This window comes from Dyadobacter sp. CY323, assembly GCF_021390245.1.
In the GTDB taxonomy this organism is placed as follows: Bacteria; Bacteroidota; Bacteroidia; order Cytophagales; family Spirosomataceae; genus Dyadobacter.
In genome coordinates this window covers 1-115,343 of the sequence record NZ_JAJUXH010000017.1, presented here as the reverse complement: position 1 = coordinate 115,343, position 115,343 = coordinate 1, and the positions used below count along the sequence as shown (strand labels likewise).

The following is a 115,343-nucleotide window of genomic DNA, read 5'->3' as shown; positions in this document are numbered from 1 at the left end:
TCGCGATTATCCCGCCATTGACCCTCCGGTCGTAAACGTCCGGACGAGTTACACCGGGGCTAATGCGGATATCGTAGAAAGCCAGATCACCGAGCCGCTTGAAAAAAGTATAAATGGTATCCCGGGGATCAAAAGTATCAGCTCATCGAGCCAGATCGGGTCCAGTAACATCACCGTTGAATTTAACCTGGAAGCCGACCTGGAAGGTGCAGCGAACGACGTACGCGACAAGGTAAGCCAGGCACAACGCAATCTTCCTCAGGATGTTGACGCGCCGCCAGTTGTTAGTAAAGCGGACGCGAACAGCGACTTTATTCTGCTTTTAGCAGTTCAAAGCCCGTCAAAAGGTTTGCTCGAATTGAGTGAATATGCAGAAAATGTGTTGCAGCAAAGTCTTCAGACCATTGACGGCGTCAGTGCCATTAATATATTCGGGCAAAAACGTTACGCAATGCGCATTTGGCTTGATCCCGACAAGATGAGCGCATACGGAATTTCCTTCAATGACATTTCAACCACTTTAAGTTCTGAAAACGTTGAAATGCCTGCCGGGAAAATATATGGCGATAATACCGAGCTTACCATCAGAACAATGGGCAGGCTCACCACCGAAAAAGAATTTAGCGACCTGGTGATCCGAAACGATAGTTCCGGGATTGTACGCCTGGCGAACGTCGCAAAAGTAGAACTAGGCCCTGAGAACGAGGAACAAAGCTGGAAGTATAACGGAATGTATGCAGTGGGGCTGGCCGTGATCCCGCAACCGGGTGCGAACTATGTCGAAATTTCTGACGAATTCAACAAACGCCTCGCTGAAATTCAAAAATCAAATAAATCAGACATTACATTTAATGTGCTGCTGGATAACACGCGGCTTGTCCGCCAGTCCATTCTCGAAGTGGAAGAAACGCTGCTGATCGCGTTTTCCCTGGTTGTTATCGTAATTCTTTTCTTTTTCCGAAGTTTTGTCGTTGCCATCCGACCGCTCATCGATATTCCGATCTCGCTGGTCGCGACATTTTTTGTCATGTACCTGTTTGGGTTTTCAATCAATATATTAACCCTGCTTGGAATCGTACTGGCAACCGGACTTGTGGTGGATGATGGTATTGTTGTCACGGAAAACATTTTTCGAAAGCTAGAAAGTGGCCTTCCGATCCGTCAGGCTGCATTGGAAGGAAGCCGGGAAATTTTCTTTGCAGTAATATCTACTTCTCTTACGCTTGCGGTGGTGTTCCTTCCCGTGATCTTCCTGGAAGGTTTCGTGGGTAGTTTGTTCCGGGAATTTGGTATCGTAGTTGCCTCTGCCGTTTTAATCTCCGCATTTGTTTCATTGACGATCACACCGGTACTTAATGTATTTCTTAATCGCAAAAACGCAGGCCACGGCTGGTTTTACAACAAAACCGAACCGTTTTTCACAGGTATGGAAAATGGGTACAACAGGGGACTTCGCGGGTTTATGAAGGCGCGCTGGATCGCCTGGGTACTGGTGGCTGTTTGCGGGGTCATTATTTGGTTTACCTATACAAATCTGCAAAGTGAGCTGGCGCCAATGGAGGATAGGAATAGTATCCGTTTCAATTTGTCGGCACCGGAAGGTACCAGTTTCAACCAGATGCAGCAGGTATCTGATCAGCTTTCCAACTTCCTGAACGATTCCATTCCGGAACGGGCATTCACCTTTACGGCCACGCCGGGATTTGGAGGGGGAGGTATGAACAGTGGTACCGCGCGTATCGGACTGGTCCCTGCCAACGAGAGGAAGAAAAGTCAGAACGATCTGGCTCAGGAGATTAACAAAAAGCTTTCACGATTTAATGACGCACGGATCTTTGCGACGCAGGAACAAACGATTTCCGTAGGTCAGGGTTCCCGGGGTGGGTTACCTGTTCAGTTTGTTCTGCAAAACCTGGATTTTGATAAAATATTTGATGTTTTACCAAAATTCCTTGAAGAAGCACGCCAGGATCCCACATTCCAGAATGTGGATGTAAACCTGAAATTTAATAAACCGGAGATCCGGTTGACGATCGATCGGCTAAAAGCGAGAGATCTCGGATTGTCAACAACCGATGTTGCAGCAGCGATCCAGTCTGCATTCAGCGGGAGAAGGCTGGCGTACTTCATCATGAACGGCCAGCAATATCAGGTAATCGGACAGGTGGAACGCACTGAGCGTAACAAGCCGGCGGACATTTCAAAACTGTATGTACGCAACAGTCGCGGCGAAAACATTCCGTTGACAGCCGTTGTACAAATGAGAGAAGAAAGCGGGCCGCCTACCATTTACCACTACAACCGCTACAAAAGCGCAACTGTTTCCGCATCATTGGTGGAAGGAAAAACGATCGGTGACGGCGTCGCTGCCATGCGCAGGATCGCGGCCAAGCTGCTCGACGAATCATTCCAAACTTCACTGGTCGGCTCATCCCGCGATTTTGAAGAAAGCTCATCAAACACCAGCTTCGCATTTGGCCTCGCTTTATTACTTGTATATCTGGTGCTAGCCGGACAGTTTGAAAGCTTTACCGATCCATTTATTATCATGATTACCGTGCCGCTTGCATTAGCTGGCGCGTTGCTCAGCCTTTATCTTTTTGGATTAACGATCAACATATTCTCTCAGATCGGGATGATTATGCTGATTGGTCTGGTAACCAAAAACGGGATTCTTATCGTAGAATTCGCGAATCAGAAAAGAGAACAGGGAATGAGCCGGATGGCGGCGGCTGTGGAATCGGCAACGCAGCGTTTGAGACCGATCCTGATGACCAGTCTTGCCACCGCATTCGGTGCATTACCGATTGCGATGAGCCTCGGAGCAGCTGCAACCAGCCGCGTTCCACTGGGTGTGGTGATCGTGGGTGGGTTGATGTTTTCGCTGATACTTACCTTGTTTGTAATCCCGGCTGTTTACACATTTATTTCACCCAAAAAACATAAGAAAACAGAGGAACAGAAAATGGCAGAAGAACTCGCCGTTTAGATAAAAAACTGTCTTTGAAATCTTTATATAAATCCATATTGTTTTTGCATGAACCCGCTCGCGCTTATTAAGAACAAAAAGTTAGTGTTGTTTATTTTGCTTTATGGAAGCAAGGCATTCAGCTTCCAGGCACCCGACACGTTGAATTTAACCTTAGACGAAGCGATTGCCACCGCATTGAAAAACAATTATGAAATTGAGATTGCGAAAAACAACGTTGAAATCAACACCGTTCTTAACAATTACGGCGTAGCGGGCGGACTTCCCGTGGTAGCTGCAAATGCGGCAAATACCGAGCAGATTACGCAGGTAACGCAGAAGTTGAATGACGGTACAAATATCAACCGTAATGCAGCTGCCGGAAATAATACACAGCTTAGTCTGTCGGTCGGGTTGTTGCTTTATAATGGAAAACGGGTTGTCTCAACAAAAAAACGACTTGCCGAACTGCAATACCAAAGTCAGGAATTACTTAACTCCCAGATTCAGAATACCATTGCATTAGTAATGACGAGCTATTACGATGTGGTCCGTCAGTTGAGCTACCTCAATACAGTCCGTACCTCTATTTCTGCATCCGAAAAGCGTTTGGAAATATTAAAGGTGAGGAAAGAGGCTGGAATGGCAAATAATGCGGATCTTTTTCAGGCTCAGATCGATTTAAATACACTTAATCAAACTTTCCAGGACCAGTTAATGGTCGCGCAGGTGGCGAAAACGGAGCTTTTAAGAATTCTTACACTGGATCCGAAATCCGCAGTAACCATAAAAGATACCATTACCGTCGAGAATAACCTGAACCTGAATACGATCATGGATCGTCTTGCACAGAATGCCGACGTAAAAGCGGCGGATCATCAAATTCGCATTAATGAGCTTATTGTGAGGGAAACGGCTGCACTTCGCTATCCTACTGTGCGGTTCAATACAGCTTACAATTATTCACGAAACCAGACGGCTGCGGGTTTTACGTTGCTCAACAGAACGGTTGGGCCGAATGCAGGTCTGACCCTTTCCATACCGATTTATAATGGATCGGCATTTAAAAGACAACAGCAAGCCGCTGAAATCAACGTATCCAGCGCAGAATTGCAAAGAAGTTCTATACTCAGAGATTACAATGCGGGCGTAGTTAAAATGTATCAAACCTACCTCAGCTCATTGGAACAGCTGGAAACTCAAAAGCAAAATTACAGCCTCAGCAGGCAGCTCCTCGACCTGACATTACAACGTTTCGAACTGATTCAGGCCACCATTATTGATGTTCGCGAAGCGCAGAGAAGTTTTGAAGATGCGGGTTACCGGATGATCAACCTCAATTATGCGGCAAAAGCGGCAGAAATTGAATTGAAAAGACTTAGCAATTTACTGCAGTAAAGTGATCTGCTCATAGGGGAAGCCGCTCGCATCAGAGCGGCTTTTCTCGTTATCAGGGGTATATCAAAAAACCAACAATGCATTGTGGCACAAGTTTTTAACCCTTTATTTGGCTTACCATTAAAAAGCCATTAAACCTCCACTGCATTTACTGATCCAATAGATTACCTGCTTCAACCGGAGCGCGTCATCCTTTTTCTGCTACGTCAAAATATTTTTATGAAGAACCTGCTTCCGTTTTTTCTTTTGTTCACTCTGATCCATACTTCCGCCGCCGCCCAGGATGAAGCAGCCTCCTACGCGATTAAAGGTCGATTGCAGGATGCAGACAAAAAGCCGGTTCCATTCGCAAACATTGCATTATACTCTTTTAACGACTCTACCCTGATCGGCGGCTCTACGTCGGACGAGAATGGCGCATTCACAGTCCCGGCAGAGTCGGGCAAATATTTTCTCAAAATCACTTTCCTATCCCTCAATGAGGTGATTGTCCCGAACGTAAATGTCATTAATCAGGATACAAATATTGGGGTTGTCGCCATGACATCGAGTGCTCAGACGCTGCAAGAACTGGTAGTCCGCGGTGAAAAGAGCCAGATGGATTTACAACTGGACAAACGGGTGTTTAATGTGGGTAAAGACCTGAGTAACATCGGCAGTAATGCATCCGATATTCTTAATAATATGCCTTCGGTAACTGTGGATGTGGAAGGGAATGTGGCATTGCGGGGAAGTGGGAATGTGCGGATACTGATCGATGGCAAACAATCCGGAATGGTAGGTCTCAATCCGGCGGAAGCGCTGCGGCAGATTCCAGGCGACCTCATTGAAAGTATCGAGATCATTACGAATCCTTCGTCACGTTACGATGCAGAAGGTGAAGTAGGAATTCTGAACATTGTAATGAAGAAAAATATCCGTTACGGCCTGAACGGTTCATTCACCGGAACTGCGGGTTATCCATCCAACTTCGGAGGTTCTTTTAATGTCAATTACAGAGCAAAAAAGGTAAATCTCATTGCAAATTACGGCCTGATGTATCGCGAAGGTCCCGGCCGAGGAAGTTCGCGCCAGGAATACAATGGGGCAGATACCAGTTTTGTGTATGAACAAAATACGACCCGGAATCGCTCGGGATATTCGAACAACGTGATGGTGGGTGCGGATTACTTTTTAAACAATTTCAACACATTTACTGGAACTTTATCCTTCCGGAAATCACAAAACGACAACCAGTCCCAACTCACATATAGGGACTATGATTTCAACAACGCATTGACACAAACCGTCATTCGGACCGAAAATGAAACGGAGCCGAGAACGAATATCGAAGCCGCATTTAACTACAAAAAGACTTTTGAAAAGAAAGGTCAGAGCCTCACAGTCGACGCCAAGTACATTTTGAGTGATGAAACGGAGGCCGCGAAATACAATCAAACCGGGGATATCAATGAAACCAGCATCGCCCAGCGGTCCTATAATACCGAAGACGAGCGCAACTTCTTAGCACAGCTGGATTACATTCAGCCATTTGGGAAAGACGGCAAAATCGAAACCGGCCTGAAAACCTCAATCCGGCGTCTGGACAACGATTTCTCCGTGCATCAAAGAGACGACGAAATGCGCTGGATTATACTTCCGGCCTACGATAATATGTTCACCTATGATGAAAAAATTCACGCTGCCTACCTGATGGCAAGTAATCAGTTCGGCAAATTATTTATCCAGGCGGGCCTTCGCGGCGAGTACAGCGACATTCTTACAGAGTTAAAGAAAACCTCGCAAACCAATCATCGTCAGTACTTTAATGTGTTTCCAAGCATTCACCTTTCATACAAAATGCAGGAAACGCAAACTTTGCAGCTGAGTTATAGTTACCGGTTGAGCCGTCCCAATTTTCGTGATTTGCTACCTTTTTCCAATTTCAGCGATTCCCGCGTTTTCAGAGCTGGAAACCCGCTTCTTAATCCGGAATTCACACATTCATTCGAGGCGGGACATTTGATAAATATGGAAAAAGGAACGCTGCTTTCCAGTATTTACTACCGCCACCGGCTCGGCGTTGTGGAAAACATTACATCTGTTGATTCAACCGGATTTACCACCGTCACACCGGTCAATCTGTCAACCGGCGATGCATATGGTTTTGAATTTAACCTGACCTACGATCCCGCACCCTGGTGGAAACTAACCGCAAATGCCAATATTTTCCGCGCAGTAAACCAGGGAGTTTACAATGATAAAATTTTGAAAAGCGACACATATACCTGGACAAGCCGGTTTTCATCCCGGATCACCTTGTTCAAAGCCGTTGACTTTCAATCCTCACTCAACTACCGCGCGCCAAGACGTACCACGCAGGGCCGTGACCTTTCGGTGTATTTTATAGATTTAGGTCTATCCAAAGATGTTTTAAAAGGGCGTGGTACAATTACGGCTAGTGTTCGTGATCTTCTCAATTCGAATAAAAGGCGAAGCATTGTCGAAAATGCCGGCTATTATTCCCGCTCGGAATTTCAATTCAGGCAGCGTCAGTTTCTGGTTACACTCTCCTACCGTTTAAACCGGTCAAAAGAAAGGCAAAATATGGATAGTAAGGGTGATAATGGCGATGAAGACTGAATGTCGGGCTGAAAATACTACCTTTGCAGGCAACCGTTTGACTTTTCAAAATGCTTTTTATAGGAAAATATAATCACCTGACCATCGAGCGGGTAACAAGTGTAGGAATGTTTTTAAGTGATGTGGAAGGTGAAGAAGTGCTCCTTCCCAACCAATATCTTACCGACGACATGCAGGTTGGCGACAACATCAAAGTGTTCGTTTACCTCGATTCTGAAGACCGTCCGGTTGCCACAACCCAAACTCCAAAAATCATCCGGAATGAATTCGCCTTTTTAGAGGTAAAGGATGTTTCTGAACATGGCGCTTTTCTGGATTGGGGTTTAATTAAAGACCTTTTTGTTCCTTTCCGCGAGCAAAGTTACCCCATGGAAATCGGCGAATGGTACGTGGTTTTTCTTTATATGGACCAAAAATCATCGCGGTTGATGGCTTCGTCCCGCATTGATAAGTTCCTCGAGAACGAACGTTTGACAGTTAAAGAAGGAGACGAGGTGGATTTGCTGATCTGGCAAAAAACCGACCTTGGATACAATGCGGTCGTTAATCAATATCACAAAGGCCTTATTTACGGCAATGAGGTTTTTCGGGAATTAAAAGTAGGTGACTCACTAAAAGGTTACGTCAAGAAAATCCGTGACGAGAACAAACTTGATTTAAGCCTGCAAAAACCTGGTTACGAACCTGTTGAACCCGCAGCAAAAACTATTTTGGAAGAAATAAAAAAAGGAAAAGGCTTCCTCAATTTATCCGACAACAGCTCCCCGGAAGACATTTACAAACGATTACAAATCAGCAAAAAAGTATTCAAAAAATCCATCGGCGCTCTGTATAAGCAAGGCCTGATCAAAATCGCTGACGATGGGGTCTATTTGGTTGGGGAGGATTGAGGCGTTACTGACCTTTTTGCTGGCTCTTATCGCCGGTAGAAAATTCAAATAGCTACTTTGATTTTGGTTTCCTATTTTAAGTGAAATTTCCGGCAAATTCCAATTCGTACACCACCAGACTATTTAGTTGATGAATGACAAAAAGGTTTTCTACAATCTTCAGATTTGTCGCGGGCTCGCCGCACTGATCGTTGTTCTTGCCCACACCAACCTGATTGACAAAAATTTGTTTTCAGGTTTCCTGATCATCGGATGGAATGGAGTGGACTTCTTTTTTGTACTGAGCGGGTTTATTATCTATTATGTCAATTACAGCTATCTTGGACGGCCAGCATCCTATACTACCTATTTATCCAAGCGGCTTATACGAATTTTCCCTATTTACTGGCTTTATACCTTTCTTGTTATCCTGGTACACCTGGTAAAAACCAAGATAACCGGAAATCCGCTCGTCAGTTGGATTGATCTTGATGCGGCCGGAATCATCAAATCATTTACGCTCTACCCCACCCGTGTTGCAGACAATGAGATGCCCATTATTCCTGTGGCCTGGACACTGACTTTTGAATTACTTTTTTATCTACTTTTTGGTTTTGCCATTTTAACCAGAAAGAAAGTGCTGCTTTTTATCGGGGCACTCTGGCTAATCGGGATCGCTATCGTAAGCTTTTCGGTCGTTGAAGTTGCCGACAACACGCTGCTTGTCACGATTTTCAATCCTAAAAACCTTGAATTTATGTATGGGTGCCTTATTGCTGAGCTGGCGTTAAAGCGAAGAACAATTGGGAATCGCCTACTATCACAAGCTGTGCTTATTGCCGGCATTATACTGTTGATGATATCGTGGACGAATGAAGCTTTGGAACTCCGACTGTTGCCTAAAATGGATAGTCTCACCTTTGGTGTGCCTTATGCTCTCATTATTTATGCATTGGTTTCCATGGAGATATCTAAAATAGGCGGGCCCTTTAAGAAAGCGCTGGTATACCTGGGAGATGCATCGTACTCCGTATACTTAACCCACTATATCGGCATTACATTACTTAGAAACCCTCTTCATAAGGTGTTCAACAACGGCTATATTGAGTTTTTCATACTCGTCACATCCCTGACAATTTTCGGATGCCTTTGCTACAAATTCGTTGAGAAGCCCCTTTTAGATTTTATAAATAGCAAGAATAAAAAATCCCTGCTTACAACTGAACGAGTGCGATAAACTGGAATAATATGAAAAAATTCATCTTTATTGGATCTCTGGCACTGAATTTCATCGCGCTTTGCGTCGTCCTCTTATACCTCTATCGGAAACGGGAGCCATTAATAGAAAAAATAGTCGACCGGAAAGGCAGTGCTCATATTGTAATGCTGGGAGATTCCCATATTCAGAACGGAAAATGGAATATGTTACTTGGAAGAACCGATGTAAAGACAATCGGCTGGGGTGGATTTACTTCCGAGCAGGTTGCTTTATTACTCCCGTTGGTACTCTCCAATAAACCGAAATACTGCTTCGTTTTGTGTGGGTTTAACGATATCGGGAAACGTTGTTATCAGGCAAGCAATGTAGTTGAAAACCTGAATTTGCTTGCTGACTCGCTTCAGAAACATAACATCATTCCCGTTTTTCAGGAACCCTTTTATCAATATGATAACCCGAAAGTGAATGCCAGTATAGACTCTATCAGGCTGGGGATAAAGCAGTTGTGCAAAATAAGAAACATCAAGCACATCGATTTAAATCCTTTTCTATCTGACAAAAAGCAGCTTAGGCAAGACTTACAAAAGGACAGAATTCATTTGAATGATAAGGGATATGAGATCTGGGCTGCGCAACTGAAGTCGTTCATCAAGACAAATAATATTTAGTCGGGCAAACCTTTTCTACTTCCCATATTTCCCCTTATACTTTTCATAAAGTCGCTTTTGCTTATCGTCCAGATTCACTTTTGCACCTTTAATGAAAACCATTTGAACTACATTGCCCCGCATATCGAGCATATCACCGCCGGACACCACTAGTGAGGCATGTTTTCCTTTTTCCAGAGTTCCAACCAAATTTTCAGCACCTATAATCTCAGCTGCATTCCTGGTAATAAATTGCAATGCCTCTTCAGAAGTTACATTGCCAAAGCCCGATGAAGTACCTGCCAGAAACGCAAGATTCCGCGTTCTCCACCATTCGTCTGCATAGGTAACCGCCACTTTTACACCGGCTTTGTGAAGCAAACCTGGCAATTCATAAGGTAGGTACACATTTTCGTCAACACGATCCGGAAGCCTGTGCGTGGGGTTCAGGATAACAGGTACGCTATTTTCTTTGAGGAAGGCAGCAACTTTATAAGACTCGTTTCCACCCACAATTACAACTTTCTTCACCCCGGCTTCTCTGGCAAACTTGACGATCTCTACAATGTCTTTGGCGTAATCAGCACGGACGTAGAGATTAGCCGAGCCGTTAAAAAGCGGCTTCATTGCGGCTAAACGCAAGTTAACCGGACTTGGCTCTGGTATTTCGGCATATCCCTTTGCTTCCGAAAACGTTTTCCTGATCAGGTCGATTGATTCCTGACGTTTCTCATTTCTTTTGACCGAAACCGTGAAATCTTCATTATTAAAGCTGCTGGCCAGGAAAGACGGCCAAGACAACCATACGCCATCATCTTTTTTCAAAACAGCATCTTCCCAATTCCATCCGTCGCTATAAAAAATCGACGAAGATCCGGAAATGACTCCGCCCTGCGGAACCGACTGAGACACAAGAATACCGTTACCTCTCAATGTCGGGATTACCTCTGAATCCGTATTATAAGCAACCAAAGCCCGTACGTGTGGGTTTATTTCACCGACTTCGGCAAAATCAAGTGTAGCGCGGACGGAAGCAACTTCCTGCAAACCGACCGTGGTATTGAGAGAGATGATGCCCGGATAAATATGCTTTTCTTTCACGTCGATCACCTCGGTGCCAGCCGGGATTTGCATAGATCCCGCCGGCCCGATTTGCGTGATAATACCTTTGTCAAAAGCGATCACCCCATTCTGGATCACTTGCCCATTGCCAACATGAATGGTAGCACCAGTGAGAATGATCGGTTTCGTTTGAGGTGCTGCTGGCGCCGGATTCTGAGCGTTTGCATTGCGAAAAAATCCAGTCAGCAGAATGAAACTGCCTAAAACTTTAAAAAGTATATTTTTCATTGTGGTCGGAATTAAAGTCTGAGTTTGTGTTATTTCGATCCCTCGTGCTCGGTATATACACCCACGATGTCTTCGCAATGCCACATTTTAGGCTGCGTCGCCTGAGGTTTTTGAGTAGGCTTTCCTTCTGCTTTATCCCCCAACATTTTCTGGATCAGCCTCTCACGCTCAGAAGCCAGTAACTTTTGCTTTTCTTCATCCTTTTTTCGGTCAAAATAAACAGTACCCTCGATCATGGTAAACTCGGGCCGGGCGTAAATGGATAACGGGTGTGCATTCCAGAGAACCAGATCGGCATCTTTACCAGCTTTCACACTACCCATTCGATCGTCGACGTGGAGTAATTTTGCAGGATTAAGCGTAACCATTTTCCAGGCTTCTTCTTCCGGCACTCCGCCATATTCGACTGTTTTCGCCGCTTCCTGGTTCAGGCGTCTCGCCATTTCGGCATCATCCGAGTTGATCGCAACCGTTACTCCTTCGTGGTACATCAATGCCGCATTGTATGGAATTGCCTCTTTTACTTCCATTTTATAAGCCCACCAGTCCGCGAAAGTCGATCCGCCTATTCCGCGTTTCGCCATACCGTCTGCCAGTTTGTAGCCTTCCAGAATGTGGGTAAATGTATTGATCTTAAAGTTCAGAGAATCCGCTACATGCATGAGCATATTGATCTCCGACTGCACATAGGAGTGACATGTAATAAACCGTTCATTTGCCAGTATTTCAGCCAGGGCATCCAGTTCTATATCTCTCCTGGGCATATTTCCAGCCTGCTTTTTGGAATTAGCATTGTATATTTTCCAACTCTTTGCATATTCCTTCGCACGGAGAAAATGGTCGAAATATACTTGCTCGACACCCATTCTGGTTTGAGGAAAACGAACGCGCGCCACATCGCCCCAGTTGGACTGTTTCACATTTTCCCCCAATGCAAACTTGATTGTTCTGACATCAGGTAACAGCATTTCTGACTGGCTGGCGCCCCATTTTAACTTGATCATCGCACTCTGGCCTCCAATAGAGTTGGCCGAACCGTGCAGTAAATGAGAAGCCGTGACGCCCCCCGCGAGCTGGCGATAGATATTAATGTCATCCGGATTAATCACATCGCTCATCCGAACTTCCGCCGAACTCGTTTGCCCACCTTCATTAATGGTGAAAAGCGCAATATGCGAGTGCTCATCGATGATACCGCTGGTCAGGTGTTTACCTGTTCCGTCAATCGTTTTCGCTCCCGAAGGCGCCGACAGTGATTTTCCTATTTTTGATATCTTCCCATTCTGAACAATTACGTCAGCATTTTGAAGGACCCCTTCCTTTTCATTTGTCCAAATGGTCGCATTCTTAATTAAAACTGTTTCCTGTTTTGGCAACTCTTCATTACCGAAACCAACAAATGGATAGACTACCGGACCGGTTTCCTTTGGTTTTGCAACCGTGGAATCCTTTACGGCAGCTTGCTGATATTTTTGAGACAAAGTCGCCGACCATGGAATCACTGTCCCATCGGGCAACACACCTTCGCCGGAAAGTCCGGTTCCAGTCATCCAGCCAGTGAGGCGAATCGAGCCCGCCACTTTCTTATCAGGCTGATAGGTAAGGGTCAGCAATTCATTGGACAAAATCCCTTTGGGCGTAATCTTAATGGAATCCTGGATCACAACTTTGTAATCGGGTTTTTCGGAAGAACCCGTGATTTGCAGTTGGCCGCCGGGCTGATTGTTCAGTGAAAGCGAATAAGTACCCCGAACATCCGGTGCATTGAGCGGAGACAAAATGAATTTTTTGCCCTGGATCCAGTTCTCATAAATCACATTATCCTTGCCAAACAAATCACCGGACGTGATGATAAAATTGGCTAGCAATCCTGCTTTAAGGCTTCCAACCTGGTTTTCTGCTTTGATCAGGCTAGCAGGTAAGGTGGTCAGGGCTTCGAGTGCTTTTTCTTTTGGCAGACCATATTCAATGGCTGTTTTTAAGTTTTTCCAAAAATCCGCCTTATTCTTTAACCCCGATGTAGTTAATGCGAATGGAATCTCTGCTTTCGCAACTTCAGAAGTGTTTTTCGGGGCAAGTTCCCAGTGTTTTAATTGCGCCATACTCACCACGTCTGCATCCCACGGATCTGTTACGTCATAAGCATCCGGAAACTGCAGCGGCAAAATGAGGGTTGCCTTGGTTGCTTTCACTTCTTTAATCCGTTGATATTCATCACCTCCACCTTTGATAATATACTGAATACCAAACTCATCGCCTACTTTATCTGCACGAAGAATGCTGTATTTATCACCGGTTTCAAAAAACGACGGTAATGTTTTGATCTGGTTAAACGCATCGAGTGACAAGTTTGCTTCCTTGCCTTTGCCAGCTTTCGAGTACCAGTCGGCATCATAATAATTTTGCCTTAAAAGCGCCACTACTCCCATCGTTGACGAAGGATACGTCTGAGTGGAAGTTCCCTTACTAAATGAAAAATGCGCCGATGCCTTCCGGTTCAATAAAGCCTTATTTGCCGGCTCGTCTGTCAATGTAACCAATGCTCCATTCCCTCTCACGATCCCGTCGTGTGCATGAACCAGAACAGTCCCGAAACCGATTTTGCGAAGATCTCCCGCCTTTTTCGCATCAGGTGTAAACAACAAACTGGCATCATTTTCGGGCTGAATGGCCTGGTTCCAGCCATATGCTCCCTTTTTATTTGATTCGAGCTGAGGAGTTTGTCTGCCTCCCGCAGGCCTGTCGCGCCTTACTTCCGGCATTCCGTAATCCGAATCCAGGTCGATCAATGAGGGATATATAAATTTACCCTTTAAGTCCACGACTACGGTTCCCGCCGGCACCTTGACTTGCTTACCGACTTCCCGGATAATTCCATTTTCGATCAGCATGGAACCGCTTGGTATAGACGTTTTTGAATCGACAACAATGGTGGCGTTGATAAATGCGTATCGTCCCGGGCGCTCGTCATAAGCACCGTTTTTCGGGAACGTTTCCTGCCCGTAGCAGCATATACCAACTGTCAGCCCTGCCAGTAAGGTTGATAATTGTTTGAACATATTTGTTGTTTTATTTACAGTTCACTCTTACAATATACAATGAAAATCAGGAAGTAGGCGTGAGCTCAAAAGAATCGTCAGAAGTTACAATTACCCCGCTGAATTTTTATGTTCGATTGATTTTTTTGCATCTTGTGACCTCATTTTAATGTATCTTAATTCAACCATTAGCCGATATGACATTCGAAGAATTTACAGAATCACTCACATTATCTGCACCACCTAATGGCCTTCCCGAGCTTCTAGAGGCACTTTGGTATGATGCAAAAGGAAATTGGGAAGCCGCACATCATATTGCCCAAAGCAGGGAAGGCACCCCGTCTTATGACCGTCTTCATGCATACCTGCATCGGGTAGAAGGGGATGACTGGAACGCCGGGTACTGGTATAAACGATCTGGTTCACAAGTATTTAAAGGATCACTAAAAGAAGAATGGAAGACATTAGTCCAGTCAGATCTTTAATAGTACATAAGGTTTTTACCTTATATTCGACCGATATAAGCTAAAAACCTTATATTTGGTGTTTATAAGGTAAAAAGCTTATGAAAGCAATTAAAAAGAACCATGCAGTTATTACCGCTGACATGGTAAACTCAACACGATTTTCAAGAGAAGAAACGGCAGCCTGGCTGGAAGAACTCATCGCCTTGCTTCGCGAACACAAATCCTTTAATTGGGCTTTAAAACCTGAAATCTATCGCGGAGACAGCTTTCAGGGAGTTTTGAAAAATCCAGCTGAGGTAATGCGCGTGGCCGTCCTGGCAAGAGCCGTTATGCGGACTCATGATATCAATACTGATCTTCGGGTTGCGATTGGCATTGGTAAAATAGACCCATTAACCGACCGTCCGGGTACTTCCGATGGAGAAGCATTCCGGTTATCAGGGCATCTGGCGGACAATATCCGTAAACAAAAAGCCAGAATTGGCATCGCATTGCCAATACCTACCGAGCCATTAAATGCCTCTCTTGACTTACTGGAAACATTGATTGAAAACTGGACAACTGCACAAAGTGAGGTAATTGCCGCATTGCTGAACCATAACAATATCACCCAAATCGCGGAGCGCCTTTCGATAAGCCAGTCGGCGGTGAGTCAGCGAATTGCGGCCTCCAAATGGTGGGCGGTTGAAAATTTTCTCACTACCTTTCCCAAGCATTTAGCACTGTACACAAAACGCTGATTAAGATGACCGAATTTTTATTACTGCTGCTCGCCCATGTCCTGGCAGACTTCTACTGGCAACCTACCACCTGGGTAACCGACAAAAAGGAAAAGTCATTCCGATCAAAATACCTCTATTTTCACGTATTACTGGTCATTGTTCTCTCCTACATCCTGCTTGGGCACTGGAACAATCCCCTACCCGCACTGGCAATCGGCGTAGCACACGGGATCATCGATATTCTTAAAATCAGCTTCGACAAACAAGGTAAACTAACCTGGTTTATTGCCGATCAGGTGGCCCATTTGATCACCATTATTGTCGCTGCATTGATCCTGACCGACCATGTACCCATCGGATTGGAAACCTTTAAAACGTGGCTATACACCACCAAAACATTGGCGATTCTGTCGGGTGCTTTGCTTTCACTTTCACCTGTTTCATTTTTCGTAGGAATATTAACAAAGCCCTGGCGGGAAGAACTGGTCCGACTGGCGCCTGATGCGAATGATAACCTGGCCAATGCGGGAAGATGGATCGGGATGTCGGAAAGGTTACTGATTTTTGTTTTTGTGCTCGTGAGCCAGTTTTCAGCGATTGGTTTTCTCATTGCCGCCAAATCACTTTTACGATATAATGACAAGTTGCCGGCAGGTGAAATTTCACCTTCATATATCAGTAAAAAATCCGAGTATGTACTGGTGGGAACATTAATGAGCTACACCTGCGCAATCGCCGTGGCGCTGGCCGTAAAAATGTTCTATTAAAATCATCACACGCATTAAACCCGGAAGGCTTTTCTCACTCTAACCCTGGTATCCAAACTTTTTAACCATGAAGAAAACATTTTTTGCCTTGATCCTGGCTTTTGTGAGCATTACTGCATTTGCTCAGCGTCAGGATGCGAATACGACTCCGGAACAACGTGCGGAAGCCCAAACTAAAACATTGAAAGAAAATCTGAACCTTTCAGACGATCAGCAAAAGCAGGTTTACACACTCAGCCTGGCCCGCGCTCAGAAAATGAAGGAAATGCGCGATGCACAAAATATGGACCGCGCTCAAATGAGGGCTTCAATGGAAACGTTCAATACTGAACTTACCAAGATCCTCACTGTAGAACAGCAGGAAAAATATAAAACCATGCTGGAAGATCGTCGCAACAATCGCGGAGAAAGAGGCTCGGGAAACTAAATGTAAAATCCCAAACCTATCAACAAAAAGGGCCGGCATTTTTCAGTGCCGGCCCTTTTTGTTGATATCCGAATTTCTTAAATCGCCATTTCCGTTTTAAATTCAGATGTGAAATGAAAATGAATCGCCGGATTATTTTCCCGGTTCATCCGGATCATCCACTCTGACTCGGCTAAGAAAACCGGGTTACGGTCTTTATCATAAGCAATCTGGTTACCTTTCAAGCGGACAAACTGGTCCATTGCCGGTTTCTCATCCGCAGTGAGCCAGCAAGCACGCGAAACGCTCATAGGTACCCACCGGCATTTCGCTCCATATTCGTGTTCCAGACGGTATTGAATTACATCAAATTGAAGTTCTCCAACCGTACCGACAATCTTTCTGTTACCTAAATCCAACGTAAATAGCTGTGCAACTCCCTCATCTGTAAGTTGTTGAATCCCTTTCTCCAATTGCTTGGATTTCATCGGGTCCATATTGATCAGTTCCTTAAAGATCTCCGGAGAAAAGCTTGGAATTCCGGAGAATTGCAGGTTCTCACCCTCTGTCAACGTATCACCTATCTTGAAACTTCCTGTGTCATAAAGACCAACCACGTCCCCGGGGAAACCTTCGTCCATCACACTTTTATCCGAGGCCATGAATGTAAACGGACTCGAAAAACGGACTTCCTTACCCAATCTGACGTGTTTATAAAATTTTCCACGTTCAAATTTACCCGAGCAAATCCTTAAAAATGCAATCCGGTCGCGGTGACGTGGGTCCAGGTTCGCATGGATCTTGAATACGAATCCGGTAAATTTTGGCTCGGTCGGCTCAACTTCTCTCACATCGGTCGGCCTTGGCTGAGGAATGGGAGAAATTTCACAAAATGTATCCAAAAGCTCTTTAATACCAAAATTGTTGATCGCACTTCCGAAAAACACAGGCGCTAATTGTCCTTTTTGATAAGCTTCATTTGAAAATGCGTCGTAAACACCTTCAACGAGTTCCACATCTTCCGTCAATTGATCAGCGTCTCTATTACCAAGCAATTCCGTCAGTTTTTCATCTTCCAGGTTCACTTTGGCAACGTCATTTTCAATTTTGGTTTTGTTGATTTTAAAGAAATACAGCATTTGTTCGTACAAACTGTATACACCTTTAAAATTAGCTCCCATATTGATCGGCCACGTGAGCGGGCGAACGCGGATATTCAATTTACTTTCCAGCTCATCCAGCAATTCAAATGGATTTTGCCCCTCCCTATCCAGCTTATTGATAAAAATAATCACGGGCGTATTCCGCATCCGGCACACTTCCATGAGCCTTTCCGTCTGTTCCTCGACACCTTTTACGCAATCTACGACCAGTATGACACTATCCACTGCCGTTAAAGTTCTGTACGTATCTTCCGCGAAATCCTTGTGACCGGGTGTATCTAGAATGTTGATCAGCAGATCACGGTATTCGAAAGTCATTACCGAAGTAGCCACCGAAATACCTCTCTGCTTCTCGATTTCCATGAAATCGGAAGTCGCTGTTTTCTTGATTTTATTCGATTTTACCGCTCCGGCAGTCTGGATTGCTCCTCCAAAAAGCAGCAATTTTTCAGTCAGCGTCGTTTTCCCTGCATCCGGGTGGCTGATGATCGCAAACGTGCGGCGCTTTTTTATTTCTTGTAAATTACTCATCCTGGATTTTATAACACCAGTTGCCCGGCGAATTCAAAAATTTGCACAAAGATAAGAATAAAGAAAAGCCGCTACTACCCGTAACGGCTCTAAATTGATTTAAGATCAGCGATTAAATTCCCGAAATCAAACTCTCAGTAAAATGAATGTTTGTAATCTTCCACAGAAGTCATAATCACCTCGTGCGCCTCTTCACGGCCATATACATTGGTAATTTCAATGTGAGCCTTCTCTCCCGGCAAATTTTTATACGTTAGGAAATAGTGTTTCAAACGCTCTACGATGCCTTCCGGAAGCTCGCTCAGATCTGAAAAGCCACCATATACTTCATCGCCTTTTAAAACCGCGATGATCTTATCATCCGCCTCTCCCCCGTCGATCAGACGAATGCCGCCGATTGGACGGGCCGTGCAAAGAATATCTCCGTGAGAAATGATTTTCTCGCAAAGTACCAGAATATCCAGCGGGTCACCATCGCCTTCCGTTACATCCCTGCCAGAACGCTCGCGCGCCAGTAATGCAATTTTTTCCGCGCAGTAAGTCTTTGGAATGAAGCCGTAAAGTGCGGGAACAATGTTGGAATATTTTTGGGGCCGGTCGATCATCAGATAACCGGTGGTTTTATCAATTTCGTATTTAACTGTATCAGTAGGAACAATTTCGATAAATGCATTTACTAATTCAGGCGCGTTTTCGCCCATTGGAATTCCATGCCAGGGATGTGCTTTGTGTACGTTAGCGATCATTATGTAGTAATAGTAATAACTTAAATTAAAATATCGTCAATTATAGAGCAGGTACTGTTTACATGCCGACACGGTCTGAAATGGTATAATCCCCGGATTTCGAAACCGATTGTTTGACAAACAATTCACCTAAAAAACCAGCTAGAAAAAGCTGCGAACCGACCATTATCGCGACTAATGCTAAAAAGAATAATGGGTTCTCGGTAACGTTCCGGTAGGGCTGCAAATGATAAATATTATAGATCTTTTTACCCAGCAACCAAAAAGCTATAACGCTTCCCAGAAAAAACATAAGCGTTCCCAGACTGCCGAATAAATGCATTGGCCGACGCCCAAACTTATTCACAAAGGCAATCGAAAGCAAATCCAAAAAGCCAAAAATGAAGCGTTCAAGGCCGAACTTGGTGTGACCGTACTTTCTTGCCCTGTGCTGGACTACCTTCTCACCAATGCGCAAAAAGCCGTTCCATTTCGCAATAACCGGGATATACCGGTGCATTTCTCCGTAAATCGTGATGTTTTTGACGACGTCTTTCCGGTACGCTTTCAACCCGCAGTTGAAGTCATGCAAAACCACGCCCGAGATCCCGCGGGTGGCCGCATTGTATATTTTGGTCGGGATTGTTTTGGTGATCGGATCGTACCGCTTTTTTTTCCAACCTGAAACCAGATCGTATTTTTCTGCGGTGATCATCTGATAAAGCTCAGGTATTTCGTCCGGACTATCCTGCAGATCGGCGTCCATTGTAATAATCACATCACCCCGGGCCGCCTGAAAGCCTGTTTGCAACGCAGCCGTTTTTCCATAGTTCCTGACGAAACGAAATCCCCGGATGTGTGGGTTTGTCAATGAAAGCGTCTCGATCACCTGCCACGAATTGTCCCGGCTTCCGTCATCGATAAAAAGGATTTCGTAGGTAAAATTGTTGTCCCGCATCACTTGTGCTATCCACTCACTGAGTTCCGGCAATGACTCATCTTCATTATAAAGTGGAACAACAACTGAGATTTGAACGGCTGACTGGGTCATAAAGAATGCTTAGCAATGCGAATACAGTAAAGTTCGCGTTTTTCCCGGTTAAAACTTTAAATAAAAATCCCTCAGTAGCTCCCTGAATGCAGGATTGTACTCGGTTTCTCCATTGTGATAAATGTGAAGGACTTTACCAACTTCCTCATGGTGAGCAGCTTCCGGACGGCAGAATGTCATTAACTCCCTGAAAGGTCTCTTGCCGTCGTGATGGTACAACGTCAATTTTTGAGATACTACCCAACCTGCTTTTTCGGCTTTCTGGCGAAATCGTTTTCCTTCATCTACCGGAAATAACACATTAAACCTGCCATCCGGCTTTAATAACCGGTCAATCGAGTGTATTAATTCATCAAAATCCAGGGATTTTGCGTGATGGGCAATGTTCTTTTTGTTGATAGGCGAAAGAAGATCGGATTGAAAAAAAGGTGGATTTGTAATGATCACATCATACTGATATGTTGATTCAAACTCCTGGATCGCCGAATGATAAAGTACGATCCGGTCATGAAACGGGCTTTTTTCCACATTCTCGCCAGCCTGATAAAATGCCTCCGCATCGATCTCCACTGCGTCGATCCGGGCGTATGTATTTCTTTGCGCCACCATTAACGCCAGCAATCCGGTACCTGTCCCAATGTCCAAAATGCGGTCCGCATCTTTTACATCCGCCCAGGCACCCAGCACACAGGCGTCGGTGCACACTTTCATCGCACACTGATCCTGCTGAATCGTGAATTGTTTGAATTTAAATGATGAGTTTCTGGCCATAGGGTTTACTTTCTTCCAAAGTCGGCGGGATTTTCACCCCAGTACTCGGTCTCCCATTTCAGGATCTGATTAGGAAATTTATTAGCCGCCAGCCACCGTTCGGCACGCTGCAGCATTTCAAAAACAGGCTTATTTCTGGGTGTAAGTGCCAGTTTCGTATTTGCGTGTTTCTTCTTGATCCAACTGATCGCCGTGCGCGAATCGCTGTAAATCGGCAGATCGCTTTCCTTTTTTTGAAGATAGGCCAATGCGTGCACAATCGCCAGAAACTCACCGATATTATTAGTCGCGTCTTTAAATGGGCCTTGCAGAAAAATCCGCTCGCCGGTTGCATAATACACGCCTTGATATTCCATGTCCCCGGAAGCCGTGTTCCAGGCTGCATCGACGGCAATGCTGCTTTTTATTGGCTTGCCGATGTTAGCCGGTATCTCTTTCAGAATCGCCGGTTTGTTCTCCTTTTTTGAAACAAATTCCCAATAATCCCTTTGAATCGCTTTTTCTGCCTCTTCAATGGATTCAAATGACTTGTAGCGTGCATCTTCAAAGCCTTTAATCTGCGCCTCACATTCTTTCCAGTCTGTAAAAATGCCCGTTTTCCTGCCTTGCCACACGACGTAGTATTTTGTCTTTTTGGCCAATTTATATTAATTGAATGACCGGGTCGCCGGTGCGATGAATAAATGATGAATGAATGCTCGTAACTAGGCTTTCTCTTCCCAAACCTGGCACAGACTTACGATTACTTCGACCGCCTTTTCCATATCCTGGACAGAGACCCATTCCAGTTTTGAATGAAATGCATGTTCGCCGGCGAAAATGTTCGGGCAGGGTAAACCCATAAATGATAGTCGCGATCCATCGGTACCACCCCGGATACTTCTTTGTATCGGCTTCAATCCCACGCGTTCCATGGCGGTAAGTGCATTTTCGATCACTTGCGGATGTTGGTCCAGAACCTCCTTCATGTTGCGGTATTGCTCCTGAATCACAAATTCAGCCGTAGACTGCGGATATCCGGACAAGACCTCATCGGTAATTCTTTTCAGGAAAGTTTCTTTTTCAAGCAATCCCGCGGTCGTAAAATCCCGGATAATGAAGCTTAAAACCACTTTTTCCTGAATTCCTTCCATCTGAACAGGATGAATGAAGCCTTCCTTGCCTTCGGTTGTTTCCGGAGAAAGTGTTTCTTTGGGCAGACATGCCAGAATATCCGCGCCTATTTTTAAAGCGTTCTCCAATTTTCCCAATCCATAACCCGGATGGGTACTGACCCCGTAAATCGTGATTTTAACGCCATCTGCTGAAAATGTTTCATCTTCCAATGTCCCGATCGCCTCACCGTCAACGGTATAGCCAAAATCAGCTCCCAATTTTACCAGATCAACCTGCTCCGTTCCGCGGCCTACTTCTTCATCGGGTGTAAAGAGTATTTTAATGTCTCCGTGTTTGATATCCGGATTTTGCATTAAATATTCCGCCGTAGCCATGATTTCCGCAACGCCAGCTTTATTATCGGCACCTAATAAGGTCGTTCCGCTCGCGGTAACGATATCATTTCCAATCTGTTGATCGAGATCGTGCAGCTCTCCGATCCGCAAAACCTGCGTAGGATCATCCGGCAAAACAATGTCGGAACCGTCCCAGTTGCGGTGTACAATTGGAACCACATTTGCGCCCGTTACATCCGGAGAAGTATCTACATGTGAGCAGAAACAGATCACCGGCACATTCGATTTTGTCGAATTGGAAGGAATCGTCGCATACACGTATCCATGCTCATCCACATGTGCGTCGGATATGCCCAGTTCCTGCAATTCAACAGCCAGCTGATTACTGAGAATCCGCTGTTTGGAAGTACTCGGGAAACTGGTCGAGTTCGGGTCCGATTGCGTGTCTATCCGGACGTAGCTGATAAAACGATCTAAAACAGAAGTCATGGTTTTCTAGCTGATAATGGATGCAAGATCGGCAGGAGAATAATTGATATTTTTCAATGTTTTATCATCTGCTGTCCGGTACACCAGATACTTACCATTGTCTTCTTTGAAATAACAATCCGTACCTTTTGCCTGATAATGCGCTACCGTTGCCTCGGCTTCCTCCACGTTAAGGCAGGCTTTTGACATATTGGACCGCTGGACTTCATCAAACAATTCTCTGAATTTATCACCCAGACCAAATTCTAGAACTGCGCCTGACAATACATATTGCAGGTCGCAAAGTGCGTCAGCAACCTCTACAATGTCTTTTTCGAGAATGGCCACTTCCAGTTCTTTCAGTTCTTCCGCCAACAATGCGACACGAAGCCGGCTTCTTTCCTCGGATGGAATGGTGGGTTTATCAAGAATAGGGTGCTTGAATGTCTTGTGAAACTCTGCTACCTGATTGAGGCTGTCCAGTTGCTGCATTTTAGTTGGTTAATTGTGAGATGTGAGATGTAAGAAGTGAAATGTACTGTTAATGATCCTTCAATAGTTACATGGAAAGGTTAGTTTTGAATAGTTTAATGGCGATGGCTAGCAGGATGATGCCAAATATCTTTCTTAATATATCAGTTCCACCTTGTCCGAGCTTTTTTTCGATCCAGGTTGATGATTTCAAAACCAGGTAGACAAAGAACAGATTGAGTACTATGCCAACCAGGATATTCGGGATTTGATATGCCGAGCGTAAGGAAAGTAAAGTGGTCATAGTGGCGGCACCGGCGATGATCGGAAAGGCGATCGGAACAATGGAAGCTACGCCGACATCCAGGTTGTCATGCTTGAAAATGTTTCGTCCCAGTATCATTTCTAGGCCTAACAAAAAAAGGATAATGGCACCTGCAATGGCGAACGACGCCACATCCACCCCGAAAAGACTCAACAATCGTTCCCCCAAAAAAAGGAACAGTACCATGATAAATCCAGCCACCAGCGTCGCCTTCTCGGATTCAATTTTGCCAAGCTTCTTTCTGAAATCGACAATCACCGGCAAAGAACCGAGTACGTCGATCACGGAGAAAAGAATGAGCGTAACGGAAACGATTTCCTTGAAATTAAACATGGGCTGGGCGTTGCGTGAACTGGTCCCGCAAAGTTGCTTAAAACCGCGTGTTTACACAACCTTTAAAGATTACTCAGCGGAAATTAGATTATTAAGGAGTACTTCCGGGCAAGAAATTGAGGAAGTTATTGAAATGTTTTTTGTATTTCACTTCGTCGATTTTGTAGAAAAAAGCTCCTTTTTTTGAATAACCCTTCTGTTTTTCATCCAGCTTGATCAGCAGATTGGTTGACAGAAGTTTGCGGCTGAAATTACGTTTGTCGAGCTCGGTACCAAAGATGGCCTCATATAATTTTTGCAGCTGCGGGATCGTGAATTTTTCCGGAAGTAATTCAAAACCAATGGGATGCTGCGAAGCTTTGTACCGGAGGTTCTCGATCGCCATATCGACCATGGAACCATGGTCAAACAATAACTTCGGGAGTTCCTGCATGGAAAACCATTGTGCTTCGTAATTCCTGGAAAGCTTATTTTCATAATCTTCCACATTGATCAGCGCAAAATAAGCCACCGAAAAAGTCCGCTCCACCGGGTCGCGCTGCGGATTGCCAAATGTATGAAGCTGTTCGAGGTAGATATCTGTCAGATTGGTTAACTCGAAGAGAATGCGGGAAGATGCCGTTTCCAGACTTTCATCCGGCTGCACCCAGCCTCCCATGAGCGACCACGTGTGAAATTCTTCTTCAATACCTCTTTTTACAAGCAGTAATTTCAGCTCTTCGCCGTCGAACCCAAAAATAATGGAGTCGATGGCAACTAAAAATTTGGTTTGAGACTGGTATTGCTGTAAAATATCTAAACGCACAAGAAAGGAATTGCAGGGGTGACAGATTTATTTTTTAGTTAATAAATACAAACCAGTCGTTTTACTACTCATTTGTCATCTGGAAGACATCTTTGCAAGAAAATTCTGCAAAATTTCGATCTCATCCTGACTTATTGCGGGAAAATTGGCAATGCGGAAGCTGACCTCTTTTTCCTTTCCGTAGCCGTTTCCAAGCGTAATTCCTTCTGCTTTCGCGAAGTGTTTCAATTCGGCTATCCTTTCCTTCGTATCCCGTACTGCGATAACGGTATCGGAACGAACAGGGTCATTTTTGACAAGAAGTTCATAGTGATGCTCAGCCAGAAAGGCGTACCATCCTGCAGCCCGCTGACGCGTCAGCGAATCCACCTCCGCAATGGGCGGAACCTGCTGCATTACTTTTCCTAACAAGTAGATTCCTAGTGTGTTAGGTGTATATGGAGTTTGAAATTTTAAGAAGTTTTCACGCATAAAAAGCAGGCTGTTATAATGCTTGTGCTCACCTACTTGCAATGCGCGTTCCACTGCATTTGGCGAAATGATCATCACCCCCATTCCTGCCGGCAGCCCGAAACATTTTTGAACAGACGCATACCAAAGGTCGGCAGCTTCCCATGGTAACACCACACCCGCCATCGACGACGTAGCGTCTACCGCTATGAGATTCTCAAACTTTTGGCGCAACTCCGGGAGAAATGCGTCCGGGACTTTAGTACCATTGGAAGTTTCATTGTGAGTGACACAAATGATCTCATTTTTGGAGAAAATGGCCGATTTGTCCAGGATCAAATCGGCATTATAATCAAAAGATGCCTCGCTCGTACGATGCGAAATGCGATGGGTATATTCCATCCACTTTTCACCGAATGCCCCGGTAAAAACGTGCAGACTGGAATCTATCATGAGGGATTGCGCGATGATTTCCCAGCATTCGGTCGCGGAAGAAACGAAATAGACCTCATAATCCGCCGGTACGTTCAGCTTGAATTTCAAATCGCTGATCGTATTTTCCAGCATTTGCATAAACTCGCCGCTGCGGTGATTGGCACTGATCAAACCGCTTTCGAACGCTTCCTGCAAATACTGCCCAACCTGTGGATAAACCTTCGACGGACCCGGATAAAACGTGATCATTTCACAGAAACCCTTCTCGGATCATTGCTTTTTCGAGCTTTTCGCCCAACTCATTTGAAGCTTTTAAAAGGGGCAATCTTACATTGGAACTGCAGATACCTTTGATTTCCAGGCATTTTTTAATTCCAACCGGGTTTGATTCCACATATAACAACGTATCAAATTCCAGGAATGCGAGTTGCAGTTTTGCCGCTTCTTTAAATCTTCCTTCCAATGCGTGCCAGGTAAGCTCGCCGAATTCTTTCGGGAATGCATTGGCAATCACGGATATAACGCCATGCCAGCCAACACTCACCATCGTAGTAACGAGGTTATCGTCGCCCGAAAGCAGCAGAAAATCATCCGGTACGCGGGATGCCAGCTCCATGCTTTGTTCCAAACTACCACCCGCATCTTTAACGCCGATAATATTTGAATGCGCCGACAGTTTCACAATGGTATCCGGCTTCATATTGATCACCGTCCGGCCAGGTACATTATATAATAAAACCGGAACCGGAGAAGCGTCGGCAATCGCTGTAAAATGCGCGATAATGCCTTCCTGAGTAGGTTTATTATAGTATGGACAAACAGATAGTATCGCGTCGACACCGGTCAGGTCTGTGTTATTAATGCAATCCACAACCGACCTGGTATCATTCCCTCCAATCCCAAACACGATCGGGAGAGATTTATAATTATTCTTAATGGTAAATGCCAGGATATCACGCTTTTCGCGGGAAGATACGGTTGGAGATTCGCCGGTAGTTCCTTGTACCACAAGAAAGTCGCTTCCACCTTCCGATACCAGGTCGATGAGCCTTTTCAGACCCGGATAATCAATTTCATTTTGCTCATCAAAAGGTGTAATCAGCGCGGCCCCTACTCCTTTGAAACGTTGGTCCAATGGCATTATTTACTTATATAATTGTGGAAATGTAAAACGCAAAGTTAGCTTTCTGAGCCGTTTTTATGTACTAATTCGCCAGCATTGCTAAAAATTCTTCTTCCGACAGAATCGTTACACCCAGCTTTCTTGCCTTTTCAAGTTTTGACGGGCCCATATTTGCCCCGGCAAGCAGGTAATTCAGTTTTCCGGAAACACCGCTCAATATCCTACCTCCATTTGCTTCGATTTTGTCTTTTAAATCATCTCGCTCGAAACTCTCAAAAACACCTGAAATCACAAATGTCTTTCCTTCCAACACATTACTTTCTATCTCCACCGGCTTTTCGTCACCTTCCATTTGCAATCCTGCTTGAATTAACCTCTCCACAAGCTGCTGATTTTCAGGGATACTGAAATACGACTCAATGCTCAATGCAATCCTTCCCCCGATTTCAGGAACGGCGATAAGCTGCTCGTAACTTGCAGCCCGGAGATTTGCCATAGATTTAAAATAAGTCGCTAGCTTTTCTGCAACAGTAGCGCCAACAAACCGTATCCCTAATGCAAAAAGCACGTTTCTGAACGGCACCGTTTTCGACAAATCAATTCCTTTCAAAATGTTTTCAACCGTTTTCTCCCGGAAACTGATTTTTTTAATGGCACCGGTTTCTTCATTCACAATGCTTTTCTCAATTCCCAGAAGCTTTTCAAATGTCAGGTCGTAAAGATCAGCGGGGGTAGTTACAAGGTTCAGGTCAAATAATGTCTCAATTTTACCTTCGCCCAGACTTTCGATATTCATCGCTTTCCGATGGATAAAATGCTCGATCCTACCCTTTAGCTGCGGCGGGCAGTGACTGTCATTGGGGCAGAAAAACGCTACTTCTCCTTCATTACGCTGCAATGCAGAACCGCATTCGGGGCATTCGGTGGGGAATGCAATTGGCTGGGTGGGGAACAGTTCGCGCTGGGTAATGTCAACGCCTGTGATTTTTGGGATAATTTCCCCGCTTTTTTCAACAAAAACAGTATCACCAAGCTGTAAACCAAGCCTTAGCAGTTCGTTGGCATTATGCAGAGTCGCTCGTTTGACACGTGAGCCGGAAAGATGCACGCCTTTAACTTTATTATATGGCAATGCACGTTCCGTGAGATCGCACAGGTTTGCAACCGGAGTAATGGTGCCCGTACGTCCGACCTGATAGGTTACCATGCGCAAAACGGCTGGCTTGTTTTCCGCTTTATATTTAAATGAAATGGCCCAGCGCGGGCTTTTCGCTGTAAAACCTAGTTCACGTTGCTGCTCAAATGAATTGACTTTTACCACAATACCATCGGTCGCCAGCGGTAACGTCATTCTTTTTTCTTCCCACTCATGAATGTAAGCGATCACCTCGTCGATATTGGCAACTTTTTTCCAGCCGGGCGAGACATTAAATCCCCAGGATTTTAAGCCCAAAAGACTTTCTCCATGACTTTTGAAAAAATCCTGATCGGATAAAAAGGAATAAATGTAGCAATCCAGCGCACGTCGGGCAGTTTCCGCAGAATCCTGTAATTTAAATGATCCGGAAGCCGCATTCCGGGGATTCGCATATTGATTTTCGCCCAGCGTTTCCATTTCCTCATTCAGTTTCTGAAATGAAGTGAGTGGCATAAAACCTTCTCCGCGAATCTCAAAAAGTGGCGGCAGCTTGTCTGATTTTACCCTTAATGGCAGGGTACGGATGGTTTTGACATTATTCGTGATTTCGTCTCCCCGGGTTCCATCGCCCCGGGTCACACCGCGCACCAAAACACCGTTTTCATAGGTAAAACTGAGCGAGATCCCATCGAATTTCAGCTCACAAATGTATTCGTAAGCTTCTCCATCTAGACCTTTCCGGACACGCTCATCGAAATTCCGAAGTTCCTGCTCATTATAGGTGTTATCGAGCGACAACATCGGATAACGGTGATAAACTGCATTAAACGATTTTGTAATCGTTCCGCCAACCCGCTGCGTGGGCGAATCAGCCTGCCTGAATTCCGGATTCTCGTCTTCCAATCCTTTCAATTCCTTCAAAAGCTGATCGAATTCAAAGTCCGATATTTCGGAAACGCTATCCTGATAGTAGCGCTGATTGTAGTAATGCAGTTTGTCGGTTAAGTCCTGGATTCGCTTTTCGGGATTCATGGGTTCAGCTTTGCTTGAAATGATTCGGCCCAAATTTATGTATTTTCGTAAAAAACCCACACGAACATAAAAACGATGGAGGCAGGCATATTCTACAATCCAGATTTAACACAAATTATAAATGGAAGGGAAATTTTGTCTCCCGGTCCGAAAGTTTCACATCAAAGAATTCTAGTTAAAGTTCTAAGAATTCTTGATGACTTTGTGCAAGCGAAGGAATTGGGAGAAATTTTCAGGGTACCCCTAGATGTTATTTTTGAAGAAAATTTCAACATCCTGCAACCCGATCTCATGTTTATCAGCAAAGCCAGAGAGAATATCATACAAGACTGGATTCGTGGCGTCCCAGATCTTGTAATCGAAATTGTTTCACCTGAGTCAAATGAAATGGACACCGTCGTGAAAAAGGAAATCTACCAGCGATATGGCGTGAGCGAATTCTGGCTTATTTTTCCGGAAAAAGCATTGCTGGAAGTGTACGAACTGCGGGAAAACAAGTTTCATCTTTGCGGCGTGTATCATGCGGAAGATCAGGTAAAATCTCCCGTACTGCCCGGGCTCACATTTACGCTTGGTTCCATTTTGCCTGCCCAGTAAAGTAAAATCACTAATTTCGCCTGACGTACTCACCATTATCCGAGATTTTCATGGCTGAAATTGCCCCTTCCATACTTGCTGCTGACTTTGCAAACTTGCAGCGGGATATTGAAATGATTAACTCCAGTTCTGCCGACTACATCCATGTCGATATCATGGATGGCATGTTTGTACCGAATATTTCTTTTGGCATTCCGGTATGCCAGGCGATCAGTAAGCATGCCCGGAAACCGCTCGATGTGCATTTAATGATCGAACAGCCTGACCGTTATCTATTGGATTTCAAAAAAGCGGGCGCATCGGGACTTACCGTGCATTACGAAGCTTGTCCGCATTTGCACCGTACCATTCAGCATATCAAAGAAGTGGGCGCGACTGCGGGAGTAGCGCTCAATCCGCATACCCCGGTCGAAGTCCTGAGTGAAGTTCTGGGAGATCTTGATCTCGTGTTGATTATGTCGGTGAATCCTGGATTCGGCGGACAAAAATTCATCGAAAACACATATAAAAAGATAGCGCAGCTCAGCAGTCTGAGAGAAAAATCTGGCTACACATTCAAGATCGAGGTAGATGGGGGCGTTAATCTGGACAATGCGCCATTGCTGGTGCGTGAAGGAGTTGATATTCTTGTAGCAGGCAGCTTTGTTTTCAGTTCAACAGAACCATTGGAGACGATCAGTCTGCTTAAAAACACCTGATTAACTGACATCAATGCGATTTAAAATTTCTTTATCGAGGCAATGAGACGGTTCATATGCTTTATTTTCTGCTGTCTGGTCGTTTCAGCATCTGTTCATGCAAAACCTGCATTTGATAAAAGCCATCATGCGGTTGCCAAATTCCCTTTAAAGATCAGCCCGAACGGCAGGCACATTACGGATAATAATGGCGTACCTTTTCTAATGGTCGCTGACGTTGCGTGGCAACTACTTAGGAGGCTGAGCTACAATGAAGCGATCCAATACATGGACATCCGCAAGTCGCAGTCTTTCAATACAGTTCTCGTACAATTGCTTCCAAACTTACCCAGTCAGAAAAACTTCGCGAAGATTTCACCATTTCAGGGTAATAATGACATTACAAAACCCAACGCAGCTTATTTCGACTTTTTTGAAAAAACAATCATCGCTGCCCGGGAGCGGGAAATGGTGATCGGGATTGTAATCTCGCGGAAAAGCTGGAATGCGGTATTTGATGCTCATAATGAAGCTGCCTGGAAAGATTACGGGGCATATGTATCGAAACGCTTTGCCAAATTTTCAAATGTGATCTGGATCGTCAGCGAAGAAGAATACCAGAGTGCATCGCAGTTCAAATCCATTGCAGAAGGAATCAGAATGCATTCCGACGGCCAGATCCTCGCATCCTTAAATACCTGCTCACCCACCAACCTGAACGACAGTTCTCCCAACAGGTCCGATCTGAAATTCATTATTCCGGATTCTACAGTAACTCCGTCCGAATATGCCGCATTAGCGAATTGGCAGAAAAACTCCGCAGAAGCTGCATTGCGGCCGTTCCTGATTGCTAATTCAGAATTCCCAAAGGAAATCACAGACCAGTCAGTTTTGATCCGCAATCAGGCATATCAATCTATTTTGAGCTCTGCGGCAGGATTTTGCCACATGAGTACGATCAAAAATTTCAACCCAACCTGGAAAATCAACATCGGAAAAGACGGCGCCGAATACATTCACGAGCTGGTCAAAATCCTGAAAGGCATTCCGTGGGAATACATGCAGCCCGACGGCCCGGAACTACTCCCGGACTCCACCGACCGGGCCGACATTGGCGTGGTTTCTTTGTCGAACAAACGCATGGCCATGCTCTATATGCCTGATTCCAGACCCATCAAATTGAATTTAAGTCTCATGAACGGATCCGTTTTCGGGGCCGTTTGGTATAGCCCCCGGACTGGGAGGCGGTGGGACGGCGGGCAATTTAAAGGCGCGGAAGAAACCGTGGTCCAGCCGCCCGATTCCCAACCCGGCTGGGACTGGATCCTCCTGATCGGCACCAAACAGTAGGTTTGGCATTCAGCCGTATTCTTAATAATATTACTATGTATTGTTTGCCGCAAAAATGCCGGCGAGGATTGGAGCCCCGATGAACCTTTTGAAGATAAGTATTACGTTTTGCCTGTTTTCTGCATGGATGTGCAGTAATGCCTACTGCCAGGAAGTTTTATGGGCAAGCAAAATACTCGGATACTCTTCCGAATATCGTCCGGGGCAGTTTGGTCACGCTAATCGCGCCAAACAGATCCTGGGGGAACCGAGCAAGCTCCCCGATTTCGGGAACAGCCCATGTGCCTGGTCCCCTGCGGAAGCCGACGGTAGAAATGAAGAATGGATCAAAGTCGGTTTTGAAAAAAGCATTCCATTAAAACAAATCGCAATAGCCGAGAACTTCAATCCGGGGTCGATTTCACGTGTGTATGCCTACGATGAATCGGGCAAAGAATACCTGGTTTCCGAAACGCCCGCAACACAATTAGCAATGAAAGGGAGAATGTTGCGCGTCTTTCCAAGCCAGCAAAATCTGATTTCCAATGCAGTGAAAATCGTTTTGCAGCCTGGAAAAGTGTCTGGTTTCAACCAGGTTGACGCAATCGCCATTTCCTCGGCAACCAGTCCCATTGAGGCGAAAATCAACTTCGCTCCGGATATGCAGCTCAAAAGCCAGAAGGAAAACATGGGCAAGGCCATTAATACCAAAGGCCAGGAAGTAGCACCGATCATTTCTCCCGACGGGAAAACGCTTTATTTCACCAGAAGCAACTTTGAAGGAAATATTGGTTTTGCAGCCAAACAGGATGTCTGGTACTCGACATTAACAGAGAAAGGTCTTTGGACGGATGCCGTAAACATGGGTTCGCCGATCAACAATGCGGGCGATAATGCAATTACCAGCATTTCAGCAGATGGAAAGACGATTTACCTCATCAATGTGTACCGTCCGGATGGCAGTATGTATTTTGGTTTTTCAAGATCATTTAAAACAAAAACCGGCTGGGGATTTCCAAAAGAATCCAAAATCGTGAACTTGCTGGGCAATGCAAATACCATCGAAATTACGGTTTCACCTTTTGAGAATGTGCTCATTATGTCGGTTCAAAGAAGTGATACCGAGGGTGGAAAGGATCTTTATATTTCCTTTTTGCAAAAAGACAACAGCTGGTCGGAGCCGCGCAATCTGGGAAGTGTGATCAATACCGCCGATTATGAAGGCACGCCATTTCTGGCACTCGATAACAAAACGTTATATTTTTCATCCCAGGGTCACAGTGGTTATGGAGAAGGTGATCTTTTTCTGACACGGCGGCTGGATGATACCTGGCTCAACTGGTCAAAACCGGAAAACCTGGGACCCGCGATCAATTCACCTTTGTGGGATGCATTCATTAACATTCCTGCGACGGGAGATTACGCCTATTTCAGTGCGAGTGAAAAAACGCTTGGACAGGAGGATATTTTCAGGATTAAAATGTCGCCAGAAATCAAACCTGATCCGGTTGCCATTATTACGGGATCTGTATATGAGGCCGAAACGACGAAACCGGTAAAATCAGAGATCGCGGCAGAGATCAAGAAAAACAGTCAAACCTTTGCGAATGCCACTTTCGATCCGGAAACGGGTGAATACCGGCTCATTCTTCCACTCAAAGAACTTTACCGCGTTTCCGCGACGGGAGAAGGGTATTTTCCGGTGTCGGAGGACATTGATCTTTCAGCTGAAACAGGTTTCCGTACGATCCGAAAAAATCTTTACTTACTCCCGATCAAAGCGGGCCAGCAGATCCGGCTGAACAATACGATGTTTTCGCAAAGCAGCGCGGAAGTAATCCCATCTTCTTACGCTGAGCTTGATCGCATTGCCGCGACGATGTCAACGTATCCGACCATGGAAATACTTTTGGAAGGTCACACGGATAATCAGGGAGAAGTCCAGAAGAATGTAAAGCTTTCGGCGGACCGGGTGGAGCAGGTTAAGAAATACCTTTTATCCAAAGGGATTGAATCAAAACGCATTCAGACAAAAGCCTGGGGGCCTGCAAAACCGATCGCAAGTAACCTCACCGAACAGACACGGCAACGCAACCGGCGTGTGGAGTTTACCATTCTTAAAATCTAAAAAATACCTATCAAAGGAAAGTTTGCTTAATTTCGCGACGATCGGATCCGTTAATCCAGCCGCATTATTCTGGCTTGAACAACGGGCTTCATTAGCGAACAGATATCCATAATGTCCTCAAACAACTCCAAAGAAAAGCTGCGTTCTTCGCTTATTCTGCTGTTTATTATTCTTGTAGGCATTGCATTAAGACTTTACCACCTCGACAAGTTCAGTATTTTCTACGATGAAAAAAGCACATTACTTGTTAGTCAGGGGATTGTTCTGGAAGGCGCAAACCAAAAAAAGGCTTTTTCAAATCTGAAACTGGTTGACAGTGAGTTTTGGAAAACACCAGCTCCCGGAACTAACCCGGACCAGGTACTCCGTTCTTTTACATATACAGAAATTTACTCCCCCCGCCCATTCACTCCGGCAGAATTCTGGGAACCTAAAAGCCTCGCCGATTACTATGAGGCGATGACCCGCAGCGACATCGGAAACAGTTCTTTTTACTACTTGATTTTGCATGGCTGGATTGAAGCATTCGGCCTTTCCGATTATTCCATACGCCTTTTCTCTGTTATTTTCAGTGTTCTCACCATCCTTGTAACCTATCTTTTCGGTCGGCGCTTTTTCAATGAGAATACGGGGTTGATCGCAGCCGGAATCACTGCTTTCGAGCCTTTTTGCGTTGCATACAGTCACCAGGCCCGTAATTATACGCTTACATTCTTCCTGACACTTCTGGCCACCTACTATTTTTTGCAACTCATTGAAAATAAGGCAAAAGGAAGAAAATTACTCTGGTTGTATTTAGGTTATAGCCTCACAGCCGGACTTGGACTTCTGTCTCATTTTTTGACAATATCTGTATTAATCGGTCACGCGCTTTATGCGTTGCTTTTTCTGAGAAGCTGGAAAGGATGGGTTAGAATGGCGGCGGCGGCGGCTCTGGCGCTGTCCGGGACTGCCTGGTGGTTGATTTACGGAGGCGGGCAGTATACTTTATCCTCGCTCGCGCACCAGGCCGCGCTTTACAAGCGCACCGCCGAAGAAAGTCCGTTGCATAATCCTTTCGGGATTGTGTTGCCGGCAACAGTGGAGAATGTATTTCAACGCGGCCTGCCACTTTTCGGCGATCTCATCCTTTTCACCAATGGACTTACTGACGCACTTGCGGGACGGAAAAATATAGCGGTAGCGATTCTGGTTGGCATTTTGCTTATTGTCTGGTACCATTTTAAAGACAAGATCAACACACCTGGCTGGCTCACGCATCGGTTACCTTATCTGCTCATTTTGGTGAGTGGTTTCTTTTATACCAATCACAAAGTTCAGTTCGCCATTTTTTCAGTCAGCATTTTCGCGCTTTCCTTCATTCCGGACGTGCACCGGCAAGCCAGCCCTGAACAAAGGAAACGATTGTGGATGATCTACATCATGGGCTTTTTCCCAACTTGTTTTTTAGTGATGATGGCGTTTCGCAGCGGACATACGTTTGGGCTTCAGCAACGGTATTCAGGATTTTCGTTTCCTTACATCATCATTTTGATCAGCCTTTTGCTTCAATATTATGCAACCCTGAAAACGGAGTTTAAGCTGCTCATTTTTGTGTTTATGGGTGCTCAAATGTATTTCGTTGGGATGCGCCTGCAAGAATTTTATGAAGACAGATCAACTAAATACGGTTATTTCGCCAATCCCCGCGAACCTAATCCCTATCACGCGGCTGCAAAGAAAATAGAAGCGATGTACCAGGAAGGCGATACGGTTTTCTATCCGGCGCCGCGGTATGAGATCACGTCCGAAATGGACCGGACGTATCTGCCCTACTCCATTCACGACGCGCAATTGACCAATTTATATTTTCCTAAAAATGCCCGGTACGTGCAGGCAATGGACACAACGCAGACCGAACGGATCTGGCTCAAAAAAAGAGATTCCGCGGAGCCGGTAGAGATCATGAAACTCAAAGGATTGCGTTACGGATTTGAATAAGCAGCTACCGTTTTTCAGAGGCCGTCAAATAAGATTTAGTATATTGCGCATTCAAAAACGGACTTTTGACCGTTATTTTGTGAGTAATTTCTTACACCGACATACACATCAGGCATGACCGCAGAAGAGATATTAAATGATCCGAGGCAGATAAGCGGAGAGCTTCGTCTTAAAATCCTCGGTCTGTACCACAAAGCAAATGCGGGACACATCGGATGCTCATTGAGCTGCATTGACCTGATGATCGCCGTGTTGTTTTTGAACAAATCCGAAGCGGATACATTCATACTTTCAAAAGGACACGCTGCTGCGGCACTTTACGCCTGCCTGAATACGCTGGGCGAAATCACCGACGCGGAACTGGACACATTTTACCTCGACGGCACTACACTCCCGGCACATCCCGCCCCAAGACAATACAAGGGAATTCCATTTGCAACTGGTTCATTAGGTCACGGATTACCGATAGCGACGGGTATCGCGCATTCAGCAAAAATCAGCGGGGAAGAAAGCTATTCGTTTGCATTGCTTTCAGATGGAGAAACAAATGAAGGTACTACCTGGGAAGCGGCACATTATGCCATTCAAAATCAGCTTGATAACCTTTTTATGATTATTGATAAAAATGGTTTGCAGGGTTTTGGATTTACGGATAAAGTATTGGGAGAAACGGCATCGGTGGAAAAGTGGAATGCTATCGGCTTTGAAACCGTGGAGCTCGACGGACATGATATTTTTTCTATTAATGAGGCAGTTAACAAATTAAAATCACACAAAAACGGCTTACCAAAAGCGATCATCGCAAATACCGTAAAAGGCAAGGGTGTTTCGTACATGGAAAACAAGCTGGAATGGCATTATCTGCCTATGAGCAAAGATCAGTATGAGCAAGCGACGCAGGAAGTAAAAGAACGTTATCTTAATGTATTGACGAATGCTTGATCATTTACCGGTTTACCGCGATAAAATAGAGAAGTTAAATGGACCTATTTTCGTTTTTGGCGCCAGCGGCTTTATTGGGGCCAATCTTTTCAATGATATTTTCAAAATAAGAAAGGATTGTTACGCATTGACGCACGATGCGACCAAAGCATGGCGGCTGAAATTGCTGAATGTACCTTTCGAAAACATTGTCCACTGCGACATTCTTTCCAATAACTCGGTTCAGGAGGTTTTCGAAAAATATAAGCCCCAAACCATATTCAATCTGGCGGCTTATGGAGCTTATAGCAAGCAGAATAATGTAAACCTGACGTACGAAACCAATGTAATCGGGACAGTAAATATTTTGCAGAATTGCACGCGTGAGATGGTTTACATTCATGCCGGAAGCAGTTCCGAATATGGTTTCAACTGTACTACCCCAAAAGAAACCGATCGCGTAGAGCCGAATAGTCATTATGCGGTATCTAAGGTTTCAGCAGCTTATCTGCTCGAATATTACGCCAAGGTTTTCAATCTTAAAACGCTCAATCTCAGGCTATATTCCATTTACGGATATTGGGAAGAACCGGATAGGCTCATCCCGAAACTCATTGAAAACGCCCGGAAAAAGCAACTTCCGTCCCTGGTTTCCCCGGATATCAGCCGTGATTTTGTTTTTATAGAAGATTGTGTGGAAGCATTTCTGGACGCTGCACTTCATGTCAACGAAAAAACGTCCGGTAATTCCTATAACATCGCCACCGGACGGAAAACGACAATGGGAAACCTGGTCGATACCTCGCGCAAGGCATTTGACATTCTCCAGGAGCCGCAGTGGGGAAGCATGTCGAACCGCAAATGGGACCTGGCCGAATGGTATGGAGATCCTACCGCTTTTGAAACGGATTTTGGCTGGAAGGCGCGCACGCCTCTGGAAACGGGTTTGCTGAAATACAGTCAGTGGCAGGAAGACATACGTTATGAAAACCGTGTAATCCCCGCATTCGAAAATCCGAAACTCAACCCGATCATTACGGCGATCATTGCCTGTTATAAAGATGCGCAGGCGATTCCATTCATGTACGAAAGACTTGTAAAGACTTTCAATGAACTGAAAGTACGGTATGAGATCATTTTTGTAAATGATAGTTCACCGGATAATCAGGAAGAAGTGATCAATGCAATTTGTGATAAAGATCCGAATGTGGTGGGAATCAGCCACTCCCGGAATTTTGGTTCACAATCTGCTTTCCTCAGCGGAATGGAAATTTCGACGGGCGACTGCGTTGTTTTAATGGACGGAGATTTACAGGACCCGCCGGAAATTATTCCTGCATTCTACGAAAAATGGATGGAGGGCTACGACGTTGTGTACGGTGTGCGTGTGCAGCGCGAGATGAAGCCGCATATTCACTTTTTCTACAAATCTTTTTATAAGGTTTTCCAGGGGCTAAGCTACATCCCGATTCCCCGCGACGCGGGCGATTTTTCCATGATCGACCGCAAAGTGGTAAAGGAATTGGTAGATCTCCCAGAAACGGAGCAATTTCTACGCGGACTTCGTGCCTGGGTAGGATTTAAGCAAACCGGCGTTCCATATGTCAGGCCGGAACGCATGTTTGGGGTTTCGACTAATAACTGGACGAAGAATATCTGGTGGGCGAAAAAGGCGATCTTCTCATTCAGTTTTGCGCCGCTTGAACTAATGAGTTACGCCGGTTTTGCATTAACGGGTTTATCGATTTTGGGGATAATCTGGCAAATTCTGGCGAAATTGTTCTTTTTCCCGGAAACACCGCAAGGCATTAGTACGGTAATTGTATTAATCACATTCTTCGGAGGATTAACCATTCTCGGTATCTCATTTTTAGGAGAGTACATTACCAAGATTTTTGAAGAAACTAAAAAACGTCCGAAATACATCCGTACCCGAATCCGCCGCGGCGCCAAGTCTTACAAAACTGCGGACGAGATCAGGACGTTGGTGAAGCAATTGAGGAAATAACTTTAAATTAGCAGAAGCTCAGCACGTTCCATCATCTGAAAATGTTTCAAGAATTTAGAGAGGAACGCTATGAGAGTTTCAACGGAAATAGAAAGAGTTTCTGGAAGTGGCAAGAGCAATTCAGAGATCCAGGTTTTTTACTTCGAAATGTCTAATAATGTTTTGATAGGCAGCACAATACTACACGAATGAGAAAAGAATTTTCAAACGCGATGGAAAAGTTGGCAGTGGAAGATGATTCCATTGTTTTCATAACCGGCGATTTAGGATATAATGCACTTGAAAATCTTCAGGCGAAGCTTGGTAAACGGTTTATCAATGCAGGTGTTGCAGAACAAAACATGGTTGGCGTGGCGGCTGGTTTTGCACATAAAGGATATAAAGTATTTTGTTACAGCATTGCGCCATTTATCGTTTACCGTTGTCTGGAACAGTTTCGTAACGATGTGTGTTTCAACAACTTGCCGGTTTTTTTGGTAGGAAACGGCGGTGGCTATGGCTACGGCATCATGGGTAGCAGCCACCATACCATTGAAGATCTGGCTTGCCTGAGCGGCCAGCAGAATGCCCAGATTTGGGTACCCGCGTTTGCTGACGAAGTGGAGCCTGTCATTCAACAAATCGTGAAAGATGCGCGCCCAGCTTATTTGCGGCTGGGGGCTGGGAAAACAACACCGGATAACAGTTTTTCAGCAGGTTCTTTCAAGGTAATAAACCATTCCGAGACGGCTGAAATCACTGTTTTTGTACTTGGCCCGGTTGCTAACAATGTCATGTCTGCGCTGAGTCTGGCGCCTGAACTGGCATCTAAAGTAAATGTGATCACGGCATTGCATTTCCCATTGCAGCTGAATGACGATTTGGTAGCAATGATCAAAAAGACACCGGCGATCCTCGTTGCAGAAGAACACATCAGCATTGGCGGTCTGGCCCAGCAACTTTCGGTTCAATTGCTGGAAAAAGGGATTTTTCCGCAGAGTTTTAAAAGCCTCAGAGCAGAAGGTTATCCGAATGGCCGCTATGGAAGTCAGGGCTACCATCAGAAATTATCGGGCCTCGATCCGGACTCCATTTTATCGCACATCAGCCAACTAATGATTCCGGCATGACTAAAAAGGCTTTAACCATCATTCTGAGCCTGATCCTTTTGCTACCAATCCTGATTTACTATACAGTCTGGAATTATTATGCTATCAATATCCCGAAATGGGATGACCACGCTTTCAAGGAATTTATTGAAACCTACGCAAAGGCGGCCAATTGGCAGGATAAACTAAAAGCGCTTTTTTCACAACACAATGAACATCGCATTGCCACTACCCGCCTGATCGCCTGGCTGGACTATTCTCTGTTTGGGCACCTCAATTACCGGCATTTGATGATGGCGGGAAATATTTTGCTACTGGGGGTAATTCCACTTTGTTACGATATTCTTAAAAAGAATAAAAAACCGCTTTTCGCGCTCGTACCCATACCTTTTATCTGGTTTACACTCGCATTTTGGGAAAACATGTATTGGGGAATGGCCGCCGTCCAGAACTTCGGTGTGGTTACCCTCGCGTTATGGACACTTTATCTCTGCATTAAACCTCAAAACGCCCCATTTGCGGTCTCACTCGTTTTGTCACTCGTCACCATCCTGACTAGTGGAAATGGGTTGCTGGTACTTCCAATCGGTGCTGTTTTATTGTTTTTAACAAAAAACCGAAAACGATTTGCGCTCTGGCTCGTCGCCAGCGTAGCCGAAATTTTTATTTACTTCTACTGGTATATAAAACCGGAGTCAAATCCAGCTTCAAAAGCTTCCTTTTTTCAATTGGTAAAAGGATATATGGCTTTTCTGGGTTCGTTTGCTGAATCAATTCCGGTAATGGACCATTTCCAGGCTTGTTTCTTTCTTGGCATTGTCCTTTTTCTGGTTGCATTGTCCATCATGTCCGCGACATTGTTCAGGATCGCCCGGAATAAATACGGCAACAAATTCGAACGCATTACCGATCTGTTCTGCCTCGGCACTGTTATGTTTATTCTCGGCACTGCCCTGATCGTCGTTTACAGTCGGGCCGGATTTGGGTTGGACACGTTGATAACCAGCAGATATAAAATCTATTCAGTTCTGTTGCTGATCGTCGCCTACCTCTACATTGTAATCCCGATCAGGGGAAGTTTCCTTTCACCTTATATTACCGCCATCGTCTTTCTGGCTATCACATTCAACGTGTTCAGCTACCATTATCATTTGGTTGATGCTTATAATTTGCGGAAGGAACTGACTTCCTACCAGTTTAACTGGACATTTACAGACAAGTCACTGAAACAACCTGCCGACACGTCATTTGCCGCCAGTATCATTGAAAAGACCCCTGTTTTTTACGACAAATTGCTACCTCTTATTTCCATTGCGGATCGGCAATCGTACTCGGGCAGCTCGCGCGGAATGGTCGAATTGTTTGATAGAACCGCATTTAAAGCGGACACGGGATCTTTTAACGTCATGAATACCGCATTTACAAGCCAGCGGTTACAGGATAGCGGCGTGTATATTTTGTTGAGCTCAAAAAACAGATTTTACCTTTTCCCGGCGCTTCGCACGAGAAACAAAAGCAGAAAGGAGCTTTTCTTAAAACAATATTACTTTGAATCCGGGTTTCATTCAAAAATACCTTATTCCGATCCGCTTGAAAAAGGTACTTATAACGTCGCATTGATCCGATTACAAGGCGATGACGCTGGTATTCTTTTCAAAAACCAAAAGATTACGATCCGTCAGATCAAGAACAATACTGTGAGAGTTAACTGGTAAATATGCGTACTACCGCTGAGGGACATATTATACAACTGGACGGGGTCCGTTTCATTGCCGTCGCTTTGGTGTTGATCGACCATTTGTTTGTGGCAATAAACATCATTCCATTTGGAGCACTGGGTGTCACGATTTTTTTCGTTTTGAGTGGTTTCCTCATTTCGAGGATTTTGTTGAAAAGCAAGGAAAAGACGCGAGGAACTCCGGGCGGATTTAAAAAATACCTTCGTAAGTTCCTGATAAGGAGGACTATCCGTATTTTCCCGGTTTATTATCTCATCATAGCTCTGCTGTTTATCTTCAATGTTCCGCCGGTCCGCGATAAACTCCCCTGGCTGGCATTGTATGGTACTAACATTTATATGGTCATTCACAAATCGTGGCTGGGTTCCGTGGACCACCTCTGGTCGCTGGCTGTCGAAGAACAGGTCTATCTGTTTTTTCCATTCCTGATCTTTTTTGTACCCAAAAACAAACTGATCCCCGTTTTGGGCGTCATGGGATTGCTGAGTATTGCGCTACGATTCTTTATTTACTATTCTCAAAAAGACTTTAATGCCGCCGACTGGATCGTGACGTATGTCAGTACCCCTACCTGTCTGGATTCGTTTGCACTCGGCGGTTTAATGGCCTGGCTGCAATTATACAAGAGTGATGTTTTTATCAAACTTTTTAACAAATCATGGCCGGTGGTCATTGCATTAGTGCTCTGGATCCTGGTTCAGTTCTGGGCTAAATCTTTTGAAAACAAGTACAATGTTGCATTCGTCGTTTTCGACCGGCTCATTTCCTCTGTTTTTGGATTTTTCCTGATTGGCCGCGCAGTAATGGGTTATGGCGGGATCATGGCCGCTTTTCTTGAAAACCCGGTGAGCATCTACCTGGGTAAGATCAGCTATGGTCTGTATCTCTATCACAATTTCGTTTACAACCATTTCCACAGTGGCCCGATGCATCCTACGGTTCGTTTATTGCGTAAAATATACCAGTATGTGCCTGATTTACAAGGATCTGTGGCATTTGAAGCACTGGTGGTGGTCGCTCTCACAGTGATGGTCGCCTCGGTTTCGTGGCACTTTTTCGAGAAGCCTATTAACTCGCTGAAAGACAGGTACGCTTACTAAATAATCATTTTACATAGCCCGGTTACAGGCTTTATTTATTAATTTCGCTCAGACATACCAAATAAGATTTTGCATGTACCTTCTTAGTATAGTAATGCCTGCATACAATGAACAGGATTGTATCGAAAAAGTAGTATATAACTGGACTGGCTTTCTTAAAAATAAATTCCCCAACGACAACACCACACTCATTGTAATCAATGACGGATCGAAGGACAATACCAAGGTCCTTTTAGATAAATTACAGCAGGAGGTTCCCAATCTTACGGTCATTAATCAAAAAAACGGCGGTCACGGTAATGCGGTTGTAAACGGTTATCGCAAAGCTTTGGAACTGAACTCCCAATACGTATTTCAAACGGATAGTGACGATCAGTTTGTTTCAGACGATTTTGACAAACTCTGGAGCAAGAGAGATCAATCTCAATTTATCCTCGGCTATCGCGAAGTGAGACATGACGCGGGCGTTCGGCTTTTCATTACCAAATTCCTTCGCAGTACCATTTCGCTGATTTACGGAACCTACATCATGGACAGCAATATTCCTTTTCGGTTGATAAAAGGAACATTTCTGCAAAAATTGATGGACCAGCTTCCTGATCCGGAGCCTTTTGCGCCGAACATTTTCCTTTCGGTAATGGCGAAAAAATCAGGACAAACGCTATTTGACATTCCCATTACCCACAAAGACCGCGAAACCGGCGAGGTTTCCATCGTCAAATGGAATTTGTGGAAAGTCTGCATCAGAAGCTTCAAAGAACTATTGCGTTTCCGCCTTGAACTCAACAAACACGTAAAGGCGATACGTGCTTAAATACCAGGCCTGTGTCTAAAAAGAACGTTATCATTATCCTGCTGATCGTAGTCATCGCGTCGGCAGGATATTTCCTGTTTAGGTGGTCACGTGGCTCTACTGCTGCGTGGAAGTTCATTCCTTCCAATGCGATTGTCGTTATTACCAGTGAGCATTTGCAAGATTCTCTTTATGTGGCGACGGAGGCAGATCTGGACATTAAACGTCTTCCATTATTGGACGTCGCCAGTGACAATCTTTCATTACTGAATCTTCTAACCACCGACAAAGTCAGGTTATACAAGTTCTTAAAAGGCAAATCACTCTCGTATTCATATCACCCGAGGACCAGCACAGAATGGGGGGTTGTGATGTATATTCCTGTAACTGAGGAAGAAAAGAAATGGCTGGACAGTCCGCAAAATGCCAAAATCCGCGCGCTGCACCATAACTTTCAGAATACCCGGATCACCGATATGATCGACGCCAATTCCCGGCCGCTGTTTTCTTATTTGGTTCAAGACAATCTGCTCATTGTCAGTTATTATGGAGATCTGGTCGAAGATGCAGTTCGCGCGTCGACTTTAAATATTGAATCCTTCCGGTTGAGATCACACTTTGCAAGCATCGACGATTCAGAATACGGAACGAGCATTTATCTACGGGCGGATGCCTGGAAATCAGTCATATCTACTGAAAATGCAACCGGAGTTTTTGCCGAATTTGCCCGGAATTTTCCGACCTACCAGGATTTCCATTTAGAGGAAATCAAAAAAAAGGGAGCGCTCTCATTGAAATCATCGGGTACAGACGCACCTGATAGCTATCTGACAAACATCGTAAAAGATAATCCCGGCGCACCTTTCGCCGGCCACAAACACATTTCGCAGCAAACTTCCTTTTTGTACAGATCGGCAGTAGTGGATAAAGCAAAATTCAAAAAGGCTTTTTTAAACTGGCATAAAAAATACAAATCCGCTTCCTGGGATAAGCTTAAATATTACATTTCCGGAGAAAGCAATTTACTCATTGATAACCTGGGAGCAGAACTGATTTTATGTCAGCTGGAAGAAAACAACAGCATTAGCGACGGAAAGATTTTACTTGCTGAATTTTCCAATTACGATAAGTTAAGGCCGGTTTTACAAAGACTGGCACGCCTATCGAACCAGGAAACAAATACTTCTGTCGATCAGTATCAGGGATATGACATTTATTCGGTACCCATTCCCGAGCTTCCCTCAGGACTTTATGGGCCGGTGTTTTCAGGTTTTCCACGAAGTTATCTTACCTACGTGGCGCCGTACCTGGTGATCAGTAACAATCCGCAGGTTTTGCAGAACTACATTGTGGATTACGAAAATCAGATTACCTGGAAACAGTCTCCCGAATACGATAGTGTTCTGACCAATGTGAATGCGGAAGCGCAGCTTTCCATGATTGTCAATTTACGAAAAGCGCAGTCACGTGGCGGAAACGATGGAATTACCAAGTACACCGACCTGGTTTCGAAAATGGAGTCCATTACATTTCAATGCAAATTTGATGGTAATAACGCCTTTCCGGAAATCACGCTTACTCCCAAAAAACGACAAACTGCAAGTAAAGTTCTGAACCGGACTTTCCTGAACATCGACATCGAATGGCCGGACATATACGATTCCGAACTGGCCGCATTACAAAATCCGATCGATGGCAGTTCTGAGATTTTGCTTACAGATAAAGAAAGTAACTTGCTCAGGACCAATAATCTGCGAGAAGGAAAAACAGAAGTCATTGCCAAGCTCGACGGTCCGATCAGCACCTCGGCATATAAAGTTGACTTCCTGAATATCGGTAGGCAACAACGCATTTTTGCTACAAAAAATACGGTGTATGCATTGGATGAAGACGATTCGAGCAATGTGACGACGTTCACCGGCACATTACCTTCTGCCGACGAGATCGCGGCACTTTACTCGATTGATGGAGGCGACGATGGTAGTAACCGGTTTATTATCAAGAGCAAAAACGAAGGATTGTATTTATGGGAAAGTGTGATGAAACCGATCAAAAGGTTGAACAATTCCGTTAGTTTTGAAAGCATTCAAAGCCCGATCGTTGCATTGAACCAGATTGGTAACCGCGGATTTATTGTCACTGAGAAAAGCGGAAAGATTTACCTCCTCAAAGAAAACGGAACAGTTCGTCCGGGTTTCCCGGTAGACATTCTTACCCGCGCGGAAAGTCCGTTTACATGGACACAAAACCCTCAGACGGGCCAGCCTGAGCTGGTAGGTGTTACCGTTTCCGGAGAATTGATCCGGATTACACTCGATGGAAAAGTCGCTTCCCGCCGGCAACTTTTAAGGCCGGAACCGGGCTCGCGTTTTAAAGTTCTTTTCGACCGCAATTCACTCGACTGGATTTTAATCCGGTCCGTTAATTCCAAAACGGCCATTATCACCAAAGACGGTCGCGATTTGTTTGAGATTAAGGATATTCTGCCGAATTCAACGATCCAGTACCATTTCTTTGGAGTAGACAACCGGTTTATCAGCATTAAGTCAGGAAATTATACGACCGTTTTTGACATGACCGGCAAAAGGCTTGGAGATAAAGCCATACCTTCCGAAATGCCGGTGCAACTGACTTATCAGCCGGGATATTATAAATTGTTGATATTCAGCCGGTCAGAAAAGAAAATACAGGTTTGGTCCATTAAGCTGCGATAGATCCGATGAAATTTTTGAGGTATCTGGTTCTGATTACTTTTTGTATCATTTGGGCAATAGGTCTCAGTCCCTTCTTGGTCAACAAGCTGATGCATGATGGAGTGATTGAGGATGGTTATCATTATGGCGATCTTTACCGGCTTTCTAATCTTTCTCAATTTCAAGATCCCCGGAAAGCTTGTATTGGCTACACGCCGCCGCCAAAGCCTCAAACCAGCAAAAAATCCCATTTATATGTAATCGGTGATAGTTTCACCGAGGATCGTGTTGGAAAGCAGGATTTCTCGGTCGACGAATACACCTTTGTTCATTGGCGTGAACTTCTTCATATTAAGTTAGATACGACCGAAACGAATATCATGCTGATGGAATCGGTCGAGCGGCATTTCAGACAGAAAAGTGAATCGCGTCTCAATATTCTCATTCCCGATACGGCCACTTTCGTTACCAAAGTTCCGGCCCCAAAATTTGCGCACAGACTAGATAACGCTTTCGCTGCCAATTTCACCCAGGATCGTCTGGACGCATTACTGTTTCAAAATGACCTTTTTCTTACGATAAAAGAATGGAAAGCGGATTTTAACCGGTATGTTTTTGGCCGGGTAAATTCAGGGGTTACGCTCGTGAATAATGGTCAGGATGTGGTTTATTACATGGATACGGACACTACAATCACCTCTTCTTTCAACGAACTTGACAAGTATGAGCTCGACAGCATCGTCATGAATGTCAACGAAACCAGGGATTACCTCGATTCTCTGGGTTTCCAGCACGTTATTTTATCCATTATCCCAAATAAAGTTTCGGTGATCAATCCGGAATATGGAGAATATAACCGCCTTATCGAGAGAGTTTATAGCCATCCAAAACTTGGCGTTCCGTATATCGACGTTCTGCCAGAGTTTCGTAAAATGGGCAACAAAGCATACCAAAACGGAGACTCTCACTGGACTTGCGAGGGCCAATATCTCTGGCTTGATAAGGCTAATGCACTTATCAGGAAGCTGTTAACCGGAGATAGCGTTTAAAATCATCAAATAGTCCCCAGATTTCCTATTTTTAGGAATTGCATCGGCCATCACTAATGCGCACCATCTTAATCGTGACAAACCTGTATCGATCTCTTCGTGATTCCAGTTCGCAAAGCACACTTCTGTTCATGCTTCTCCTGGTAATTCTCGCGAGCAATGCTTCAAATGCGCAAAAAAATAATTTAAAGCCAGGTTTTGATAAAGTGGAGTACATGGAGTTGATGTATATGCACTCTCTGATTTACGACTCCACGAAGGCCGATCCCAACAAGCCCAGGTTTGTTTCGCCGAAACCGGCACACTTCAAATCCATTTATCGCTCTCCGGTTATCGGGATGGAAAATCGCTGGGAGCTTTGGAAGGATGAACGATCTGTGGTGGCGATTAATGTGAGGGGAACCACGCAGGCACCTGTATCGTGGATGCAAAATTTTTATGCAGCGATGGTCCCGGCAAAGGGTGCGTTAAAGCTTAGCAATTCGTTTACATTCAATTACAATCTTGCCGAAAATCCGCGTGCGGGCGTGCATGTAGGCTGGCTGGTGGGAATGGCGTTTCTGGCAAAAGATATCGTCCCAAAAATTGACTCCTGCTACAAGGCGGGTAGCAGGGAGTTTTTGGTAATGGGTCACAGTCAGGGAGGTGGTATTGTGTATTTGCTTACATCACATCTTTATTCACTCCAAAAACAGGGGATCCTGCCAAAAGACATCCGGTTCAAGACGTATGCCAGTGCGGCGCCGAAAGCTGGAAACACCTACTATGCTTATGAATACGAGCATTTGGTAGATGGCGGCTGGGGATATAATGTAGTCAATTCGGCGGATTGGGTGCCGGAAGTACCATTTACAAGCCAAAGTTTAACTGACTTTAATAACACGAACCCATTCAAAAACATCGATAGTATTGTCGGGAAACAAAAACTGATTGCCCGCGTGGCATTGCGGCATGCCTACAGGAAAATGAAAAAACCGAGTATCAAAGCTCAAAAGAACTATGAGAAGTACCTGGGCGGATATGCCTCGAAAGCCGTGAAAAAGGTACTGCCAGAATTTGAGCCGCCGGTTTACATGAAAAGCAGCAATTTTGTACGGATCGGGCCTACCATTATGTTACTGGCAGATGACGACTATTACAAGCTGTTCCCGGATTCGGATGAAAACCCGTTTGCACACCATCTGCCGCAGCAGTATTTGTATTTAATAGATAAGTATCAAAAATAAAAGGTCAGAAAAATCATATATAATGCGACAATCACTCCTCATTACGCTCCTACTTTTCACATTTTCAGCAAACGCTCAGTACAAAACCAGATTTGAAACGAGCGGCGGAAAACAAACTCCAACCTACGAAGAAGGAATCGCATTTTACAGGCTTCTTGCCAAAAATTTCCCTCAAATACAGATGACCGCAAAAGGTCTCACGGACAGTGGAAATCCGCTCCATTTGGTACTATATTCTAAAAACAAACAATTTGACATCAAGAAATTGAAGGCTCAGGGAAAAGCGATCCTGATGGTCAACAATGCGATCCATCCGGGCGAATCGGATGGCGTGGATGCGTCTATGCTGCTTTTGAGAGATATCGTTACGAATCCTTCGAAGTTTCCTGAACTTGACAGCGTAGTTCTGGCAATCATCCCATTCTACAACATTGGCGGGGCACTCAACAGAAACAGTACAACGCGGACAAATCAGGACGGGCCGGAAGAATATGGTTTTAGAGGAAATGCCAGGAATTATGATTTAAACCGTGATTTTATTAAAAGTGACACGCGGAACGCGAGAAGTTTCGCAGCCATTTTCCATGAACTCGACCCGGATCTTTTCGCAGATACGCACGTGAGCAATGGCGCCGATTATCAATATGTGATGACCCTGGATTATGCCCAGAAAGATAAGCTTGGTGGAAAACTCGGTGAATTCAATAATGAAGTGTTTCTGCCTTTTATGTACAAACATCTGGCGCAATCGGGGTTCGAGGCAACACCTTATGTGAATGCGTGGGGGCAGACGCCCGACAAAGGTTTCGTGCAATTTCCCGACTGGCCCAGATATTCGACCGGGTATGCGGCATTGTTCCATACGATTGGCGTAATGACAGAAACGCATATGCTAAAACCTTATGATCAGCGCGTTAAGTCGACTTATGCCTATTTGCATGGCAACATCAAATTCGTGTCGCAGCACCGGTCGCAACTTTTGAAACTCAGGAAAGACACGAAAGAAGCTGTAAAATCAAAGGAAAAGTTTGCTGTAACCTGGCAGGTAAATAAGGATAAGAATACGCAAATCCCATTTAAAGGCTACGAACCTGAGTACATTCCCAGCGAGGTAAGTGGTGTGGAACGTCTGTACTACAATCGCTCGAAGCCTCTGAACAAAACCATTCCGTTTTATGACACCTATGTCCCGCTGGATGAGGTCACGAAGCCCGTGGCCTACTTGATTCCGCAAGGTTGGTTTAATGTGATCGATTTGTTGAAATTGAATCAGGTAGAAGTGAAACAGCTGGAAAAGGATACGCGGATGGAAGTGGAAACCTATCACATTGAAAATGTGGAGACGCCTAAAAGTCCATTTGAGGGCCATTACTGGCACACTGGCGTGACATTGAGGACGGAAAAGCAAACAATCGTTTTCAAAAAAGGAGATTGGTATGTACCTGTAAATCAATGGACAAACCGTTACATTATCGAAACGCTCGAACCAAAAGCAGTTGACTCATTCTTTAAATGGAATTTCTTCGACACCATTCTGCAAGCCAAAGAACATTACTCGGCTTATGTTTTTGAAGATCTGGCAAAAAAGTTACTCGATAAATCTCCCGAGCTAAAAAAACAGTTGGAAGACAAAAAGAAAGCGGATCCGGAATTTGCTAAAAACGGAAATGCACAGCTCGATTTCATTTATGACCATTCGCCGTATCGCGAGAAAGAATACTTGCGTTACCCGGTTTTTAGGTTAATGAAATAATGTTAACTGTCAGAAACGCAGCCCGAAGTTAAAATTAAACTCCCCGGTGATATTAATGCCTCCGCGGTTGATAACGTTCAGGTCCGTGGTTTCGCGATCAATGTAACGGGATCCCAGACCACCATTCAGACCAAGCTGAAATTTGGGGGTAATCTGAAAATTGATGTAGTTATTGACGATGATACCTAATCTGAAATTCTTCGTCCGGCGATCCACATTGGTATAGACACCTGTGCCAGGATCGTAATTGGTGGAAGTCGTGTATGATTGGCCGAAACCCGTGAAAATGTGCGGACCAACCGCATAGGTCACTTTTCGCTGACCGAAAGGATAAATTTTCAGTCCGGGTGAAAAATAAAACATTTCATTTCTTCCGGTGTTTCCTGAATCAAACAGATAATTATAGCGATCCGGAAAGGTGATTGTAAACGGCAGTATCACGCCGAGGTATTGTTTTTTATCCACCTGTATCTCATAACTCACACCAAACCCTGGGCCACTATCCAATGCTTTGAAAGGAGAAAAATTGATCTGGCTCCGTCCAAAACCTTCTGCATTTACAGAAACTTCCTCACGTCTCTTACCCGTTCCTATCTGATCATTTATAAAAACCGTCTGACCGTTCGCAAATTCAATCCGATTAAGTTCATTCTTTTTAATGACAAAAATCGCACTTTTCGGTTCATTACTGATTGTATAGGAGACCCGGTCGATCCCGACCTCAGTAACCTTGCCTTCAATGGTTTTGCCATTTCGTTTTACAATGATATCCTGGCTGTTAGCGATGAAAGAAATCAGGAATAACAGGATCGATAATGCAGATACTTTGACCATAATGAACATAGCGTTGATGAAAACATTCGAAATTTAAGCAATACAAAAGAAACCTGCGAGGTATATTGACTGAACGTTTAAAATGTCAATCCTGTTATCCTCTCGGTCATAAGACCGTTTATACATTCAGACTGTTTGGATTTTGATCTGGAACAGTCAATCAAAACCAAATGATATTTCAGGATTTAAAACTCATTGAGCCTATCACAAAGGCTCTGCAAGAAGAAGGGTACACCACTCCCACACCGATCCAGGCAAAAGCGATCCCCATTATTTTAGAACAAAGAGATTTATTGGGCTGCGCACAAACAGGAACAGGTAAAACGGCGGCTTTTGCGATTCCAATGTTACAATTGATGCACGAAAAGCCAATCAGTAAATTGGAAAAAAGCCGCATTAGAGCGCTTATTCTTACTCCAACACGCGAACTTGCCATACAAATCAACGAAAGTTTCGCGGCTTATGGACGGTATACACGTCTGAAACACACCGTTATTTTCGGCGGAGTAGGTCAAAAACCACAAACCGATGCGTTACTCCGGGGCGTTGACATTCTCATCGCTACTCCGGGCCGGTTACTGGATCTTATCAATCAGGGATTTGTCAAGCTGAACCAACTCGAATTTTTTGTGTTGGATGAAGCCGACAGAATGCTCGACATGGGATTTGTACACGATGTAAAAAAGGTGATCAAGTTGTTGCCTGCGAAACGTCAGTCGCTGTTTTTCTCTGCTACCATGCCTCCCGCGATTGTTACGCTGGCAAATACGATACTTACAAATCCTTCGAAAGTAGAAGTTACTCCGGTTTCTTCCACTGCTGAAACCATTCGTCAATCCGTATTTTTTGTTGATAAGTCAGACAAAAATTCATTGTTACTACATATTCTGGAAGATAAAACGATTGCAACTGCATTGGTTTTTACCAGAACAAAACATGGCGCAGATAAGGTTGTGAAGGTTTTGAAAAAAGCCGGAGTTACTTCGGAAGCCATTCACGGTAACAAATCACAGACTGCGCGTCAGAATGCATTGAAAAATTTCAAAAACCAATCTCTCCGGGTTTTGGTGGCAACTGATATCGCTGCGAGAGGAATTGATGTCGATGATCTGACTCACGTGATCAACTATGAGATTCCTAATATTCCGGAAACCTACGTTCACCGCATCGGCCGGACAGGTCGCGCAGGTGCAAAAGGCATTGCATTCTCATTCTGCGACAGGGATGAAAAACCGTTTTTGAAGGATATTCACAAGCTGATTGCAAAAAATATCCCCGTCGTTAATGATCATCCATTTGCAGTATTACGGTAAAACGGAATGCGAAAGGCTTATCTGGATATTGATTTAAAGCAGGCGAGGGAAGTGATACACAGTCCTGATTCTGTATTAGTCGATGTCCGTGAAGTTTGGGAATTTGAAGAGTTTAATGAGGGCGGATTAAACATTCCACTTGCCGAGATCCGGGACAAACGGAATTTGCTGACTCATTATCAAAAAATCGTTGTGATCTGCACAAACGGGGTCAGGAGTAAAGTGGCAGCCATGGACTACTGCCGGGTCCCGGAATGGGTTGATAAAGAAATTTACCACGTAAAAGGTGGTATTATCGAATCGGAATAAAAAAGAAAGGCTGCGAATCTCACACTCGCAGCCTTTCTTTTTTCTAACCAGAAGATCATCTTATATATCCAAACTTCCTTCGAAAACCCGGACAGCCGGGCCGATCAGGTAAATGTCGCCATATTCACCGTCGCCACGTTTTTCGTAAGCTACTTCCAGCGTACCTCCGATTGTTTCCACGGTAATGGGGCTCTCCCAGCCGTTCCTCAAATTGGCTGATAATGCGCAGGCAGTCACACCGGTTCCGCAGCTGAATGTTTCATCTTCCACGCCGCGCTCATACGTTCTGACACTCAGGTGGTTCTCCTCAATGACCTCCACAAAATTCACATTCGTACCACCTTGCGGACCATAAACGGATCCATAGCGAATTTCACTACCTAGGTTTACCACATCCACCTCTTCCACATGATCCACATAAGTAACATAATGCGGTGAGCCTGTATTTAAAAAATCAAACTCCGGATAATGCTGCACTTCCTGCACATGGGACATCTTCAACCGAATGATATCATCATTAACTGTACCTTCGTGTTCCCCATCGACTGCAATAAACCGCGTACTGCCTGAGAAAATCCCGAGATCACTTGCAAAACGCACCACGCAACGGCCACCGTTTCCACACATACTCCCTTCGCCACCGTCCGCATTGAAATAAACCATCCTGAAGTCATACCCTTCCGCATTTTGAAGCAGGATCAGCCCATCGGAGCCAATACCAAACCGGCGATGACAAATGGATGCTATTAATTGTTTTGAAACAGGAAACGTCTGATCGCGATCATCGATCATCACAAAATCATTTCCGGTACCTTGATATTTATAGAATGTAATTTTCATAATAGCAATGTTAAGTTAGCTGTTAGCTGTTAGCTGTTGGCAGTTAGCTATTGGCAGTTACAACTAGTATAAAGGGCTAATGGCTAATGGCTAAAAGCTTTTAGCTACTTCCAAAACAACAAAACCCTGCAGGAAAAGATCACATGCAGGGTTTTAAATTTCTGGCCGGAATAAAATTTTTTATTTCGACACTTTAAGCTCTTTAATACGAGCGGCTTTACCTTGACGGCCACGTAGGTAGAACAAACGTGAACGGCGTACTTTACCGCGACGGATCAATTCGATTTTAGCGATACTTGGCGAAAGAATCGGGAAAACACGTTCTACGGCAATACCATTCGATATTTTACGTACTGTGAAAGTTTCTCCTGCGCCGCTAAGATTACGACGTTGCATGACAGTGCCCTGGAATTGCTGAACACGTTCTTTGTTACCCTCGCGGATCTTAACGTGTACATTAATCGTGTCACCTGAACCAAATTCAGGATACTCGGATTTACGATTTTCAATCGTAGCTTCAACGAGTTTAATAAGTTCGCTCATGACGAGTGCTTGTTATGGATTAAAAATGATAGCTTGCTTCCAGCGGACGGGGTGACGCCCCTTCATTCAAAACAGCCATTGCGAAAACGAGTGCAAAGCTAAGATTTTTTCCCTTTATCTGAAAGCTTATCTCCTTTTAAAACAGTTAAATATTATCATGTCTGGCGGCCTCCAATCACTGTGGATCAATTGATTGGTATATGGTTGAAGCATTTGTTTCTTTGTTTCAAGACTTAATGAGAATGATTTCATGAAAATATTAAATGTCAGCCAAATCCGTGAATTAGATGCATTTACAATTCAAAACGAACCGATTTCGTCACTGGACCTGATGGAAAGAGCTGCCAATGCATTTGTCGGATGGTTTAAAAATCAGTTTGTTAACACACGTCCGGTGCATATTTTTTGTGGAAAAGGAAATAATGGCGGCGACGGACTGGCCGTGGCGCGGATTCTGAGTATGCTGAGTTACGACGTCTATGTGACTATTTTAGACTATACTTCAAATGCTTCCGAAGATTTCGAAAGCAACCTTAGTCGGCTAAAAAATCATCTACAACCTCATATTCTCACATCAATACACGAGTTTCCTGAGTTTGGCGACCAGGTGATATGCATTGATGCATTATTGGGCTCCGGGCTATCGCGGCCGGTAGTAGGCATTGTTGCAGAAGTTATTACGAAACTAAATGAGCTTCCTAACAAACTTGTCGCGGTTGATATTGCCAGCGGTCTGTATGCCGATCAACCAAATGCAAAAGACGATATCATCATTAAACCTGACTATACGGTTTCATTTCAAATTCCGAAACTGGCATTTATGCTTCCGCAAAATGCCGAGTTCACAGGTGATTGGCATTTGGTTGACATTGGACTTAGTCAGGAATACATTCACAGAACGCAAACACCATTTTTTTACACACAAAAACAGGCGGCAGAATCACTTATCAAACCTCGGGGAAAGTTTTCGCACAAAGGCACTTACGGTCATGCATTGCTGATCGCCGGAAGTTATGGAAAAATAGGCGCGGCGGTTTTGGCTGGAAAAGCCTGCCTGCGATCGGGGGTTGGACTATTAACCATGCATTTCCCGGGTTGCGGCTATAACATTGTTCAGATATCCATCCCCGAAGCAATGGCTGTACCAGACATAGATGAAAATCACCTCTCCATCTTACCTGACCTGGAAACTTACTCGGCAATCGGCATTGGGCCCGGAATTGGTCAAGACTCAAAAACGATGAAGGTTCTTGAACAATTATTTGACTCGGCCAAAGTACCATTGGTTATAGATGCCGATGCATTGAATTTGCTCTCGCAAAACAGGCATTTCTTAGAAAAATTACCTGAAAACACGATTTTAACACCGCATCCAAAAGAATTTCAACGTCTGGCGGGAGATAGTAAAGACGAATTTGAAAGACTAGAAAATGGGAGAGCTTTTTCGAAAAAACACAAAGTGATCATCTGTTTGAAAGGCGCAAATACTGCAGTAATCCTCCCAGACGGCGAAGTGCATTTCAACTCAACCGGCAACCCCGGAATGGCGACTGGCGGAACCGGGGACGTTCTGACCGGCATCATCACCAGTCTACTGGCACAAAAGTATAGCCCGAGAGACGCTGCGATTCTTGGAGTATATCAACATGGTCTGGCCGGCGACAAGGCAGCAGAACAAAAGGGACAAACTGCGTTGATTGCTTCGGATGTGATAGATTCTTTGGGTTGGTAACACAACTTGTGACTTTTTTCAGTTTCCACGTCTAAACATTTAGAGATGCATAGTGCATTGCGATCAAATGTTTAGCTAAATGTCTCCACTAAGGTTTGACTGGGATTCGGCAACGAAAAAAAGCCGGAAGAAAAACATAGCGTATCAAACGCAGAGGCCGAAAGCCTATTTCGAGATCCAAACCGACTGATTATTATTAGTCATAGATTTCACGAAGTTCGCTTTATTTGTATTGGGAAGAGCCTATTAAATAGATTGCTAACATCATACTATATTATTCGAAATGGGAAAGTCAGGATTATCGGGACAAGAGCTTCCAGAAAAAAAGAAAAAGATCTTTGCGAAAAAAAATGCCAGCGTCTTCTACGTTCGCGACATTCCTAAACATATCAATCTAAATATGTTTGATCCTGACATCCGGATCGATCTCGACGCCGCAATTCGCCTTTCAGAAATCAAAGGCAAACTTACCGCTGCCGACATTCCTTCAATTCAGCTAAAAAGCTGATATAGACCCATATGAAATTAGAAGCACCATGCACCATCTTGAACGAATAACGATCGATCCTAATATTTGCCACGGTAAGCCATGTATTCGCGGGATGCGCTGGCCTGTCGAGGTCATCATCGACATGTTAGGTTCTGGAATGTCTATTTCTGAAATTGTTGAAGATCATGCCGAGCTCGAACGTGAAGATATCCTTGCAAGTCTGAACTACGCGAAGTTGCTTGTCTCTGGTCGCTTGATCAACGCAGCTGCATAATGGAGTTTCTCTGCGACGTTCACATTTCAATAAAACTCGCCAAATTTCTTCAAGGCCAGGGTCACATTGCAATCCATGTAAATAATCTCCCCGAAAAATGGCATACTTCTGACACAGAGATTTGTCGTTTTGCAGATCTTCGACAGCTTATTTTAATCACAAAAGACGAAGATTTCAGAAATACATTTTTCCTAAAAAGCACTCCAAAAAAACTCATCAGGATCACACTTGGGAACATATCAAATCAAAGACTACTGGAAATTTTCTCAAAAAATCTCTCATTAATCAGCGACTTAGATAAAGAGAATTGCTTCTATTTAGAATTGGGAGATATGATCACGGTTTATACGCCTAACTCCTGATTCAGCTAAGGAGCTGATATGTCACAAAAGCGGAAGCATACGCCAGCACCATTAAATAAGCCAGCTGGATCAATGGCCATTTCCAGCCGTGGGTTTCGCGATACACTACGGCGATGGTACTCATACACATCATGGCGAACACGTAAAACATGAGTAATGAGTAACAAACGGCCGGAGTAAACATTTGTCCGCCGGTATCCGGGTTTTTCTCCTGCACCAATCGCTGTTTGACCGTCGGTACATCTTCCGAGTCTCCGCTAATACTGTAAATCGTCGCCATTGTCCCTACAAAAACCTCTCTGGCCGCGAATGACGCCAATAATGCAATCCCGATCTTCCAGTCATATCCCAATGGTTTGATCACTGGTTCGATGAAATGCCCGAACTGGCCAGCGTATGAATTTTCAAGGCGGGCAGATGCTACGGCCGCATCAATTTCCTCTTGAGAAGCTGCATTCATTCGACTTACAACCTGCGTTTCCGCATTTTCCATGCGATCGCCCGGGCCGTAAGATGCCAGTACCCAAAAGATAATCGAGATCGCCATGATCACTTTCCCAGCTTCCAGTACAAAGGATTTTACACTTTCATACATACTAAACCCCACATGCCCCCAGCGCGGCAGCTTGTAGGATGGCATTTCAAGCATAAAATAACTCGGCTCTTTTCTGGGTATAAAAATCGACAGCAACCAGGCCGAGCCCAGTGCACCGACAAGTCCTAAAAAGTACAAACCAAACAAAACAAGTCCCTGCACACTGAAAACACCAAAAACCTGCGTAGATGGGACCACGAGGGCTATTAAAATCGTATAAATGGGAAGCCGGGCCGAGCAACTCATCAGCGGAGTTACCAGAATCGTAAGAAGCCTTTCATAGCGACTGCTGATGCTTCGGGTCGTCATGATCGCCGGCACAGCGCAGGCAACACCGGAAATAAGTGGCACCACGCTCCGGCCATTTAATCCAAAACGCCGCATTAACTTATCCATGATCACCATCACCCGCGCCATATAGCCGGATTCTTCCAGAATAGAAACCAATCCGAAAAGAATCGCGATTTGTGGTACAAAAACGATGATACCGGCAATACCTGTCAAAACTCCATCGGTAATCAGGTCATTCAGAACACCTTCCGGCATAGCCGATTTTACCCACTCAATTCCCTGCGCGGCCGACACGTCCAGCCAATCGCTAAAAAACGTCGCCCAGGCAAAGATGGCCTGAAACACGAGCAGCAGCACCAATGCAAAAATCACATACCCCCAAACCCGATGTAAAAGTACGCTATCCAGTTTCCGGGTCCAGAAAGGTGCCTGTGTAGGCCCGGCAGACTTAACCGCCTTTGAGACAATGGGTTTGATCTTCTCATACCTTGCGACCGTTTCGGACGCGAGAAAATGATTTTCATCAAACGAATACTTATCGATCAACTTATCCAGCTTGGTGCGGGCCGGTTGTTCCAGGAACGAAAAATTATCGTGCTGGCAAACGTATTGCAATGCAACGTAGTCATTATCAAGGTTATAAATTTCCTTTACCTCCTCAATAAGTTCAACCTCAGAGCCTTTTGGCTCGTAGAAATACCGAAGTTCCGTCTTCTCTGTCGCGCCGAGTTGTTGCTTAACAGCTTCTTTGAGATTTACAACCCCCTCCCCCGTTCTCGCATTGATCCGGGCAACGGGCACATGGAGCTGCATCGCAAGTTGAACGGCGTTAACATTCAGGTTCATACTCTCAGCGACATCGAGCATATTTAATGCAATGACAGTCGGAATGCCCAGATCGCTGATTTCAGTAAAAAGAAGCAGGTTTCTCTGAAGATTCGAGGCGTCGATCACAACGATTACAACATCCGGGAAATCGGGGTGTTTCGGGTTGGCCAGAATATCCATCACCACCGTTTCGTCGCGGGATTTGGGATAAACACTGTATGTGCCCGGTAGGTCCACCAACGTAATGGGCGACTCCAAGCCTTCAATCCGAAATGTTCCTGATTTTTTTTCGACCGTGACGCCCGGAAAGTTTCCTGTTTTTTGACGTAAACCGGTTAATGCATTAAATAATGTAGACTTGCCGGCATTCGGATTGCCTACCAGCGCAACTTTTATATTTCCTTGTTTCAATGGAGAGGCTTGTAAACGAACGTATTCTTACTCTAACTCGATGACCGATGCCTCATTCAAACGCAGGGACAGGCTGTAACAGCCGCCCACATTTATACACACCGGATCACCAAAAGGGGCAATTGCATCCAGCCGCACTTCACACCCCGGAACGCACCCCATTTCCAGAAGTTTGAGCGACATCGCCCGATCTGAAAATGATTTGATCACTCCTGTTTCCCCTTTCCGAAGTTTTGCAACGGTGCGAGCTGACATATACCTTATTTAGACTCAGTTTATTTAAAGTACAAATTAAGCACTATCAACCCGGAAATCAAATATTCATCTTTGTGAATTCCCCTGTGCTGACATGGATCAGGCAAAATCCTGCTCTTTTATTATTTCCCTGAGGCTTTATGTAGTATTTTTGCAGCTTAAAACAATGTCCTCTAAATCGGAAATCTGACGGCCGGTCAACGCATTTTGAACGAGATCAAAACCCTTATCAGGAAAGAAATAACACTGGAATGGCGTCAAAAATACGCGCTGAGTGGTATGCTGCTTTACGTGGTAAGTACCGTTTTCGTTTGTTATCTCAGTTTTAATCTGCGCAGAAATCAACTCACTCCGATCGTCTGGAACACCCTTTTCTGGATTATTTTACTGTTTACGGCGGTGAATGCAATCGCAAAAAGCTTTTCGCAGGAACGTCATGGAAGGTTGCTTTACTATTATAATCTTTGCAGCCCGCAATCCATTATCATCTCCAAAATCGTATACAACTCGTTCATTATGATATTGTTGTCAGTAATGGGATTTGTTTTTTACGCATTTGTAATGGGCAATCCGGTTGGAGATATGAAACTGTTTCTGATCTGCATTCTGCTGGCATCCCTGGGCTTCGCGTCCGTGCTCACTTTAATTGCCGGCATTGCGTCGAAAGCCGACAACAGCGCCACGTTAATGGCGGTACTCAGTTTTCCCGTAATTCTTCCGATGCTTTTGATGACCATTAAATTGTCAAAAAATGCGTTGGATGGCCTGGATTGGTCTGTCAGTACCGACGAAATCAGCACACTATTATCGATTGATCTCATAGTAATCACCCTCAGCTATCTGCTTTTTCCCTATTTGTGGAGAAGCTGAAAGTTGGTTTGTTTAAAAAGTAAAGAAATTGACATGAGAAAAACCTGGTGGAAAATCCTTTGCATTGTGCTCATCTTTTATGTGATCATCATGGGATTGATCGGACCTGTTCCGCGTCTGGCCATTATTAATGAAAGCATCCGCAATACGTATTTCCACGTTGCGTTGTGGCTCGCAATGACTTTCCTGCTGTTTGTATCGATGGTCTTTTCGGTCCGGTATCTGAACAAAGGCAGGATTGGCGATGATGATATTGCCAGTGAGCTCGCGAAATCAGCGATATTTTTTGGGATACTTGGTTGCCTGACTGGTTCACTTTGGGCGAATTATACCTGGGGCGATCCCTGGCCAAACGACCCGAAACTGAATGGGGCCGCGGTCGGCATTCTGATTTATCTGGCATATTTGCTTCTCCGATCATCGTTTGAAGACGACCAGCGTCGCGCCAGGATATCGTCCGTTTACAACATTTTCGCGTTCGCTGTTTTCATCCCTATTATTTACATTCTTCCCCGGCTCACCGATTCGCTGCATCCGGGAAGTGGCGGTAACAGTACATTCGGCTCCTACGATTTCGATAACAACATTCGAAAGGTATTTTACCCGGCCGTGATCGGCTACATTCTGCTCGGACTTTGGCTTGCCGAACTGAGGATCAGGATCAAAGTGATCAACCGGGTCCGGGAGGAAGCATTGATTACTGACTCCAATGTGTAAGGTTCGTGGCTGCAAGTTTGGCAGGCCACAAACATTTTGAAGCAAATTTTCGTTACAATTTAGTATACCCGAATAACAATGAAAAGAATATATTCCCTATTAGTGACACTTCTTTTAGTTAGCAAAGATCTGCTGGCCCAAACATCCGGGGATACGGTGGAAATGGCCGATAAGCTACGCGCGGATGGTAAAATCTGGGTGGTAGTGGCTGTGATTGCCGTTGTTTTTGCAGGAATCGCCATCAACATGCTACGCATTGATTCCAAGTTGAAGAAGATTGAAAAAGATTTAAATATCAAGTAATTCCACATGAAAAAGATACAGATTTTCGGACTTGTGATTATCGCAGTAGCGATCGGGATCATTGTTTCGACAGCCGGCGACGCGAGTACTTATGTTGATTTTACCAAAGCAAAAGAAATGGCGCAGGATGGCGATAACGAAAGCATCCACGTCGTTGGAAAGCTCAAAAAAGACGCGGCAGGCCAGATCCTGGAAATGGCTTATCAGCCGGAGATCGATCCAAATTATTTTGAATTCACATTGGTCGATAATAATAATGTTGAGCAAAAGGTGATTTATAAAAATTCAAAACCACAGGATTTTGATAAATCGGAGCAGGTTGTTGTAGTTGGGAAAATGAAAGACGGCAGTTTTTCAGCCGAAAAAATATTAATGAAGTGCCCCTCGAAATACGAGAACGGTAAAATGGAAACCACTGAACATACGGCGGCGAAATCATGATTCACAGTACGATTGGAAGTGCAGGTCACCTGCTGGTCATCATCGCCTTTGTTACAGCTCTTGTAGCAACTTTTGCCTATTTCAAAGCAGGCATGGCAGGCGGCTCGATAGAAGATACACTTACCTGGAAACGGTTCGCCAGAATTGTCTTCTACACGCATGTTGCGGCGGTTGTGGGCGTCGTTTTTTCGCTTTACTGGATTATCGGAAATCATTATTTCGAATACCATTATGCCTGGAAAAACTCTTCCCTTTCACTTCCGACAGGTTATACCATTTCCAGTTTCTGGCAGGATCAGGAAGGCAGCTTCTTGCTCTGGATTTTCTGGAATGTAGTTTTGGGTTGTGTGTTGATCTTCACGAACCGCTCGTGGGAAGCTCCGGTGATGACGGTTTTTGCATTGGTACAGGCATTCCTTACCTCAATGATTCTTGGCGTAGTAATTCCAGGACTTGATTTAAAAATCGGATCGACCCCATTTTTGTTGCTTAAAGAAGTAATGCCGGATCTTCCCGTTTACAAAATGGATCCGAACTTCATTCCAAAAGACGGAAACGGCTTGAATCCATTGTTGCAGAATTACTGGATGGTGATCCACCCTCCTACCCTTTTCCTCGGCTTTGCCTCGACACTCATTCCTTTTTCATTTGCGATTGCAGGGTTGTGGAGCAAAAAAATTCAGGAATGGATTCGTCCCGCACTTCCATGGGCATTGTTTTCGGCATTGGTTTTAGGTGTTGGGATTTTAATGGGCGCTTACTGGGCCTATGAAACGCTCAATTTCGGTAGCTACTGGAACTGGGATCCTGTCGAAAACTCTTCCATCGTTCCCTGGTTGATATTAGTTGCTGCAGTTCATACGATGATCATCGGCAGAAGAAATGCCACCGCGCTGAAAACCTCTTTCATTCTCACCATTGCGACGTTTATCCTGATCCTCTATTCGACATTCATGACGCGTAGTGGCGTTTTGGGTAATGCATCGGTTCACTCATTTACGGATCTTGGACTTTCCGGCCAATTGCTGGTTTACCTTCTCACATTTACCGTTGTTTCCATTGCATTACTTGTTTATCGTTGGAAAAGCTTGCCGAGCGACGACGAAGAAGTTTCTACCTATTCTCAGGAATTCTGGATTTTTATCGGAGCGACTGTACTTTGTTTGTCTGGTTTTCAAATACTGGCTACGACGTCCATTCCGGTTTACAATAAGATCGCCGAAGCTTTCGGGACCATACTGAACATGGCATTACCTGCTGATCAGATCTCGCATTATAATAAATTCCAGCTCTGGTTTTTCTCGATTATCATCGTCCTGACGGGCGTAGGTCAGTTTTTCTGGTGGAAACGGGTTGGAAAGGGCAATTTACAGGCATTATATAACCCATTGCTGATTGCCTTACTGATCAGTGCCGCGGTGATCACATTTAAAGGTGTGAAAGACATTCAATACATTGTCTTGCTGACCACGGCCATCTTCGCGATCGTGGCTAATGGGACGATCCTGCTGAACATCCTTCGGGGTAACTACGGCTTGTCGGGTGGTGCAGTTACCCACATTGGTGTTGCGCTGATGTTGGTCGGTATCCTGTTTTCTTCTGCATATACCCGTGTTGTTTCCATTAATAATTCAGGTCTGATGATTTCGCGCAGCGAAGAATTCACTAGTAACGACAATAAAGAAAATAAGGAAAACATCACGCTTTGGCTGAATAAGGCTGAGAAAATGGGCGACTACATGCTTACCTGGCGCGATGTGCGGGTGGAGCCGCGTCACATTCCGGGCTACATTCCTAAAAGCTGGGTGGATATTGTCGAAGGCGATTTCCACGCCGTAGCACTACGCGACATTGTGGTTAACAACAAGAAATACAATTCCAAAGGGGATACTATCGAAATTTTCCCTGAGAACTTTTACTACGAAATCGAGTACCGGGAGCCCTCAGGCAGGATATTCACCTTGTTCCCTCGGGTGCAGATCAATCCGAGAATGGGAGGCATCGTTTCCTCCCCGGATATTCAGCGGAAGGTCGATAAAGATCTTTACACCTACGTTTCCATGGTGACGAACCCTACTGCCGAGCCGATCTGGAGCAAGACCGAGAACTTTACAGTGAGTCTGCGTGATACTTTTTTTGTAAACGATTATGTAGCCATTCTGGATAATGTGGTTCGAACCGAAGAAGTGGAAGGTGTAACACTTGGAGAAGGTGATGCTGCTGTAAAAGCCATTGTCCGTATTCTTGACAAAGACAAAGAATTTGTGATCACGCCGTCGTTTGTAATCCGTGACAGACTGGTGGCACGAAAACCAGAGGTAAGCAACGATCTTGGGCTTCGTCTGCAATTCCAGGAAATCAATCCTCAAACCGGTCAGTTTACATTTGGTGTAAATACAACCCAGCGTGACTTTATCGTCATGAAAGCAACCGAAAAACCACTCATTAACATTCTATGGCTGGGTACATTTGTACTGGTGATCGGGTTTATCATGGCGACGATCAGACGGTTCAAGGATTTCGTTAAAATGCGGAATAAAGAAGAAGCACAAGCCGCAGGTCAGACAAAAGCTAAAACGAAAGTACAGGTGGCTTGATGGTGTTGGTGTCGCCGGTGAGAACACCGGCGACGGCGGACGTACCGCCAGTCACCAGCATCGCGGACAGTACCGCGCACCGGCAACGGCAGGCGCAATGCAAAATGGCCAGCTTCACGGCTGACCATTTTGCATTTAAAACCTGAACCCTAGCCTCGTGAAGAAAAACGCTCCGTTATAACCCATTTGAACCGGGTCCCACGTCCCGCCCGATTCCGTGAGAGCTGGTGACGATTTATCAGGATACACATTCAAGATATTGCTGCCACCGACGGATACCGAGAACTGCTTGGCAAAACGATAGTTCAAAGTGACATCCGTCTGCATTTTAGCTTTGTACGTATCGATCTCATAATCCCAGTTTGCCAGTTTTACTTCCCCGAAACGGATCAGGCGTAGCATTACACTGAATTTATCAACGGTATAATCGAATGTCAGATTAATTTTCGATGGCGGCGCGGATGCCAGCACAAACCGGCGTTCTCTCTCATCGAAATAAATATCTTCTTTTCCTGCCAGTTTTGGACTGGTATTTACCGGCCCAAGATCCATCCAGTTCAGGTTTGCCGCAAGTGTTGTGCTCAGCCGCCCAACTGCCAGCGGAGCAGAATGCGCCACAATCACATCAATGCCTTTTGTTGTTGTATAAGAAAGTGCATTGGTAAAAAATTGCGCTTTTCCGACCCGTAGCGATTTTAATAAATTGCCAATCTGCTTGTCATCATCGCTAAACTGACCGGTCAGGACCACACGGTCTTTTACTTTTACATAATACCCATCCACCGTGATCGAAAGCCGGCCAGCAGGTGTGAATGTAAATCCAAAGCTTGCATTCTGAGAGGTTTCCTGTTTCAGTTGCGGAATACCCAATGCTTTTGTAACTGCACTGTTGTTGTTGGCCAGCAAAACCTCGACGGCCTGTCCATTCACAAAGTTTGTAAAGGTTGAGTTGAAATATTTCTGGGCGAGAGAAGGTGCACGAAAACCGGTGCTCACCGCGCCGCGAAGTGCAAATGCCTCGGTAATCTTGTATCTCAGCCCGACTTTTCCATTTAACGTACTTCCAAAATCACTATAATTTTCGAAACGCACAGCCGCATCGATCAGGAATTGTTTGGTAACGTCCGCCTCAATGTCCAGATAGGCTCCTGCATTAGAACGCGATTTGTCCGTCACGTCGGTTGGGCTGTATCCTGGAAAACCTTGTGAACCGCCCGGGAATGCAGGGTCATAATTGTAGTATGAAGCCCGTTCGCCGGCAAAAATCTTATACCGTTCCGTGCGGTATTCACCTCCGAATGCAACATTAAGACCTTGGAGAATGCCCTTATAGAACCTGGTAAAGTTAAGATTAGTGACATTTTGACCTAGTTGAAAACCGCCTGCATCAAATTCGGTTTGGGACAATGCACCAAATGAACGGTTAAGTGAATTCTCCACCCCGAAATGGAATTTATTGAACCCATATGTATTGCTCAAATCAATGTCCCACGAATTCCATACACCACGAATACCGCCGGTTACCGCCCTGTCATTAATCTTTGACGTAATGAGCGGATCAAAACCATCCGGATAAATGGACGGGATGTTCCGTTCGTCATCCGCAAATCTTGTCCAGGCATACGCATCGCCCCTGCGCTCGTTCAGACCACCAAAACTGTAAACCTGCAAACTCTTCCCGATCGGGATTTTTGCATTGTAGTAAAGTGCCGCATTATTGATTTTTGGATCTCCAAACTGTCTGCGAGCCAAATCCGACTCGTCATCAACCGTGTTAGCGCGATTGGTATGGTTCCGGAAGTTATAGTCGGCAGTGACATTAACAAATCCTTTCTTCGCGATCGCGACGCCGTAATTCAGGTTGACATTGTAATTCAGGCCATCAAAGTTCTTATTATCAAAACGGTATTTAGCCTGGTAAATCCCCGCATTCGCATTAGCGGTCAGTTGGTTCACCGATTCTTTCAAAACGATATTAATAACCCCGGCAATCGCATCGGAACCATACTGTGCAGCCGCGCCGTCCCGTAGAATTTCAATGCGCTCAATGGCGGCAGCCGGAATCGCATTCAGATCGGTACCGGTATTGCCCCGCCCCCGCGTTCCAAACAAATTGACAAGTGAAGATTGATGCCTCCTTTTCCCATTGATTAAAACCAAAGTCTGGTCCGGTCCGAGTCCGCGTAATGACGCCGGGTCCACGTGGTCCGCGCCGTCAGAACCTGTTTGCCGGTTTGAATTAAAAGAAGGTGCCGCAAATTGTAAAAGCTGGTTCACGTCGAGCTGCCCCTGCTTGGTGGTCACTTCACGGATGTCGATCACGTCGACCGGCACGGGCGTATCGGTGGACGAACGGTTCAGATTGCGAGATCCTACAACCGTCACCTGGCTCAAAACGGTTGCATCAGTCAGGGAAAAATCCTGCGTACCAGTCCCATTTATCTCGCGTTCTATTTTATCGTAACCCACAAAAGTGACTACCAAGGTCGCATTGTCATATCCCACGGAAATGGAATAAACGCCGGTTCCATCAGTGGTAGTACCATTGCTGGTCCCCTTCTCGAGCACCGAGGCACCCACCAGCGGTTCGCCTTTTTCATCTGTTACTTTACCCGACACTTTTACGCCCTGGGCCAAGGTGTTCAGACTGAACAAAATAAAGATTAAGTAGAAAATGCAGGCTTTTTTCATTTTGATGAAGTTGATTTAAAAGAGCAAATTATGTAATATTAATCTACATTAATTATACCCGCCAGAACAAAATTTCATTTGTACCGCATTAGACAGAATTTAAATTATATTAAACCCTGCTTTAATTAAATTATAATAATTCCGTGTAAAAGGTTTGAAATCCGGCTGGGTCAGAAGACTCTGATATGTATCTTTACATCAAAGATGTATTATTCTCATTCCTGCTTCTCATGATTTCTGATCTCGTTAAATCAGCACTTGGACGACTACGTATCGTCGCATTCATCGAAGGTATTTCTTATCTCGTATTATTAGGTATTGCGATGCCGCTAAAATACCTCGCAGGAATTCCGCAGGCCGTCAGGGTCGTGGGTATGGCGCACGGTGTTCTGTTTGTACTATTCGTGATTCTTCTCATCCAAGTCGCCATCGAGCGCAACTGGTCTTTCAAGAAGTCCATTTATTCTTTCATTTCATCGCTGGTACCTTTTGGCACATTTTATGCCGACGCCCGGTGGTTCCGAAATTGAACATTTTTTAAAACCTTTTACATTCCTACACCCGATCAAGTGCTACGAATCTTTATCCTGACCACCTTTTATTTCTGTTTAATCGTCTCACAAGCCTTTGCCCAGAAACCTAACGAAAACTACCAATATCACATTCACTCTGCTGTTTCACCGCTGAATATCGATGGAGTAGCCGATGACATTGCCTGGTCGACTGCCGAAACTGCCAAGGATTTTTTCATGATCACCCCCATGGACACGAGTTTCTCGCGCTGCCAGACGGAAGTGAAAATGTGTTACGATAAAAACAATCTCTACATTCTCGTAATCAATTACAAGCCCATTAAAGGCTCAATCATCGTTGAATCGCTCAAAAGGGATTTTTCATTTGGAAAAAATGATAACTTCCTTTTGTTCATGGACACCTTCGACGACAAGACGAATGGCTTTTCTTTTGGGGCAAATGCAGCTGGCGCTCCGTGGGACGGCCAGCAGGGAGATGGTGGCACGGTGGATTTGAGCTGGGACAATAAATGGGTAAGTTCTGTAAAAAATGATGATGACAAATGGGTTTGGGAAGCAGCCATTCCCTTCAAAAGCATCCGGTATAAGCCGGGTATCACCCGCTGGGGGATCAATTTCAGCCGGCAGGACCTGACCATTTCCGAAAAATCCGCATGGGCGCCCGTTCCAAGGCAATTCCCTTCGGCTTCGCTTGCATATACCGGCGTACTGGTCTGGGATGTTCCGCCACCGAATCCGGGACCTAACATTTCGGTAATCCCATATGCCGCTACCCGCATGACCAGAGATCATCAGAAAGATACTCCTACCAAATTTAAACCCACTGTTGGAGGCGATGTCAAGATCGGGCTGACACCTTCATTAAACCTCGATTTGACAGTAAATCCTGACTTTTCGCAGGTGGATGTGGATGTTCAGCAGACGAACCTCGATCGTTTTGAGCTGTTTTTCCCTGAACGCAGGCAGTTCTTCCTTGAAAATGCAGACCTTTTTGCCAATTTCGGGTACGCTACCATTCGGCCATTTTTCTCGCGACGGATCGGTTTAGGTGTGCCCATCCAGTTTGGTGCGCGTATGAGCGGGAAAATCAATAAAAACTGGCGTATCGGTGCCCTGGATGTGCAAACAGGCTCGTCTGATTCGCTGACACCCCGGAACAATTACGCGGTTTTTGCCTTGCAAAGACAACTCCTCGCCAGGTCAAACGTGCGGTTTATTTTTGTCAATAAAGACGCCACCAACTATTCGCTCGACAGACATTCGGCTACCAACCGTTATAACCGGAATGTTGGGGCTGAGTTTAACCTTGCCAGCTCAAAGAACCTCTGGACAGGTAAAGTGATGGTTTTGAAGTCGTTCACGCCGGGGAAATCTACCGATGATTTTACGCATGCCGCGGATCTGAAATTCAACCGCGCCAACTTTTTCTGGCAATGGCAGCATGAGTATGTGGGGAAAAATTACAATGCCGAAGTCGGTTATGTGCCCAATGCAGTGCGTATGGGGTATTATAAGATCAGCCCAAATGTCGGATATTTGTTTTTTATCAAAAATCCGAAGATCATCAGTCACGGGCCGAAGCTGATTAACAACACATTCTGGGACAAAAAATTTGATCTCAGCGACCGCGAATTTAATCTTTCCTACAATCTCAATTTCATCAACCGGGCGACCGTGGCAGTATGGACGTCAAACACATACGTTCGTTTGCTACGCCCATTTGATCCTACAAACCTCGGTGGAAGTACATTAGCAACCGGTACCGAGCATCACTGGAAAGCCGTCGGGTTTGACATTGTTTCCGGCCCGCAAAACCGGCTTACCTTCCTGACTTCGGGGATTTTTGGAGGGTATTATCAAAATGGGCATCGGAATAACCTCCGCGCCGAACTTGGTTACCGTGTTCAGCCTTATGTAGCGATTACAATGGCGGGAAATTACAACGACATTCGTTTGCCCGAGCCTTGGGGCCGCACGCAGCTCTGGCTGGTTGGGCCGCGCGTGGATTTCACTTTTACGAACAGGCTCTTCTTCACCACATTTATGCAATACAACAATCAGGCTGACAATATCAACCTGAATGCGCGTCTGCAATGGAGGTACAAGCCGGCTTCCGATCTGTTTATCGTATATACCGACAACTATCTGCCGGAGAATTTCAAAGTGAAGAACCGGGCGATCGTGTTGAAATTTACGTATTGGTGGAATTTGTAATTATTAATAAAACACCTCGATGTTCTTGCTTTTCAGAAGCCCTAGCTGCTGGCTGTACTTTTGCTCGGTATTTTCTTTTACAAATGGATTGCCCCGCAGATAGAGCTTGTCCAACTTATTAATTTTCAGAAGTTGTTCCGGAAAGTCAGGAAAGTTGTTTGAAGATAGGTCCAGTTCTTTCAGATTGGTGAATGAGATCAGTTCCGCGGGAAAGTTGGTAAACCAATTGTAGCCTAAGTCCAGGATCGCCAGGTTCTGCATTTCCACAATTTGCTTTGGAAGCTTGCTCAAATGGTTGTGATGCGCATATAATGTATGCACTTTTTGCAGTTTGTTGATCTTCGCCGGCAACGCGGTCAATTGGTTATAGGAAACCGCGAGATGTGTCAGTCGCTTCAACTTGGTAATGCTCTCGGGCAGGAGTTCCAGTTTGTTATAATACAGATCAAGAACTTCCAGATTCTTCATTTTCTTAATACCCTTGGGCAAAACTGCGATGTCAGAACGATAAAAGTTGAGATCCCGCACTTGTTTCAAACGTCTGAAACTGCCCGACGATAATTCCGTTAATGCGTTTCCGCCCAGCCAGAGAGCTGTCAGCTTCTTGCATTTTCTTGCGGCTGTGGGAATATTGGTCAGCTTGTTATCTTTCAAATTCAGAAGATCCAGCGATGCGTTTTTAGTGAGCTTTAAACCCTCATTCCCAATCTGATTACCCTGCAAATGCAGCTGCCTGAGTTTTGGAAGCCGTTTCATATCAATGGAAATCGTCTTTAATTCATTTCCACCCAGATACAGTTCCTCCGCATTCCTGAACCTGTAAATGACGTCCGGCACCGTTTGCAGTTCAAGCTGGTTCAGATAGATGTATTTGATTTTCAAGGTGTCGATGACTGAAAGTGCAGATTTTATATCAACCACAGAACTGTCCGATCGCTTCACATCACGACGTACAAACTGCTGCTTTCCGATATTTCGGACTGTCGTGAGCTGAAATGCCTTTCCCGACGGATTGGCTACTTTGAAGCCATTGAAATGTTCGAAAAGCGCATTTTCCGTAAGCTTTCGAAGTGAATCCTGATTATACTTTTCATTAGCCTGAACGTCAAAAATGACATAGTCGGTCTCCCCGGATGCATTGACAAATACCTGAAGAAAAAGGCCGATTCCCGTACTCGGGGCAACCGGAAAAGCAATCTTCGCCATTTTGTCGACCTGGTCGAAAATTGCTTTCGAGGATTCCTTCGAAGAACCGTCGTATGCATTGGATATCTTAATGATGTCAATTCCCTTGGCAGCGGCATCTTTTGACCAGGCAACGCGCGTTTGGGCATGAACTTGCAGAAAACAAATGCTCAGGATCAGGGTGCAAATCGATTTCATAACAAACGGATAAGTTGATAATATCACAACTAAGAACTTAGTCATTATATTATACTTACTTAAATATAAAATTTGTTTGTGTTCGGAGGCAAAGACTATTTGCTCCGCTGAATCGTAAACTGGACCAGCTGCTCCAGCGATCTCCGGTGTGCAGAATCAGGAAATTCGGAAAGAAGTACACTGGCTTCCTCCACATATCGCTGCATCACTTCCTGCGCATAACTAAGGCCACCCGATTCCTTCACGAAGTTTATTACCTCGGTCACTTTCCGTGGCTTGTGGCTTTCGTTCCGGATGATGTTAATGATGTTGCGTTTTTGAAGCCAGGGAGCCTTATTTAATGCATATATCAAAGGAAGGGTCATTTTCTTTTCCTTAATGTCAATGCCGAGCGGTTTGCCGATCTCATCTTCACCATAATCAAACAGATCGTCTTTAATCTGAAAAGCCATTCCCACTTTTTCACCAAATGCATGCATGCGTTTGACAACTTCCGCCCCCGTACCCACCGAACTCGCACCTACTGCGCAGCAGGAAGCGATCAATGAAGCGGTTTTTTGACGGATGATCTGGTAGTAAACTTCTTCATTGATATCCAGCCTTCGTGCCTTTTCAATTTGAAGCAATTCACCTTCGCTCAGCTCTCTTACCGCCGTGGAAACGATTTTTAGCAGGTCAAATTCCTGATGATCCACGGATAAAAGTAAGCCTCTGGACAACAGATAGTCACCCACCAGAACGGCAATTTTATTCTTCCACAATGCATTTACGGAAAAGAAGCCGCGACGGTAGTTGGAATCGTCCACCACGTCATCGTGCACCAGTGTAGCCGTGTGCAAAAGTTCGATGAGGGCAGCCCCGCGGTAGGTGGATTCGGTGATACTTCCGCAGACCCCGGCGGAAAGAAATACAAACATGGGACGTAATTGCTTGCCTTTTCGCCTCACGATGTAATTCATAATCTGGTCGAGCAGCATGACATCACTTTTCATGAATTGACGAAATTTGTGCTCGAAAGCCTTCATTTCATCGGCAATAGGAAGTTGTATATCCTTTATTGAAAGGGTCATATTAAAGAATGCGGGCCCAAGCTCCCACCGGATATTAAAAGGACAGTGACAAAGGCTAAAGTTAGTAAGGTTACGTGATCCTGCCTTTCAACACTAATCTTCAAATTTGGAATAAAATCTTCTGTTTATATCAATTTTATTTTGAAAATGTTTAGAATTGAAGAAAATGGAATAACGGATTTTTATGAAAGCACTTGTCCTCGGTGGAGGATCAATGAAAGGGGCTTTTCAGGTAGGTGTGATCCAGGCAGTTCTGGAAAACGGGTTCGAGCCTGAAATGATTTATGGAATTTCGGTAGGTGCACTGAATACAACGTTCCTGGCAAACGAAGCCGGGAAACAAATGCAGCAAAACGAAAAAGTGGAATGGTCGCTGGCCAGCCGCAAGTTGCTCGAATTTTGGCTGAAAAATATCACCCAGCCACAGGATATATCCATTCTCCGGTCCCGCGTAAAATTGGGAGTGAGTACATTAATGAGCCGGTTTGACGGCATTGTTGATCCGGTACCTCTACACCAGCTCATCAGAAAGCATTTGCACGACGATCATCTGACCAATACGCCGGTGAAAGTGAAAGTAGGGGCTGTAAATATTGCGAGCGGAGAGATCAGGTATGTGGCCCCACGCGATCCGGATTTTGTGAAGTTTGTTTATGCGAGCTCATCGATACCCATGCTGATGCCGGCCGTGGAAATCAATCAGCAACTCTATATGGATGGGGGAATGCGCGAGGTGGCGCCTGTCAGGCAAGCGATTGAGGACGGTGCAACGGAAATTGTGCTGATCGCCTGTCATTCTCCATTGCTTTATCAGCCGGAAGGTCTCAATACCCGGAACCTGATCTCGCTCATTGAGAGGGTGAGGGACATTACCGTGAACCAGATCGTGAACAGCAATATTGCCTGGGCTGAATCTTATGTGGACAGGTCCAATTTGCGCGGAACTCCGATGAAAATTACCGTAATCCGCCCGCCAGCACCGCTTTTTCTCGATCTGCAGCATTTTGATTCCGACGATATTTCGAGGTTGATCATTGAAGGGTATCGTGCCGGAATGGAGTCTATCATGAAGTCTGAGAAAGTTTCGGAGTAACGCATTCATTATGAAATTCAAGTCCATATTTATCCTTGCCGGCCTTATCGTGTCGGCCATTCCCGCATTGGCCCAAAAACAGACCGCTTGTAATTTCAATTCCGCCGGTGCGCTCAAAGCTTACCTTAAACCAGGCAAACGTGAAATGCCGTTCATTATGGCCCATCAGGGAGGTACTGAAGATGGGCTTCCCGGCAATAGTATGGCCACTTTTGAGAAAACTTACCAGAATGTTCCTTGTGTGCTGCTGGAATTTGATGTGAGAACAACGGCAGACGGAGTACTGGTAATCTCGCACGATGACGATCTCAGTCTCAGGACTAATGCAAACGGTTTGCTGAGTAAAACGAGTTGGGAGTATGCGGGAGAGATAAAGCTGAAAGATTCGCGGGGCAGCATTACGGAATACTCAATGCCGACTTTACAGGAGCTGCTGGTATGGAGCAAAGCAAAAAACCTTATTCTGATTGTAGATAAAAAACCGGAGACGAATATCCGCAAAACGATTGATATGCTTCGTGCGAGCGGAAATCTGAATAAATCGGTTCTCATTTGTTATTCTCTGGGAGAAGCCCGGATCGCACACCAGCTGGCGCCCGACCTCATGCTGGCGGTAGGCTTTAATGATAAAAAGCTGATTGCCGCAGTTGAAAAGTCAGGGTTACCAATGGAAAATCTGGTGGCGCTCACTCCGAGAGAATTGCAGGATATGTCGTTTTACGAGAAAATACACCAGTTGAATGTGATCGCATCACTCGGTACAAATGGTAACATTGATACTCTCCAGTCATCCGTTTCCAAATCCTTATATCAAAAAATCGTCGCTAGTGGCGGACCCGATATCATTTGCACGGATAATCCGGTTTTGGTACAAAATATTTTTTATAAAAAGGAATAAATACAAAGAGCCCGGCCAAACGACCGGGCTCCTGCATTTATAACCTGACTATACCTTAATTGAAGATATAACGGATACCAATCTGTGCCTGCCAAACGTCATTGATCGTACGGCCCTTCACGAAAGCATCCTGAACCAACACGGTTTCACCATTCACAACCTGCGTTCCCATTCTGTATGAAGGAATTCCCTGCGACGAAACGCTTGCGAAGTTGAGCGGGTTGGATTGCGAGGAGTTGGAAGAAACAGTTACCTGGTTTCCAACGCCCCATTTATTGCTGATCATATTACCAACGTTGAAAATGTCAGCTCTCAGACGAATGATGTTTTTCTTTTCTTTCGCGCCAACTTTCACGTAGAAATCCTGCTCAACTGTAATGTCGAATCTGGTCAGCCAGGGATATGCACCGCCATTACGCTCGGTATATTGTCCTTTTCTTTTTGACAAATAAGGATGGTTGTCGATGTATTTCTGGAAAGCTTCTGTTTGCTGCTCCGGCGAGAATGTGTATGTTTTGCCATTTGCAGTTGTAGTAAGCGTAGAGAATGTGATTTCGGAAGCGCTGTTTGGAACGTAAAGCAAGTCGTTGTTCTGACCGTCGCCATTCAAATCCGTCGAGCTGATGTAAGAAAGCTTCGTTCCGCTGTTGGAAACGCCACCCAAAGTAAACATCGTTGCTCCGCCGAATTTACCGCCATACTCTTTGCGATAAGTTACATAACCTACAAAACGGTGACGCAAATCGTTACCGGACCATGCAAGATCCAGGTAGTTCAGGCCATTAATACCCGGCACGTTACCTTCGACTGTACTGGATACTGAAGCAATGTCTTTTGCTTGTCCGTAAGTATAACCGATCATTCCACCGAAGCCGCGGGTCGCTGCTTTTTCAAGTTTACCTGTGATTGAGTACGAGTAACCTTTGTTTGTGTTGGTCAAAACGTAAACGTTAGAAACATCTGTATTGATCAACCGAGCAGGGTTAACTGCCGCACCCGACAAGCCGGAAGCCGGGAAGCGGTCGCGTTGGTCGGGACCTGCAAACTGTGCCGTAGGCGCTTTCAGGTTCACGTCGATGTAGCGGAGTGCATTGTAATTTTTGTTTAAAATCCCTTCAACAGTTGCAATTACGCCCCAGCCCAATTGCTGATCGATACCAATGTTGCTTTTCCAAACTTGCGGAAATTTCAGGTTTTCATCGGATGCATTAACCTGATATCCGCGCAATGGAGCCGATGAGGTGGGGTTGTAACGTGATGGATCCAATGTAAATGGATATGCAGTCGTGTTGTTCCCAACGATCGTCGCAGAGTTCACCCCGTTGTTACCCAATTGGTTGGAGATCAAAACGTAAGGAATTCTTGACAAGAACAAACCGGTTCCACCGCGAACCTGCGTAGTGCGGTTTCCTTTTACATCCCAGTTGAAACCGATACGCGGCGACAGATAAACGCGCGCTTTCGGGACATTACCCGTATTTACATTATAAGGTGCGCCGGCAGGATCTTTGAATTCTATCGCAGCCACTTCTGCATTATAATATTGTTTTGATGTATTCGGGATCGTGATGTAATCGCCACGAAGACCGGCTGTAAGCTTGAAATTCGGCGTAACCTGGTATTCATCCTGAACATACAAACTGATCGTCTGCGTTTTGAACACCTGCCAGGGTGCCGCGCCGCCCGGAAGCAATGAGTAGCGGTAGTTGAAACGAACCAATGTGTCCGGCGCGACCGTCAGATTTGGATTAGCCAGATATGCATTGGCTGCATTCTTGAAATCCTGGATCGATTTGAATACATAAACTCCATTCGAAGTCGGGAAGAACAGGTTGTTCGACTTGAAATATTCGTAAGATGCGCCGGCAGTCAATGTGTGCTTTCCTGCGAAATACGTCAGGTTATCCGTGATATTCAGCGTAGAGTAATCCAGTCTGTTGTTTGGTGTAAATGGATCAGAACCGATTGTGGTGTATGTCGATCCGTCTTTCTGGATTTCAACCGTCGGGAAGATCGGCGCTTTATACTTTCTGTCCTCAATTTGCTTGTTGAATGTACCGATCAGGTTGTTCGCAAATTTTCCGCCGAAATTGGAGTTCAGTTCAGCTACGAAAGAACGCGTGTTATCCTGGATAATGTAGCCCGTATTTTCAGGTGAAATGGCTGAAAGTGAGTTGGTACGGTTACCGAAACCAGCTGTGTTGCTACTGTTGCTCTGGCTGATCAAAACGTCAGAATCAGAATCGTGGTGCGAGTAACGAACAGTCAGCTTGTGCGCGTCGCTGATGTTGTAGTCAATGCGGCCTAGGAATTTGTTACTCTTGTTCTCATTGTTGAAACCGTCGATCGCACCGATATTGTAGTCGAATTTCTCTTTCATGAATGCGCCAAGATCTTCCAGATCAGCGGCAGTAGTACGCGAAACGTTATCTCCTTTTTGTCCGCGGTTAAGCACGAAATCCAATGCCGGGCTTGACCGTTTTACAAACTCTCCGTTAACAAAGAAGAAAAGTTTGTTTTTAATGATCGGGCCACCAAGACGGAATCCTGTAGTTTTCTCATTAAACTCGGTGACATTGATCTTGTTACCGTCAGTCTTATCACCCGCAAGGCTTTTGTTTTTGAAAAAGTGAAAAACAGAACCCGAAAATTCATTTGTTCCTGAACGCGTTACCGCATTAATACCCGCTCCCGCAAAACCCGACTGGCGAATGTCATAAGGTGCGATATTGATCTGAACCTCTTCAATGGCGTCCAGAGAAATGGCAGAAGAACCTGTCCGGCCACCTGCTGCTGCTTCGTTACCCAATCCAAATCCATTGTTGAAAACCGAACCGTCGATGGTAAAGTTATTGTAACGGCTGTCCTGGCCACCAAATGAGCGGCCATTGCTGTACGCATTGTATTTGGTAATGTCGTTCAGCGTTCTACCCAAAGTCGGCAGGCTGGTTATCAACCCTTTATTAAATGTAGTGGCAGCTCCTGTCCGGTCAGAACTGAAGATGTCGCTTCCCGCGCCCGTTACGACCACCTCGCTTAATTGGGTACCGCCGTCCTGCAGATCGAAATTGACGTTTGCCGCAGTTCCCAGGTTCGCGTAAATGTTCTCCTGCGATTTGTCATTAAATCCAACAAAAGAAACAGTGACCGTGAAAGGTCCGCCGACCCGAACTGCCGGGATCGTGTAAAGTCCCTGCTCGTTGGTAATGGAGCCATACTTCGTTCCGGATGGCGTGTGAATGGCGACAACAGTCGCCCCTGGCAGAGCCTCGCCTTTAGTGTCTGTAACCCGGCCAGTAATTGCAGATGAAGTAACCTGGGCCATTACATCCGGCCCGAATAACGTTAATAGAAGTGATACCAGCGTCAAACACGCTGCCCTGAAAAGTAAACTTTTCCCGTTCATAAATTTGGTGGTTTGTTTTTGTACTCGAAGGATCATCGGTACCGATGAATAAATATTTGTTGCAAAATAATACCTTTTTTCATTTAGAAACAAAAACCTAAATCCTACTAAAATGCAATACTACTCGTCGTAACTACTTGACCTGTTGGAATAATGCAGAATTCTGTAACAATACTTCAATATTTTAGCCTTTGCCCGATTACTAAAATTTTGTTAATAATTGGCTAACAAGTTGTAAACCGGATTTAAACAATTTAAACTGCCTTTTGTAAATATTTTGTCTTAAAAAAGAGGTACCAAAACAAGGTATATGATGTAATTGTTAAATTTCGAATGGACGAGTGGCGGCCTTCCCGAAAATCGTAGCACTTTTGCAGATGATTATCCCCACGATGTATGCAACTCAACTTTAAACAAATAGGAGAAGAAGGAAAGCCGATGATCATCCTGCATGGCGTGTTTGGCCTGTTGGACAATTGGCTTGGAATTAGTAAAACCATCGCAGATCGTGGTTTCCGGGTGTTTCTGGTAGACCAGCGAAATCATGGCCGCTCCCCGCATGAAAGTCCGCTTACCTTCCCCGCAATGGCGGCTGATTTGAAAGAATTTATCGATCAGCAGCATTTGGAAAACCCGATCCTGATTGGACACTCGATGGGAGGGAAAACCGTGATGGAGTACGCGGTCACATATCCCGGCACATTTGAAGCACTGGTAGTCGTGGACATCGGGCCGAAAGCCTACCCGATCCATCATAAGAGAATTCTTGAAGGTTTAAATGCGATTCCGATCGATACGATCGAAAGTCGGAATGAGGCTGATGAAATATTGAGCCAATACGAGCCCATCCCCACCGTAAGACAGTTTTTACTGAAGAATCTGTACCGGAAAGATGAAGGTGGATTTGGCTGGCGGTTTAATCTGCCCCTGCTCACTACCGACATGGCCAAAGTAGGCACGGAAATAAAATCCGATCAACGCATCGAGACGCCTGTTCTTTTCATACGCGGCGAGAAATCCAACTATATACTTGACGAAGATCTGGAAGGCATCCAGGATCTTTTCCCAAATACGAGGCTGCAAACCATTGAAAATGCCGGCCATTGGGTACAAGCTGAGCAGCCAAAGGAATTTGTGGCGGTACTGATGAAATTTTTAGACGAAGTTATCTGACGTATTTTTCCCGAAAACCCAAGCAGGACGAGATAATGAGCTGGTTACCGGTCAATGAAAGATCCCAGCTCGGGCAGTAGACGCAGTTCACCCGAGCGCAAAGCGGATTGGCCGGTATCGCCGTCTGTGGTTTAATGTCCATTAAATTACCATTGATGACCAGTGATTTGGGGGCGCAGCATCTGGGAGAACCGTCGCCATATAAAATTAAGCCATCGCCTCTGAAAATAAGAGTATCTGCCTGTGCGGCGGGAACAGGTTCCCATACATTTTTATTATCTATGGATGATCTTTCCACCGCAACCAGTTTCCATGTACCTGATATGGTGCTGGCGAAAGCAGCCGGATTATCCAATGTATCCATGCTATCGTTTTTACAAGCAAACAGAACGGTCAATATCAGGGATATATATAAAAGCCTTTTCATTGTTTTATTTTTGTACTTCCCATATGATTCCGTTTTTGGCCATTTGGTTGGAACGAATTGATAATTATAATCTCTTATGAATGAATCGGGTATACTCCTTTATTTGATACCAACCATACTCGCAGACGGAACTCAGGATGCAGTAATCGGCCCCGAAATCCGTAACGCGATACGTAATCTCGATGTATTTTTTGTAGAAAACGTGCGGACTGCCAGGCGTTTCATCAGCAGCTTAAAACTGGGCAAAGTGATTGACGATCTGACTTTTATAGAATTGAATAAGGATACTCCGGAAGATGCTACCCGCGATGCATTAACAAAACTAAAACAGAGTGCCGGAGTGATTTCAGAAGCTGGCTGTCCGGGCGTTGCCGACCCGGGTGCGGTGGCGGTGCATTATGCGCATCAGCTCGGAATAAAAGTAGTTCCGCTCGTGGGACCGTCTTCCATTTTACTTGCATTGATGGCATCGGGCATGAGCGGGCAATCTTTCACATTTCACGGGTATTTGCCAATTGATAAAATACTGCGAAAAAAAATGATTCAGGGTTTGGAACGGGATGCGAGGCAAAAGCTGCAGACGCAAATTTTCATGGAAACCCCATTTCGCAATAATCAACTTTTGGAAGCCGTTTTGGATACATGTGCACCTGAAACACTTCTTTGCATAGCGTCGGACATTACCTCTGAAAATGAATTCATTGCCACACATTCCGTAAAAAACTGGAAAGCAAAAAAGCCCGATCTGCACAAAAAGCCGGTTATATTTTTGATTGGGTAATGAAATTTGTTTCCAACCAATCCACAGATAAACTGATCTGACAGGTAATAATCCATTTTTTAGTACTCAGTTCATTTACTTAAAACCATGAAAAAATCGATTTTGTGTGCCGGTTTGGCAATTACGCTACTGATGTCAGCCTGCAATGACGACACGCTCGACGCCATTACCACCGTGGATTCGAGCTTCGAAACTTCTGCAGACGGCTGGGCGTCCGAGCTCGCGGAGTATTCGACCGAGACAGACACGGCAACCATCCAGTTCAGATCGGGCCGCACCAATTTGCCTGCCGGACTTGACGTCAAAAAGTTTGCCTACATGCTGCAGGCTCAGAACCGGAGCGATGACATGTTTATGTATCTCAAGAAGAAAATCACAGGCCTGGTGCCAAATGGCACTTATAGTGTTGTTTTTGATCTTGACCTGGCAACCAAGTACTCGGAGGGCGCTCCCGGCGCAGGGGGTTCCCCTTCATCATCGGTTTACATTAAAGCCGGCGCTTCCCCGGTAGAACCTGCGAAAAAGCTTGTTAACAAGTTCTATGAATTTACATTGGATAAAGGTCAGCAAGCCAATGAAGGAAAAGATGCGGTCCTGCTGGGGAATGCGAGCAATGGTCTGGAAGAAGAAAAATATGCGATTGTAAAAAGGTCTAATGCAGACAAGCCTTTCACGGTTAAAGTGAATGCACAAGGAGAGTTGTGGCTGTTTATCGGAAGCGATTCCGGTTTCGAGGGGCTGAATACACTGTATTTTGACCGGGCAAAAGTAACCATTAAAGAAGTAGCAGTAAATTAAGGCTTCCCTTTCATGCGAGAACGCCATTCTGTTTCGGCAGGATGGCGTTTTGTTTTTACATCTCATCCCCGACAAGTCGTTTGCGAAGTGTTTTGTAACTTCGCATCTCTGTTAAACACGCAAAAGACTGCTCGATGGTACAAGTTCAAAGCTTTGTTTTTAATCCTTTCTCTGAAAATACATACCTGCTTTTTGATGAAACCAAAGAAGCCATCATCATCGATCCGGGCTGTCATGACAGGTCGGAACTGGCGGAACTATCCAATTTCATCGAGGTAAATGCATTGAAACCGGTGCAGATTGTAAATACCCACGCCCATATTGACCACGTTCTCGGCATTGCTGCATTAAAGCGGAAATACAACATTCCATTTGCACTGCATAAATCCGACGAACCATTACTAAAAGCAGTAAAAACATACGCGTCGAATTACGGATTTTCACAATTTGACGAGCCGGAAATCGATTCCTATCTTGTGGAAGGTGAAACCGTAAAATTTGGAAATACCGAACTGAAGATCATTTTCGTTCCGGGCCACGCGCCGGGGCACGTCGCGTTTGTAAGTGAGGCGGCGAAGTTTGTGATCGGTGGCGACGTACTTTTCCGGATGAGCATTGGCAGAACGGACCTGCCGGGAGGAGATCACCAGACACTGCTATCCAGCATTCAGACGCAACTTTTTACATTACCCGACGATTATAAGGTGTACGCAGGCCATATGGAGCCCACCACGATCGGGTTTGAGAAGAAAAACAATCCTTTCTTTAAATAACCCACAAATCCTCCGAAAATGATCCGTCGAAATATTCCAAATGCATTTACCTGCGGAAATCTCCTATGTGGTTGCATTGGTGTAGTGGAGGCTTTTCATAACAACCTTTTGTTATCCTGTGTGCTGATCGGCGTGGCCCTGATCTTCGATTTTTTCGATGGTTTTTTAGCCCGGATACTTAAAGTGAGCTCGGCGATCGGAAAAGACCTCGATTCGCTGGCGGATATGGTGACCTTTGGCGTACTTCCTTCCATTATTGTATATCAATTACTGATGCAAAGCATTCCCGACCTTTTTGGCATCTGGAAAGCTTACGCAGCAATGATCATCGCCATTTTTTCGGCGATCAGACTTGCCAAATTCAACAACGATCCGCGCCAGTCGGATTCGTTCATCGGGGTACCGACGCCTGCAAACGCCATGCTGATCGCCTCCCTCCCGCTGATTGTTCACACGCAGGGAGAGTTTTGGAAGGATATTATTATCAATACCAATAACCTGCTGATTTTAACGGTCGTCATGTCATATCTCCTGGTGATGGAAATGCCTTTGATCGCGCTGAAATTCAAAAACTTCGGATGGAGAGGAAACGAGGCGAGGTATATCCTGATACTCGCCACTGTAACACTACTGATCTCATTGAAAATTCTGGCTATCCCCGTCATACTGATCTTGTACATTCTGCTGTCGGTTGCTGAAAACATCCGAAAAAGAAAAAGTTGACTTTGGAACAGAACCTTTTTGTTGCAAATTTGCAATTTACCATGCAACCGATTGTACTTTTAGCATTACTTTTTTAATTATATGGCATTCTCGCGAATTACTGGTCTGGGTTATTATGTTCCTGGCAACGTGGTAACAAACAATGACCTGACCCAGTGGATGGAGACTTCCGACGAATGGATCCAGGAGAGAACGGGAATCCGGGAGAGACGTTATTTCGAATACGGAAAAGACACCAATTACAGCATGGCCACCGCTGCATCGCGACAAGCTTTGGAGCGGGCCGGTATCACGCCAAACGAAGTGGATGTGATCGTGTATGCTACCATTACTCCTGACTATTTTTTCCCGGGTTCCGCATTTCTGATGCAGCGGGAATTGGGAATGGACGGAAAACCGGTTATCGACATCCGGGAACAATGCTCGGGCTTTGTATATGCACTTTCCATTGCCGATCAGTTTATAAAATCAGGCATGTACAAAACCGCTCTGGTGGTGGGTTCCGAGATACAGTCATCCTGGATCGACAGAAGTACTGCCGGCCGCAATACTGCCGTGATTTTCGGTGATGGAGCTGGTGCAGCTGTTCTGACGGCAACCAACGATCCACAACATTGTATATTATCTACACACCTGCACGCAGACGGGCGTTATGCGGAAGAATTATTTGTTCGTGAGCCGGGTAGCAGTCGTCCTGGCCGGGCTGCAACGAAGGAGATGATTGACGAAGGAGGTTTTAATGTTTATATGAATGGAAACGCAGTCTTTAAACACGCGATCATCCGGTTCGGGGAAGTGATCGGCGAAGCTTTAAAGGCAAATGGATACGAAGCCTCCGACCTGGACTTGCTCGTACCGCATCAGGCCAATATCCGCATCAGCGATTATGTTAGGCAGCAACTGGGATTATCTGAATCACAGGTAGTTAACAACTTGCAGCGCTTCGGAAACACAACGGCAGCGTCCATTCCTATCGCATTATCGGAAGCGTGGGAAGAAGGGAAATTGAAAGAAGGAGATTTACTTTGCCTAGCCGCTTTTGGAAGTGGGTTTACCTGGGCGTCTGCATTAATAAAATGGTAGTGAACCACTTAGTATTGACCAACCGAAAGCATTACTAATGTACAGGCTTCTATTGGTATGATATTTTTATCAAGTAAGATATTTTTAAAATCAGGGTTCTCGGTGCCGGGGTTAAAAATGACGCGTTTGGGATTTAAAGAGGTAATATAATCGTAGTATTCGGGTTGGTGGCTGGGGTTGATGTACAAAGTGACTGTATCCACATCTTTCCAATCTGTTTTCTCAGTTTTAATTTCTTCTCCAAAAGCAAACCCTTTTCTCCGGCCGACCATTAAAATCGGATGTCCGTAATTCCTGAGTTTTTGAGCAGCCAGATAAGCGTATCTGGAAGGATTTGAAGATGCTCCAATGATCAGCGTCCGTTTCATAACCTTTGATTTAGTGAAAAATTGAGAATCGTGGTCCCGATGCTAGAACAGCTAACGCCAGTAAAATCGTTTCCTGCGGCAGAACGGGATCAGGTGAATAACCCTATTTGACAGACAACCTTTTAATACCATATTTTTATATCCTTATCAAAATGAATGAGTTAAATGTAAGTCGGAGTTTCTGGAACGAAAAGTGGGCAAAAATTAAATTCGACGAAATCGAGAACGCTCCTCATTACGAAGTATCCAATTATGGCAGGTTGAAAAGCTTTCAGAATAACCCGAAAGAAGGTGTGGTAATCAAAGGATCGGTGATCCAGGGATACCGCTCGCTGAATATCCGGGTTTCAGGCGGGAAAACTATAAATCGTTATGTTCACAAGCTGGTTGCAGAGCATTTTACAGACAAGCCAAGCGCAGAGCACAATTTCGTCATCCACCTGGATTTTGAAAAGCAGAATAACCACTATGAAAATCTCAAATGGGTTACGAAGGCCGAAATGATCGAGCACAATCGCGAAAATCCTGCATTCATTAATCGTGTGATTCCGAGGAGGACCAAAAATTACAAGCTGACTGAGAGTAAGGTGCGGATTATCAAGAAGTTGTTGAAAAATGATAATAACCGTCTTAAAATGATCGCCAAACAGTTTGGAATTACACATACGCAATTGAACCGGATCAGGTCAGGGGAAAACTGGAAACATGTAACCGTCGAAGACTAGCTTGCTACTTAATTGGTTTGTCCAGGGTTGAAACCGTATAGCCGCTCCCGTTCAGCCCATCTTCATAATCCACCGATACACCGATCACGTACATCAGGTGACGCTTGTCGATCAATACTTTTATTCCCTCGACAAGATACGTTTGGTCATGCTCCGTAGCGGTATCAAATCCGAGCAGGAACGAGCCGCTGCAAGCTCCCCCACGCAAACCTACCCTGAGCCCGTACGTATCGGGAATCTTGTTGGCTTCTAATGTTGTTCTTATTTCGAGCTTGGCTTTTTCAGTAAGTTGGATCGGACTTTCCAGCATATTTCTTCAATCTTATTTTACTAATAAAGGCTAACACGATTTAGCCCGGTTCCATTCGGCGATTCGAAAAAAATCTGCTTAATCGTGGCAATCCATTAATTTTGCACTTCATTTAACAAACGACTTCGCTCCAATGGAAATTTATGTCGCAATTGCAGTAGTACTTTGCGTAGCCATGTTCACATTCGGTATTTACCTGACTGTAACTACCGTTTTGGATAAATTATCAGAGAGGCAGAAATGGGATATTAGAAGTAAAAATACAGAAATAACACTCCCGCTCCGGATTCAGGCTTATGAACGCATGTGTCTGTTCCTTGAACGCATTATCCCCAGCAATTTGCTTTTGCGTCTGGTCCCCTCGGCAATGAGCGCATTGGAACTGCAACATATTTTATTGCAGGAAATCCGTGACGAATATAACCATAATGTAGCCCAGCAACTTTACATGAGTAACCACGCGTGGGAACAGGTCACAAATGCAATGAACGAAACGGTAGCCATCATCAACCAGGCTGCACTGGAAGTCAACCCGGAAGCCGCGCCTTCCGATCTGGCAAAGAAGATTTTTTCACACGTAATAGAAAAAGAAATCCAGCCAGCAACACATGCGTTGAAGGTATTGAAAGAAGAAGTGAGGACGATATTTTGATTAGCTGTTAGCTGTTAGCCTTAGCTATTAGCCTTTTCACATTGCTGATCGACAGTTGACTGTAGATGGTCGCCAACAATAGTGATCAAAACCTCATTGCCACATTAACTCAAAAAAGCTAAAAGCCAATAGCTAACAGCCAAAAAACAAATGCTCTACCCAAATACACTAGAACAAAAATTAGGTTTCGATAAACTGAGGGAACGACTGAACGAAGCTTGCATTAGTACGCTCGGGCAAAGTTTTGTAGAGAAGATCAAGTTTTCCGAGAATTTTGGACTGGTTGAAAAACTTGTAAGCCAGACTGCGGAAATGCAGCGCATTCAGGAGATCGGTGAAAATTTCCCTTCCCAGAACTATATTGATGCGACACCTTATCTGAAAAGGGCTGCGATCGAGGGCATGCTCCTCACCCAGCCAGAGTTTTCAGACCTGAAAGCTTCGTTACAAACCATTCGTCTTTGTCTGCGATTTTTCGAAAATCAGGAACCGGAATCGTATCCTATTTTGGGGGAATATGCCAAAACAATCCGGGTTGAAAAGTCGATTACGGACGCAATCGACCGCATTATCGATGACCGAGGGCAGATCCGGGACTCGGCTTCTTCTGAACTTTCAAGAATAAGAAAGCGGCTCATTTCAGAACAGTCGGGAATCCGAAAAAAACTGGATACGATCCTGAAATCGGCAAAAAGCAATGGCTGGATCGGTGACGATACTTCTCTGACGATTCGTAATGGAAGGATGGTAATACCGGTTGCAGCTGAGCACAAACGCAAGTTACGCGGCTTTATTCATGACGAATCGGCCACCGGCCAGACTGTTTTCATTGAACCGACGGATGTTTTTGAATCCAATAATGAGATCCGGGAGCTGGAATACGAGGAACGTCGCGAGATAAACAGAATACTCCTGGAACTGACTGCCCGGCTTCGGCCATTTGTGCCGGATTTGCAAAAAGCGTACGGGTTTCTCGGTTTAATGGATTTTCTCCGCGCCAAAGCAAAACTGGCTGCTGAAATGGGCGCGATTAATCCGCCATTTTTGAACCAGCAATTTATTGACTGGAAAGACGCGAGACATCCTCTACTTCATTTATCATTCCAAAAACAGGGAAAGAAAGTGGTGCCGCTCAACATTGAACTGCGTGATAAGCAACGTATTCTGATCGTTTCCGGGCCAAATGCAGGAGGTAAATCGGTATCGTTAAAAACAGTCGGGCTGATCCAGTATATGTTTCAATGCGGCTTGTTGGTACCAGTTGCAGAAGGTTCGTCCATGGGTTTTTTCCAAAATATTTTCATTGATATCGGTGACGAGCAATCGCTGGAAAACGACCTGAGTACATATAGCTCGCATCTTACCAACATGCGGCATTTCCTGACGCTCGCAAACCGGCGCACGTTGTTTCTGATAGACGAGTTTGGTACAGGAACAGAGCCGGGACTCGGCGGGGCGATTGCTGAGGCGATCCTTGAAAATCTTACAAAATCGGGGGCATATGGTGTGATCAATACGCATTATACCAACCTGAAAGTACTGGCTGACAAAACGGATGGTCTCGTAAATGGCGCAATGCGATTTGATGGCGAGCATCTGGAACCACTTTATCAACTTGAAATCGGTCGGCCTGGAAGTTCTTTCGCATTCGAAATTGCTTCCAAGATCGGTTTGCCGGACGCGGTAATCAACCGCGCAAAAGAGAAACTGGGGACCCAGCAGGTGAATTTCGAGAAATTATTGAAGGAGCTTGATATTGAAAGAAGGGTTTTTGCGGAGAAAAACATTGAGATCGGCATTAAGGAACGTAAACTGACCAAGCAGCTGGCAGATTATACTTCTTTAAAGGAAGGCCTCGAAAACAATGAGAAGAAAATTGTAAATGAGGCGAAACTGAAAGCGAAAAATTTGATTTCCGATGCCAATCAGCTCATTGAAAATACAATTCGCGAAATCAAGGAAAACAAGGCCGAGAAAGAGAAAACCAAAACAGTCCGCACGCAACTCGAAAGTTTTGGGAAACAAAAACTGGAATTGGAGGAAGTTGCAGAAACGGCGCCCGTTGAAGATGTTTATGAACCAGAAAGTGGTGCGATTGTTCCCGGGAGTTATGTCAGGATTCTTGGTCAGACTGCGATCGGCGAGGTAATATCTGTGAAAGGCAAAGACGTAGAAATCCGGATCGGTGATTTGAAATCAAACATTAAGCTGAACCGGCTCGAAAAAGTCTCAAACAAAACCTATAAAACAGCCACCGGCGAGAAAAAGCTGAAAACCGCCACCAAAGGCGTGGACCTGAACGAGCGGATGCTGAATTTCAGCTTTAACCTGGATATGCGCGGAAAACGTGGCGAAGAAGCGCTGGGGTTGGTCGACCAGTTTATGGATAATGCGATTATGCTGGGTTACGATGAACTGAGGATCGTTCACGGAAAGGGCGACGGCATTCTTAGAACTTTGGTAAGAAACCATTTGCGCGGCTACTCGCACGTTAAAGGAATGCAGGACGAACATCCCGACCGGGGCGGAGCCGGTGTTACTATCGTGAAGCTAAAATAAGGTCCCGGGCATTAAAACAAAAAGGGTAGGCGATTCAATTTCGCCTACCCTTTTTGTTTTGTTATCACGATGTTACAATTGCGGCTGTTCCGCAACTTTCACTTCGTCCACAGCACCCGGTTTAGGATTTCCAGCCCAGAACCACAGTACCGCAAATGCTACAATCAGAATAATCGGGAAAGTCAACATGGTAGATAACGTCGCCTGTCCGGCAGCTAACTCCAACGCAGGACCTGTCACTCCTTGTGCCTCATATTCAGCATGAGCGGAATCAATCCAGCGACCGATAAACGGCTGGAAGATTGAAGTTGAAAGCATACCTACGCCACCGATAATGGACATACCCAAAGCACCGCTCAAAGGAACGCGCTGCGCAACGAAACCGATCACAGTAGGCCAGTTGAAACATACACCCAGTCCGAAAATAACAGCCGCCACATACGCGATCGGACCCGTTACAGTACTGAACATATAAATTCCGATTGCAGCTAAAACGGCACCAAAAAGCAAAATACCAGTCTGCCCAACCACATCCACTACCGGACCTGTGAAAAGCCTTCCCACTGTCATTACTCCGAAGGTTAATGCCAACACCAACATCGGATCTGCGCCGCTGCTGCTCAAAACCACATTTACCCATTGGTTAGGACCAAACTCGGTAATCGCCGTCAACGCCATGCAACAGAATATGAAGATATATAAAGGAGTAAGCATGGCCTGGAAATTCTTGGCCAACGAAGTTACTCCCTCTACTTTTGGTCTTGGAAATGCCTGTCCAAAGAACAGGAATGCATATACCACAGTAGGTATCATCAGAACCCAGATCTGAGTCTGCCATGAAGAACCCGCGTCAGTCATAAACTTGGAGATCAGGCTACCGATCACGATTCCACCAGGGAACCACATGTGGAACCGGCCCAGCATTTTGTTCAGTTTGCTGCTGGGATACATATCCGCGATCATCGGGTTACATGCTGCCTCAGTACATCCATTACCAAAACCGATGAAAAACGTGGAAACCAACAGACCCATGTACCCACCTGCATAAATTGTCAGCAAAATCCCCAGCGTATGGGCCACCAGAGCCACCTGCATAATAATTTTCGGCCCGATGGAGTGATAAACAATCCCCCCAATGATCATCGAGATCGGGAAACCAAAAAAGAACATGGAGTTGATAAAGCCCAACTGCTCGGCGGTCAGGCCAAATTCGGTCCCCAATTGAGGAAGAATTCCCGCCCTGATACTAAATGAAAAGGCAGTAGTGATGATGGCAAGACAACTGGCATTAAAAAGTCTGCCGCTGTTAATGGTTTGCGTCATGAGACAAAAAGGGTTTGGTTATTTGAATTGAATGATTTAAATGTACGAGCGTTGTTTTATTTAACAATTTCTCAGAAAAAACAAATTTATACCTATTCTACTGCTTTTACTTCCATTGAGGCCGGGTATTCTGAGCGTTAAATTTATATTTGTAAGAAGTAAGAGTAATCTATACTACTCTTATTAACCTAAAATCTTTTCAAAACTTTAAACCAACTGGAATGTCAAGAAAGATCAGAATGGGCATGGTAGGTGGCTCCCTCGATGCGTTTATTGGAGGGGTTCACCGTCGTGCAGCGATCATGGACGGAGAAATCGAACTTGTTTGCGGCGCATTCAGCTCCGATCCTGCCAAGTCCAGAGAAACAGGAAAAGCATTGTACCTCCCAGAAGAAAGGGTTTACAATGACTTTGAGGAAATGATTTTGAAGGAAAAGCAATTGCCTCTGGGAGAAAGAATGGATTTTGTTGCCATTGTTACCCCAAACCACGTACATCACGCTCCGACGAAACTGGCCCTTGAAAACGGGTTTCATGTTGTTTGTGATAAACCAATCACATTAAATATAGAAGAAGCAGAAGAAATTGCCGCATTGGTCGAAAGTACCGGTTTGCTGTTTTGCCTGACACATAATTACACGGGTTATCCCATGGTGAAGGAAGCCCGGCAGATGATCGCGTCAGGTGCTATCGGCGAGATCAGGAAGGTGATCGTCGAATATCCGCAAGGCTGGCTGGCGACGCTGGTGGAAGTAACGGGTAACAAGCAGGCTGCATGGCGCACGGACCCAAAAAGATCCGGTGCCGCCGGAGGTTTGGGGGACATTGGTACGCATGCCGAAAATCTCGCTGAGTACATCACAGGCTTGAAAATCTCCCAGGTTTGCGCCGACCTCACCATTTTTGTCGAGGGGCGTTTGTTGGATGATGACGCGAACGTGCTGCTTCGTTTCAACAATGGGGCGAAGGGAATTTTGCAGAACAGCCAGATCGCCAACGGAGAAGAAAACGATCTGAATATCCGGGTGTATGGAGAAACTGGCGGGCTGCAATGGAAACAAATGGAGCCTAATACCTTGATACACAAAACAAATCAGGGAGTGAGAGTGATCCGCACAGGTGTTGGCAATTTGTCGAAGGCTGCGCAGGTCCACACCCGTATTCCAGCCGGACATCCCGAAGGTTATTTTGAGGCATTTGCGAATCTCTACCGGAATTTTGCGATTCATTTGCGTGCCTACTGGGAAGGCCGGAATGCCGATCCGGTTTATGATTACCCATCTGCGCAGGAAGGTTTGCGGGGGATGAAGTTCATTAATGCCGTCATTGCTTCAAATAATTCGGAAACAAAGTGGACGGATTTATAAAGTAAATTTTTCACCTAATCATTCAATACCCGTTTATGAACAAAATTAAAGTTGGCGTCGTTGGTACCGGTTTCATTGGACCCGCACACATTGAGGCCCTGAGACGCCTGCCTAATGTAGAAGTTGCCGCACTTTGCGAAGTAACGGCTGAGCTGGCAAAGGAAAAAGCCGACGCGCTCGGTATCTCGCGCTCCTACACTTTCGACGAACTGTTAAAACAAGACGACATCCAGTCAATCCATATTTGTACGCCGAATTTCCTGCATTATTCGCAGTCGAAGGCTGCATTACTTGCCGGCAAACATGTGATTTGTGAAAAACCTCTTGCAAAAGATCTGGCCGAAGCAGAAGAACTGGTTGCATTAGCTGCTCAAACCGGATTGGTGAATGCAGTACACTTCAACTTGCGGTACTATCCGCTGGCCCGCCAGATGAAATCCATGCGCGAAAAAGGAGAGCTGGGTGAGATCTATTCATTTATCGGATCTTATTTGCAGGACTGGCTTTTCTACGAAACGGATTATAACTGGCGTCTTGAACCAGACAAATCGGGCGATTCCCGCGCGATTGCAGACATTGGGTCTCACTTAATGGATATTCTTGAATACATTACCGGACTAAAAACGGTAGCGGTAATGGCCGATTTTAACACCATTCACAAAACACGCAAAAAGCCGCTTAAAGCTGTGGAAACCTATTCGGGTAAAATGCTGCAGCCGGAAGATTACGCCGATGTCCCCATTAATACGGAGGATCATGCAAACGTCTTGCTACGTTTCGACAATGGCAGCAAAGGTGTAATTACCGTCTCACAAGTTTCGGCGGGACGTAAAAACCGGATGTCACTGGAAATTTCGGGTTCTAAAAAGACTTTCAGCTGGACTTCGGAGTCGCCTAACGAAATGTGGATCGGGAACCGCGACAAAAGCAATGAAATTCTGTTGCGTGACCCATCGCTGGTAAACGAAGATGTTAGATCAACGATCACCTTCCCAGGCGGCCACAACGAAGGTTTTCCGGATACTTCAAAACAAATGTTCAAGGAAGTATACGCAGCGATCGCCGCAGGCAAACAACCAGAAAATCCGACCTACCCTACTTTCGCAGACGGGTACCGGGAGTTATTGATTTGTGAGAAGATTTTGGAAAGTAACAGGTCGCAGGGCTGGGTAACGATTTGAATTTGTTTTTTGTGAGATGTAAGATGTGAGATGTGAAAAGTAAGATGTAAGATGTGAGATGTGAGATGTGAAAAGTAAAAAACACATTTCACATTTCACATTTCACATTTCACATCTCACACTTCACATTTCACATCCCACACTTCACATTTTACATCCCACACTCCACATTTCACAAAAAACCATCTCACAAAGCCACTCATTCAACATAAAAAAACATGAAAACAATAAAAGGACCCGGAATCTTTCTTGCCCAATTCCTTGGTGACGAAGCTCCGTTTAATACACTTGATTCCATTGCCGATTATATGGCGGCTTTGGGTTACAAAGGTTTGCAGCTTCCTACCTGGGATCCGCGGGTGATTGATGTGAAGCAATGCGCCGAGTCGCAGACTTACGCTGACGAATTGAAAGGAAAGCTTGCTGACAAAGGTTTGGAGATCACGGAACTTGCCTCACATATCATTGGTCAGCTTGTGGCTTCACATCCGGTTTACGATGAAATGTACGATGGTTTTGCAGTTCCCGAAGTTCGCAACAATCCGAAAGCCCGCGCTGAATGGGCTACGCAGCATTTGAAATATGTGGCGCAGGCGAGCCGCAGACTGGGTTTGGGCGCGAGTGCTACATTCTCAGGCGCATTAGCGTGGCCATTTCTTTATCCCTGGCCACAACGTCCGGCCGGACTGGTTGAAACCGCATTTAAAGAATTGGCTGCCAGATGGAAGCCGATTTTGGATGTTTACGATGAAAATGGCGTGGATGTGGCGTACGAGCTGCACCCGGGCGAAGATCTTTTCGACGGATCTACATTTGAAATGTTTGTGGATTATCTGGACGGTCACACCCGCGCCAATATCAATTACGATCCAAGTCATTTTGTTTTACAACAACTTGACTATCTGCAATTTATTGATCTCTATCACGACCGGATCAAAGCATTTCACGTCAAGGACGCTGAGTTTAATCCATCGGGAAAACAAGGTGTGTACAGTGGTTTTGCAGGCTGGGCCGATCGTGCGGGACGTTTCCGTTCCTTGGGCGATGGTCAGGTGGATTTCAATGGAATTTTCTCGAAGCTGTCACAATACGATTATGGCAGCTGGGCGGTTCTCGAATGGGAATGCTGCATTAAATCGCCGGTTCAGGGAGCAGCGGAAGGTGCGCCTTATATCGAGGGACATATTATTGAGGTTACAACAAAAGCATTCGACGACTTTGCAGGCACAGGTGCTGACGAGGCATTCAACCGCAAAGTTTTAGGTCTGTAATTGTCAAATCAACAAGTATATTAAAAACCTATCTTTCTTATGGAAGATAGGTTTTTTGCTTAACCACTTATAAATATTGTAATGAATAAATTTTCATTTCTAAATGCATTCAGAGCCAATGGAATAGCTGTTATTATGATGGCTTTTTGCAGTTTGGCCGCATTTGCACAGACTATCACCCCTGAGAAACGCGTGCTGGTATTTTCGAAAACGGCGGGTTTCAGGCACTCGTCCATTCCTGCTGGTCGCACTGCCATTATCAAGCTGGGTAAAGACACAGGTTTTGCAGTTGATACTACGGAGAATGCCGCTGTTTTTACTGAAAAAAATCTCCTGAAATACAGCGCCGTCATTTTCCTCAATACAACCGGGGACATTCTGAACGACAAGCAACAGGATGCATTCGAACGTTACATTCAGGCGGGTGGCGGTTATGTGGGAATTCATGCCGCGACTGACACGGAATACGAGTGGCCCTGGTACAACAAGCTTTCCGGTGCTTACTTCGCGAGCCACCCGGGCAATCCGAATGTGCAGCAAGGCGAAGCTTATGTGGTTAATGATCAGCATCCTTCCATGACTGATTTTCCAAAAAAATGGACGATCAAAGACGAGTTTTACGATTTCAAAAGCTTCAATCCGAAAGTGACGGTACTGGTTAAGATTGACGAGAAAAGCTATAAAGATGGAAAAATGGGTGACGACCATCCCATGTCGTGGTACCATGAATACGATGGCGGGAAAGCATTTTACACCAACTTTGGACATGAAGACGCGACCTTTGTTAATCCCGTATTCGTCAAACATTTAACCGGCGGTCTGAACTGGGTTATGGCCGCGAAGCTGGACTATTCGAAAGCGCGTCCGGAGGAAAACCGTTTTACTAAAAAAGTACTTGCTACAAAACTGGATGAGCCTACTGAACTAGCCGTTTTGGATGATCAGCGCGTCCTTTTTGCAGAGCGTAAAGGAAAACTGAAATTGTATAATCCTAAAACAGGAAAAGTAAAAGTAGTAGCCGAAGTACCGGTTTATACCAAACAGGAATACGGATTAATGGGATTGAATATTGATCCCAACTTCAAAACAAACAAACTGGTATACCTGTATTATTCGCCGCCTTCTTCTGCCGCAGATACTGCGCAACACCTCTCCCGTTTCAAATATGATGATGTAAAAGATACCTTGCTTCTCGATACTGAGGAATTGTTTTTGACCGTACCGGTTAAAAGGACCGATTGCTGTCACACCGGCGGATCTATTGCGTGGGATGCCAAAGGAAACCTGTATTTGTCAACCGGCGATGACGTAAATCCATTTCAATCAAATGGTTACGGACCGATTGATGAACGTCCGGGCCGGGAAGGTTTTGATGGACAACATACATCTTCCAATACAAACTCGTTGAGGGGAAAAGTACTTCGCATTAAGCCGCGGTATGGAGACCGACGCGCCAATATGCCGGGTGGAACAAACCTCTACGACATTCCGGAAGGTAACCTATTTCCTGCTGGCAATTCCAACGGTGACGACCGCCGAACCCGACCCGAGATTTACGTAATGGGCACCCGAAATCCATACCGCATTTCTGTAGATCAGCATACTGGCTATTTGTACTGGGGCGATGTTGGTCCGGATGCTTCCGTCGACAGCCCAACACGCGGACCGAGGGGTTATGATGAAGTGAACCAGGCGAGAAAAGCAGGTTACTTCGGATATCCCTTATTCATTGCCGACAATAAACCTTATATCGACTTCAATTTTGCGGACAGTACGTCTCACGGTCCATTCGATGCCGCGAAGCCGATCAACAATTCTCCGCACAATACCGGCTTGCAGGAGTTGCCGCCGGCAAACCCCGCATTCATCTTTTACCCCTATGCCGATTCGCCGGAATTTGGTGCGATCGTAGGGAAAGGCGGACGGAACGCAATGGCCGGCCCGGTGTATTATGCTGGGGATTATCAGGATAGTAAAGTAAAGTTTCCAGGTTACTATAATGGAAAATTCTTTGCCTACGATTGGATCCGTGATTACATTAACATCGTGACAATGAATGAGAAAGGCGATTTGCTGCAAATGGAGCGATTCTTGCCAGGAGTGAAATTCAGTCACCCTATTGATATGCAGTTTGCTGTCGACGGTTCTTTGTACACATTGGAATATGGGCCAAACTGGTTTGCTCAAAACGACGAGGCAAGTCTTTCTCACATTACTTACAATGCCGGCAACCGCGTTCCTGTTGCCGCTGCGACCGCAACTAATACAGTCGGCGCTGCCCCGTTAAAAGTTGATTTTTCATCAAAAGGATCCATCGATCATGATGGAGATCCGATCAAATATGAATGGAATTTTGGAAAGGGATTGCCGAAAAGCACGGTAGCTAACCCAAGTTTTACTTATACAAAGCCAGGCGAATATTCAGCGATTTTGAAAGTTACCGACAATGCCGGAAACTCAAATACATCGGAGGTCATCGTACGTGTCGGCAATGCAGTACCAAAGGTGAATGTGGCTATAAAAGGCAATAAGACGTTTTATTGGGACAATAAACCTGTGAACTACGAAGTTTCTGTCTCGGATAAAGAAGATGGAAGCCTGGCCAACAAAAAAATTCCCGAGGATGAAGTGACGCTGACGATCAATTATCTGGAAGGTTTTGATAAAACGCAATTGGCGCAAGGTCACCAGGCTAATACCGGATTTGAAACCGGTAAAAGAATGATTGAGTTGAGCGATTGCAAGGCTTGCCATTCAATCGATAAAAAATCGATCGGACCAGCTTATCGGGAAGTCGCTAAAAAATATGCTAAGGAAAGAAATTCGCTCGCTACTCTGACCGATAAAGTCTTGAAAGGTGGCGGTGGTGTTTGGGGTGAGCAAGTGATGCCTGGCCACCCGCAACACAAGCCCGAGGAAGTTGGCGAAATGGTGAAGTTCATTCTTTCTCTGGCAAATGAAAAAGGGGTTGACAAGAAACCTTTGAAGAGCTCTTACGTACCAGAAAGCAAGAAAAAGGATGGTTCGTACATTTTTACAGCGAGTTATACCGACAAAGGAAATGGCACAATGGGGCCACTTACGGGTTCAAAAACAATCGCATTACGTCCTGCAAAAATCAATGCGAATACGTACGACGAGGGGAAAGATGTCGCGAAGTTCAAACTGCCTAACGGCTCTGAAATTGTACTTGGCACTAAAAACGGCGGCTATATCACTTTTGAGGACATTGACCTGACAGGCATCAGTTCCATTGAAGTTGCAGCTGGTTTCAGAGAAGGCGTAACTGCAGGTGGTATCCTGGAAGCCCGTCTTGATTCCCCAACAGGAGTGAAAGTCGGAGAAGCGAAAGTCTCAAATGCAGGAACAGTGAATGTCCCGGTAAAGGTTGCGGATAATCGTCTGCATAAACTGATTTTTGTATTCAAGAATACGGATGCAGGATCTAAGCCATTATTTTCGGTTGACTGGATCCAGTTTAATGGGGCGGTTCTATAAGATTTCAAAGCAGTAAAAGCAAAAACGGGGACCTCGATCGAAGTCCCCGTTTTCGCTTTTTACTAGTCCTCTACTATCTAATTAAAACTACCGTTGCTTTTATCGTATTTAACTCAAATCGTAGATTTCGCAAATCCCTCGATACCTAACCCAAACAATGCAAAGTCGTATTTAACAGGATCGGCAGGGTCAATAAGTTTGAGGGATGCGGTGAGTTCAACGGCGGTTTGCCAATCGGTAACCGGTCGTTTTATCAGGCCCAGAAGGCGGGCGACGCGGTCTACATGGACGTCGCACGGACACACCAGCTGCGAAGGTTTTATCGTGTTCCAAATGCCGAAGTCCACTCCTTTGTCATCTTTCCGTACCATCCATCTGAGAAACATATTCAGACGCTTGCAGGAAGACTTTCTTTTTGGTGTGGCAATATGCTTTCTCGTGCGGGAAGGAAAATGCTCCGAATCACTAAATATGTCGTGAAATCCTGTTAATGCACTTTCAACCGTCTGATCTCCGGGTTGAAGATGGCTGCTGAATGCAAATTCCAGCGAGTCGTGCTGACGATAATATTGCTGAAAAAAGTGCAGAAAATAGAGTGTATCCGTAGTGTTGAATGTCCGGTGTTTGAAACTAAGGAATGGTTTCAAATCGCTTTCTTCGTGATTCAAAACGAAATCATAAGGTGCATTATCCATTAATGCAGCCAGTTCCAGGCATTTGTTAATGATGGTTTTTCGCTGTCCCCAGGCGAGCACTGCTGCCCAGAAACCCATGATCTCCATGTCCTGCTTTATCGAGAAACGATGGGGAATGCTGATGGGATCGAAGGGAATGAAATCAGGCTTATTGTATTGCTCTGCTTTCTCTTCCAGCAAGTCGGTGATGTAAGTGGAAACCGGTGTAATTTCTAAATCAACGCTTGGCATCGAGACCTCCAAACAGGTAAGCCAATACTCTTGAAATACCAGAAAAAACCATTACAATGCCTGAAAACGCAAATGTGAAAATGGCTATGAAAGGGTAAAGCAGGGTAAACATCACACTCCAAAGTTTGTAACCAGTAGTGTTTTTTAGTGCTTCCCGCTCCTCTTCACGTTTGGAGCGAAATTCTGGTGAATGTTTCATTTGCTGATGTCTGTTGATTTACTCCAGATAACTGACTACCGCTCTGAATCGTTTACTATTTGGAGAAACTTTTTCAAAAGCCCGTGAGGATAACTTGATGACAATGTCGTCGTTGACGCTCGTATCCGGAATTCTTCCGATAATGCGGACGATGATTTTTTCCTGATTATATTCATTCAACACCTCCACCAGTGCACCAACCGGGGCAGTGCGGTGTAGTCCGAGAAATTTGCTGGTGCTTTCGTCCGTTTCAATAACTTCCGCCAAGCCGGATTCTGATTTCCTCTTGCCTTTAACCACCTTGGGTGCCACCACCTCCTCAACCGGCTTCATTACTTTTTCAGGAACAACAGCTTTCGCTTTTACCGAATCTTTGACGACTGTTGTGGTTACTTTCGGAGCGGGCGGCGTTACCGGAGTTGCTGGCTTTTCCATCCCTTTTTCACTGACGATCAATTCCCGTCCCTCAGTCAGATTGTCATCTGTAAGATTGTTCCATTTCCTGAGATCGGCCATTAACACGCCATATTTAACCGCGACGCGATAAAGTGTTTGACCGGGCTCTACTTTATGGATACCATTAGCAGGAGCTGCAATGGCTGCTCCCGCAACGGGGGCAGTAGTGGTAGGTGAGGGAGCAGGTACGGTTGCGGCAGGAGTTTCAACTACTGGTTTAACTTCTTTTGCTTCGGCTTTTTGCGCCTCCCTTTTTTCCTCTTTCTTTTCTTCTTTTCTTAACTCCTTCTTTGAAAGCGGCGCAGCATACGGGACCCGGATAGTTTGTCCGGACTGTATTTGATCGCTCATTCCAGGATTTGCTTCCCTCAATGCCTGAATGGTCGTGCCATATTGCCTTACAACCGCAAACATGGTTTGACCCTGATTTACTTTATGTATGACAAATACTTTACCGCCGACTCGCTCGACTCCTACTGAATCGATGGCATTAAATCTCCCGGCCCGGGCACTTACTTCTTGTGACAACAATCCTGCCAAAAGGGCCAGGCAAAAAACATATCTCATTTATTATGAAAGCGTTAAACTCGAAAACTCATTATTATTTTTAAGATAGACCAGCGTCGACGCCTTCAAAATCATTGTGGAGCGTCCCATTCCATCACGTTCGTCCGAAAGCTTTTCGTGTAAAACCAACTGGTTCTGATCGGTCACTATGAGGAGGTATTGCACTGTTTTATCTTGTTCGTAAATATAGTAAGAAAAGATTACATAGGGTCTCCTCTCCAGATAATCGATACCGCTAGCAATATGCCCATTCGTCCGTTCTTTAATGAATGCTTGCAGTTTTTCGAAGTAATCGTTCCCCTTCCTGTAACGAACCGGCTCAACTAAAAGTATCTCATTTGTATCCGCCGCAGGCTTTTCAAAAGCAGGCAGTAACTCCCCTGTAGCCGCATTAACGAACTTCTTTATAAAACGGTCGCCCTGCTTTTGGGCAATTTCGATGGTTTCATTATCCAACACACTCACCAATACATGATTTGGAAGTTCCCAAAGCATGTCTCCAGATCTTCCGGAAAAAGCGATCAGATCAGTGGGTTCCGGGATCTCAGGAAAGCGGTAATTGTGCAGGTAGATTAGTTGGTTTGAAAATGCAGTAAGTGAACTCCACCAGTCAGTACCGTCCGGCGCGCCCTCCCACACGAGTTCCTCCTTGGCGATGTCAATGACGGCAAAAGACACCTTCTTTTCGGTGGCATCCCGTAATTCAATGACCCACAAGTTGTTCCCCCCATCAGAGTCGGGAAGTATCCGCCAGATATTCTGGGAAAACCGATATGAAAAATGATTTTGCAATTTTTTAACTTTATTTTGAAGCGAAATTTAACGAATTCATACAAACAACAACCTCGTGCGAATCTTAGGAATTATTCCGGCCCGTTATGCCTCAACCCGTTTTCCAGCAAAAGCGCTCGCAGACATTGGAGGCAAAAGTATGATCAGGCGGGTATTCGAGCAATCTGTCAAATCTACACAACTAGATAACGTCATAGTTGCAACGGATGATGAAAGAATTTTCGAACATGTGCTGAGCTTCGGAGGAAATGTGGTCATGACATCGCAAGATCATCATAGTGGAACAGACAGGTGTTATGAAGCGCTGACAAAAACAGAAGGCCTATACGATTATGTGATTAACATTCAGGGAGATGAGCCCTTTATAAATCCTGAACCGATTAATCAGCTGGCAGCGGTGCTCGATGGCGAGACTGAACTCGCCACACTCGTCAAAGTCATCGACAACGACGAAATATTGTTCAGCCCAAACGTACCAAAAGCGGTTTTGAACAAAAAAAATGAGGTAATGTATTTCAGCCGTCAGACGATTCCCTATATCCGCAATTCCGATAAGGATCAGTGGCTGCACGCACACACGTTTTATAAACACATTGGTATTTACGCCTATCGTTCCGATGTTCTTTCCGAGATTACAAAACTGCCTGTTTCTTCGCTTGAAAAAGCAGAGGCACTGGAACAGCTTCGGTGGCTTGAAAACGGATATTCGATCAAAGCAGTAGTCACCTCCGACGACTCCCATGGCGTCGATACGCCTGACGACCTTGCCCGCGTGACCAAAAAGTTTCTTTGACCAGCTTGGGAATGGTATAAATTTTTTAGATCAAAACGCAACGTATATCAGTTGCTCGTATATTTATTAAAAAACGTTAAAACCGTGTTTTTTATACCGCACGACTTCTTTGACGCGTTACCCTTACATTGATTTACTTAATTTTTAATGAAAAACCACGCATATGCAATATAACATCCTTTGGGCCGATGACGAAATAGATCTCCTTAAACCACACATCATGTTTCTGACGAATAAAGGGTATAACGTCACCCCGGTAAACTCCGGCGCCGATGCCCTCGATCGTATTGAAAATGACCGTTTTGACATCGTTTTTCTGGATGAAATGATGCCTGGGATGACAGGATTGGAAACCCTCGCTCAGATCAAACAACAGCAGCCTAACCTGCCGGTCGTGATGATTACCAAAAGTGAGGAGGAGCATATTATGGAAGATGCAATTGGCTCCAAAATAGATGATTACCTCATTAAACCACTTAACCCAAACCAGATTTTACTTTCTGTTAAAAAGATCCTCGACAACAAGCGTCTGGTTACTGAAAAAACTACATTAAGCTATCAGCAGGAATTCCGTAGTCTGGCCATGCAATATCAGGACCGGATCGGGCATGAAGAATGGGCTGACATATATAAAAAATTGATATACTGGGAATTGGAATTGGAAAGTTCGGAAGACCAGGGAATGGCGGAAGTATTCAGCATGCAGAAAAGTGAGGCAAATGCCAACTTCTGCAAGTTCATTGAAGAAGAATATGAGGACTGGCTGAATGATCCACGATCAGACAAACCGGTACTCTCGCATCAATTAATGAAACAAAAGGTGTTTCCACATCTTAAAGGATCGGATGAGCCTGTTTTCTTCCTTTTGATTGATAATTTCCGGTACGATCAATGGAAAATGATCCAGCCGATTATGCAGGAGTATTTCAACATCGAGGAAGAATCCTCTTATTATTCAATCCTTCCAACCACAACCGGGTATGCCAGAAATGCGATCTTTTCAGGACTTATGCCGAGTGAGATGGAGCGTAAGCATCCGCAATGGTGGGTAAGTGACGAAAATACTCCCGAAGGTGAAGAAGGTTTGAATAACCACGAGGCCGACTTTCTTCAAAAGCAGTTGGAGATGAACCATTTCAATATCAAGTTCTCTTACAACAAAATCCTGAATACAAATCAGGGAAAAGCATTGAGCGATAATTTCAATAACATGCTGAACAATCAGCTGAATGTGATTGTCTACAACTTTGTGGATATGTTGTCTCATGCGAGAACCGACGTGCAAATGATCAAGGAACTGGCGCCAGACGAAGCAGCTTACCGCTCCATTACCAAGTCCTGGTTTCAGCATTCACCATTACTGGATTTTATCCGGAAGATCGCGGAAAAGAAATGCCGCTTGATTCTTACTACCGACCATGGTATGATCCGTGTTCAAAAACCGGTCAAAATTATTGGCTACCGCGAAACAAACACCAACCTTCGTTATAAACATGGCAAGAACCTGGGATTTGATGATAACCACCTGATGGTCTGCAGAAAACCAGAGCGGATCTTCCTGCCGAAACCGCACGTATCCACATCTTATGTGTTCACGAAAGAGGATTATTTCTTTGCTTATCCCAACAATTATAATCAGTATGTCAATTTGTACCGTGACACTTTCCAGCACGGAGGCGTCTCGCTCGAAGAAATGATCATCCCGGTGATTGATATGAAGGCAAAATAGTCTGACCAAATGGTATAAAAACGAAGAAAGCGCAGTTTAGGCTGCGCTTTCTTCGTTTTTATACTTTATAACTTCTAAGTAATCGTAACACTGCCATTCTCGCATTTCAACACACGGGCAGGGAATCTTTTAAGAAAATCGTGATTGTGGGTCGCCATTAAAATGGCGGTACCTGCATTGTTAATGGTTTTAAAAACCTGCATAATCTGATCTCCGACTTCGGGATCGAGATTACCCGTTGGTTCATCCGCGATCAGGATCGCAGGCTCGTTGAGCATTGCGCGGGCGATTACTACACGCTGCTGCTCGCCACCGGAAAGCTGGTGCGGCATTCTTTTCTGAGCTGTACCCAGCCCCACCTGCATTAAAACCTCCGCAATGCGTTTTGAAATTTTAGCCTGCTGCTCCCAGCCCGTCGCACGCAGCACGAACGAAAGATTATCCTCAACAGTCCGGTCGGAAAGTAACTGAAAATCCTGGAAAACAATGCCAATCCTGCGTCTCAAAAAGGGTATATCAACTCTCTTGATGTTATGTAATTCATAACCAGCGACTTTTGCCGAACCGGTATGAAGCCACAAATCCGCATAAAGCGTTTTCAAAAGAGAACTTTTTCCGCTCCCGGTCCGACCGATCAGGAAAACGAAATCTCCTTTTTTGATCTCAAAATGTACATCATTCAAAACAGGGCGGTCACCCTGATAGATGTCCGCCCTTTCCAGAACAATGATAGGTTCCGCTGACTCAGTATCAGTCATAGATTTCAATGAATAACGCTAATCTTAGGAATTCCCTTTTTTGTAATCAGCCAGAAACTTTTCCAGACCAATATCAGTAAGCGGATGTTTCAATAAGGCTTCCATGGCGCTCAATGGGCCTGTCATCACATCGGCACCTACTTCTGCGCATTGAATAATATGCATTGGGTGACGAACTGATGCCGCTAGCACCTGCGTGTCGTAGCCATAGTTTCTGTAAATGGTAAGGATTTGCTCGATCAGCCCGATTCCGTCTGTTGAAATGTCATCCAGACGTCCGATAAACGGAGAAACGTATGTTGCTCCTGCCTTAGCCGCCAATAAGGCCTGGCCAGCTGAGAAAATCAGCGTACAGTTGGTCCGGATCCCTTTTCTTGAAAAATATTTCAAAGCTTTTACACCTTCCTTGATCATCGGGATTTTCACAACGATCTTATCATCAATCTCAACCAATTCTTCACCCTCGCGGATCATTCCTTCCAGATCGATCGATATTACTTCTGCACTCACATCCCCATCCACGATATCGCAAATGGACTTATAGTGCCGCATGATATTGTCCTTGCCCGTAATTCCTTCCTTAGCCATTAACGATGGATTGGTAGTAACACCATCTAAAATACCCAGCGCGTGAGCTTCCTGAATTTCCTGCAGATTCGCAGTATCAATAAAAAATTTCATATCGAAAATGTATTGGTTAGAATGTCCCACAAAAGTAGGAAACCCTGGTCAAAAGCAAAAAGAAAGAGAAGAATACAAACGGAAGGAAACAAAAAAAGGCAAACCGAGAATCTCACCGCATCGACCACCTACCCTTGCTTCCGTCAGGACCTGGGGGATTCGGAAGGAGCTGGTAGTTCCGATTTGCCGGGTGCAAAGATAAAGACATTTTATTCACAAAAAGAAAACTTTGATTTCATGTTTCGCCTTACTTTTGTGCGAATCAACTCGAAATGAACCAGTATGCCCCGTTTATTTTTTCTATTTTTATTATTAATACTTCAATCCTGCTCCCAATCTTCGGATGCTTTTCTGCAAAAAGGAAAGGAGCTAATGCGGGAAGGCAGGACCCGGGAAGCCATCGATTTTATAAATAAGGCAATTGAAAAAAACACGAACAATGCAGACGCTTTCAACCTCCGGGGCGTAGCTTATTACGAATTGAAAGAGTTTCCAAATGCGCTGCTGGACTTTGCGCAGGCTATCAGGCTCCAACCGGATTCCTATCGTCCATACTTTAACCGCGCATTGTTATACAAAGACGAAAACCGGCTGGATTCTGCATTTGCTGATTATAACAAGTCGGCGTCACTCGCTCCCGACACAGCCGATATTTTCCTTAACCGTGGCCAGGTTTTGGTCTTAATGGAAAAGATGCCGGACGCAATTGCGGATTTCGAAACGGCGACGAAACTGGATCGTGACAACAAGCTGGCCTGGTATAATCTTGGAAATACGTACTACAGGCTGAAAGAATATAACAAGGCGACGTTGGCATTCCGGGAGACGGTCAAACTTGATGCACAGAACGGAAAGGCGTTTTATGGCCTTGGGCTCGCTCAGTGGAATGATGGTGATAAGGAGCTGGGCTGCACAAACCTCAAACAATCGCTGAACCTTGGTTACCAGGATGCAGCTTCGGCATTGGCCGGATTTTGCAAATAAGAATTAAATTCGTGTCGCAGGATAGTTAATATAGATCCTGTAAACGCTTATCGTAGTATCCAGTTTAAATACGAGTGTTATGAGACTATTGAAGATATTTTTTGGGATCGTTTTTGTCATTTTTGCATATCTGCAGTTAAATGACCCTGATTCGGGAATCTGGATCGGCGTTTACAGTTTCGCTGCGCTAGCTTGTTTCATGAGCATCCGAGAGCTTTGGCCGAGTTGGGTATTCTATGCATTGGCAGCGGGTTACATTGTCGCAGCTATTTTACAATGGCCGCCGGAATTTGAAGGGATTTTCTTTGGAGAAACAGCGATGCGGAGCCTGAATATCGAACTGGCGAGAGAGTCACTCGGCCTGGGGATTTGTGCCGTTGTTATGATCGTATTGGGTAAGTGGGGACAAGAATCAGTCTAATACCCACTCTATTTCCTTTAACCCTAATTCCAAAATATCCGGTTGCGATGACAGTTTGACACGCAACCTCCCTTGTTCGGTCACGTCGATCACCTGCGCATTCTGATATTGTCCCTTGAAAGAGACTTTTACCTCCTGATCATAGCCGTGTAAGTGCTGTAAATATTCCAATTTAATGTCGTGATCATGGGAAGTGGTTCTCAATTTCAGATAGTACGCCTCAATTATCCTGGCTAGTTTTTGGAATTCTTCCGCAAGGATGTACTGACTTTCGGTTTCCTGCGCCAGTGAGGTAGCACGCCCATTTTCGAATTCTAACTGATTGATATTTACCCCAATACCAATAATCGAGTTGGTAAGTTTCATCCCAAGAATTGAGTTTTCGATCAATATCCCACATATTTTCTTCCCGTTTACCAAAACATCGTTCGGCCATTTTACTTTCACACCATCGATATAGTTACTTACAAAGGATCTTACCGCCAGTGCCGTAATTTGGCTGATCAGGAACTGATGTTGAATTGGTAAAAAATGCGGACTTAAAATGACCGAAAAGGTCAAATTTTCTCCTGGATTTGCGTGCCATTCAGATCCTCGCTGACCTCTTCCTTTAATCTGATTGTCGGTAATGACAACAGTTCCTTCTGCGAACAATCCAGCGTGCACTATTTCAGCCGCTATGTCGTTTGTAGAGTGACAAGATGGCAGATAGACAACTTTTTTACCAATAATTAGGGTATCCTGTATAGAGTTGTACAATTTTTTTGCTTTACTTTAGGGTTTAGAAAGGAATTAACTTCGCATGAAAGAACGCAAAAATAAAGAACTATCCTCAAAAGATCTCTCCGAGCTGGTGGTTAAAGGAATGACAGAAAAGAAGGGCCAGGATATAGCAATACTCGACCTCAGAAAAGTAAAAAATTCAATCACTGATTTTTTTGTAATATGCTCGGGTAATTCCGACACGCAGATCGATGCTTTGGCAAATTCGGTTGAAGACGAGGTTTATAAATTGTCCAAAACCGAGCCCTGGCAAAAAGAAGGTAAGGCGAACGGAGAATGGATTTTGATTGATTATGTGGATGTTGTAGTTCATATTTTCAATAAAGAACGCCGCAAGCATTATGATCTGGAAGAACTTTGGGGAGATGCAGAGGTAACATACCTGGAAGATTCCGTGGTATGAATGGCCGGTACAGGTGAACACTAACCTGACCGGTATTGTTGTTTAGTATATTTCCTCTTAATTAAAAACACAGAATGTCTGAAAACGATAACAAAAGAGGGCCTCTCAGTCCTAAAAGTCCCCAAAAAGGATATCAGGGCTGGATTATAGCCGCTCTGATTGCCACTATACTCGGAATAACTTACTTAAACAGAACATCAACAATCCGCGAAACAACTCAGAAGCGTTTCGAAAAAATGATGGCTGACAAAGAAGTTGAAAGGGTGACGATCGTAAATGATAAGTCGGTTGAGGTTACTTTAAAACCAGAAGCTTTAAAGCTTGATAAATACAAAGTTGTAGCGAAAGAAAATAACTATTTCGGCGGAGAAACTGCGTCACATTATCAGTTCCAGGTTACTTCCGCTGAAACGTTCAAAAAGGATTTTGATAAAATTCAGGAGAAAATACCTGACGATGACAAAGTTCCTTTTGTAGTCGATACGAGAAACGATTGGACCAGCTTCCTCGGAACCTGGGGTTTTTTCATTGTGATGATCCTCGTTATGTACTTCATTCTGGGCAGAATGTCCGGAGGTGTTGGACCAGGTGGGCAGATATTTAACATTGGCCGCTCACGTGCTACATTATTCGATGCGGAAAACAAAGTAAAGATCACATTCAACGATGTAGCCGGACTGGACGAAGCAAAAGAAGAAATTAAAGAGATTGTCGAATACCTTCAAAGTCCTGACAAATTCAAAAAACTCGGCGCGAAAATCCCGAAAGGTGCTTTGCTTGTAGGACCTCCGGGAACTGGTAAAACATTGCTTGCAAAAGCTGTTGCGGGTGAAGCTGGCGTACCTTTCTTCTCACTTTCAGGTTCCGATTTTGTGGAAATGTTCGTGGGTGTGGGTGCGGCACGTGTTCGTGACCTTTTCAAACAAGCGAAGGAAAAAGCACCTTGTATCATTTTTATCGATGAGATCGATGCGGTTGGTCGTTCGCGTGGACGAGGCGCAATGCCTGGTTCAAACGATGAACGCGAGAACACATTGAACTCATTACTCGTTGAAATGGATGGTTTTGCTACCGATTCAGGTATCATTATCGTAGCAGCAACCAACCGTCCCGACGTACTGGATCCGGCATTGCTTCGTCCAGGCCGTTTCGATCGCCAGATTTCGGTTGATAAACCAGATGTAATTGGTCGTGAAGCAATTTTCAAAGTTCATTTGAAACCGTTGAAACTTGCCACCGATGTTAATATCCAAAAACTATCGTCACAGACTCCCGGTTTTGCAGGTGCTGAAATTGCGAATGTTTGTAACGAGGCGGCTTTGATTGCTGCACGTCGTAACCGCGATGAAGTTACCATGCAGGATTTCCAGGATGCAATGGACCGCGTAATTGGTGGTTTGGAGAAGAAAAACAAGCTGATTTCACCGGAAGAAAAACAAATCGTTGCGTATCACGAGGCCGGTCACGCAGTGGCAGGCTGGTTCCTCGAACATGCTGATCCCTTGGTGAAAGTATCGATCGTACCTCGCGGAGTTGCTGCATTAGGTTACGCGCAGTATCTTCCAAGAGAACAGTATTTGTATCGTACGGAACAGCTGTTTGACGAAATGTGTATGACACTTGGTGGTCGTGCGGCGGAAGATGTTGTATTTGGCAAGATCTCCACAGGTGCATTGAGTGATCTTGAAAGAGTGACTAAAGTAGCATATAGCATGGTTACCATGTACGGAATGAATGAACGAATTGGAAACATCTCGTACTATGATTCAAAACAAAGTGACTACGCATTTACCAAACCATACTCAGAATCGACTTCTCAGGCGATTGATGAAGAAGTAAGAAAACTGATCGATCAGGCTTATCAATTCGTAAAAAACTTGTTGTTCGAAAAACGCGACAAGCTGGAAGTGCTGGCAAAAGAGCTTTTAGAAAAAGAAATTTTGTTCCAAAGCGATCTTGAGAAACTGATTGGAAAGCGTCCATATGAAAAGGAAACGAGCTATCAGGCCTACATTAACCGTCGTTCAAACGAGGAAGCTGCGATCCATGAGGAATTGGTAAAACAAACCTTGGAGAAAGATCGTAAAGAGGAGGAAATGGCTGAGGCGGAAAAAGAAGCTTCGAACGAATAGACCTATTTTTCAAATAAATACAGATAGCCGGACAAATAATTTGCCCGGCTATTATTTTTGCCTCAGTATCCTATATCTAACCTCCGTAATATGGCCTTTGAAATATTTAAACAACAATTTGGAGAACTAACCGAATTTGTAATCCAGGAAACGGTAAGTGGGAACAGATGTGTTATCATCCCTGAGCTTGGAGGAATCGTGCGGCAACTCTCACTACGAAAGCATCTTACTCTTTTTTCCATTCTAAAAACACCTCCTACACCGCATTTGCTGGTTGAAGATTCAAGGAGTGCCAGCGAATTGCTTTTTCCATTTGCAAGCCGCATACCTGACGGAAAATATAAATTCTACGGTAAAGAATACCAACTGGAGAAAAATGAAACCGGTAACTTAAATGCGATCCACGGATTGGTGCGTAAAAAGGCATTTCGCCTCGAAGAGCAGTTGGTTCACGCAGACCATGCTTCCATAAAGCTTTCCTTTACATTGGAAAATGTGGATGGATACCCATTTCAAGTACATTTCTCAGTGCTTTACAGCCTGCATGAAGATGGCAGATTTACATTAAACTACGAAGCAAAAAATACCGGCTCTGAAAATTGTCCGGTTATGTTTGGCTGGCATCCCTATTTCCAGATCGGTGATGAACAGGCAGATGCCTGGAAAATCAGCATTCCATCCAATGAAATTGTGGCATTTGACAATAATCAGATTCCTATTGGCAGAGAACCGTTTTACCTGGAAAAACCCACTCTACTTTACCGGAAAGCATTTGACAACTGTTTCATTATAGACCAGCCCGGAATCGATGCCGTGACGGAACTGATTTCTGAAAATCAGAAAGTGACGGTTCAGATCATACAAGAAACAGGTGAAGGAAAATTCAATCACCTGGTGGTATATACGCCTCCGGCACGGGATTGCGTTGCCATTGAGCCTCTTACCGCAAATGTGGATTCTTTCAATTCTGGCGACGGTCTCAATATTCTGGCTCCCGGAACGCATATTACCGGGCGAATAACGGTTCGGCTTACCTAGGCATTGTTCCGATACCAGCGAGCCTTGTGCATGATCAGTTTCCAGTGGGACAGGTACTTAAGATGCTGAATGGCAACACTTGCTTTATTTGCCAATCCATCATGAACAGCGAGGCTTTGTTTCAGATAAGGTAATGTGGAATTGGACGGCTGCTTCGGCATGGTCTCCCAATTCTTCAAGAATGGCCCGATATCTTCGGCATGGATATTTTCGGGCCATTCCTTTTTCCATTCCATGCCAAGACCTTTCAGTATACCGAGACTCCAGGTCAGAAGTGTGCAGATCCCTTTGTCTTTCGCTAGTTTAAATACCTTGCCCCAATCGGTAACGTGTCCGTACCTGTTCATGTAGGCAGCGAAGTCCGCAATGTATTTCAGACTGCTCCATTTCTCCTTGCCACCGTGATGAACGAGTAGTAGTAAAAGTTGGTACTCATTTATAAAACCATTCAAATCTTCTCTCAGGATAGAATAACGCTGCCTATATTTAGCCCATTCTCCTGGTGGAAGCTTGAAATCGAGTCGCGGGTAAGCGACCTGCCAATGCAATTCCACTGTAGTTGAATCCTGCTCCCTACCCAATAATACGTGATAGTCCGTCGCGAAGAAAGAGCGGCGGGTGTCTTCATTATTCAACAAAAAGATACGATATGCATCTGGTGCATATCCACAGTCGGATCTCAGGATGTTCAGTGCCCGATCAAAGTCCGACGGCGCGACCAGCAGATCAATATCTCCGGCCTCACGGTTTCCAAAATTTCCATATAACCACTGAGCCCAGAGAATTCCTTTGTACGCATAACAAAGTATGTTGTTATTCTGGAATGCATTAGAAATCCGTAAAACTTCTTTCGAGAGAAATAAATTGATAATCGCAATTTCCTGAGATTCCCTGGCAAGCAAATCCTGGCCGGGAAAAGTCAACTGGTTTGTGTGCGCGTAAGAAAGATACTGAGGCCTGATGCGGTGCCATTTAAGCATTTTCTGCAGTTTGACTGCATTCAATTTGTCTGTTGATGCGGGCTTTGGCAGGTCGAGACATGCCGTGATCAACGAGGTTAATTCAGGCGAAACAGTTTCAAACATTCATTTCGCTGTTAACAAAAATTGACACACTTTCTTCAACCCAACTTGCCAGCTTATCAAATCCTTCGGGTCTTCTTTTCTGTATGATATCCGCCGATTTTGCGCATTTGAAACTTTGTAAAAAATGTATTTTCAAGGCATCGCCAGATAAAAGAATAACGGGTAATGGAAAGTTTTTAAGAAGTTCGGTCGGTATTTCAACCGCATTTAATGGCTGTGAGCTTTTTTTATTTCTCGCTTTATGCAGGAAAATAATTTTCCCTAACCTGACCGGCTCTGATGGAAATCCTTGTTTGGGCTGATACGAAAATTTATTAACACCTTCACTTACAGGTTGAAGATCTGTTTTATCATACTCGAGACCATTCACCGTTTTATCCCAAATTTTCAGCTGCGGATACGCGGGGATAATATAAGGTACATTACTGGAATTGAAATCAATGGCTGTCAGATCATCGCTTAATAACTTACAACCGGCTTTAATAAACGCAGCAGCGGTAGTGGACTTGCCTGCACCAGGACTGCCCATGAAACACCAGGCTTCATCGCCGACAAGAACGGAACTGGCGTGCAATAGAAAGTAACCCTTTTGAAACAAAATAAGTCCCATAGCTTCACTAACGGTGAAAAGACTCAATAAATTGGGATCCTGGGTATAAGGTAAAACTGTGAGCACATTGCCCTCAGAAGCCTGGAAAGCCGCTAAATGCTCCCAGGTAAGATAAAGATTACCACTTAAATCCTGCCCAAAGTCCGCACGTATACCTCGCCTATAAATTTGGGTCTTTCTTAATTTAGGAAGGTTAAAATCGCCTATTTTAATAATAAGGTCTACATTTCCAGCCGGATCACCTTCGATTAGCTCGGGCAATGGAATTTCGGAGGAAATATTTAAGCCGAAGGCTTTGTAAGCATGCATGTGTGTTAGTTGAAAGTTATTCCCAGACCCAAATCCTTTGGTAGGAAATTGTTTTGGGCCAGTCCCCGATGATTATATTCCCGTTTCGCTCGACCCAGGCATGTGCCTCAAATTGTTTCGCTGGATTAATTTCGATACCAATTTCGAGTGTCAGTTCCGGTGCCTCCCGCAGCAGGTATTTGGTTGCAAGCGCGCGTGGAAGGCAAAGCAGTTCAAATGGAAGCAGATTGGCGGCAGTGTCCACTGCCCAAACGATCCGGTTAATTTCTATCGCCGAAAACTCTTTTGAAGATCGGGTACTGGTAAACCAGTGAAATGCTTTTCTAAAAAAAGAGAAAGGTAAAATAGTCAGTCCGGTTTTAATGAGGAGTAAGCAAGCAGATGCTTTCAGGAAAATCAGTTTCCCGGAAGTTGGCAGCTTTTGCCATTTGCCTATCAGCCTTCCCAATCGTCCCAAATCCTATTTGATTATTTCCACCAGTTTTTCCGAAATCAAATCGTTCATTAAATGGTCAATATCCGCTTTGCAGGTATCCGAATCCACTTCATATGCATTAGTCACAGCTTCACAAAGTGAATCGATTGTCTGCGGACCTTGTTCCAGTGCATCCCAAATTACTACACCCACTTCGTCCAATCCGTAGTAAGCACCTTTGTTATGATTTAAGATAACGGTTTCGCCAGCTACTTTTGACGAAATCTGATTTGAGGTTAATTGATATTTCATATTAATAGTAGAAAGGAATGATAATGTGTGCTCCCTCTACAAAGTTAAAAATTTATGTCACTCAATCTCAAACTTTATTCCCTGCGCAAGCGGCAACGTTGCACCATAATTAATGGTATTTGTCTGACGGCGCATATATGCTTTCCAAGCGTCTGACCCAGATTCGCGCCCTCCACCCGTCTCCTTTTCTCCGCCGAATGCACCGCCGATCTCAGCTCCGGAGGTACCAATGTTCACATTGGCGATGCCGCAATCTGATCCGGCTTGCGACAGAAATTGTTCCGATTCTCTGATATTCAACGTAAAAATGGCCGACGACAGTCCCTGAGGTACATCATTCTGAATGTTAATCGCCTCCTCCAATGTTTCATATTTGATTAAATACAAAATGGGCGCGAAGGTCTCGTGCTGAACGACCGGGTAACTGTTCTCTACCTCGGCAATGCATGGTACTACATAGCAGCCCGACTCATATCCCTGACCAGCCAGTACCGCAGGCTCCACAATGAATTTTCCACCGGCAGCTCTTATTTTTTCAACGGAAGCCTGATATTGAGCCACCGCTCTTTTGTCAATTAATGGTCCAACATGAATGTTTGCGTCCAGCGGATTCCCGATTCTTAATTGTGAATAGGCTTTAGTAAGTCTGTTTTTTACTTCCTCATAAATACCGGCCTGGACGATCAACCTTCTGGTAGACGTGCATCTTTGGCCCGCCGTACCCACTGCTCCGAACACAATGCCGGGGATCGCAATGCTCAGATCTGCTGACGGTGTTACTATAATTGCGTTGTTACCACCTAGTTCCAGCAAGCTTTTGCCCAGTCTCCCCGCCACAACCTCTCCGACCGACCTGCCCATTGGAGTACTTCCTGTCGCCGACACGAGTGCAATTCGGGTATCACTCGCGAGCCACGCACCCACTTCTTTTCCCCCAACCACAATGGAAGAAACTCCCTCGGGGACATTATTTTCCTTTAAGACTGTTTTGATAATTTCCTGACAAGCAATGGCAGTTAACGGGGTCTTCTCCGACGGTTTCCATACACACACATCGCCGCACACCCACGCCAGCATTGCATTCCAGGACCAGACAGCCACCGGAAAATTAAATGCGGAAATAATGCCTACAACGCCGAGCGGATGCCATTGTTCATACATACGATGCTGGAAACGCTCGCTGTGCATGCTCAAACCGTATAACTGGCGCGATATTCCGACAGCAAAATCACAGATATCGATCATTTCCTGAACCTCTCCCAGTCCTTCCTGCAAGCTTTTGCCCATTTCATAACTTACAAGGGTACTCAGCGCCTGTTTATGTTTCCTCAGCTGCTCCCCCATTTGCCTGACAATTTCCCCGCGTTTGGGAGCCGGTACCATTCGCCATACTTTGAATGCCTGAAGTGACTTTTCGACAACCTTATCGTAATCAGCCTGTTCGGCTTGATTAACCTCTGCAATCTTCCGGCCATCTACCGGCGAAAACGAAGCCAGCACATCTCCGTCACCATACCAGTTTTTAATGCCGGTACTCACACCGTTGTTGATCTGCGCAATGCCCAGCTGTTTTAATACCTCTCCAATATCGATCATATTAGTCGATGGTTTAATTGAAATACTGTCCGTTTGACGTTGCAAGGAAATCTCTCAGCACAATGTCTTCCTGTTTAATAAAACCTTGGTCAGGTAACAACCCATCCGCCACCATCTCGACAACGGAGGCAATGGAAGCAGCTGTGGTCCAGGAAATGGCCCGCCAGTGCTGCCCGTCAATTTCGATCGGATGATAGGCCCGGTAAAACTCTTCCCGCTCGAGGCGGTTTTCTTTCCAGCCTTCGACCACCGCATACACATACACAACGTCCTGCTGCACGGGTGGTTTGGCTTCTGTAAGTATCTTTTCGATCAGTTCCCGCTTGTCTTTGAGGCATAGTTCATAAAGCAGAAAACGCATCAGACTGCAATGTCCGGGATACCGTATCGTCTTGTAATTGAGGGTATCCAGCCTTCCTTCCAGCGTTTCACACAAAGTACCAAGTCCGCCGGAGGTACTGAATGCCTCAAATTCCTGACCTTCGATATTGATCATTTCAATGCCTTCAAGTGACGGCACCATTTTCTTCACCCCATTGTGGATCACCTCGGCATCGTTTATGTACTCATTTACCACCCCGGCCGGCGACCAGGTGAACGAATACCCCATTAATCCATTTGGATACCGCGGCAATGCACCTACACGTAATTCAATGTCGCGCAACTTCGTAAAACGTCTGGCCAGCTCCATTCCTACAATACCGATGAATCCGGGTGCAAGTCCGCATTGAGGGGCGAAGACACTGCGACTATTCTCGGCCATTTCCCGGATTGCAGCCGTAGTACCGACATCTTCGGTGAGATCAAAATAATGGATACCCGTTTGAAATGCCTTTTGCGCGATTGGCAAATTAAGATTATATGGCATACAGGAGACAACCGCCTCAAAGCCAACGAAGATCTTGTCCAGAAACGCAGTGTCGCTAACGTCTCCCGTAACAACTGGAAAAGGGACCAAAATGGCTGGCTGGGATTTATCGATACCGGTCACTTCAAACCGCTTACAGAGCAAAATGCCTACCAGTGAGCCTACTTTACCCAACCCAATAACGAGAATCTTTTGCATGTATAGTTATGTGAGGTTTTAATTAAATTATTCGAAGTGATTTTGAAAGATATGAAAAGAAATTGCAGTTTTTAAAACTTACATTTCATTTTTGTATGATCAAAGAACAGGCTATGCAGATTGTGATTGTAGGTGGCGGGGCTTCGGGATTTATGGCTGCGATCACCGCGGCCGAGACTTTTCCGGAAGCTAACATTGCCATTTTAGAGAAGAACAGAACGGTTTTAAACAAAGTCCGCATTTCGGGCGGCGGGAGATGCAATGTCACCCACAATCCGTCCGATCTTCGTTTTTTCATTAAAAATTACCCGAGAGGTGAAAAAATGCTGCGGAGACAGCTACCGGTTTTCGATGCGTTTGCGACTGTATCCTGGTTTGAAAAAAGAGGTGTAAAACTCAAAACCGAGGCGGATGGGCGCATGTTCCCTGTTACGGATTCATCACATACCATTATCGAATGTCTGCTCAGGACCGCCCGTCAACTCAACATTGAAATACGCACCAGTGTAGGCGTTCAGTCATTTTCGCGAATGGAGGAAGGTTTTGTTTTAAAACTATATAATGAAGAAACCATCATCGCAGACCGGTTACTGATTGCGACCGGAGGTTATCCGAGACAAGATAGTTTCGACTGGATTCAGGAACATCGGCACGAGATCATCACGCCGTTACCTTCTCTTTTTACATTTAATACACCTGATAATTACCTCTTACCTCTGGCGGGAGTTTCCGTTCAGGATACGTTGGTCAAAATTGGGGGGACAAAACACGAGTGGCGTGGTCCATTACTTGTGACGCATTGGGGATTTAGTGGTCCGGCTGTTTTAAAACTTTCCGCGTGGGCTGCGCGTGACCTGGCGGAAAAGGATTATCAGTTTGTTTGTAAAATCAACTGGCTTCCCGAAATGAATGAACAGCAGGTCAGGGAGTTTTTTATGCAGGAAAAGGTGAAAACGCCAAAGCAGCAGATCAGCTCGCATTCCAGGTTTAATATTCCATTAAGGTTATGGAAAGTCTTTACAGAAAAAGCGGAGATCCCGGAAATTTTGCGATGGGCCGATGCTTCCAACAAAGTGTTGAACCGGCTTACCGAACTTTTGACAAATAGCCAGTTTGAGGTAAATGGGAAAACCACATTCAAAGAAGAATTTGTAACC

103 protein-coding genes (1 of these 103 running past the window's edge) are annotated in these 115,343 nt (G+C 44.9%); 63 read left to right on the top strand and 40 right to left on the bottom strand.

Translation table 11 applies throughout. The annotated features are described in order from the left end of the window. The 6 genes from LZG72_RS21470 to LZG72_RS21445 all read left to right on the top strand — a co-directional run. Positions 1 to 2,989, top strand: partial view of an efflux RND transporter permease subunit gene (locus tag LZG72_RS21470; protein WP_233876973.1) — the 3' portion only. Its footprint begins 101 nt before the window's first position; 2,989 of the gene's 3,090 nt are visible here — the last part of the coding sequence; the start codon falls outside the window, past its left edge; the stop codon is at positions 2,987 to 2,989. Positions 2,990 to 3,037: 48 nt separating this feature from the next. Continuing rightward, positions 3,038 to 4,366 (top strand): TolC family protein, encoded by a 1,329-nt coding sequence (locus LZG72_RS21465; RefSeq protein ID WP_233876971.1) that lies wholly within the window; start codon positions 3,038 to 3,040, stop codon positions 4,364 to 4,366. 219 nt (positions 4,367 to 4,585) lie between these two features. Beyond that, positions 4,586 to 6,988 (top strand): TonB-dependent receptor domain-containing protein, encoded by a 2,403-nt coding sequence (locus LZG72_RS21460; protein WP_233876969.1) that lies wholly within the window; start codon positions 4,586 to 4,588, stop codon positions 6,986 to 6,988. 50 nt (positions 6,989 to 7,038) lie between these two features. Beyond that, positions 7,039 to 7,878 carry a S1 RNA-binding domain-containing protein gene (locus tag LZG72_RS21455; protein ID WP_233876967.1) on the top strand — a complete coding sequence of 280 codons (840 nt, stop codon included), beginning with the start codon at positions 7,039 to 7,041 and terminating at the stop codon, positions 7,876 to 7,878. Between the two features lie 130 nt (positions 7,879 to 8,008). Then, positions 8,009 to 9,094 carry an acyltransferase gene (locus tag LZG72_RS21450; RefSeq protein ID WP_233876965.1) on the top strand — a complete coding sequence of 362 codons (1,086 nt, stop codon included), beginning with the start codon at positions 8,009 to 8,011 and terminating at the stop codon, positions 9,092 to 9,094. Between the two features lie 11 nt (positions 9,095 to 9,105). Next, on the top strand, positions 9,106 to 9,744 hold the full coding sequence (locus tag LZG72_RS21445) for a GDSL-type esterase/lipase family protein (protein ID WP_233876963.1): 639 nt from the start codon (positions 9,106 to 9,108) through the stop codon (positions 9,742 to 9,744). 15 nt (positions 9,745 to 9,759) lie between these two features. On the opposite strand, the gene LZG72_RS21440 is transcribed toward LZG72_RS21445, so the two are convergent. Both LZG72_RS21440 and LZG72_RS21435 read right to left on the bottom strand, forming a co-directional pair. Continuing rightward, on the bottom strand, positions 9,760 to 11,073 hold the full coding sequence (locus LZG72_RS21440; RefSeq protein ID WP_233876961.1) for an amidohydrolase family protein: 1,314 nt from the start codon (positions 11,071 to 11,073) through the stop codon (positions 9,760 to 9,762). A gap of 29 nt (positions 11,074 to 11,102) precedes the next feature. Continuing rightward, the gene (locus tag LZG72_RS21435; protein WP_233876959.1) at positions 11,103 to 14,132 is read right to left on the bottom strand and encodes an amidohydrolase family protein; all 3,030 of its coding nucleotides are present in this window, start codon (positions 14,130 to 14,132) and stop codon (positions 11,103 to 11,105) included. A gap of 176 nt (positions 14,133 to 14,308) precedes the next feature. Here LZG72_RS21435 and LZG72_RS21430 point away from each other — a divergent pair, with 176 nt between their 5' ends. The 4 genes from LZG72_RS21430 (at position 14,309) to LZG72_RS21415 (ending at position 16,494) form a co-directional block, all read left to right on the top strand. Further along, positions 14,309 to 14,596 (top strand): hypothetical protein, encoded by a 288-nt coding sequence (locus LZG72_RS21430; RefSeq protein WP_233876957.1) that lies wholly within the window; start codon positions 14,309 to 14,311, stop codon positions 14,594 to 14,596. Positions 14,597 to 14,676: 80 nt separating this feature from the next. Then, complete coding sequence (locus LZG72_RS21425) at positions 14,677 to 15,318, top strand: SatD family protein (RefSeq protein ID WP_233876956.1); 642 nt, start codon at positions 14,677 to 14,679, stop codon at positions 15,316 to 15,318. A gap of 5 nt (positions 15,319 to 15,323) precedes the next feature. Continuing rightward, positions 15,324 to 16,067, top strand: coding sequence for a DUF3307 domain-containing protein (locus LZG72_RS21420; protein WP_233876954.1), 744 nt, complete (start codon positions 15,324 to 15,326; stop codon positions 16,065 to 16,067). Positions 16,068 to 16,134: 67 nt separating this feature from the next. Continuing rightward, complete coding sequence (locus tag LZG72_RS21415; RefSeq protein WP_233876952.1) at positions 16,135 to 16,494, top strand: DUF4890 domain-containing protein; 360 nt, start codon at positions 16,135 to 16,137, stop codon at positions 16,492 to 16,494. A gap of 77 nt (positions 16,495 to 16,571) precedes the next feature. On the opposite strand, the gene LZG72_RS21410 is transcribed toward LZG72_RS21415, so the two are convergent. From LZG72_RS21410 to ligA, 12 genes are all read right to left on the bottom strand, one after another. Then, complete coding sequence (locus tag LZG72_RS21410) at positions 16,572 to 18,167, bottom strand: peptide chain release factor 3 (protein WP_233876950.1); 1,596 nt, start codon at positions 18,165 to 18,167, stop codon at positions 16,572 to 16,574. 134 nt (positions 18,168 to 18,301) lie between these two features. Next, the gene (locus tag LZG72_RS21405) at positions 18,302 to 18,913 is read right to left on the bottom strand and encodes an inorganic pyrophosphatase (RefSeq protein WP_255701091.1); all 612 of its coding nucleotides are present in this window, start codon (positions 18,911 to 18,913) and stop codon (positions 18,302 to 18,304) included. A gap of 58 nt (positions 18,914 to 18,971) precedes the next feature. Beyond that, positions 18,972 to 19,943, bottom strand: a complete 972-nt coding sequence (locus LZG72_RS21400; protein ID WP_233876948.1) for a glycosyltransferase family 2 protein — start codon at positions 19,941 to 19,943, stop codon at positions 18,972 to 18,974. Positions 19,944 to 19,991: 48 nt separating this feature from the next. Continuing rightward, complete coding sequence (locus tag LZG72_RS21395; RefSeq protein WP_233876946.1) at positions 19,992 to 20,714, bottom strand: tRNA1(Val) (adenine(37)-N6)-methyltransferase; 723 nt, start codon at positions 20,712 to 20,714, stop codon at positions 19,992 to 19,994. A 5-nt stretch (positions 20,715 to 20,719) separates the two neighbouring features. Further along, positions 20,720 to 21,355 (bottom strand): viroplasmin family protein, encoded by a 636-nt coding sequence (locus tag LZG72_RS21390; protein ID WP_233876944.1) that lies wholly within the window; start codon positions 21,353 to 21,355, stop codon positions 20,720 to 20,722. Between the two features lie 63 nt (positions 21,356 to 21,418). Further along, complete coding sequence (gene pepT, locus LZG72_RS21385) at positions 21,419 to 22,654, bottom strand: peptidase T (protein ID WP_233876942.1); 1,236 nt, start codon at positions 22,652 to 22,654, stop codon at positions 21,419 to 21,421. A gap of 6 nt (positions 22,655 to 22,660) precedes the next feature. Next, entirely contained in the window at positions 22,661 to 23,125 is a 465-nt protein-coding gene (locus tag LZG72_RS21380; RefSeq protein ID WP_233876940.1) for a nucleoside triphosphate pyrophosphohydrolase family protein, read from the bottom strand. 67 nt (positions 23,126 to 23,192) lie between these two features. Next, positions 23,193 to 23,762 carry a MarC family protein gene (locus LZG72_RS21375; RefSeq protein ID WP_233876938.1) on the bottom strand — a complete coding sequence of 190 codons (570 nt, stop codon included), beginning with the start codon at positions 23,760 to 23,762 and terminating at the stop codon, positions 23,193 to 23,195. Between the two features lie 91 nt (positions 23,763 to 23,853). Further along, on the bottom strand, positions 23,854 to 24,567 hold the full coding sequence (locus tag LZG72_RS21370) for an NrtR DNA-binding winged helix domain-containing protein (protein ID WP_233876936.1): 714 nt from the start codon (positions 24,565 to 24,567) through the stop codon (positions 23,854 to 23,856). A gap of 75 nt (positions 24,568 to 24,642) precedes the next feature. After that, the gene (locus tag LZG72_RS21365; RefSeq protein ID WP_233876934.1) at positions 24,643 to 25,701 is read right to left on the bottom strand and encodes an aminotransferase class V-fold PLP-dependent enzyme; all 1,059 of its coding nucleotides are present in this window, start codon (positions 25,699 to 25,701) and stop codon (positions 24,643 to 24,645) included. Position 25,702: 1 nt separating this feature from the next. Further along, entirely contained in the window at positions 25,703 to 26,593 is an 891-nt protein-coding gene (gene dapA, locus LZG72_RS21360; RefSeq protein ID WP_233876932.1) for a 4-hydroxy-tetrahydrodipicolinate synthase, read from the bottom strand. Between the two features lie 64 nt (positions 26,594 to 26,657). Further along, positions 26,658 to 28,745, bottom strand: a complete 2,088-nt coding sequence (gene ligA / locus LZG72_RS21355; protein ID WP_233876931.1) for an NAD-dependent DNA ligase LigA — start codon at positions 28,743 to 28,745, stop codon at positions 26,658 to 26,660. A gap of 75 nt (positions 28,746 to 28,820) precedes the next feature. Between ligA and LZG72_RS21350 the strand changes: the two genes are divergently transcribed. The 15 genes from LZG72_RS21350 (at position 28,821) to LZG72_RS21280 (ending at position 49,826) form a co-directional block, all read left to right on the top strand. Then, positions 28,821 to 29,342 (top strand): Uma2 family endonuclease, encoded by a 522-nt coding sequence (locus LZG72_RS21350; RefSeq protein ID WP_233876929.1) that lies wholly within the window; start codon positions 28,821 to 28,823, stop codon positions 29,340 to 29,342. 50 nt (positions 29,343 to 29,392) lie between these two features. Next, positions 29,393 to 30,040 carry a ribulose-phosphate 3-epimerase gene (rpe, locus tag LZG72_RS21345; RefSeq protein WP_233876927.1) on the top strand — a complete coding sequence of 216 codons (648 nt, stop codon included), beginning with the start codon at positions 29,393 to 29,395 and terminating at the stop codon, positions 30,038 to 30,040. Positions 30,041 to 30,082: 42 nt separating this feature from the next. Beyond that, positions 30,083 to 31,369 carry a DUF4038 domain-containing protein gene (locus LZG72_RS21340; RefSeq protein ID WP_233876925.1) on the top strand — a complete coding sequence of 429 codons (1,287 nt, stop codon included), beginning with the start codon at positions 30,083 to 30,085 and terminating at the stop codon, positions 31,367 to 31,369. A 55-nt stretch (positions 31,370 to 31,424) separates the two neighbouring features. Continuing rightward, positions 31,425 to 33,476 (top strand): OmpA family protein, encoded by a 2,052-nt coding sequence (locus tag LZG72_RS21335; RefSeq protein WP_310590567.1) that lies wholly within the window; start codon positions 31,425 to 31,427, stop codon positions 33,474 to 33,476. Between the two features lie 111 nt (positions 33,477 to 33,587). After that, positions 33,588 to 35,456 carry a glycosyltransferase family 39 protein gene (locus LZG72_RS21330; RefSeq protein ID WP_233876923.1) on the top strand — a complete coding sequence of 623 codons (1,869 nt, stop codon included), beginning with the start codon at positions 33,588 to 33,590 and terminating at the stop codon, positions 35,454 to 35,456. A gap of 114 nt (positions 35,457 to 35,570) precedes the next feature. Further along, positions 35,571 to 36,398: a transketolase gene (locus LZG72_RS21325; protein ID WP_233876921.1), complete on the top strand. Its 828-nt coding sequence runs from the start codon at positions 35,571 to 35,573 to the stop codon at positions 36,396 to 36,398. Next, entirely contained in the window at positions 36,391 to 38,385 is a 1,995-nt protein-coding gene (locus LZG72_RS21320) for an NAD-dependent epimerase/dehydratase family protein (protein ID WP_233876919.1), read from the top strand. Before LZG72_RS21325 ends, LZG72_RS21320 begins: the two co-directional genes overlap by 8 nt. Before the next feature lie 188 nt (positions 38,386 to 38,573). Next, the gene (locus LZG72_RS21315; protein ID WP_233876917.1) at positions 38,574 to 39,494 is read left to right on the top strand and encodes a transketolase family protein; all 921 of its coding nucleotides are present in this window, start codon (positions 38,574 to 38,576) and stop codon (positions 39,492 to 39,494) included. Next, the gene (locus tag LZG72_RS21310) at positions 39,491 to 41,188 is read left to right on the top strand and encodes a hypothetical protein (protein ID WP_233876914.1); all 1,698 of its coding nucleotides are present in this window, start codon (positions 39,491 to 39,493) and stop codon (positions 41,186 to 41,188) included. The genes LZG72_RS21315 and LZG72_RS21310 overlap by 4 nt, the downstream gene beginning before the upstream one ends. A gap of 2 nt (positions 41,189 to 41,190) precedes the next feature. Further along, positions 41,191 to 42,312, top strand: coding sequence for an acyltransferase (locus LZG72_RS21305; protein WP_233876912.1), 1,122 nt, complete (start codon positions 41,191 to 41,193; stop codon positions 42,310 to 42,312). A 73-nt stretch (positions 42,313 to 42,385) separates the two neighbouring features. Further along, a complete protein-coding gene (locus LZG72_RS21300; RefSeq protein WP_233876910.1) occupies positions 42,386 to 43,126 on the top strand; it encodes a glycosyltransferase family 2 protein in 741 nt (246 codons plus the stop codon). An 11-nt stretch (positions 43,127 to 43,137) separates the two neighbouring features. Further along, the gene (locus tag LZG72_RS21295; RefSeq protein WP_233876908.1) at positions 43,138 to 45,819 is read left to right on the top strand and encodes a DUF3352 domain-containing protein; all 2,682 of its coding nucleotides are present in this window, start codon (positions 43,138 to 43,140) and stop codon (positions 45,817 to 45,819) included. 5 nt (positions 45,820 to 45,824) lie between these two features. Beyond that, positions 45,825 to 46,847: a hypothetical protein gene (locus LZG72_RS21290; protein WP_233876906.1), complete on the top strand. Its 1,023-nt coding sequence runs from the start codon at positions 45,825 to 45,827 to the stop codon at positions 46,845 to 46,847. 56 nt (positions 46,848 to 46,903) lie between these two features. Beyond that, on the top strand, positions 46,904 to 48,073 hold the full coding sequence (locus LZG72_RS21285; protein WP_233876904.1) for a lipase family protein: 1,170 nt from the start codon (positions 46,904 to 46,906) through the stop codon (positions 48,071 to 48,073). Positions 48,074 to 48,095: 22 nt separating this feature from the next. Continuing rightward, positions 48,096 to 49,826, top strand: a complete 1,731-nt coding sequence (locus tag LZG72_RS21280) for a M14 family metallopeptidase (protein WP_233876902.1) — start codon at positions 48,096 to 48,098, stop codon at positions 49,824 to 49,826. A gap of 9 nt (positions 49,827 to 49,835) precedes the next feature. Here the strand turns inward: LZG72_RS21280 and LZG72_RS21275 are convergent, their stop codons facing one another. Continuing rightward, the gene (locus tag LZG72_RS21275) at positions 49,836 to 50,660 is read right to left on the bottom strand and encodes a hypothetical protein (protein ID WP_233876900.1); all 825 of its coding nucleotides are present in this window, start codon (positions 50,658 to 50,660) and stop codon (positions 49,836 to 49,838) included. Between the two features lie 170 nt (positions 50,661 to 50,830). On the opposite strand from LZG72_RS21275, the gene LZG72_RS21270 reads away from it, so the two are divergent. Both LZG72_RS21270 and LZG72_RS21265 read left to right on the top strand, forming a co-directional pair. Continuing rightward, positions 50,831 to 51,973, top strand: coding sequence for a DEAD/DEAH box helicase (locus tag LZG72_RS21270; RefSeq protein ID WP_310590566.1), 1,143 nt, complete (start codon positions 50,831 to 50,833; stop codon positions 51,971 to 51,973). A gap of 6 nt (positions 51,974 to 51,979) precedes the next feature. Next, positions 51,980 to 52,282 carry a rhodanese-like domain-containing protein gene (locus tag LZG72_RS21265; protein ID WP_233876897.1) on the top strand — a complete coding sequence of 101 codons (303 nt, stop codon included), beginning with the start codon at positions 51,980 to 51,982 and terminating at the stop codon, positions 52,280 to 52,282. A gap of 60 nt (positions 52,283 to 52,342) precedes the next feature. Here the strand turns inward: LZG72_RS21265 and dapF are convergent, their stop codons facing one another. Both dapF and rplS read right to left on the bottom strand, forming a co-directional pair. After that, the gene (gene dapF, locus LZG72_RS21260; RefSeq protein ID WP_233876895.1) at positions 52,343 to 53,122 is read right to left on the bottom strand and encodes a diaminopimelate epimerase; all 780 of its coding nucleotides are present in this window, start codon (positions 53,120 to 53,122) and stop codon (positions 52,343 to 52,345) included. Positions 53,123 to 53,302: 180 nt separating this feature from the next. Continuing rightward, complete coding sequence (gene rplS / locus LZG72_RS21255; RefSeq protein WP_233876893.1) at positions 53,303 to 53,665, bottom strand: 50S ribosomal protein L19; 363 nt, start codon at positions 53,663 to 53,665, stop codon at positions 53,303 to 53,305. 250 nt (positions 53,666 to 53,915) lie between these two features. On the opposite strand from rplS, the gene LZG72_RS21250 reads away from it, so the two are divergent. The 5 genes from LZG72_RS21250 to LZG72_RS21235 all read left to right on the top strand — a co-directional run bounded on the left by LZG72_RS21250 (position 53,916) and on the right by LZG72_RS21235 (position 56,523). Further along, a complete protein-coding gene (locus LZG72_RS21250) occupies positions 53,916 to 55,397 on the top strand; it encodes an NAD(P)H-hydrate dehydratase (protein ID WP_233876891.1) in 1,482 nt (493 codons plus the stop codon). Positions 55,398 to 55,496: 99 nt separating this feature from the next. After that, the gene (locus tag LZG72_RS29500; protein WP_409017730.1) at positions 55,497 to 55,781 is read left to right on the top strand and encodes a BrnT family toxin; all 285 of its coding nucleotides are present in this window, start codon (positions 55,497 to 55,499) and stop codon (positions 55,779 to 55,781) included. Then, a complete protein-coding gene (locus LZG72_RS21245; RefSeq protein ID WP_233876888.1) occupies positions 55,681 to 55,905 on the top strand; it encodes a hypothetical protein in 225 nt (74 codons plus the stop codon). The genes LZG72_RS29500 and LZG72_RS21245 overlap by 101 nt, the downstream gene beginning before the upstream one ends. A 28-nt stretch (positions 55,906 to 55,933) precedes the next feature. Further along, positions 55,934 to 56,161: a DUF433 domain-containing protein gene (locus tag LZG72_RS21240; RefSeq protein ID WP_233876886.1), complete on the top strand. Its 228-nt coding sequence runs from the start codon at positions 55,934 to 55,936 to the stop codon at positions 56,159 to 56,161. Further along, positions 56,161 to 56,523, top strand: a complete 363-nt coding sequence (locus tag LZG72_RS21235) for a DUF5615 family PIN-like protein (protein WP_233876884.1) — start codon at positions 56,161 to 56,163, stop codon at positions 56,521 to 56,523. Before LZG72_RS21240 ends, LZG72_RS21235 begins: the two co-directional genes overlap by 1 nt. Position 56,524: 1 nt before the next feature. Here the strand turns inward: LZG72_RS21235 and feoB are convergent, their stop codons facing one another. Both feoB and LZG72_RS21225 read right to left on the bottom strand, forming a co-directional pair. Next, positions 56,525 to 58,648, bottom strand: coding sequence for a ferrous iron transport protein B (gene feoB / locus LZG72_RS21230; RefSeq protein ID WP_233876882.1), 2,124 nt, complete (start codon positions 58,646 to 58,648; stop codon positions 56,525 to 56,527). A gap of 27 nt (positions 58,649 to 58,675) precedes the next feature. Then, positions 58,676 to 58,903 (bottom strand): FeoA family protein, encoded by a 228-nt coding sequence (locus LZG72_RS21225; RefSeq protein WP_233876880.1) that lies wholly within the window; start codon positions 58,901 to 58,903, stop codon positions 58,676 to 58,678. 207 nt (positions 58,904 to 59,110) lie between these two features. On the opposite strand from LZG72_RS21225, the gene LZG72_RS21220 reads away from it, so the two are divergent. The 5 genes from LZG72_RS21220 (at position 59,111) to ccsA (LZG72_RS21200) (ending at position 63,831) form a co-directional block, all read left to right on the top strand. After that, on the top strand, positions 59,111 to 59,773 hold the full coding sequence (locus tag LZG72_RS21220) for a heme exporter protein CcmB (protein WP_233876878.1): 663 nt from the start codon (positions 59,111 to 59,113) through the stop codon (positions 59,771 to 59,773). A gap of 33 nt (positions 59,774 to 59,806) precedes the next feature. Then, positions 59,807 to 60,490 (top strand): cytochrome c biogenesis protein CcsA, encoded by a 684-nt coding sequence (gene ccsA, locus LZG72_RS21215; protein ID WP_233876876.1) that lies wholly within the window; start codon positions 59,807 to 59,809, stop codon positions 60,488 to 60,490. 78 nt (positions 60,491 to 60,568) lie between these two features. Next, positions 60,569 to 60,793: a CcmD family protein gene (locus LZG72_RS21210; protein ID WP_233876874.1), complete on the top strand. Its 225-nt coding sequence runs from the start codon at positions 60,569 to 60,571 to the stop codon at positions 60,791 to 60,793. A gap of 6 nt (positions 60,794 to 60,799) precedes the next feature. After that, positions 60,800 to 61,234 carry a cytochrome c maturation protein CcmE gene (locus tag LZG72_RS21205; RefSeq protein ID WP_233876872.1) on the top strand — a complete coding sequence of 145 codons (435 nt, stop codon included), beginning with the start codon at positions 60,800 to 60,802 and terminating at the stop codon, positions 61,232 to 61,234. Beyond that, positions 61,231 to 63,831, top strand: coding sequence for a cytochrome c biogenesis protein CcsA (ccsA, locus tag LZG72_RS21200; RefSeq protein ID WP_233876870.1), 2,601 nt, complete (start codon positions 61,231 to 61,233; stop codon positions 63,829 to 63,831). Before LZG72_RS21205 ends, ccsA (LZG72_RS21200) begins: the two co-directional genes overlap by 4 nt. A gap of 135 nt (positions 63,832 to 63,966) precedes the next feature. Here the strand turns inward: ccsA (LZG72_RS21200) and LZG72_RS21195 are convergent, their stop codons facing one another. Then, positions 63,967 to 66,522, bottom strand: a complete 2,556-nt coding sequence (locus LZG72_RS21195) for a TonB-dependent receptor (RefSeq protein ID WP_233876868.1) — start codon at positions 66,520 to 66,522, stop codon at positions 63,967 to 63,969. 230 nt (positions 66,523 to 66,752) lie between these two features. Here LZG72_RS21195 and LZG72_RS21190 point away from each other — a divergent pair, with 230 nt between their 5' ends. Next, positions 66,753 to 67,052 (top strand): DUF3817 domain-containing protein, encoded by a 300-nt coding sequence (locus tag LZG72_RS21190; protein ID WP_233877000.1) that lies wholly within the window; start codon positions 66,753 to 66,755, stop codon positions 67,050 to 67,052. 39 nt (positions 67,053 to 67,091) lie between these two features. Next, positions 67,092 to 69,269, top strand: coding sequence for a DUF5916 domain-containing protein (locus tag LZG72_RS21185; RefSeq protein WP_233876866.1), 2,178 nt, complete (start codon positions 67,092 to 67,094; stop codon positions 69,267 to 69,269). Between the two features lie 3 nt (positions 69,270 to 69,272). Here LZG72_RS21185 and LZG72_RS21180 read toward each other — a convergent pair whose 3' ends face one another. Further along, on the bottom strand, positions 69,273 to 70,652 hold the full coding sequence (locus LZG72_RS21180; RefSeq protein WP_233876865.1) for a leucine-rich repeat domain-containing protein: 1,380 nt from the start codon (positions 70,650 to 70,652) through the stop codon (positions 69,273 to 69,275). A 95-nt stretch (positions 70,653 to 70,747) separates the two neighbouring features. After that, entirely contained in the window at positions 70,748 to 71,722 is a 975-nt protein-coding gene (locus tag LZG72_RS21175) for a polyprenyl synthetase family protein (protein ID WP_233876863.1), read from the bottom strand. A gap of 184 nt (positions 71,723 to 71,906) precedes the next feature. Between LZG72_RS21175 and LZG72_RS21170 the strand changes: the two genes are divergently transcribed. Continuing rightward, on the top strand, positions 71,907 to 72,815 hold the full coding sequence (locus LZG72_RS21170; RefSeq protein WP_233876861.1) for a patatin-like phospholipase family protein: 909 nt from the start codon (positions 71,907 to 71,909) through the stop codon (positions 72,813 to 72,815). 10 nt (positions 72,816 to 72,825) lie between these two features. Beyond that, a complete protein-coding gene (locus LZG72_RS21165; RefSeq protein ID WP_233876859.1) occupies positions 72,826 to 73,713 on the top strand; it encodes a glycerophosphodiester phosphodiesterase family protein in 888 nt (295 codons plus the stop codon). Positions 73,714 to 73,768: 55 nt separating this feature from the next. Here LZG72_RS21165 and LZG72_RS21160 read toward each other — a convergent pair whose 3' ends face one another. Further along, a complete protein-coding gene (locus LZG72_RS21160) occupies positions 73,769 to 77,119 on the bottom strand; it encodes a carboxypeptidase regulatory-like domain-containing protein (RefSeq protein WP_233876857.1) in 3,351 nt (1,116 codons plus the stop codon). Between the two features lie 396 nt (positions 77,120 to 77,515). Here LZG72_RS21160 and LZG72_RS21155 point away from each other — a divergent pair, with 396 nt between their 5' ends. Next, positions 77,516 to 78,292, top strand: coding sequence for an alpha/beta fold hydrolase (locus LZG72_RS21155; protein ID WP_233876855.1), 777 nt, complete (start codon positions 77,516 to 77,518; stop codon positions 78,290 to 78,292). On the opposite strand, the gene LZG72_RS21150 is transcribed toward LZG72_RS21155, so the two are convergent. Then, on the bottom strand, positions 78,285 to 78,719 hold the full coding sequence (locus tag LZG72_RS21150; RefSeq protein ID WP_233876853.1) for a hypothetical protein: 435 nt from the start codon (positions 78,717 to 78,719) through the stop codon (positions 78,285 to 78,287). The genes LZG72_RS21155 and LZG72_RS21150 overlap by 8 nt on opposite strands. A gap of 76 nt (positions 78,720 to 78,795) precedes the next feature. Between LZG72_RS21150 and LZG72_RS21145 the strand changes: the two genes are divergently transcribed. The 5 genes from LZG72_RS21145 to LZG72_RS21125 all read left to right on the top strand — a co-directional run bounded on the left by LZG72_RS21145 (position 78,796) and on the right by LZG72_RS21125 (position 82,877). After that, positions 78,796 to 79,500, top strand: coding sequence for an SAM-dependent methyltransferase (locus tag LZG72_RS21145; protein ID WP_233876851.1), 705 nt, complete (start codon positions 78,796 to 78,798; stop codon positions 79,498 to 79,500). Between the two features lie 87 nt (positions 79,501 to 79,587). Continuing rightward, complete coding sequence (locus tag LZG72_RS21140) at positions 79,588 to 80,298, top strand: hypothetical protein (protein ID WP_233876849.1); 711 nt, start codon at positions 79,588 to 79,590, stop codon at positions 80,296 to 80,298. Positions 80,299 to 80,432: 134 nt separating this feature from the next. Next, on the top strand, positions 80,433 to 81,071 hold the full coding sequence (locus tag LZG72_RS21135) for an MBL fold metallo-hydrolase (RefSeq protein ID WP_233876847.1): 639 nt from the start codon (positions 80,433 to 80,435) through the stop codon (positions 81,069 to 81,071). An 18-nt stretch (positions 81,072 to 81,089) separates the two neighbouring features. Then, entirely contained in the window at positions 81,090 to 81,794 is a 705-nt protein-coding gene (pssA, locus tag LZG72_RS21130; protein ID WP_233876845.1) for a CDP-diacylglycerol--serine O-phosphatidyltransferase, read from the top strand. A gap of 81 nt (positions 81,795 to 81,875) precedes the next feature. Continuing rightward, positions 81,876 to 82,877: a 3-oxoacyl-ACP synthase III family protein gene (locus tag LZG72_RS21125; protein ID WP_233876843.1), complete on the top strand. Its 1,002-nt coding sequence runs from the start codon at positions 81,876 to 81,878 to the stop codon at positions 82,875 to 82,877. Positions 82,878 to 82,885: 8 nt separating this feature from the next. Here the strand turns inward: LZG72_RS21125 and LZG72_RS21120 are convergent, their stop codons facing one another. Next, complete coding sequence (locus LZG72_RS21120; protein WP_233876841.1) at positions 82,886 to 83,245, bottom strand: CoA-binding protein; 360 nt, start codon at positions 83,243 to 83,245, stop codon at positions 82,886 to 82,888. A 152-nt stretch (positions 83,246 to 83,397) separates the two neighbouring features. Between LZG72_RS21120 and LZG72_RS21115 the strand changes: the two genes are divergently transcribed. Then, entirely contained in the window at positions 83,398 to 83,970 is a 573-nt protein-coding gene (locus tag LZG72_RS21115; protein ID WP_233876839.1) for an NUMOD4 domain-containing protein, read from the top strand. 4 nt (positions 83,971 to 83,974) lie between these two features. Here the strand turns inward: LZG72_RS21115 and LZG72_RS21110 are convergent, their stop codons facing one another. Then, positions 83,975 to 84,277, bottom strand: coding sequence for an iron-sulfur cluster assembly accessory protein (locus LZG72_RS21110; protein WP_233876998.1), 303 nt, complete (start codon positions 84,275 to 84,277; stop codon positions 83,975 to 83,977). Between the two features lie 136 nt (positions 84,278 to 84,413). Here LZG72_RS21110 and LZG72_RS21105 point away from each other — a divergent pair, with 136 nt between their 5' ends. Continuing rightward, the gene (locus tag LZG72_RS21105; protein WP_233876837.1) at positions 84,414 to 84,932 is read left to right on the top strand and encodes a hypothetical protein; all 519 of its coding nucleotides are present in this window, start codon (positions 84,414 to 84,416) and stop codon (positions 84,930 to 84,932) included. Positions 84,933 to 85,082: 150 nt separating this feature from the next. After that, positions 85,083 to 87,491 carry an endonuclease MutS2 gene (locus LZG72_RS21100; protein ID WP_233876835.1) on the top strand — a complete coding sequence of 803 codons (2,409 nt, stop codon included), beginning with the start codon at positions 85,083 to 85,085 and terminating at the stop codon, positions 87,489 to 87,491. A gap of 72 nt (positions 87,492 to 87,563) precedes the next feature. On the opposite strand, the gene LZG72_RS21095 is transcribed toward LZG72_RS21100, so the two are convergent. After that, positions 87,564 to 88,814: a sugar MFS transporter gene (locus LZG72_RS21095; RefSeq protein ID WP_233876833.1), complete on the bottom strand. Its 1,251-nt coding sequence runs from the start codon at positions 88,812 to 88,814 to the stop codon at positions 87,564 to 87,566. Between the two features lie 239 nt (positions 88,815 to 89,053). Here LZG72_RS21095 and LZG72_RS21090 point away from each other — a divergent pair, with 239 nt between their 5' ends. The 4 genes from LZG72_RS21090 (at position 89,054) to LZG72_RS21075 (ending at position 96,131) form a co-directional block, all read left to right on the top strand. Next, positions 89,054 to 90,181 (top strand): Gfo/Idh/MocA family protein, encoded by a 1,128-nt coding sequence (locus LZG72_RS21090; RefSeq protein ID WP_233876996.1) that lies wholly within the window; start codon positions 89,054 to 89,056, stop codon positions 90,179 to 90,181. 35 nt (positions 90,182 to 90,216) lie between these two features. Then, positions 90,217 to 91,362 (top strand): Gfo/Idh/MocA family protein, encoded by a 1,146-nt coding sequence (locus LZG72_RS21085; protein WP_233876831.1) that lies wholly within the window; start codon positions 90,217 to 90,219, stop codon positions 91,360 to 91,362. Positions 91,363 to 91,580: 218 nt separating this feature from the next. Next, positions 91,581 to 92,633: a sugar phosphate isomerase/epimerase gene (locus LZG72_RS21080; RefSeq protein WP_233876829.1), complete on the top strand. Its 1,053-nt coding sequence runs from the start codon at positions 91,581 to 91,583 to the stop codon at positions 92,631 to 92,633. A gap of 81 nt (positions 92,634 to 92,714) precedes the next feature. Further along, on the top strand, positions 92,715 to 96,131 hold the full coding sequence (locus LZG72_RS21075) for a ThuA domain-containing protein (protein ID WP_233876827.1): 3,417 nt from the start codon (positions 92,715 to 92,717) through the stop codon (positions 96,129 to 96,131). A 113-nt stretch (positions 96,132 to 96,244) separates the two neighbouring features. Here LZG72_RS21075 and LZG72_RS21070 read toward each other — a convergent pair whose 3' ends face one another. The 4 genes from LZG72_RS21070 to LZG72_RS21055 are packed head-to-tail and all read right to left on the bottom strand — an operon-like array spanning position 96,245 to position 99,071. Further along, on the bottom strand, positions 96,245 to 97,057 hold the full coding sequence (locus LZG72_RS21070; protein WP_233876825.1) for a TIGR02757 family protein: 813 nt from the start codon (positions 97,055 to 97,057) through the stop codon (positions 96,245 to 96,247). Then, entirely contained in the window at positions 97,044 to 97,256 is a 213-nt protein-coding gene (locus LZG72_RS21065; RefSeq protein ID WP_233876823.1) for a hypothetical protein, read from the bottom strand. The genes LZG72_RS21070 and LZG72_RS21065 overlap by 14 nt, the downstream gene beginning before the upstream one ends. A gap of 18 nt (positions 97,257 to 97,274) precedes the next feature. After that, positions 97,275 to 98,279 carry a LysM peptidoglycan-binding domain-containing protein gene (locus tag LZG72_RS21060; protein WP_233876821.1) on the bottom strand — a complete coding sequence of 335 codons (1,005 nt, stop codon included), beginning with the start codon at positions 98,277 to 98,279 and terminating at the stop codon, positions 97,275 to 97,277. Positions 98,280 to 98,282: 3 nt separating this feature from the next. Beyond that, the gene (locus LZG72_RS21055) at positions 98,283 to 99,071 is read right to left on the bottom strand and encodes a DUF4905 domain-containing protein (protein WP_233876819.1); all 789 of its coding nucleotides are present in this window, start codon (positions 99,069 to 99,071) and stop codon (positions 98,283 to 98,285) included. Between the two features lie 55 nt (positions 99,072 to 99,126). Between LZG72_RS21055 and kdsB the strand changes: the two genes are divergently transcribed. Next, positions 99,127 to 99,864: a 3-deoxy-manno-octulosonate cytidylyltransferase gene (gene kdsB / locus LZG72_RS21050; RefSeq protein ID WP_233876817.1), complete on the top strand. Its 738-nt coding sequence runs from the start codon at positions 99,127 to 99,129 to the stop codon at positions 99,862 to 99,864. Between the two features lie 163 nt (positions 99,865 to 100,027). Next, a complete protein-coding gene (locus LZG72_RS21045) occupies positions 100,028 to 101,593 on the top strand; it encodes a bifunctional response regulator/alkaline phosphatase family protein (RefSeq protein WP_233876815.1) in 1,566 nt (521 codons plus the stop codon). Between the two features lie 74 nt (positions 101,594 to 101,667). Here LZG72_RS21045 and LZG72_RS21040 read toward each other — a convergent pair whose 3' ends face one another. After that, positions 101,668 to 102,351 carry a cell division ATP-binding protein FtsE gene (locus LZG72_RS21040; RefSeq protein WP_233876813.1) on the bottom strand — a complete coding sequence of 228 codons (684 nt, stop codon included), beginning with the start codon at positions 102,349 to 102,351 and terminating at the stop codon, positions 101,668 to 101,670. Between the two features lie 24 nt (positions 102,352 to 102,375). Beyond that, complete coding sequence (gene fsa, locus LZG72_RS21035; protein ID WP_233876811.1) at positions 102,376 to 103,032, bottom strand: fructose-6-phosphate aldolase; 657 nt, start codon at positions 103,030 to 103,032, stop codon at positions 102,376 to 102,378. 21 nt (positions 103,033 to 103,053) lie between these two features. On the opposite strand from fsa, the gene LZG72_RS21030 reads away from it, so the two are divergent. The 3 genes from LZG72_RS21030 (at position 103,054) to LZG72_RS21020 (ending at position 104,437) form a co-directional block, all read left to right on the top strand. After that, a complete protein-coding gene (locus LZG72_RS21030; RefSeq protein ID WP_233876809.1) occupies positions 103,054 to 103,308 on the top strand; it encodes a hypothetical protein in 255 nt (84 codons plus the stop codon). 6 nt (positions 103,309 to 103,314) lie between these two features. Next, positions 103,315 to 104,016, top strand: coding sequence for a tetratricopeptide repeat protein (locus LZG72_RS21025; protein ID WP_233876807.1), 702 nt, complete (start codon positions 103,315 to 103,317; stop codon positions 104,014 to 104,016). Positions 104,017 to 104,095: 79 nt separating this feature from the next. After that, positions 104,096 to 104,437: a transmembrane 220 family protein gene (locus LZG72_RS21020; RefSeq protein ID WP_233876805.1), complete on the top strand. Its 342-nt coding sequence runs from the start codon at positions 104,096 to 104,098 to the stop codon at positions 104,435 to 104,437. Here the strand turns inward: LZG72_RS21020 and LZG72_RS21015 are convergent. Beyond that, entirely contained in the window at positions 104,429 to 105,196 is a 768-nt protein-coding gene (locus tag LZG72_RS21015; RefSeq protein ID WP_233876803.1) for a biotin--[acetyl-CoA-carboxylase] ligase, read from the bottom strand. The genes LZG72_RS21020 and LZG72_RS21015 overlap by 9 nt on opposite strands. Before the next feature lie 43 nt (positions 105,197 to 105,239). On the opposite strand from LZG72_RS21015, the gene rsfS reads away from it, so the two are divergent. The 3 genes from rsfS (at position 105,240) to LZG72_RS21000 (ending at position 108,793) form a co-directional block, all read left to right on the top strand. Further along, positions 105,240 to 105,623, top strand: coding sequence for a ribosome silencing factor (gene rsfS / locus LZG72_RS21010; protein ID WP_233876801.1), 384 nt, complete (start codon positions 105,240 to 105,242; stop codon positions 105,621 to 105,623). 74 nt (positions 105,624 to 105,697) lie between these two features. Beyond that, entirely contained in the window at positions 105,698 to 107,755 is a 2,058-nt protein-coding gene (ftsH, locus tag LZG72_RS21005) for an ATP-dependent zinc metalloprotease FtsH (RefSeq protein WP_233876799.1), read from the top strand. Between the two features lie 90 nt (positions 107,756 to 107,845). Next, positions 107,846 to 108,793 carry an aldose 1-epimerase gene (locus tag LZG72_RS21000; protein WP_233876797.1) on the top strand — a complete coding sequence of 316 codons (948 nt, stop codon included), beginning with the start codon at positions 107,846 to 107,848 and terminating at the stop codon, positions 108,791 to 108,793. On the opposite strand, the gene LZG72_RS20995 is transcribed toward LZG72_RS21000, so the two are convergent. Genes LZG72_RS20995 through LZG72_RS20970 form a run of 6 tightly spaced genes read right to left on the bottom strand, consistent with a single transcriptional unit; the run spans position 108,790 to position 114,186 of the window. Then, a complete protein-coding gene (locus LZG72_RS20995; RefSeq protein ID WP_233876795.1) occupies positions 108,790 to 109,878 on the bottom strand; it encodes a nucleotidyltransferase family protein in 1,089 nt (362 codons plus the stop codon). The genes LZG72_RS21000 and LZG72_RS20995 overlap by 4 nt on opposite strands. Further along, complete coding sequence (locus LZG72_RS20990; RefSeq protein WP_233876793.1) at positions 109,871 to 110,797, bottom strand: serine kinase; 927 nt, start codon at positions 110,795 to 110,797, stop codon at positions 109,871 to 109,873. Before LZG72_RS20990 ends, LZG72_RS20995 begins: the two co-directional genes overlap by 8 nt. Before the next feature lie 16 nt (positions 110,798 to 110,813). After that, on the bottom strand, positions 110,814 to 111,245 hold the full coding sequence (locus tag LZG72_RS20985; protein ID WP_233876792.1) for a lasso peptide biosynthesis B2 protein: 432 nt from the start codon (positions 111,243 to 111,245) through the stop codon (positions 110,814 to 110,816). A 12-nt stretch (positions 111,246 to 111,257) separates the two neighbouring features. After that, complete coding sequence (locus tag LZG72_RS20980; RefSeq protein WP_233876790.1) at positions 111,258 to 111,524, bottom strand: PqqD family protein; 267 nt, start codon at positions 111,522 to 111,524, stop codon at positions 111,258 to 111,260. Positions 111,525 to 111,581: 57 nt separating this feature from the next. After that, positions 111,582 to 113,120, bottom strand: a complete 1,539-nt coding sequence (locus LZG72_RS20975) for an aldehyde dehydrogenase family protein (RefSeq protein WP_233876788.1) — start codon at positions 113,118 to 113,120, stop codon at positions 111,582 to 111,584. Between the two features lie 13 nt (positions 113,121 to 113,133). Next, positions 113,134 to 114,186, bottom strand: a complete 1,053-nt coding sequence (locus LZG72_RS20970; RefSeq protein ID WP_233876786.1) for a saccharopine dehydrogenase family protein — start codon at positions 114,184 to 114,186, stop codon at positions 113,134 to 113,136. Between the two features lie 95 nt (positions 114,187 to 114,281). On the opposite strand from LZG72_RS20970, the gene LZG72_RS20965 reads away from it, so the two are divergent. Continuing rightward, positions 114,282 to 115,343 (top strand): aminoacetone oxidase family FAD-binding enzyme (locus tag LZG72_RS20965; protein WP_233876784.1); only part of this gene is annotated, 1,062 nt, incomplete at its 3' end.

Coding starts and splice junctions, on each gene's coding strand:
- LZG72_RS21410 (WP_233876950.1), bottom strand. CDS start 18,167: ATGAGTAATTTACAAGAAATAAAAAAGCGCCGCACGTTTGCGATCATC.
- LZG72_RS21030 (WP_233876809.1), top strand. CDS start 103,054: ATGTCCCACAAAAGTAGGAAACCCTGGTCAAAAGCAAAAAGAAAGAGA.
- LZG72_RS21210 (WP_233876874.1), top strand. CDS start 60,569: ATGAAAAGAATATATTCCCTATTAGTGACACTTCTTTTAGTTAGCAAA.
- LZG72_RS21420 (WP_233876954.1), top strand. CDS start 15,324: ATGACCGAATTTTTATTACTGCTGCTCGCCCATGTCCTGGCAGACTTC.
- LZG72_RS21425 (WP_233876956.1), top strand. CDS start 14,677: ATGAAAGCAATTAAAAAGAACCATGCAGTTATTACCGCTGACATGGTA.
- LZG72_RS21195 (WP_233876868.1), bottom strand. CDS start 66,522: ATGAAAAAAGCCTGCATTTTCTACTTAATCTTTATTTTGTTCAGTCTG.
- LZG72_RS21235 (WP_233876884.1), top strand. CDS start 56,161: ATGGAGTTTCTCTGCGACGTTCACATTTCAATAAAACTCGCCAAATTT.
- LZG72_RS21435 (WP_233876959.1), bottom strand. CDS start 14,132: ATGTTCAAACAATTATCAACCTTACTGGCAGGGCTGACAGTTGGTATA.
- LZG72_RS21090 (WP_233876996.1), top strand. CDS start 89,054: ATGGGCATGGTAGGTGGCTCCCTCGATGCGTTTATTGGAGGGGTTCAC.
- ccsA (WP_233876876.1), top strand. CDS start 59,807: ATGAGAAAAACCTGGTGGAAAATCCTTTGCATTGTGCTCATCTTTTAT.
- LZG72_RS21405 (WP_255701091.1), bottom strand. CDS start 18,913: ATGATCGCTAACGTACACAAAGCACATCCCTGGCATGGAATTCCAATG.
- pssA (WP_233876845.1), top strand. CDS start 81,090: ATGATCCGTCGAAATATTCCAAATGCATTTACCTGCGGAAATCTCCTA.
- LZG72_RS21115 (WP_233876839.1), top strand. CDS start 83,398: ATGAATGAGTTAAATGTAAGTCGGAGTTTCTGGAACGAAAAGTGGGCA.
- LZG72_RS21165 (WP_233876859.1), top strand. CDS start 72,826: ATGAAATTCAAGTCCATATTTATCCTTGCCGGCCTTATCGTGTCGGCC.
- LZG72_RS21020 (WP_233876805.1), top strand. CDS start 104,096: ATGAGACTATTGAAGATATTTTTTGGGATCGTTTTTGTCATTTTTGCA.
- LZG72_RS21310 (WP_233876914.1), top strand. CDS start 39,491: ATGACTAAAAAGGCTTTAACCATCATTCTGAGCCTGATCCTTTTGCTA.
- LZG72_RS21460 (WP_233876969.1), top strand. CDS start 4,586: ATGAAGAACCTGCTTCCGTTTTTTCTTTTGTTCACTCTGATCCATACT.
- LZG72_RS21045 (WP_233876815.1), top strand. CDS start 100,028: ATGCAATATAACATCCTTTGGGCCGATGACGAAATAGATCTCCTTAAA.
- LZG72_RS21070 (WP_233876825.1), bottom strand. CDS start 97,057: ATGCCAAGCGTTGATTTAGAAATTACACCGGTTTCCACTTACATCACC.
- LZG72_RS21120 (WP_233876841.1), bottom strand. CDS start 83,245: ATGAAACGGACGCTGATCATTGGAGCATCTTCAAATCCTTCCAGATAC.
- ligA (WP_233876931.1), bottom strand. CDS start 28,745: ATGAATCCCGAAAAGCGAATCCAGGACTTAACCGACAAACTGCATTAC.
- LZG72_RS21240 (WP_233876886.1), top strand. CDS start 55,934: ATGCACCATCTTGAACGAATAACGATCGATCCTAATATTTGCCACGGT.
- ccsA (WP_233876870.1), top strand. CDS start 61,231: ATGATTCACAGTACGATTGGAAGTGCAGGTCACCTGCTGGTCATCATC.
- LZG72_RS21320 (WP_233876919.1), top strand. CDS start 36,391: ATGCTTGATCATTTACCGGTTTACCGCGATAAAATAGAGAAGTTAAAT.
- LZG72_RS21075 (WP_233876827.1), top strand. CDS start 92,715: ATGAATAAATTTTCATTTCTAAATGCATTCAGAGCCAATGGAATAGCT.
- pepT (WP_233876942.1), bottom strand. CDS start 22,654: ATGACTTCTGTTTTAGATCGTTTTATCAGCTACGTCCGGATAGACACG.
- LZG72_RS21100 (WP_233876835.1), top strand. CDS start 85,083: ATGCTCTACCCAAATACACTAGAACAAAAATTAGGTTTCGATAAACTG.
- LZG72_RS21250 (WP_233876891.1), top strand. CDS start 53,916: ATGAAAATATTAAATGTCAGCCAAATCCGTGAATTAGATGCATTTACA.
- LZG72_RS21430 (WP_233876957.1), top strand. CDS start 14,309: ATGACATTCGAAGAATTTACAGAATCACTCACATTATCTGCACCACCT.
- LZG72_RS21300 (WP_233876910.1), top strand. CDS start 42,386: ATGTACCTTCTTAGTATAGTAATGCCTGCATACAATGAACAGGATTGT.
- LZG72_RS21455 (WP_233876967.1), top strand. CDS start 7,039: ATGCTTTTTATAGGAAAATATAATCACCTGACCATCGAGCGGGTAACA.
- LZG72_RS21180 (WP_233876865.1), bottom strand. CDS start 70,652: ATGAAATCGATTTGCACCCTGATCCTGAGCATTTGTTTTCTGCAAGTT.
- LZG72_RS21245 (WP_233876888.1), top strand. CDS start 55,681: ATGGGAAAGTCAGGATTATCGGGACAAGAGCTTCCAGAAAAAAAGAAA.
- LZG72_RS20995 (WP_233876795.1), bottom strand. CDS start 109,878: ATGTTTGAAACTGTTTCGCCTGAATTAACCTCGTTGATCACGGCATGT.
- LZG72_RS21305 (WP_233876912.1), top strand. CDS start 41,191: ATGCGTACTACCGCTGAGGGACATATTATACAACTGGACGGGGTCCGT.
- LZG72_RS21160 (WP_233876857.1), bottom strand. CDS start 77,119: ATGAACGGGAAAAGTTTACTTTTCAGGGCAGCGTGTTTGACGCTGGTA.
- LZG72_RS21150 (WP_233876853.1), bottom strand. CDS start 78,719: ATGAAAAGGCTTTTATATATATCCCTGATATTGACCGTTCTGTTTGCT.
- LZG72_RS21190 (WP_233877000.1), top strand. CDS start 66,753: ATGATTTCTGATCTCGTTAAATCAGCACTTGGACGACTACGTATCGTC.
- dapF (WP_233876895.1), bottom strand. CDS start 53,122: ATGAAAATTACATTCTATAAATATCAAGGTACCGGAAATGATTTTGTG.
- LZG72_RS21340 (WP_233876925.1), top strand. CDS start 30,083: ATGAGACGGTTCATATGCTTTATTTTCTGCTGTCTGGTCGTTTCAGCA.
- LZG72_RS21465 (WP_233876971.1), top strand. CDS start 3,038: ATGAACCCGCTCGCGCTTATTAAGAACAAAAAGTTAGTGTTGTTTATT.
- LZG72_RS21285 (WP_233876904.1), top strand. CDS start 46,904: ATGCGCACCATCTTAATCGTGACAAACCTGTATCGATCTCTTCGTGAT.
- LZG72_RS20970 (WP_233876786.1), bottom strand. CDS start 114,186: ATGCAAAAGATTCTCGTTATTGGGTTGGGTAAAGTAGGCTCACTGGTA.
- LZG72_RS21350 (WP_233876929.1), top strand. CDS start 28,821: ATGGAGGCAGGCATATTCTACAATCCAGATTTAACACAAATTATAAAT.
- LZG72_RS21170 (WP_233876861.1), top strand. CDS start 71,907: ATGAAAGCACTTGTCCTCGGTGGAGGATCAATGAAAGGGGCTTTTCAG.
- LZG72_RS21000 (WP_233876797.1), top strand. CDS start 107,846: ATGGCCTTTGAAATATTTAAACAACAATTTGGAGAACTAACCGAATTT.
- LZG72_RS21395 (WP_233876946.1), bottom strand. CDS start 20,714: ATGGCCAGAAACTCATCATTTAAATTCAAACAATTCACGATTCAGCAG.
- LZG72_RS21380 (WP_233876940.1), bottom strand. CDS start 23,125: ATGCAGCAACTGGACAGCCTCAATCAGGTAGCAGAGTTTCACAAGACA.
- LZG72_RS21065 (WP_233876823.1), bottom strand. CDS start 97,256: ATGAAACATTCACCAGAATTTCGCTCCAAACGTGAAGAGGAGCGGGAA.
- rplS (WP_233876893.1), bottom strand. CDS start 53,665: ATGAGCGAACTTATTAAACTCGTTGAAGCTACGATTGAAAATCGTAAA.
- LZG72_RS21275 (WP_233876900.1), bottom strand. CDS start 50,660: ATGGTCAAAGTATCTGCATTATCGATCCTGTTATTCCTGATTTCTTTC.
- LZG72_RS21440 (WP_233876961.1), bottom strand. CDS start 11,073: ATGAAAAATATACTTTTTAAAGTTTTAGGCAGTTTCATTCTGCTGACT.
- ftsH (WP_233876799.1), top strand. CDS start 105,698: ATGTCTGAAAACGATAACAAAAGAGGGCCTCTCAGTCCTAAAAGTCCC.
- LZG72_RS21205 (WP_233876872.1), top strand. CDS start 60,800: ATGAAAAAGATACAGATTTTCGGACTTGTGATTATCGCAGTAGCGATC.
- LZG72_RS21400 (WP_233876948.1), bottom strand. CDS start 19,943: ATGACCCAGTCAGCCGTTCAAATCTCAGTTGTTGTTCCACTTTATAAT.
- LZG72_RS21330 (WP_233876923.1), top strand. CDS start 33,588: ATGTCCTCAAACAACTCCAAAGAAAAGCTGCGTTCTTCGCTTATTCTG.
- LZG72_RS21095 (WP_233876833.1), bottom strand. CDS start 88,814: ATGACGCAAACCATTAACAGCGGCAGACTTTTTAATGCCAGTTGTCTT.
- LZG72_RS21290 (WP_233876906.1), top strand. CDS start 45,825: ATGAAATTTTTGAGGTATCTGGTTCTGATTACTTTTTGTATCATTTGG.
- LZG72_RS21135 (WP_233876847.1), top strand. CDS start 80,433: ATGGTACAAGTTCAAAGCTTTGTTTTTAATCCTTTCTCTGAAAATACA.
- LZG72_RS21450 (WP_233876965.1), top strand. CDS start 8,009: ATGAATGACAAAAAGGTTTTCTACAATCTTCAGATTTGTCGCGGGCTC.
- LZG72_RS21265 (WP_233876897.1), top strand. CDS start 51,980: ATGCGAAAGGCTTATCTGGATATTGATTTAAAGCAGGCGAGGGAAGTG.
- LZG72_RS21315 (WP_233876917.1), top strand. CDS start 38,574: ATGAGAAAAGAATTTTCAAACGCGATGGAAAAGTTGGCAGTGGAAGAT.
- fsa (WP_233876811.1), bottom strand. CDS start 103,032: ATGAAATTTTTTATTGATACTGCGAATCTGCAGGAAATTCAGGAAGCT.
- LZG72_RS21270 (WP_310590566.1), top strand. CDS start 50,831: ATGATATTTCAGGATTTAAAACTCATTGAGCCTATCACAAAGGCTCTG.
- LZG72_RS21025 (WP_233876807.1), top strand. CDS start 103,315: ATGCCCCGTTTATTTTTTCTATTTTTATTATTAATACTTCAATCCTGC.
- LZG72_RS21145 (WP_233876851.1), top strand. CDS start 78,796: ATGAATGAATCGGGTATACTCCTTTATTTGATACCAACCATACTCGCA.
- LZG72_RS21175 (WP_233876863.1), bottom strand. CDS start 71,722: ATGACCCTTTCAATAAAGGATATACAACTTCCTATTGCCGATGAAATG.
- rpe (WP_233876927.1), top strand. CDS start 29,393: ATGGCTGAAATTGCCCCTTCCATACTTGCTGCTGACTTTGCAAACTTG.
- LZG72_RS21335 (WP_310590567.1), top strand. CDS start 31,425: ATGCCGGCGAGGATTGGAGCCCCGATGAACCTTTTGAAGATAAGTATT.
- LZG72_RS21060 (WP_233876821.1), bottom strand. CDS start 98,279: ATGAGATATGTTTTTTGCCTGGCCCTTTTGGCAGGATTGTTGTCACAA.
- LZG72_RS20980 (WP_233876790.1), bottom strand. CDS start 111,524: ATGAAATATCAATTAACCTCAAATCAGATTTCGTCAAAAGTAGCTGGC.
- LZG72_RS21280 (WP_233876902.1), top strand. CDS start 48,096: ATGCGACAATCACTCCTCATTACGCTCCTACTTTTCACATTTTCAGCA.
- LZG72_RS21140 (WP_233876849.1), top strand. CDS start 79,588: ATGAAAAAATCGATTTTGTGTGCCGGTTTGGCAATTACGCTACTGATG.
- LZG72_RS21040 (WP_233876813.1), bottom strand. CDS start 102,351: ATGACTGATACTGAGTCAGCGGAACCTATCATTGTTCTGGAAAGGGCG.
- LZG72_RS20975 (WP_233876788.1), bottom strand. CDS start 113,120: ATGATCGATATTGGAGAGGTATTAAAACAGCTGGGCATTGCGCAGATC.
- LZG72_RS21325 (WP_233876921.1), top strand. CDS start 35,571: ATGACCGCAGAAGAGATATTAAATGATCCGAGGCAGATAAGCGGAGAG.
- LZG72_RS21105 (WP_233876837.1), top strand. CDS start 84,414: ATGGAAATTTATGTCGCAATTGCAGTAGTACTTTGCGTAGCCATGTTC.
- LZG72_RS21365 (WP_233876934.1), bottom strand. CDS start 25,701: ATGATCACGTTTTATCCGGGTCCGTCGAAGGTTTATCCACAGGTTGGG.
- LZG72_RS21085 (WP_233876831.1), top strand. CDS start 90,217: ATGAACAAAATTAAAGTTGGCGTCGTTGGTACCGGTTTCATTGGACCC.
- rsfS (WP_233876801.1), top strand. CDS start 105,240: ATGAAAGAACGCAAAAATAAAGAACTATCCTCAAAAGATCTCTCCGAG.
- LZG72_RS21080 (WP_233876829.1), top strand. CDS start 91,581: ATGAAAACAATAAAAGGACCCGGAATCTTTCTTGCCCAATTCCTTGGT.
- LZG72_RS21445 (WP_233876963.1), top strand. CDS start 9,106: ATGAAAAAATTCATCTTTATTGGATCTCTGGCACTGAATTTCATCGCG.
- LZG72_RS21155 (WP_233876855.1), top strand. CDS start 77,516: ATGCAACTCAACTTTAAACAAATAGGAGAAGAAGGAAAGCCGATGATC.
- dapA (WP_233876932.1), bottom strand. CDS start 26,593: ATGCCATTGGACCAACGTTTCAAAGGAGTAGGGGCCGCGCTGATTACA.
- LZG72_RS20990 (WP_233876793.1), bottom strand. CDS start 110,797: ATGCATGCTTACAAAGCCTTCGGCTTAAATATTTCCTCCGAAATTCCA.
- LZG72_RS21225 (WP_233876880.1), bottom strand. CDS start 58,903: ATGTCAGCTCGCACCGTTGCAAAACTTCGGAAAGGGGAAACAGGAGTG.
- LZG72_RS21125 (WP_233876843.1), top strand. CDS start 81,876: ATGGCATTCTCGCGAATTACTGGTCTGGGTTATTATGTTCCTGGCAAC.
- LZG72_RS21375 (WP_233876938.1), bottom strand. CDS start 23,762: ATGTTTAATTTCAAGGAAATCGTTTCCGTTACGCTCATTCTTTTCTCC.
- LZG72_RS21415 (WP_233876952.1), top strand. CDS start 16,135: ATGAAGAAAACATTTTTTGCCTTGATCCTGGCTTTTGTGAGCATTACT.